This window comes from Actinobacillus pleuropneumoniae (assembly GCF_003290385.1).
GTDB classification, from domain to species: Bacteria; Pseudomonadota; Gammaproteobacteria; order Enterobacterales; family Pasteurellaceae; genus Actinobacillus; species Actinobacillus lignieresii.
Window position 1 is genome coordinate 980,413 of record NZ_CP030753.1, and the last position, 115,343, is coordinate 1,095,755.

Below are 115,343 nucleotides of genomic sequence, written 5' to 3' on the forward strand. Positions count from 1 at the left end.
AAGCCTCTTTAGTGATAAAGTATTGGTGGCGATGATTATCTATATGTTTTCCGCTGCCATATTGACGATTGCTAAGCAAGGTATGACGGATGTCAAAAACGGTTCCGTTGCGATTGTCGATTATGATCACTCTACACTGTCGTATCGCTTACAAGATGCTCTGATTCCTCCCTACTTCAAAACCGTTGAAGAGGTAAAAACCGACCAAGTCGAATATCTAATGGATAACGGTAAATTTACGTTTGTAGTCGAAATCCCAGCTAATTTCCAACGAGATCTCTCAAGCGGTAAGTCGCCGCATTTACAACTTTTAGTCGATGCCACCGCAATGACACAAGCGAATATTGGTTCTTCTTATATTACACAAATTTTTAATCGAGAAATTCAGCAATTTCTTGGTATCAGTGCGTTACAAGCTCCCATAAATGTGGTCGCTAATGTTTTATATAACCCTAACCATTCAAGCGAATGGTTTATGGGAACGGTACAAATTGTCGGTAATTTAACGCTTCTAACTCTACTTTTGGCGGGCTCGGCAGTGATTCGAGAACGGGAACGAGGTACGCTAGAACATCTATTGGTAATGCCCGTGCGTGCCAGTGAAATTATGACGGCTAAAATTCTTGCCAATGGTTTGGTACTATTAGTAACCGCCGGCTTTTCTTTAAAAATCGTAGTCGCGGGCATATTAGGTACGCCGCTGGCAAATCAGCAAATTGCTATTTTCATCTTAGGAGCGGCAATTTTTCTGTTCTCCATTGCTTCATTAGGTATTTTACTCGCGGTGTTTGCGCCGACAATGCCGCAATTCGGACTACTCTGTATGCCGATTTACCTCGTTCTCTATTTATTGTCCGGTTCAATGTCACCACTGGAAAATATGCCTCAGCTCGCACAAAATCTAACCCAACTTTCTCCTGTCACCATGCTCGGCGCTTACGCTCAAGACGTGCTATTTCGTGGTGCAGGTCTTGATATGGTATGGCACTATTTAGCTAAAATGGCAATAGTGGGAGCTCTGTTTTTAAGCCTTGCCCTCTATCAATTTAAATCAATGCTCTCCAAACAGGGATAAGAATATAGGAACAACTATGAAGATTGAGAAATATACCTCTTTTGCAATTTTTTGCTTAATTTTGACCGCTTGTCACAATCAAGACGTTGCCAAATTGCAGTCCGATATTGAATTACCTGCACAATTCGAATATGCCAATACGGCTAATAAGGTGACAAATATCCGCCAATGGTGGCAAAACTGGCAAGATCCGCAACTCACCACATTAATTGAACAAGGACTGCAACACAATTTAGATATTAAACTCGCGCAAGCTCGCCTTGCCGAAACGCAAGCCTATGCAGACTATAGAAAAGCCGACCAAGGCATTAATATTGGTGCGAGCGGTTCAACAGGTGCCGGCGTTAGTGATGTAAATTTAGATAGAGTTAATCCCGACCATAAACAAATATCCGATATTTATGGCGGTATTAATTTATCTTGGGAACTTGATTTCTTCGGCAAAAAACAAAGTGAAGCGGATAAAGCGACCTCACTTGCATTGGCGCAACAAGAACAAATTTATGCCGCTCAAATGCTGATTACCGGCGAAATTGCCAATAACTATTTTCGTATAATCGCTACCGACAAGCAGAATAATAATCTCACGCAGCAACTTACCGCTCTGCAAGCGCTTAAACGTTATATCCAAGGACGATTTAACGCAGGTCAAGCCACTGCTTATGAACTGAATGAAATTGACGGACAAATCAGTGCGATACAAGCCAAACAATCGACATTATCCGCACAAGCGGACGAATTTCAGCGAAATATCGCTATTTTAATCGGTAAAACTCCGCAAGCTTTCCGGTTACAAAAAAACCGTAATGCTTTAATTAAAATACCGAATACGCCAAGCGGTACGCAGCCTAGCAGCTTACTCGATCATCGCCCCGATTTACGAGCGGCAAAGCAACAAGTGCAAGCACAAGCGGCGAATTTAGCCGGTAAACAAGCGGATCTTTACCCTCGTTTTGATATTACTTTTCAAGGTCAAGGCGGCTATTTAAAACTGGATCAAGACTTAGGTAATATCTCGTCTTTAGCCGGATTGGCAAGTCTCGGAGTACAATTGCCTATTTTTACCAATGGTAGAATCGCCGCTAATATTGAAGCTGCGGAAGCAAGTTTAAAAGCCGCTTTAATTCAATATGACAAAACGCTTTTAACCGCTTTAGCCGAAGTGGATTCCGCTTATCAACAACAATATGCGTTAAATAATCAGAATCACCTCTTACAAAAGTATTACCAACAAGCCAATAAGCAAGCGATTGATTCGGAAAAACTGTTTAAATATGGCGATAAAACGTTAGATGTGGCACTTCGTGCTAAAATTGCCGCATATAGCACACAAGAAAAGTTGATTCAATCACAACTCTCACAAGCACAAAATTTGATTCGTTTATATAAATCGATTGGGGGTGGTTGGTAGAATCTATACATTTCGAACGGAGTAATAAATACAAAACAAAAAAGAGATCCGAAGATCTCTTTTTTTATGTCGCTGGATTAGCTATTTAATGCTCTTAAAATGTCATCCACACGCTCTTTCGCATCACCGAATAACATTTGGGTATTTTCTTTGAAGAATAATGGGTTTTGAACGCCTGCGTAACCAACCGCCATTGAACGTTTGAATACGATAACGTTTTGTGCTTTCCACACTTCCAATACCGGCATACCTGCAATTGGACTTGACGGATCGTCTAATGCCGCCGGGTTTACCGTATCATTCGCACCGATAACCAATACGACATCGGTTTCTTCGAAATCATCATTGATTTCATCCATTTCAAGCACGACATCATAAGGCACTTTTGCCTCTGCAAGTAATACGTTCATATGCCCCGGTAAACGACCCGCAACAGGGTGGATACCAAAACGCACATTAACACCTTTCTCGCGTAATTTTGCAGTGATTTCCGCAACCGGATATTGTGCTTGCGCCACCGCCATACCGTATCCCGGAGTGATGATTACAGAACTTGCATTTTTCAGCATTTCCGCCACTTCTTCTGCGGTGGTTTCACGGTGTTCACCTTGTTCTTCATCACCTGAGCTTGCTTTAACTTCCGTACCGAAGCCGCCTGCAATCACGCTGATAAATGAGCGGTTCATCGCTTTACACATGATGTAAGAAAGAATCGCGCCTGATGAACCCACTAACGCACCAGTTACAATTAATAAGTCGTTGCTTAGCATAAAACCGGCTGCCGCTGCCGCCCAACCTGAATATGAGTTCAACATTGAAACCACTACCGGCATATCCGCACCACCGATAGATGATACTAAGTGCCAACCGAATACTAATGCGATTACCGTCATAATCAACACAGGGAAAATATTGTGCGGATTATTTAGGAATACCACCATTAATAACGCAGAAACGATTAATGCCGCTAAGTTCCATTTATGTTTATGCGGAATATTTAATGCAGCCGAAGACACTTTACGACCGAATAATTTACCGCTTAATTTACCGAACGCCACTAATGAACCGGAGAATGTTACCGCACCGATAAAGATACCGAGGAACACTTCAACATTATGAATGTTAGCGAGTATCGCTTGTTCGGCTTGGAATGCCGCTAGTGCCACTTCATCTAAGTTTGCCGGTGGAATCGCATCTACGTGTAAACCGTAGCTGTTAAAACCGACTAATACCGCAGCTAAACCGACAAAGCTATGTAGAATCGCCACTAGTTCCGGCATTTCCGTCATTTCAACTTTTACGGCTTTTCTCACACCGATAAATCCGCCGATTGCCATTGCGATTAAGATCCAAAGCGTACCTTGTGATTGCGGACCGAAGATAGTTGCGACTAACGCAATCGCCATCCCGACGATACCGTACCAACAACCCGCTTTTGCCGTTTCGTGTTTAGAAAGTCCTGCTAAACTCATAATAAAGAGAATCGCAGCAATAATATATGCGGCCGTTACAAATCCAAAAGACATGAGTTTCTCCTTAACCTTTTCTAAACATCGCAAGCATACGTTGCGTGACTTTGAAACCGCCGAAGATATTAATGCTTGCGACTAAAATCGCAATAAACGCAAGAATATCCACGAAGAAATTACCGGTAGGCTGAGATATTTGTAACACCGCACCGACAATGATAATGCCGGAAATCGCATTGGTTACCGCCATTAACGGGGTATGTAATGCGTGGCTGACGTTCCAAACCACATAATATCCCACCACACAGGCTAATACGAATACGGTGAAGTGTGATAAGAATGCCGCCGGCGCTACGGATGCCAACCATAAGAATAACGCTCCGGCACCTGCCATCACACCGTATTTCACACGAGGATCGGTCGGTTTTTCTTCTTTTTTCTCAATCGGTGCCGCAGCCGCTGGTTTTTGCGGTTGAGCCGAAACTTGAATCGGCGGAGCCGGCCAAGTTAATTCGCCATCACGTACTACGGTTACACCACGTAATACCACATCTTCGAAATTAATGTCAATTTGACCGTCTTTATTCGGTGTAAGCAGTTTAAGCAAATTAACTAAGTTTGTACCGTAAAGTTGTGAAGATTGCGTTGGTAAACGTGCAGGGAAATCGGTATAACCGATAACTTTTACTTGATTTTTAGTAACAATCGCTTTACCCGCTTTGGTATATTCACAGTTACCGCCGGTTGCTGCTGCTAAATCGACAACCACTGAACCCGGTTTCATTGAATCGACCATTTCTTTAGTGATTAAACGAGGTGCCGCTTTACCCGGAATCGCCGCCGTAGTGATAATAATATCCACTTCTTTCGCTTGTTCGGCGTAAAGTTCCATTGCACGACGGTTAAACTCTTCCGACATTACTTTTGCATAACCGTCGCCTGAGCCGCCTTCTTCTTCGAAATCGATTTCTAAGAAGTCTGCACCCATAGATTTCACTTGTTCTTTTACTTCCGGACGAGAGTCAAACGCACGAACAATCGCACCTAAGCTGTTTGCCGCACCGATTGCCGCTAAACCGGCAACACCCGCACCGATAACCAGCACTTTCGCCGGCGGTACTTTACCTGCTGCAGTAATTTGACCGGTAAAGAAGCTACCGAATGCATTCGCCGCTTCGATAACCGCACGATAGCCGGAAATATTCGCCATTGAACTCAATGCATCAAGTGCTTGTGCACGCGAAATACGAGGCACAGCGTCCATTGCCAATACATTGATTTTTTTAGCTTGCAATTTTTCCATTAATTGCGGATTTTGTGCAGGCCAAATAAAACTCACTAGCGTTGCGCCTTCTTTAATAAGGGCGATTTCAGCATCGGTCGGTGCATTCACTTTAAAAATAATATCTGAATTCCAAACCTCTTGTTGCGTGCCGACAGTCGCACCTGCATTAACAAATGCGTTGTCCTCAAAACTCGCTTTAAAGCCCGCATTGTGTTCAACGAGCACATCAAAGCCGAGCTTTTTGATCTGTTCAACGGTTTTTGGCGTTGCCGCCACACGTGTTTCACCGTCTAACAGCTCTCTTGGTACACCAATAAGCATAAAGACTCCTGTATGGTTATGTTTATAATCGGGCTATGATGATAACCCACTTCGTTTTAAAAAACTCGCCTAAATGTATCATTAAATCGGAGAAATTTGTAAAAAATTCGACTTATCAATTTAATTATTTGACAGAATTTTGCGAATTTTCAGTTTGACTCAAATCTGCTAAAATCTTACAAAATTTCTTATTTATAGAATAGAATAGAATGAATATTTTAGACCAAATCCGGATTATCTTAGTTGAAACCTCTCTACCCGCTAATATTGGCTCCGCCGCTCGTGCGATGAAAACCATGGGACTTTCAAATTTACGTTTAGTGTCTCCGCTTAACCCGATTGACGAACAAGCCCAAGCCCTCGCTGCCGGTGCAAAAGATGTGCTGGCTAACGCCCAAATTTTTGACTCATTTGAACAAGCGATTGCAGATTGCCAATTAGTAATCGGTACCAGTGCCAGATTACGCCATTTGCAAAATAGTCTAATTGAGCCGAGAGATTGCGGCAAATTGGCGGTGGAACGTGCCGAAAAAGGCAAAGTGGCAATTGTATTCGGTCGGGAACGAGTCGGATTAACTAACGAAGAATTATTAAAATGCCATTATCATTTAAACTTTCCGACCAATCCTGACTACGGTTCGTTAAATTTAGCGATGGCGGTACAGCTGGCAAGTTACGAAGTGCGTATGGCGTGGTTGGATTTGCAAAAAAATCCGCAAATTCGGCCGCTTGTTGAGGAAAAAGATTATCCGAATACCGAAGCGTTGGAGCATTTCTTTAATCACACCGAGCGACTTTATAAACAATTAAGCTTTATTCGTAATGATGCGGTCATGCTCAAGCTCCGCCGCTTATACCAACGTGCCGAACTTGAAACCAATGAGTTGAATTTATTAAGAGGAATGCTGACTTCGGTTGAAAAGCAAATAGAAAATAAATAAAAAAACGCCCCAAAATATCGTTCTCGATTTTCTGGGGTATTTTTCTTACTGCCTTGCCATTCTCAAATTTTGCGGAACAGACTCAAAATTTGAACGGAACGGGTTGATATCCAAACCGCCTCGGCGGGTATAACGTGCATAGACCGTCAGTTTTTCCGGCTGTGTAAATTGAATCAAATCGGTAAAGATACGCTCTACGCATTGCTCGTGGAACTCATTATGTTCACGGAATGACACTAAATAGCGTAATAATTTTTCTCGATTTAATTTTTTGCCGACATAGTGAATTTGCACACTGCCCCAGTCTGGTTGCGAGGTAATCAAACAGTTTGATTTCAGCAAATGGCTGACTAAGGTCTCTTCAACCACTTCGCCTTCTGCCACGCTTGCTAAATGCTCGTTAGAAAATTCGTAACTGTCAATTTGAATATCTTGTTCATCAATACATTCACCGGCAAAATCCACAATCGGTTGCTGGGTGTAAGCGGATAATTTGTAAACTTTTACCGAAACTTGACCGCTTGCACATTGGCTGAGATCTTTGGCTAATGTTTGTTCCACTTGTTCCAATGAGGCAAATTTGGTTTGGTTAAAGCTGTTTAGATAGAGTTTAAAACTTTTTGATTCAATTAAATTCTCGCTACGAAAATCAATCGCCACATCCGCTATCGCCACCTGTGGTAAACCATTTTCATTTAGCCAAGACAGTTCATAACAAGTCCAAACATCCGCACCTCGATCAAACGGTTGTTGTTCGGTAATCCCCAAACCGTCACGGTTTAATTTACGGGGAACAGGCTGTAAAAGCGTAGGATCATATTCACTTTTATATTCGGTTTTTTGCCCTAATTTCAGAGCAGATAATGATTTATCGTTGTAGTTCATCTTCTTTCTTTATTATTTAATATAACGGACTAAATCCACTAAGCTGTCTAATACCAAATCGGCTTTCGCTTCGCCTTCTGCGGTAACAGGTTTGCCTGTTCGCACTAACACTTTTGTTTTCACACCGGCAACTTCAGCCGCTAACAGATCTTCTAATTTATCACCGACCATATACGATTGTGCCGGATCAATATCCAAATCGGCAATCGCTTGAGTAAACATTCCTGCTTTCGGTTTGCGACAATCGCAATCTTCTTTATATTCGCCTTTGCCTTCCGGATGATGAGGGCAATAATAGATACCGTCTAACACAACGCCGTAGTCTTCATCCAGCGACCAATCCATCCACTCCGTTAATTGGTTAAACTGCTCTTCACTAAAATAACCGCGCGCAATACCGGATTGATTGGTGACCAATACCAACAGATAGCCTTTATCTTGTAGCTGCTTTAACGCCTTGCCGACACCTTCAATAAATTGAAAGTCGTCAATTTGATGTACATAACCGTGATCAATATTAATTGTGCCGTCACGATCTAAAAATATCGCCTTTTTCACTATTACTTCGTTCCTTTTACAAAATCGACTACTATTTGATGGTGTTCACCGGTTTTGAATTTATCGAATACCTGCTCGATCACGCCCTGTTCATTCACTAAAAAACTGATGCGGTGAATACCGTCATAGGTTCTGCCCATAAATTTTTTCTCGCCCCATACACCGAATGCTTCGGCAACTTGGTGATCCGCATCAGACAATAGCGTGAAATTCAGTGCTTTTTTCTCGGCAAATTGGGCTAATTTTTTCGGTAAATCCGGGCTAATACCTAACACGACAACATTTAATTGCTCTAATTCCGACTTACTGTCACGTAAACCGCAAGCCTGCGTAGTGCAGCCTGGGGTTAAGGCTTTCGGATAAAAATAAACCAGCACTTTTTTGCCGGCAAATTGGCTGAGCGAAACCGGTTGTTCGTGCTGATCCAATAAAGTAAATTGCGGCGCTTTATCGCCTGCTTTAAGTGTATTCATTGCAAAAAATTCCTAAAAAAAGACCGCTTGTATTCTACTACAAGCGGTCAAATCTTTGAATTTTTTTGCAAAAGCTATTCTAAAAAACCTTCCAATAATTCATTTAAAAACAACTTACCGTGCTGGGTAATCTGCCAATGTTTTTCGGTTTCTGTAATGTAATTTTTGCTTAATGCCCAATCCACTGTTGGTCTAACGATTTCACGATCAAGACCGGTGTAGAACTCAAATTCTTGTTTTGGGGTCGCTTCCAATAAGCGGAAACGATTCATAAAAAATTCAAACGGACGATCAGCAAGCTCAATCAAATCTTGGCTGTAACGATATTCACCTCGCATATAACCTTTCGGGTGTTTGGTTTTGCTGAAGCGGTAAATTTCACCGGTCGGATAACTAATCTTACCGTGCGCTCCGCAACCAATCGCCAAATAGTCGCCAAAACGCCAATAATTGAGATTATGACGGCATTGATAACCTTTTTTCGCATAAGCCGAGGTTTCATATTGTTCATAGCCGGCAGCGGTGAGTAACTGATGACCTTGCTCGAAAATATCCCATAATTCATCATCGTCCGGTAAAGTCGGCTGGCGATAATAAAACATCGTGTTCGGTTCAATAGTTAATTGATACCACGACAAATGCGGTGGTGCGAGCGCAATCCCCTGTCGTAAATCGTCCAGTGCTTGTGCCACCGATTGATTCGGTAAGCCGTGCATTAAGTCGATATTAAAACTTTGCAAACCGGATTTTGCAGAATTTTGCGCAAAAATGACCGCTTGTTTCGCCTCATTCGAGTCGTGAATACGTCCAAGTTTGAGCAGTTTTTCCGGCTCGAAACTTTGGATCCCCATTGAGATACGTGTTACACCGCCTTGTGCATAGCCAAGAAAACGCTCCGCTTCCGCCGTACCGGGATTTGCCTCAAGGGTAATTTCGATATGCTCTTCAAACGGAATACGCTTTTCGACTTCTGCCAACAGATAAGCAATCCCTTCTGCCGAAAACAGACTTGGCGTACCGCCGCCAATAAAAATCGAATGAATTTTGCGATTACCGATTGCCAGCTGATAAGCGGTCAAATCTTGCGATAAATCTGCAAGTAGATGTTGAATATATTCCGCTTCCGGAATCACACCTTTTTGCGCATGTGAATTGAAATCGCAGTACGGACATTTTTGTACGCACCACGGAATATGGATATAAAGACTTAAGGGAGGAAGGGCTAAATTCACGTTCTAACTACTATCATTAAATAAAAATGATGATAACGAAAAGTCCGTAAACAGGAAAGAAAAGTTTTCTGTGAGAGAGATCACAAATCTAACATTAGAGGCTTTACCCTCTTTAATAACTTGTTATGATAGATTCAATCCATTTTTAGAATTAATTTTGATTTTATCACTTCATTTTTAAATCTAAAAAAGAACACTATCATTGTTCAGATTAAGGTTGTGCTGAATATATCTAATCTAATTAAACATAAAGAGGTGTGCTATGACTTCTCATTTTTCTCATAACGACTCACGTCGCCACTTCATGAAGCTTCTTGCCGGTGTCGGAGCAGGCTTTGCATTCTCCGGTACCTTAGGTACTTTCTCTAATAATGCATTTGCCGCAGCAGGTAAAAGTATTGAAGCAGGGATTGCTTATCCGATCTCAACCGGTTTTGACCCGCTTACTTCAAGCGGTGCATCGTCTATGGCGGCGAACTTACATATTTTTGAAGGTTTAGTGGATTTACACCCGGCAACTCGCCAACCTTATTTAGCTTTAGCGGCTAAAGAGCCTGAACAGAAAGATGAAGTAACATACCATATTACCTTACGTGAAGGGGCAACCTTCCACGATGGTAAACCGGTTACCACCGAAGATGTGGTTTACTCGTTTGAACGTGTGTTAGATCCGGCGAAAGCCTCACTGTTCGCTCAATTTATTCCGTTTATCGCTTCGGTAAAAGCACTTGACAATAAAGTGGTCGAATTCAAATTAAAATATCCGTTCGCTTTATTTAAAGAACGTTTAACCATCGTCAAAATCGTGCCGAAACATATCGTAGAAGCCGGTCAATCCGCCTTTGATGCCAAACCTGTCGGTTCAGGTCCTTATAAATTTGTTTCCGCAACCAAAGATGACCGTATTGTCTTTGAAGCCAATACCTCTTATAACGGTATGTATCCGGCTAAAGTAGATAAAATGACGTGGTTCTTATTATCAGATGATGCCGCTCGTGTAACCGCACAAGAATCCGGACGTGTACAAGCGATTGAATCCGTACCGTACCTTGATGCGGAACGCTTAAAACGTAAAGGAAAAGTGGAATCAGTACAATCTTTCGGCTTACTATTCTTAATGTTTAACTGTGAAAAAGCACCGTTTGATAACCCGAAAGTACGCCAGGCGTTACATTATGGCTTAGATACACAAAAATTAATCGACATTGTATTCTTAGGCAATGCGAAAGCGGCAAGCTCTTACGTACAAGATACCCATCCTGATTATGTAAAAGCCGCCAGCCAATATGATTTTGATAAAGCGAAAGCGGAAAGCCTATTAGCGGAAGCGGGTATCAAAGAATTAAAATTTGAATTACTTGCAACCGATCACGCTTGGGTAAAAGAATGTGCGCCGCTTATTCTTGAATCTTGGAATGCGTTAAAAGGTGTGAAAGTAACGCTTCAACATTTACAATCCGGTGCGTTATACGGCACGCACGTTGATAAAGGTGCGTTTGAAGTGGTTATCGCACCGGGCGATCCGTCCGTATTCGGTAACGACTTAGACTTATTATTAAGCTGGTGGTACCGCGGTGACGTATGGCCGAAACGTCGTTTCCGTTGGGCAAATACGCCTGAATATGCCGAAGTACAAAAATTACTGGATGAAGCGGCGAAAAATCCGGCGGGTGCAAAAGAAGCATGGACCAAAGCAATCAATATTATTGCCGAACAAGTGCCGCTTTACCCGATCGTACATCGTAAATTACCGACCGCATGGAGCGATAAATCACTTACCGATTTCCAACCGTTACCGACAACAGGCTTGTCATTCTTAGGCGTCGGTCGTAAATAACCTCTAATAAAATGCCCTTTGTCGTCCAAAGGCAAAGGGTATTACTTAATATAACTCTCTTAATTAAATCTTTACCCTTCAAAAATGAGGGAGGCTCAATGGAAATCATCCTTCGTCTTTTATTTCGTCGTCTAATGGCTCTACCGATTATGATTCTCGGAGTGACCGCCTTAGTCTTTATTGTTTTGCAATTCACGCCCGGTGATCCGGCAACCGTCGCACTCGGCGAAAGTGCCAGTGAAGCGGCTAAAGAAATCTATCGAGAACAACACGGTTTGAATGATCCGGTAGTCGTGCAATATTTCCGCTTTCTCGGCAATTTATTCGTACTGGATTTCGGTATGACTACGCCGCCGGAACAACCGATTATCGATATGATTGCCAAAGCATTCCCGCTTACCTTACAACTCACTTTTATCGGGGTATTTCTAGCGGCAATCGTTTCTTTCTCGTTAGGTATTCTTGCCGCGCTTTATCGTGATCGCTGGATAGACCAAGTGATTCGTTTAATTTCGGTCGCTGCGGTTGCAACACCGTCTTTCTGGCTTGGTATCTTACTGATTCAATACTTTTCCTTAAAACTGGATTGGCTACCGTCAGGCGGTTTTGTACCGTTTAGCGAAGATCCGAACGAATATTTTCGTTCGATGATTTTACCGTCACTTGCACTTGCCGTGCCGGTTTGCGCCTCATTAATTCGTGTTGTACGTACCACAATGGTGGAAGAAATGGATAAAGATTATGTGCGTACCGCCATCGGTAACGGTGTGCCTTATTCAACCGTGATTCGTCACAATGTCTTACGTAACGCCTTAATCACTCCGGTAACCGTCCTTGGTTTACGAGTCGGCTATTTACTCGGTGGTGCAGTGGTTATCGAACAAATCTTTGATTTACCGGGTATGGGTAAACTTATCTTTAACGGTATCGTGAACCACGACTTACACTTAGTGCAAGGTGTGGTGCTTACTATCGCCTTTACCTTCGTATTAGTTAATATCATTGTTGATATTCTCTATTTGCTCATCAATCCAAAAATTCGGAGTCTATAATGTTTCGTCAAGGATTAGCCGCTCGACTAGCTAACGGTGGCGCTAGATTTAGAGCATTATCAACCAGTTCAAAAATTGCATTGATTTTCATTTTATTTGTCGCTTGCGTAGCCATTTTAGCCCCGATTGTCGCCCCCTATGACCCGCTACAAACGCTACGACCGGTGCAAGCACCAAGCGGCGATTATTTATTCGGTACCGACCGTTTAGGGCGTGATATTTTCTCCCGTATGGTCTGGGGAGCGAGAACCTCACTCTTTATCGGTTTAGGTGCGGTGGGGGTCGCTATCTTGTTTGGTGGCATTCTAGGTGCAACCGCCGCAACCGCAGACAAATTCGGTAACGAAGTGATCATGCGTTTAATGGATATTTTAATGGCATTCCCGGGCATTGCGCTTGCCGCAGTATTACTTGCTACCTTTGGTAACTCGGTACCGGTAATTATCATTACCATAGCGGTCGTTTATACCCCACAACTTGCAAGAGTAGTCCGTGCGAATGTTGTTTCCCAATGGGAAGAAGATTACGTGCGTGCCGAACGTGTGTTAGGCGGCAGCCGAACTTATATTTTACTCAAACACGTTGTGCGTAATACCGCCGCACCGGTATTAGTATTCGCTACGGTAATGGTGGCGGATGCGATCGTATTTGAAGCTTCTCTGTCATTCTTAGGTGCCGGCGTACAACCGCCGTTCCCGTCTTGGGGGAATATTTTATCGGAAGGACGTAACCTTGTGTTAAGCGGTTTCTGGTGGGCGACCACTTTTGCCGGAATCATGATTCTACTCACAGTATTAGCCCTTAATATCTTAGCGGAAGGTTTAACCGATGCATTAGTTAATCCGAAACTTAAAACATCGCCGAAAACCAAAGAAGATGTGGCAAAACCGCTTTCTACCGATGTGCAAGAAGCGATGGCGGAAACGCTCGCCTTAAAACGTTATTTGTTAAAATTACATGAGAAGGAAACGACACGTACCGATCGTATGCAATTAAATCCAAATGCGAAACCGATTTTACAAGTGAAAAATTTATCAATTCGCTTCCCGAATCGTTACGGGGAAATTCCACTGGTCGATAATATTAGTTTCACAGTACATGAAGGCGAAACGATGGGCTTAGTCGGGGAATCCGGTTGCGGTAAATCAATTACCGCCTTCTCTATCATGGGCTTATTACCGAAAACCGCAAAAATCACCGGCGAAATCTTATTTACCGATCGTAGCGGTAAACAGCACGATTTACTTAAATCTGATCAATTAAATGAGCTTCGAGGTCATGAAATTTCAATGATTTACCAAGATGCGTTAAGTGCGCTTAACCCGTCTATGCGAATCAAAGATCAAATGGCACAGTTAATTAGCCGTGGTGGAAAGCAAAGCGCAGAGACTTTATTGCAATGGGTAAAACTCGATCCGGAAAAAACGCTTAACCGTTATCCACACGAGCTTTCAGGCGGACAACGTCAGCGAGTCTTAATTGCCATGGCACTCGCTCGTGAGCCTAAATTATTAATCGCAGATGAACCGACCACTGCGCTCGATGTTGTGGTACAAGCGGAAGTGATCAAACTCTTAAATGAATTACGTGAAAAACTCGGTTTTGCGATGGTATTCGTCAGCCACGATCTTGCACTTGTGGCACAAATGGCACACCACATCACAGTAATGTATGCCGGTCAAGTGGTTGAAGCCGCACCGACTACACCGCTCTTAGCCAATCCGACTCACGAATATACCCGAGGTTTACTCGGTTCGGTTCTCTCAACCGAATTACGTGCCGAACGCTTATATCAAATTCCAGGCAGCGTACCGTCACCGTTCGACTTTGCGAAAGGCGACCGCTTCGCCAGCCGTTCATTACGTCCGGAAGCGGATCCGGAGCAACATTTGCAACTGGTTGCTACTGATGATCACCCGCAACATTTCTGGGCATCACATTTAGCCACACAAGACAAACCGGCGGAGGGATAAATCATGAGTATGAAAGTGTTAAAAGAACAACCGATTCTTGAGTTATCCGATATTGTGATGCAATTTGCTTCTCGAGACGGGACTTTGTTTAACCCGAAAAAATTCACGGCGGTAGATAATGTCAGTTTATCGATCTATGCAGGGGAAACGGTCGGGTTAGTCGGTCAATCCGGCTGCGGTAAATCAACCTTAGCCAGTATTATGATCGGTTTGCAAAAACCGACTTCCGGCACGGTCAAATTTAACGGCTTACAAATGAAATACGGCAGTACTGAAGCCCGTAAGCAATTCGGTCGCCAAGTTTCAGTGATTTTCCAAGATCCGGCAACCGCGCTCAATCCTCGTATGCGAGTATTGGATATTTTAAAAGATCCGATGGATATTCATAACGTATTACTACCGCACGAACGAGAAAAACGAGTGTACGAATTACTCTCTCGAGTCGGCTTGCCTCGTTCCGCCGCTTTAGTCGAGCCTACCCGTTTATCCGGCGGACAAAAACAACGGGTGGCTATAGCCAGGGCTTTAGCACTCAATCCGAAACTGATTGTTGCCGATGAACCGACTTCCGCACTTGACGTATCGGTACGGGCGCAAGTGTTAAATTTACTTGCTGATCTTAAAAAAGAGCTGAATCTTGCAATGGTATTTATCTCCCACGATTTACAAACCGTACACCAAGTTTCGGATCGCATTGTGGTGATGAACGGCGGAAAAGTAGTGGAAACAGGTAGTTCAAACGAAGTATTCAATTCGCCGAAAGAAGAATATACTCGCACACTGATTAATGCCGCACCGTCATTATTGTAATTTATGCTACTCAGGGCAGGTTTATCCTGCCCTTTTATTTATACTGATTATGCACTCGATTCAAATTACTCAAACGATTTATACTGATTTACTGATTGTCGGTTCAGGTATTGCTGGGCTCGCGGCGGCAATTGAAGCGGAACGACTTGAGCTGAAAACGACGTTAATCAGCAAAATGCCTATTGGTTCAGGCGCAAGTTTCTTTCCGCTAAAAGCCACATTGGGCATTCAAGTGACTGGTGAAAATGACTCGGAAAAATTCCAACAAGATATTGAGCGTGTCGGCAAAGGCAGAACCAATCCGAAAATAGTCAAAGCCTATATTGAAGATTCGCCTCAAGCGATTGGATTACTCGCACAAATCGGCTTTAAGCCTTGGCTACGCAACGACAATCGCCCAGCCTGTTTCGCCAAATATCCCCGCCCTATTTATCTGATCAATAATTGGCGAGAAGCCGCTCAACGGGCGAAACAAATTCTTGATAGCCAATCCACTAATGTTTATGAGCAAGCGACACTACTGCATATCGTTACCGAACAAAATCAAGTGCAAGGAGCTGTGTTTAGCCTAAATACAAGCGGTCAAATTTGCTATATTTTTTGCAAAACCAGCCAAATCATTTTAGCCAGCGGTGGCATTGCCGGCTTGTATAAAGACAATCTTTATCCGGCGGATATTATCGGCTCTACGCATTTCATTGCTCAACAAGCCGGTGCAAAATTGGCTAACCTCGCCTTTATTCAATTTATTCCCTCTTTTGTCGAACCGAAATATAAAGTGTTATTTGGCGAACATACGCTGAAGTACGTTATTAAAATTACCGATGAAAACGGACAAGATCTGTTTCCTCATCTAACCGAAACACAATTTCAACAAATGATGTTAGCCCGTAGCCATTATGCACCGTTTAGTGTGGATTTCCCTTGTGTCGAATTCGATTTGGTGATGATGAAACATTTATTGAATAATCCGCAGCACAAAGGCATTTACCTGCACTACAGCCCCGAGCTTTATCAAGATAAGCAAGAGTTTTATACGGTTTATCTTAATTGGTTACGCCAAGAAGTCGGGATAGATTTGGTTAAAAATAAGATTGCTATCGCACCTTTTGCACACAGCTGTAACGGCGGAATTGAGATTGATGAGCATGGCGAATCCTGTGTCGCCGGATTATTTGCGATTGGCGAAATAGCCCATTGTATTGAGGGAGCAAATCGCTTAGGTGGTAATTCGGTAGGCGGTGGCTTAGTATTCGCCAAACGAGCGGTGGCACAAGCGGTCAAAAATTTGCAAAAAATTACCGAAATCCAACCGCTTGCAAACACTGAAACCTATCGTTTACAGGCTGAAAAAGTGCTTAATCAGTTAAACAATCCAATGGGAGATAATACGCTGCTTGCGAGTACGGTACTCAAACAAATTCGTGAACAAATGGCTCGTTTTGCTAATGTGTATCGCACCAAAGCCAACTTAACCTTACTGTTGAACGAACTGCAACAGCTCGAAAAACGTTTTAATCCGCTTGCTCATCATCAGCAACAAGGCATCGAAATCTTTTATGCACTAAAAACCGCACAGCTTGTCGTTTCTCAGATGCTAAACGAACCGCACAGTTTAGGTGCTCATTACTTAGCCGATAAGCAGTAAAACAAAATACAAAAATAAAGGGCAAGATTTTATCTTGCCCTTTTGATCATATGTTTAGCGATTATTTACCCCAAACTTCTTCGCTAATTTCACGAATAAAGTTCAGTTTTGCCCATTGCTGTTCTTCCGTCAGAATATTACCTTCTTCGGTTGATGCAAAGCCACATTGCGGACTTAAACAAAGCTGGTTAATGTCCACATACTGTGCTGCTTCTTGAATACGAGCAATCACTTCATCACGATTTTCTAATTGACCGTCTTTTGAAGTAATTAAACTTAATACTACTTGCTGATCTTTGATAAAACGTAACGGTTTGAAATCACCCGAACGATCAGAATCGTACTCTAAGAAGAAACCGTCAATACGGCAGGTACCGAATAAAGTTTCCGCCACCGGTTCATAACCGCCTGCCGAGAACCATGTTGAACGGAAGTTACCACGGCAAATATGCATTGTAATGGCAATATCGTCCGCCGGTTTCGCATCCACGATTTTATTAATCATATAGACGTAATCTTTGGCAATTTGATCTAAATCTAAACCGCGTGCTTTATAAGCGGCACGTTTGTCCTCGGCACAAAATTCGCCCCAGCTGGTATCATCTAATTGTAAATTGCGACAGCCTAATTTATAGAACAAGTTCATCGCTTTGATATACGCATCGGCAATATCGTCTAACAATAGCTGGTTGTTATTTTCATAACGTGCAATCGGCTGATAATCTTCCGCACGTACATTGGTAATTAAATGTAACATTGACGGCGAAGGAATGGTGAATTTCACCTCCGTTTCGCCGGCAATTTTTTGTAGCGAACGGAAATGTTCTACAAACGGATGTGATTCAGAAAAATCCACTTTATCGACAATTTTAATCGTTTTCGGACGTACGCTGTGGTGTTTAAATTGTACCGAGAACTTCTCTGCGTCCACTTCCTGAATACCGTCTAATGCGGCTAAAAAATCCATATGCCAGAACGTACGGCGAAATTCGCCGTCAGTTACCGCGTGTAAGCCTACTGCTTTTTGATGTTCAACTAATTTTGCAATTTCCGCATCTTCTACTTGAGTTAAATCCGCACATGAAATATCGCCGCATGAACATTGCTGACGAGCTTGTTTAATCGGATCGGTACGTAAGAAACTCCCTACGATATCAAAACGATAAGGTGCGGAAGTACGTTGTGTTGCATTGGGGAAAAGTTTAGACATAGTAATCATTCCTAATATATAAATATAACCTTTTCTTTATTTTAACAAACTCCTCTCTATTTCGTGCCTGAAAGTTTTTATCAACCAATATGAATTATATTTATATTCCTACCCAAACACATATATGAATAAAAATAATAAAAAACATGAAAATAATGAAATTGATTTAACTAAATCGGCATTTTAAAGTGTTCTTATTACATATCAGAATAATATGGAGACACTTCTATGAGCTATGCGAAAGAAATCGATCACTTAAACCATACCCTTGCCGATTTAAACGGCAATATTAACGCTTCTTTTGAATTTTTCCCCGCTAAAAACGAAAAAATGGAAATGTTACTTTGGGATTCGATTCATCGACTTGCTCCGCTTAAACCTAAATTCGTTTCAGTTACCTATGGTGCAAATTCCGGCGAGCGAAAACGTACTCATTCAATTGTGAAACGTATTCAGCAAGATACCGGTTTAGCTGCAGCACCGCATTTAACCGGTATTGATGCCAATCCCGAACAGCTCCGTATAATTGCGCAAGATTACTGGGAAAACGGTATTCGCCATATTGTTGCACTACGAGGTGACGAACCTGCCGGTTATGCTAAAAAATCCTTTTTTACAAAAGATTTAGTAAAACTCTTAAAAGAAGTCGCGGATTTTGATATTTCGGTTGCCGCCTATCCCGAAGTACATCCGGAGGCAAAATCGGCACAATCCGACTTAATTTACTTAAAACAAAAAGTGGAAGCCGGTGCTAATCGTGCGATTACCCAATTCTTTTTTGATATCGACAGTTATCTTCGATTCCGTGATCGCTGTGTAACCGTTGGAATTGATGTGGAAATCGTACCTGGCATTTTACCGGTCACGAATTTTAAACAATTACAAAAAATGGCAAAAATTACCAATGTTAAAGTACCGCATTGGATGCATAAAATGTATGAAGGATTAGATGATGATCAAACAACTAGAAATTTAGTTGCCGCCAGTATTGCCATGGATATGGTTAAAATTCTCTCAAAAGAGGGCGTAAAAGATTTCCATTTCTACACACTGAATCGCTCCGAATTAACCTATGCGATTTGCCATGCATTAGGCGTACGACCGACTTAAATAGACAAAACGCACTAAATCCTAAAATTTAGTGCGTTTTTAAGTAACAACAAGCGGTTAAATTTTTATTTAAATTTACCGAATTACCACTCGTTTTTATTCTTCTCTTTTTTATTTTGCGTATGATTAATATAAATTCCTGTGCCAAGTAATATTAACGCAAGAATTGTTAAGAAAATGCTAATTGACACCATAAGACCTCCATAAACATACAGTTTATCGAGGTCTTAACAAAAAAGCTGAGAAAAAACAGAATTTTGCGATCCGGCTCGTAAAATTATTCCGTTAGACTCACATTATAGAAAGACGTATAACCGAACGGGCTTTGTACAAAGCCTTGCACACGTTTGCTGACCGGTACATAGTTAATCGCATGAGCAATCGGAATTATCGGTGTATTTTTTTGGAAAATTTCGACCGCTTGTTGATATAACTGTGTACGTTCAGCGGTATTTCGTGTTTGTACCGCTTTTTGTAATAAGCCCTCAAATTCGTTATCCGTCCAACGGGAATAATTGGTGCCCGGAATATTTTCTTTGCTTAATAACGGGAACAGGAAATTGTCCGGATCACCGTTACGACTCGTCCAACCGTAAGTACCGGCTGAAAATTCGCCTTCACGAGTTCGCTTATTAAAATCCGCCCATTCGTGGCAGACTAATTTCGCTTTTACCCCAATTTTCGCCCAATCCGCTTGAATAATTTCTGCAGTACGTCTTGGATTCGGATTTGACGGGCGCACCACCGGTTGTACCCAGATTTCAGTTTCAAAACCGTTCGGATAACCTGCTTCCGCCAATAGATTTTTCGCTTTTTCCAAATCAAATTCATACTGAGCTAAATTTTCATTGTAACCAAGCACCGAATTTGGGAACGGATTAGTCGCCACCGTACCGCCGCCTTGGAATACTGCAGCAACAATCGCTTTTTTATCGGTAGCGTGTTGTAGTGCTTGGCGCACCTTCACATTATCTAATGCTGCTTTTTGGGTATTGAGTCCGAGATAAGCTAAATTTAACCCTTCACGCTCAAATAACGTCACTTTAGGATCTTGTTTCATTTGTGCAATATCGGCGATATTCGGGAAATCAATCACATCACACTCACCGGCTTTCAGTTTGGCATAGCGTGTACCGGCATCAGGAGTAATCGCAAAAATTAAGCGCTCAAACTTTGCTTTACCTTGCCAATAATTCGGGTTCGCTTTATAACGTACTGCTTGATCGGTTTGATAAACTTGAAATTCAAATGGACCCGTGCCAATCGGTTGTTGATCTAATAATTCCGGCTTGCCTTCCGCTAATAATTTATCCGCATATTCTTTGGAATAAATCGATAAGAAATCCATTGCAACTGTTGTCAAAAACGGACTATTCGGCTGATTCAGCGTCATTTTCACCGTATAATCATCAACTTTCTCAACCGATTTTAAAATTTTCGGTAGATTCATCCATTGATAATAGAAATAAGTGCCGCCGGAAACATTGTAGTAAGGGTGACTTTTATCCGCCTGACGTTGAAAAGAAAATACCACGTCATCGGCATTTAAATTACGACTTGGGGTAAATAACTTGTTACTGTGAAACTGTACATCTTTACGTAGATGGAAAGTATAGGTTAAGCCGTCTTCACTCACTTCCCACTTTTCCGCCAAACTCGGCTCGATATCAATTTTGCCGGCTTTAAACGCCAATAGGCGGTCATAAATTTGCTACGAACTGGCGTTAAAGTCATTCGCATCGTTGGTAATTGCCGGGCTTAATTTTTGAGGAGCGGTAGCGACACAATTTACTAAAGTATGTGCCGGCGCTGCTGCTAAAAAAGGCGAGAAACTAATAAAAGGTAGGGCGAAAAAAATCTTAGAAAAGCGCATAAAATAATCCTCAAATAGATTGATTTTTCCGAACATACGGCATTTTTAGATAAATTTGAAATAACAAAATCAACATTCTTATAACTAATAAATCGTATGCATTACAATTTTGTAAATTATTTCAATCCATCAATAAATCAAAAGAGGAAAGTAAAAAATTTAACGCTTAAAAAACAAAGTTAAGCAGTTTTAATCACTAAATAAATAAAAAATAATCAAATAATTATCTAAATATGATAAAAGTTTTAGCCAGATCATAAAATTGACATTTTTGACTTGTTTCATATAACCGAAAGATTATGATGCATCCAAAATTTTATAAATTTATAACTCTAACATTTAAATAGGAGAATCTTATGGCTACGCCATCTCATCGTTTTTCCCTCACTTGGGTGCTAAATCTGTTCGGTACTGCCGTTGGTGCAGGCGTATTATTTTTACCGATTAACGCCGGTATGAGCGGTTTTTATCCGCTGATTTTCATGACCTTATTAGTCGGGCCGATGACTTATCTGGCACACCGAGGGTTGGCTCGTTTCGTGCTGTCTTCCGGCAAACCGGGTAGTGATATTACTAACGTAGTACGTGAACATTTCGGCGAAAACGCCGGTAAATTTATTACCTTACTCTACTTCTTTGCGATCTTCCCGATTCTATTAATTTATGGTGTCGGTATCACCAATACGGTCGGCTCATTTATTGAAAACCAATTACAGATGGCTGTACCGCCTCGCGCATTACTCTCGGGCGTATTAATTGCCGTTATGATTAGCGTAATGTTACTGAGTGAACAAGCGATGTTAAAAATCACCACTTACTTAGTTTATCCGTTAGTGTTAATTCTGTTCGGTTTATCTATTTACCTGATTCCAGAATGGAACGGTGCGGCATTACAACAAATGCCAAGCACAGGTGATTTCTTAACTACCTTATGGTTAACGATTCCGGTATTAGTATTTGCTTTTAACCATTCGCCGGCAATTTCATCCTTTGCCCTTTCACAACAAAAACATTATCAAGATCCGCAACAAACCGAAGTTGAATCAAGTAAAGTATTACGTTCAACCGCAATGATCTTAGTGTTATTCGTGATGTTTTTCGTATTTAGCTGCGTACTTACGCTTACTCCGGAAGAGCTTGCACAAGCGAAAGCACAAAATATTTCAATTTTGTCTTACTTAGCCAATAAATTTGATAATCCGGTTATTTCTTATTTCGGACCTTTCGTGGCATTCTTAGCAATCGGTAGTTCTTTCTTCGGTCACTATTTAGGTGCGCGTGAAGGATTAGAAGGTTTAGTCAATCAATTACGTGATAAACCGATTGAATCGACAAAATTCAAAAAAATTACTGCGGTTGTTTTCTTTATCACATTATGGATTGTAGCAACCATTAACCCGAGTATTCTCGGTTTTATCGAAAGTTTAGGCGGTCCGATTATTGCGATGATTCTGTTTATTATGCCGGTTTATGCTATTTATACCGTGCCGGCATTAGCAAAATATAAAAGCAGTATCGTCAGCAATACTTTTGTTACCGTGATGGGAACCGTCGCTATTTCAGCGATTGTGTACGGATTATTATAATCGCTGTATAATCGCTCCCTTTCCAATTTTCAGGCAATAAACCTAATATATCTTTGGTGTTTATTGCCTTTTTAACATAGAGTGTTTTAGATATTATGATTAGTGTATTTGATATTTTTAAAGTAGGCATAGGCCCTTCCAGCTCACATACGGTCGGGCCGATGAAAGCCGCCAAACAATTTATTGATGAATTACTGGTTCGCAAACTTTTGGCTAAAACAGACCGCTTGCAGGTCGATATTTACGGTTCGCTTGCGCTAACCGGTCGAGGCCATAGCACCGATATTGCGGTGGTAATGGGCTTAATGGGATATTTACCCGATAACGTGGATATCGAACGAATTGAAACGGTTATCGAACAAGTGAAGCAAGAAAGCAGATTAGTTGTTGCCGAAGCGATACCGGAAATGGCAAAAACCATCATTTTCGATTTCTATAAAGATATGCCTTTTCATTACGATTTCTTAGCTCGTCATGAAAACGGAATGATTTTAAAAGCGTTTGAAGGCGAAACACTGTTATTTGAAAAAACTTTCTATTCTATCGGAGGCGGTTTTATCGTTGATGATGAAAATTTTGACAAACAATCCGACGATACCCTATCCGTGCCGTTCCCTTATAAAAATGCGGAAGATTTACTTAAGCATTGTAAAGAACAAGGATTACCGCTTTCCAGTTTAGTATGGAAAAACGAAACGGCTCTGCGTCCGAAACAAGAAATCTCTGATTACCTTGCTAAAATTTGGAAAACGATGGAAGACTGTATCCAACACGGTTTACACACGGAAGGATTATTGCCCGGTCCATTAAAAGTGGTACGCCGCGCGCCGTCTTTACGCAGAACATTAGAAGCAACCGGCAAATTTAATACTGACCCGATGAAAATTATTGACTGGGTAAATATGTTTGCGCTTGCAGTGAATGAAGAAAATGCGGCGGGCGGACGTGTTGTTACCGCACCGACTAACGGTGCTTGCGGTATTGTGCCGGCAGTATTGGCTTACTATCAGCAATTTATCGCACCGCTTAATCAAGAAACGATCGAGCGTTATTTATTGGCGTGTAGCGTTGTCGGTACACTGTACAAAATGAATGCGTCTATTTCCGGTGCGGAAGTAGGTTGCCAAGGTGAAGTCGGCGTAGCTTGTTCGATGGCGGCCGCCGGTTTAACCGAAATTATGGGCGGAACACCTGATCAAGTTTGTATCGCTGCTGAAATCGCAATGGAACATAACCTCGGCTTAACCTGTGATCCGGTAGGAGGACAAGTGCAAGTACCTTGTATCGAACGTAATGCGATTGCTTCGGTTAAGGCGATCAATGCAAGTCGTATGGCTTTACGCCTTACCTCACAACCTCGAGTGACTTTAGATAAAGTGATCGAAACGATGTATGAAACAGGTAAAGATATGAATGCTAAATACCGTGAAACTTCAACCGGTGGTTTAGCAATTAAAATTTTACCTTGCGATTAAGCATTGTATTTGACAACGAGTGCTTAACGACTTATGATTTGAAGAACTGAGCGGATTAACCGCTCAGTTGATTTATTTCTTATTAGTAAGCTGGGGAGCTAAGGACTAACAAGAAAATAACTAGGATAATGAATTAAAAAACCTCGAATATCATTATTCGAGGTTTTGTTTTTTTTAACTATTCTACTTTTGATCCCTTCAACAATTTTCGTATCCAAGTACGATTTGGACTGAGTACGTGCCAAATATCTTCACTGATTGGTAACGGTTCATCACAGATCAAACTCGCTAGCATTTCGCCTAATAGCGGTGCGGTGGTTAAGCCTCGAGAAGCTAAACCGTTTACCATATATAAATTTGCAAAATTTGCCGCATTTTCGACCGCTTGTTTACGGCGTAGCTGATTATACAAATTCTGATATTGTACTTTTTGAACGCTAAAATTCGGCATTTGTCCAACCATCGGCACTCGATCTCGTAATGCGGCTCGCACCCCTTGTTTTGCTAGATTCTGTGACTCATCAATACCTTGAGTCCAATCACAAGCGGTCAAATTTTGCTGAAGTTTTGCTACATTCTCATGGTGCTCTTCTAGCGAAAAATACGTTTCGTCCTTATCGCGCACATGGCTGGCACCAATACAATGAGTATTGGCTTTAGAAACTGGGGTTAAATAACCGTCATAACACACCACACATTTTAGCTGCTGTAGAGCCGGTGTGGTCGGAATCTGGCTCACTTGCCCACGCACCGGATACAATGGAATCCCCTGCGCGTGCTGGAATTGCGTGAGAGTATGCCCGTTTGCCAACACTAAAATCTGATGGCTGAACGTTTTACCATTGTGCTGCCAATGCCACTTCCCTTCACTAAATTGCGGATCTTTCACTTCGTGATTTAGCACAATCTGTAATCCTTTCGTTTGTAAATAAGCAAACGTACCCTGTACAAATTGTATCGGTGATAACCAACCGCTTTGTGGCATAAATGCCCCGCCGTTCGGCACTTTCAGCCCGATTTTTTCGCTTAACTCAGCCGCACTACATAGCTTAAACAAACTATCATCATTGGTTTGCCGAGCTATTTTTTCCAATTTCTTCGCCGTTTTATCGTTATAGGCATATAAGGCGACACCGGTTAAGGCGTGTTCAAACTCAACAAGCGGTTCAATTTGTGACAAACGTTGCAACGCATAATCAAAGCAATGCACATAAAAACGGATGTTGCGCTCGTCATCGTCACTCAGTTGAGGATAGATCGCACCTTGCAAATTGCCTGAAGCATTTTGTGCCAACGCATTATCTTTACAATAAAGCGTGACTTTTTTTCCTTTTTCCAGTAAAGATAGTACAACAAACAAGCTGGCGACACCGCCTCCGACAACCGCAATATCATTCGCCTCGGTTTGCGATTCACTATAAAAATACGGATAATTTACCGGTGCCGTTTCGCTTTGTTGCGGTTTTTCACCCCACAGCATTTCTCGTTTTTTGCCAAAACCTTTGCGTTTTTTGACCTCAAATCCGACCGCTTGTAAGCCTTTTCTCACTGTACTTGCGGCAGTAAACGTTGCAAAACTGCCACCATTTTTAGTCAGACTAAACATTTGGCGATATAACGTTTCATTCCACATTTCCGGATTTTTATCCGGTGAAAAGCCGTCTAAAAACCACGCATCAATTCGATTCGTATATAAATCACCTAATTGCGGTAAATTGTCTAACATATCGCCAAACCATACATCAAGATAAATTTGTTCGAAATGATAACGCTGACAGCCTGTTTGGCGAGGTTGCCAACAAGCGGTCATTTTTTGTGAAAGTGTTGCAAATTGCGGGTAATTTTTATGAATGGTCGCTAATTGCTCAGAAGTGAGGGGAAATTTTTCAAACGAAATAAAATATAAACGCTTAAGTTTGCTATTGGGGAACTCACTTAAAAACTGCTGAAACTTATCGGCAACCGCCAAAAAATTCAGTCCGGTGCCAAAGCCGGTTTCGGCAATCACAAAAGATTCAACATCGTGTGTTTGCCATTTTTGCCAAAGTTGATTGCCATCTTGGAAAACATAATAGCTTTCTTCAAGACCGTCTTGGGTGGAAAAGTAAATATCGTCGAATTGTTCGGAAACGGGGGTATTATTTGAATTGAAAGAAAGAGATGCAAAACTGAGTGTGTTCATAACATTTACCACGGAATAAACGGAAAAGCACGGAAGTTACTGATAACATTCTGTGCTTTCCGTGCTTTTCCGCAGTAACAGATTAGAAGATATTGTAAGCGAAAATTACGATCATACCTAATGCCGCTACAACAGTCATCATTGAATAACCTAAAGTACCCATTTTTTCTCTCCTCTCTTGGTTAAGTGTTATTTGCTAAAGTCTATCACAATTCTTAGGCTTTGAGAATTTTCTCCGCACAAGCGGTGATTTTTGCTAAATCTTTTACGCCTTTATGCTGTTCTACACCGGAATTCAGATCGACGCCTAAACAGTCTTGTGCTAGAGCCTGTTCGATATTTTCAGCCGAAATCCCACCGGCAAGCATTGCTTTTTGTTTTAATTCAATTGGAATGATATTCCAGTCGAATACCTTGCCCGTACCGCCTTGCTGTGTACCGTGTTTGCTATCCAAAATATAACGTGCCACTAACGGATTATCTTGATAAACAGCCGTTTCCGCTTGAACATCAACCGAAATTGCCTGCCAAATTTGCGTTTTTCCGGCTAATTTCACTGACAGCTCGGCAATATAGGATTCATCTTCTGAGCCGTGTAGCTGAACCGCATATAACTCAAGCTGTTTTGCCATTTTTTCGACAAATTCGACCGCTTGATTTTGGAATACGCCGACATAACGCAATGGTACATTCACGACTAATTCCTGCGCTTGACGTAACGATAACTGGCGAGGCGAATTTTCGGCAAAAATTAATCCCCCGTATAAAAAGCCGTTTTCATACACTGCCTTGACATCTTGTGGGCGAGTTAATCCGCACACTTTATTTTCACCGAAGATCACCGAACGTACTGCATTATTTAAATCGGCACTGCCCATTAAGCTGCTGCCGATTAAAAATGCGTGCGCAAACGGCTTAATCGCTTTCACTTGCGTATGATCATAAATGCCTGATTCTGAAATCAAACGGACATCTGCCGGAATTTGCTCCTGATATTTTTCTACCAAACGTACAATGCGATTCATATCCACCGTCAGCGTATGTAAATCACGGTTATTCACGCCAATCACTTTTGCACCTAATGCTAACGCTCGCTCAAATTCTTGCTCGGTACTGGTTTCGGTTAAAACGCCCATACCTAATGAGTGAGCTAAATCCGCCAATGTGCGATACGTTTCGTCATCTAATACCGAGAGCATTAACAAGATCGCATCCGCATTTGAATAACGAGCCAAATACACCTGATACGGAGAAATCATAAAATCTTTGCATAAGATTGGTTGCATTGTTTGGCGTTTAACTTGCTCGATATAACGAAAATCGCCCTGAAAATATTGCTCGTCGGTCAGTACGGAAATCACGGAAGCGTAATGTTTATAGACCTGCGCAATCGCATCTAAATCAAATTCGGCACGAATCAAGCCTTTGGATGGCGAGGCTTTTTTACATTCCAAAATATAAGCCGGTACTTGATGTGAAGCCGCAGCCAGTGCGGCATAAAAATCCCGATCAGCGGTAACAATTTGCTGTTGGAATTGCGAAAGTGGAAAGGTTTTTTGTTTGTTATCGACCCAAACGGCCTTATCTTGTACGATTTTTTGCAGAATAGTAGGTTGGTTTTGCATATTTTCTCTTTTTATTATGAATTGGTGGATAACACAGATAATGATAGAATACGGCACATATTTTTATTTATCAATAAATTCACTATGCTTATTACCAAACTTCATAAAATGCGGACTTTGCTTGATAAGCATCGTCCTCTCAATGTCGCCGTAATGAAAAACATTCAAGCGGATTTAATGCTGAAATATAATCAGCAATCCAATGCGATAGAGGGAAATACATTAGATATATTTGAAACACGCGTACTACTTGAAAGCGGAATTACCGCCAACGGTAAACCGTTTAAAGATCATTTAGATATTATTAGCCATCAAGAGGCGATTGGTTACTTAACTGATCTCGTAAAAGAAAATGCACCGCTAACAGAAGCGACAATAAAAAATTTCCATTATTTGTTACTACAAAAAACCGATAAAGCACGAGAAGCCGGGCAATACCGTAATGTACCGGTAGTCATTAACGGTGCGGAACATCAACCGCCACAACCTTTTTTAGTTCATCCGCAAATGGAAGAATTAATGCTTTGGAACCAAGAAAATCTCAATACATTGGAACCGATTGAACGCATTGCTATGCTACATAACAAATTTGTGGCGATTCATCCTTTTATTGATGGTAATGGACGTACCGGGCGTTTATTGATGAATTTAGAATTAATGAAAGCCGGTTTCCAAGTGACTATTTTAAAAGCGGAGAATCGAGCTGACTATTATCGTGCATTGGCGTTAGGTGATTTAGGCAATTATCAACCAATCACGGAGTTTATTGCGAAAGCCGTTTATGAAACTATGGAACGTACCTTAAACCTGATTTACCCAAACTGGATTAACGAACTTAATTAAATAAAATATGAAAACCAAAGTTAGACAACACTTAACCGATTTAGAAATTGCATTACGTACGCATAAGCAATGGGATGCGGTTGCACCAAGCTTGGAAGATTTAGCGAACGATCAGCCGTTTTGTATCGGCACACTTAGCCCGACTCAATGGTTACAATGGGTTTTTATTCCTCGTATGCACGCACTTTTAGACGCCGGTGCGGATTTACCACGCAACTTTTCGATTACGCCTTACTTGGAAGAAGCCCTAAAAGACGAAAGCTATTTAAAAGCAATTCATCAGCCGGTGTTATTGATTGAATTATTATTAAAGGACTAAATGGAACTGGAAATTTTATATCGTGATGATGAACTGATTGCAATCAACAAACCGGCAGGCATGTTAGTCCACCGTTCATGGCTGGATAAACACGAAACGCAATTTGCAATGCAAACGTTACGTGATCAAATCGGTCAGCACGTTTTCCCAGTTCATCGCTTAGATCGCCCGACTTCCGGTGTGTTATTGTTTGCATTAAATAGTAAAATGGCTCGCTTAATGAGCGAACAGTTTGAACAGCACCAACTGGAAAAAGGCTATTTAGCGGTAGTACGAGGCTATCTGCTCGACAAAGGCGAGATTGATTATCCGCTAAAAGTGATTTTAGACAAAATTGCCGATAAGTTTTCGCAACCGAAAGAAGCACAGCAAGCGGTCACATTTTACCAAAATCTTGCAAGTGTCGAAATGCCCTATCCGGCAGGCAAACATCAAACCGCACGTTACAGTTTGGTTGAATTATTACCGAAAACCGGACGAAAGCATCAACTTCGCCGCCATATGAAGCATCTATTTCATCCGATTATGGGCGATACTAAATATGGTGACTTGCACCAAAATCGTACTCTAACCGAGAAAACCGGTTGCGACCGATTAATGCTACATTCGCATTTTTTGAAATTTACGCATCCGAAAACCGCGCAGAAAATCGAAATTTTTGCACCGCTTGACGAACAATGGCAAAATGTATTTCTTACCTTTAACTGGAATTTCCCAATATTTTTTTCAATCTGATATAAACTAATATGGATAATGCATTACTGTCTTTAACACACGAGCAGCAACAAGCTGCAGTTGAACAAATTCAAGAATTGATGGCGCAAGGCGTAAGTAGCGGCGAAGCAATTCAAATTATTGCCAATCGTTTAAGAGAAGCACACCAAAACAATACATCGGAGAACAATTCATGAAAAAATTATTCGCTATCGCAATGTTAAGTTGTGCCAGTATTTTCGGCTACGCTGAAACTCCGGCGACCAATATGCAACCTATGCTAAAAGTACAAGTATTGGATATGAGTAATAAAGTCGGTAGAGCGGTTGAAAATAATCGACTTTCGTTAAGTAAAACACACCAGCTGTGTTGGGTCGTATTTAATATGCCGTTTAAAGCAAGTAACGAAGTGATCGAAATCTTTCAATCTCCTGCACCTTCAAAATTTGGTTCGGCTGCCGGCAGCGTAAGCACTTCCGCAGATCGCTTAACGCATAAAATTACTACTCGTATGACGAGTTCCAATAATGAACGTCTAGATAACTGTTGGCGATTTGAAAAGAGTGACCCGAAAGGAAAATATAGTTTAACCATTCAAGTTAATGACATCATTTTCCCACCTCAAACATTTGAAGTAACCAAATAAAGCAAACGCCACTATGCACGATGATAGTGGCGTTCTTTTTATTTTAGTTTTTCGCTAAACGTTGTTCGATTTTTGCTAGATTCTCTTCAAAATAGGCTTTGCTTGTTAAATATTGCTGCGCTTGCGCCCAACTGTTTAATTGCAAACCGGCTAATTGATTAAAACAATCTAGCACTTCCAAATCTTGCTCAACGGTACGAATATAATCCGCTAATTGTTGCAGTAACGCTTCACCGGAACTACTCTCGATCGCTTTGCTAATTTGTTGCTTAAATTTAACCGCTTGTCCAACTAAATAACCTCGTTGCGCTTTGCTTAAATTGCTAAACCACATACCGTCTTGGCGTGGAATTTGTTTTAGTAAAGCCAATATATCAGTTAAGCTGCCGCTTTTAAGTTCCAACTCCAATTCACAAATCGCTTCTTCTCCAAAACCGTTTTTGATCATACCTTGATCTAATGCCACTTCAATTTGCGATTGATTAAGCCCGACTAGCCATTTACGGCGAGTAAAATCGGTACTAAAAGTTGGCGAAAGCTGTTGCGCAATCTGTTCCGCTTGCGGGATTTGCAAATTAAAGTGCGAATTTAACCGCTTGAAATCCGGCTGGTAGCTTGCCAACGGTAAGTTATATTCGGGACGAATATGCAACCCATCGACAATTTCACCCTTGGTTTTTAAAGTCATCTCGTACTTTTGATTATGGTTACGTACACGTAACCCCATCTTGCTCTGGGCAAAAAACTGTTCCGGCGTATCAAAATAAGTATTCCCTAATATATCGGTTGCTTGCGCTAAAACATTCTGTTGTGTAAACCAATCCGCCAATGCTTCTACATTCTCCGCTTTTAGCATGATTTTTAGCTCGATTTCATTTTCCATTAAGGTTATCCCGTTTATTTAGTTGTATAATTCAATTTATTTTAGCAATTTACAGCGTATTCGAGAAATGTTTAACAAAATCCAAAACAAACTGCACAAATTTGTGCAACGCGGTTTAGACAATCATCTTCGCCTTGCCGTGACCGGTTTAAGCCGTAGCGGCAAAACTGCATTTATTACCAGTTTTGTCGATCAGCTATTGCATATCAATAAAGATAGCCATGCGCACGTCAATTTATTTGGAGCAGCTCGCAACGGGCAAATCCTTTCGGTAAAGCGAGTTGAACAGGGCGACTTAACTATTCCCCGTTTTGAATACGATAAAAACCGCCAATGTTTGGAAAATGATCCGCCTGTATGGGCACCTTCCACCACAGGTATCAGCGAAATTCGCTTAGCAATCCGTTACCAACGCCAAGACGGTTTACTCAAACATTTAAAAGAAACCGGTACGCTCTACTTGGATATTTTCGATTATCCGGGCGAGTGGCTGTTGGACTTACCGCTACTCTCGCAATCTTTCAAGCAATGGTCGCAAGCTCAGCAATTAGTGCATAAAGGAAAACGTGCGGAACTGGCGCAGCCTTGGTTACAAGCGGTCAAAAAATTAGATCTTTTTGCCAAAGCGGACGAAAACCAACTTGCCGAATTAAGCGAAATTTACACGGCTTATTTGTTGGAATGTAAACAAGCCGGTATGCAATATATTCAGCCGGGACGATTTGTATTACCGACTGAAAATTCAAAAGGTGCGCCGGTTTTTCAGTTCTTTCCGTTATTAGATTTAAGTGAAGCGGATTGGGAAAAACTCGAGAACTCGCCGGCAAACAGTACATTCCAAATGCTTAAAAAACGTTACAATCAATATCAGCAAAAGATTGTTAAACCGTTTTATGAAGACTATTTTTCACAATTCGACCGTCAAGTGATTCTTGCCGATTGTTTAACGCCGTTAAACCACGGCTTAGAGGCATTTTTAGAAATGAAAATCGGCTTGCAGCAATTGTTTAAACATTTTCATTATGGCAATCGTTCGTTATTTCATCGCCTGTTTTCGTCCAATATCGATAAGCTATTATTTATTGCGACCAAAGCGGATCATATCACCAGCGATCAACTACCGAATTTAGAAAGCCTGATGCGTCAATTAGTGCAAGAAGGCGGACGACACGCCGCTTTTGACGGTATTGAAACCGGCTATCACGCTATTTCGGCAATTCGAGCGACCGATCCGGTGGTGGTTACCCAAAACGGTACGCAAATTAAAGCGATTCGAGGTATTCGTTCAACCGATAAAAAACAAGTAACGCTTTACCCCGGCACAGTACCAAGCCGCTTGCCTGATGCAAACTATTGGCAGTTTAACCGATTTGAGTTCGACCAATTCGAGCCTAAACCACTCGCCTACAGCGAATCGATTCCGCATTTACGTATGGATGCGGTATTACAGTTCTTATTGGCAGATATGTTGGAATAGTCATCACAAGCGGTTATTTTTGCAAAATTTTTCGCAAATTTAACCGCTTGTCACTTGATTTTAAACGGTTACTGTTCACTGTTAGGCGGCTTTGCGGTAGAATCTTATAAATTTTTCTCAATCTTTTTAAATTATGGCAAAAAAACCAAAAGTAGCTTCGAATACGATTGCGTTGAATAAACGTGCTCGTCATGAATATTTTATCGAAGAAGAAATTGAAGCCGGCTTAGAATTACAAGGCTGGGAAGTAAAATCGTTGCGTGCCGGTAAAGCGAATATCGGCGACAGTTACGTGACATTTCGTAACGGCGAAGCGTTTCTATTCGGTGCAACCATCACACCATTAAATATGGCTTCTACTCACATTGTTTGTGATCCGACTCGCACCCGTAAATTATTATTGAATAAACGTGAATTAGATTCGCTATTCGGTAAAGTAAATCGAGACGGTATGACGATTGTGGCATTATCGCTCTACTGGAAAAACGCGTGGGCGAAAGTGAAAGTCGGCATAGCAAAAGGTAAAAAACTACACGATAAACGTGAGGACATTAAAGACCGTGAATGGCAAGTAGCGAAACAGCGTATTATGAAAAACGCAAATCGTGGCTAATTTCAAAAACTACGGATAACAGCAAGCACGGAACAAGCGGTCAAATTTGACCTGTTTTTTGCCTCTCCGTGTTGCCTGTGCCGTCCGTGGTCACAATTAAAAATTAAGGAATAAAAAATGATCGACCAAAATCTTCTTCGTACTAATTTAGACGATGTTGCAAATGCACTTAAAGTTAAACGTGGTTTTACCCTTGATGTAGAGCGTGTAAAAGCATTGGAAGAAAAACGTAAAGCACTTCAAGTTAAAACAGAAACCTTACAAGCGGAACGTAACGCCCGTTCGAAAAATATCGGTGCGGCAAAAGCTCGCGGCGAAGATATTTCTGCGTTATTAGCGGAAGTGTATAATATGGGTAACGAATTAAACGAAGCGAAAGTCGCTTTAGACCAAGTTCAAGCGGAAATTCGTGAATTACTCTTATCTGTGCCGAACTTACCGGCTGACGAAGTACCGTTAGGTAAAGACGACACGGAAAACTTAGAAGTGTCACGTTGGGGCGAGCCTCGTCAATTTGACTTTGAAGTAAAAGATCACGTGGCATTAGGTGAGGCGTTAAACGGTTTAGATTTTGCTGCCGGCGTAAAATTAACCGCTAGCCGTTTTGTGGTCATGAAAGGTAAACTTGCTCGTTTACACCGTGCTTTATCGCAATTTATGTTAGATCTTCATACCGAACAACACGGTTATGTGGAAACAAATGTACCGTTCTTAGTGAATCACGACACGCTGTTCGGTACCGGTCAATTACCGAAATTCGGTGAAGATTTATTCCATACTCAACCATTAACCGGTCAAGATCCTAACGAAACGCAACGTCCGTTCAGCTTAATTCCAACGGCGGAAGTACCGGTAACAAACTTAGTGCGTGACGAAATTATTGATGAAGACAGCTTACCGTTACGTTATACGGCACACACGCCGTGTTTCCGTTCTGAAGCAGGTTCTTACGGTCGTGACACACGCGGTTTAATTCGTATGCACCAATTCGAAAAAGTGGAAATGGTACAGATCGTTGCACCGGAAAAATCAATGGAAGCGTTAGAAGAATTAACCGGTCACGCTGAAAAAGTATTACAACTTTTAGGCTTACCATACCGTAAAGTTTTACTTTGTACCGGCGATATGGGCTTCGGTTCAGCAAAAACTTATGACTTAGAAGTTTGGTTACCGGCACAAAATACTTACCGTGAGATTTCTTCTTGCTCAAATATGTGGGATTTCCAAGCTCGCCGTATGTCTGCACGTTGCAAAGCGAAAGGCGATAAGAAAACTCGCTTAGTCCACACCTTAAACGGCTCAGGTTTAGCGGTGGGTCGTACGTTAGTTGCGGTACTTGAAAACTATCAAAACGCTGACGGTTCAATCACTGTTCCGGAAGTATTATGTCCATATATGGGCGGTGTGGAAGTGATTACCGCTTAACGAAATATTCTTATCAAGTAGAAAAGCCAACTCAAATTTGCCGAGTTGGCTTTTATTTTTTCAAATATTCCTAATTCAATAATCTCTGAATTAATGTAGTATAGATATTTGCACCGGTAAGTAATTGTTTTTCATCAAAATCAAACTCGGCTTCGTGATGACCCGCAGTACGATCCGCTCCGACAATAAAATAAATTGCTTTACCGCCTCGCTCTTGTACTCTTCTGCCTAGAATCGTCGCATCCTCACTTGCATTAAAAGCATAGTCAGAGGTCGAATCATGCACTTCAGGTTGAGCAATCGCAATGTCCTCAATCAATTTAATTAATTCCGGATCATTAACCATATCAACAGCTTCGCCCATGATTTCCGTTTCATAGCTTACACCGAAACTGATCGCAATACCTTGCGCAATCTGCATAACTTGATCAACCATATACTGATTAATCTCTTTATTCTCACCTCGAACTTCCAATTGAAGTTCTGCTTTTGAAGGAATAACATTACGTCCTTCTCCCGCTTTCAATACCCCGACATTAATTCTCGTCATACCTTGCCCATGGCGAGCAATACCATGCAATTGAGTGACCGCATGTGCCGCTGCAAGTAATGCGTTTTTACCGACTTGCGGAGCCGCACCGGCATGAGCCGGTTGTCCGAAATATCGAATATCAATTTTAGTGGTTGAAAGAAAATTACGAGGGTTTGCCAACACCGTTCCGCTATTAGCACAGAAACTGATATGTGAACTGGCAAAATAGTCCGCATCGTCAATTACACCGCTTGCAGCGATTGCCGCAGCACCTCTAACCCCTTCTTCAGCCGGTTGGAATACTATTTTTACTTTACCGCTATATTTGTCTTTATTCTGCGATAACCACAATGCCGTTGCCAATCCCATTGCAATATGTCCGTCATGCCCGCAAGCATGCATAAAACCGTTATTTAATGATGCAAATCCCAATTGATTGGGAATATGAACATCCGATTTTGTTTCCGACACATTCACACAATCTATATCAAAACGTAACGCAACCGTTTTGCCTGCTTTGCCCGAATCAAAAACCGCGACACATCCCGTATATCCATCCATTCTATCGAGCCATTTTTGTTTTGCTCCATATGTAATTGCATTCGTAATACCTTGCTCGACCACATTTTTATTGCGACCGCGTACAAATTCCTCATTAATAATTTTCTTACCTAATAATAATTCAGCGCCCATTTCGTCTAAATAGTCGGCAATACGGCTTGTTGTCCAAAACTCAGACCAACCTGTTTCCGGGAAACGATGGAACTCTCTGCGCCAAGCTATAAGTTTTTCTAAATCGATTGACATAATCACCACCTATCATCCTAATTTAATCAGATAAAAAATAAGCCGCACTTTTGGGGTGCAGATCATTTCAGTGCGGCTTTTCCTTAATATGTTTTACAACATAAACAACGCCAAGAACAAGGTGGCTAAAATCATACCCGGTGCGGTACGTTTTACCATCTCGACCGGACTGACCATAGCCAAGCCCGCACAAACAATGGTTACCCCAGCAATCGGTGACATTGTACGACCGATAGCACCGGCGATCGCTGCCGCCATACCTAAATTCACATGGGTATAACCCAATTCCACTGCGTGAGGCGTTACTGCAGTATTAAACGCAATCGCCGCCGCATCGCCCGAACCGGTCACAATCCCCATTAGGAACGGACCGATAGTCGCCCCCCAACGGACAAATTCATTTGAGTGTTTAAGGAATTCAATTGCCGAATCTACCGCACCAGTTGCTTTTAAGCCGGATACAAATACGCTTGCGGCAATAATAATACCGAGAACATTAGCATACGAATTACCCATACCGTTGAAGAATTCTTCGGTAATTTTCACTGGCGAAATACGCGTAACAATAATTGCATAAATCGCACCGATTAACATCGCTTGCGGTACGCCCATTTTTGTCCATTCTAAGCCCGGTGTTTTTTGTAATTCTGTACCACCGATAACAAGGATAATTAACGGTAATAACGGAGCAAGCGCATATAACGGATTAACGCCGCTAAACTTGGTTTCCGCATTTTGGTTTTCAGCTAAATAAGCTTTACGATGCTCTTCACCGTAATCTTTAAAAATGATTGCCATTAAAGTCAAAGCGACTGCGCCGATAGCGCCGGCGATCATGGTATAAGGCGCATGGGAAAGGTTCACTTCGGTAATAGTTAAATTCGACATTTCACTAATCATTGCCGAGTGAGAAGAACCCGGGCTCATCATCGAACCGAATGTTCCTGCCAAAATCGCCGCACCGGCGGTTGCAGGGCGTACTCCCGCACTTTTTAATACCGGAATTAAGGTTGCCCCCACCGCAGCCGCACAACCTGCCGCAGACGGAATCGCAATGTTAATAAAGAAAGTAATAATGGTCGCAATCGGGATTAAAAAGAATTTAAGACCGCTTAACGGTTTAGTCAGCAAATGCACCAAATGCGTATCGCATTGGGTATATTTCATTACATAGGCAAAACCCATACTGGAACAAATCGCCATAATCAGACCGCTTGAAGTCATTGATTTAGCAAAGGCATCTAATGCTCCCATCGGATTAAGCGTTACAACCGACATAATCAAACCGATACCGATTAATACCGTTCGGGTTTCATATTTTTTAATCAACAGGTAAACCGTGACCACAATGCCGAGAATGGCAACAAAAGGTTTGAGTTCATCCATAATAAATTCCTTAGTAATTAAATGTTGAATTTACCGCTTTAGTATCAAGTTGCATTTTTTCACTAAAACAGAGAATATCTTGTGCACCAAGTACGGTCGCTTGTTCGCCTTGAATATGTAATGCGGTACCTTCCGGCATTGCATAAACCAAAGATTGCGGATTAACGATTAAAAATTCTTCTAAACGCTCTTCTCGACTTTCGCCGTTATGCCCTTGCATTTTGCCGGAAATAAAGTGCGGATTAATTTGATGCGGAAAGAGATTTAACGCATTAAAAGACGGCGGGTAAGTAATCGGCATATCATTGGTAGTCATAATCGAGCTGCCTGCGACATTCGCACCGGCACTCCAGCCGAAATAAGGCGTTCCGCTATTGACTTTGGCTCGAATGGCATCCAGTAAGTCATGCTCATACATTTGCTTCAATAAACAAAACGTATTACCGCCGCCAATTGCGATTACATCCGCTTGTTCGATAATATCGCGATGTTGTTTACCTCGATGCACCGATACGATCTCAAGCTCTAAAGATTGTAATGCGTTTTTTACGGCCGTTTCATATTCATCAAATGAACGACGTACTCCCGCATACGGTACGAAAGCGACTTTCTTACCTTTATAATCTGCTAAGAATTGTGCTAACCACGGTAAAGTATGTACTAAATAAGCCGTATCCTTATATTTGGAACCACTCATTAACAACATATTTTTCATATTGACTCTCCTCTATAATTTTATAGATTCACATTATCCCGTTAGATAAATAAAAAGCAAAAACAAAACTTCTATTTTTTGACAGTTGTCACAAAATAAAATACGTTTCCTACAAATTACTTCTTTACTTTCGGATAATTTCCTTCGCTTGCAAAAAATCCCTAAAATCCGACCGCTTGCCATTCAAAAAAAGTCGTTTTTAAGGTATGCTAACAGTAATTTTTTTCGATAAGATTCAAAGGTTAAAATTTATGCAACAACAATATAACCCAAGTGCAATTGAACCTAAAGTTCAGCAATTCTGGGCAGAAAATAAAGTTTTTAAAGCGGTTAAAGATGTAACAAAAGAGAAATACTATTGCCTTTCAATGTTGCCGTATCCGTCCGGTAAATTACATATGGGTCACGTACGTAACTATACAATCGGTGATGTGGTTTCTCGTTATCAACGTATGATTGGTAAAAACGTGTTACAGCCGATGGGTTGGGATGCTTTCGGTTTACCGGCGGAAGGTGCGGCGGTAAAAAATAACACGGCGCCGGCAAAATGGACGTACGAAAATATCGAATATATGAAAGGTCAGCTCAAAATGTTGGGCTTTTCTTATGACTGGGATCGAGAAGTCACCACTTGCCGTCCGGAATACTACAAATGGGAACAATGGTTCTTCACCGAACTTTACAAAAAAGGGTTAGTGTATAAAAAAACCTCAACGGTAAACTGGTGTCCGAACGATGCGACTGTGCTTGCAAACGAACAGGTGCACGAAGGTTGTTGTTGGCGTTGTGATACGCCGGTAGAACAACGTGAGATTCCTCAATGGTTTATCAAAATTACCGACTATGCCGAAGAGTTATTAACTCACTTAGATAATCTTCCGCAATGGCCTGATCAAGTAAAAACCATGCAACGTAACTGGATCGGTCGTTCTGAAGGGGTTGAAATCACCTTCAAAATCGCCGGTTCAAATGCGGAATTACCGGTTTACACCACTCGTCCGGATACCTTCTTCGGTGTGAGCTATGTTGCGATTGCCGCTGCTCATCCATTAGCGGAAATGGCGGCAGAAAACAATCCTGCACTTGCAGAATTTATTCGTGAGGCGAAAAACACCAAAGTTGCAGAAGCAGAATTAGCAACAATGGAGAAAAAAGGGATGGCAACCGGCTTGTTCGCTATCCACCCGCTAACAGATAAAGAAGTACCGGTTTGGGTTGCTAACTTCGTATTAATGCACTACGGTACAGGAGCAGTAATGGCTGTGCCGGCACACGATGAACGTGACTTTGAATTTGCTCAAAAATACGGTTTGCAAATTAATCAAGTAATTCAACCGCTTGACGGTTCCGAATGGGATTTCTCAAAAGCCGCTTATACCGAGCACGGTAAATTGATTAATTCGGCTGAATTTGACGATTTAAATTTTGAGCAAGCATTCAATGCGATTGCCGATAAATTAGAATCGATGAAAGTGGGTAAACGCCAAGTAAACTTCCGTCTGCGTGACTGGGGGGTATCTCGTCAGCGTTACTGGGGTGCGCCAATCCCAATGATGACGACCGAAGACGGCGAAGTAGTAACAGTGCCGATGCAAGATTTACCGGTCATTCTACCTGAAGATGTGGTAATGAACGGCGTACAAAGCCCGATCAAAGCTGATCCTGAGTGGGCGAAAACCACTTACAACGGCAAACCTGCGTTAAAAGAAACCGATACGTTCGATACCTTTATGGAATCGTCTTGGTACTATGCACGCTATACTTGCCCGCAATATCACGAAGGTATGTTAGATTCTGACGAGGCAAACTACTGGTTACCAGTCGATCAATATATCGGCGGTATCGAACACGCAACCATGCACTTGCTCTATTTCCGCTTCTTCCACAAATTGTTACGTGATGCGGGTATTTTGAACTCTGACGAACCGGCAACTAAACTTTTATGTCAAGGTATGGTGCTTGCTGATGCGTTCTATTACACCAGCCCGACTAACGAGCGTATTTGGGTTAGCCCGACACAAGTCACGCTTGAGCGTGATGAGAAAGGTCGCATCATCAAAGCGACTGATCCGGAAGGCCGTGAGTTAGTTCACAGCGGTATGACCAAAATGTCGAAATCGAAAAATAACGGTATCGACCCGCAAGAAATGGTGGAAAAATACGGTGCGGACACAGTACGTTTATTTATGATGTTCGCTTCACCGGCAGAAATGACGCTTGAATGGCAAGAATCCGGTGTGGAAGGTGCAAAACGCTTCTTAGGTCGTGTGTGGAATTTAGTGTATGAATATAGCCAAAATCCTGCGACAGCAGCATTAGATGTAGCCGCATTAAGCAAAGCACAAAAAGAACTTCGCCGTGACGTACACAAAACCATTGCGAAAGTGTCTGACGATATCGGTCGCCGTCAAACATTCAATACCGCAATCGCGGCGATTATGGAATTAATGAACAAGCTGACGAAAGCACCACTTGAAAACGAACAAGACAAAGCGGTAATGGCGGAAGCATTAAGTGCGGTTGTACGTATGCTTTACCCAATTACGCCACATATCTGTTTCGAATTATGGCAAGCGCTAGGTAATAACGATACGATTGACTTTGCGCCATGGGTAGTTGCAGATGAGTCAGCAATGGTTGAAGACGAAAAATTAGTTGTGGTACAAGTAAACGGTAAAGTTCGTGGTAAAGTTACCGTTTCGGCAACAGCAACCGAAGATGAAGTCAAAGCAATTGCGAAAGCGGATGCAAACGTAGCGAAATTCTTAGAAGGCGTAGAAATCGTGAAAGAAATCTATGTACCGTATAAGATGTTAAGTTTTGCGGTAAAAGCCTAATAGCCTAATAGCAATGAGGGCGAACTATGTTCGCCCTTTATTGTGAATATTACGGAAATGGGTATATGTAGCACTTCTCTACAACCCTATTTTGATTGGAGTTCCCAATGTTAAAAAAACTCTCTCTTTTAGCCGTTCTCGGTTTAACCGCTTGCGGTTGGCACTTCAAAAACAATGAAGTGCTACCGCAAGATCTGCGTACACTGACATTTGAAAGCGCCGATCAGCATAGCGATATGTCACGTACTTTACGTCATCAACTACAACTTAACGATGTAGAATTAGTTTCCGCAACAGAAGGCGTCGCTAAATTACGTCTTGTTGGTGCTTCAAGCGGCAGTAAAGTCGTTTCAGTGTTTAAACAAGCGCGTGAAGCGGAAAAATTACTCACGTTAAATGTACAAGCAATCGTGGATGTACCGAAAAAAGGCGCATATCCGTTAGAAGTTTCCGTTCACCGTACTTTCTTTGATGACTCTCGTGCCGCATTGGCAAAATCGGCAGAGCAAGAAATGATTATGAAAGATATGTATGAGCAAGCTTCTCGCCAGCTTATCATCAAAATGGCCGGTTTACATAAAGAATTAAATCAAGCTAAATAATTCATTAACCACAGATAACACGGATTTCACGCAAACAAGCAGTTAAATTCTTGCACTTTTTTGCAAGCGGGCAATCCGTGTTTATCCGTGTAATCCGTGGTTTTCAATATGCAAAAAGTTTTCCCTGAAGCACTTCCTAACCTTTTATCTAAAAGCCTCTCCCCTTTCTATCTACTGACAGGCAACGATCTTCTACTGATTAACGAAAGTAAAGATCACATCGTGCAAGCCGCTCGTTTAGCGGATTTCGATGAGAAACAAGAAGTCAGTATTGCAAATGACACAAAATGGGAAGATCTGTTTGAGGCAGCACAATCAAACGGTTTGTTCTTTAATCGCCAAATTATTATTCTCAACCTGCCAGAAGCGCCAACTGCAGCACAAATGAAAAATGTTGCGGAGTTATGCCGTTTTAGCCATCCGGATCTATTGTTGATTCTCTGCTTACCAAAATTCAGTAAGGCAATGGAAAAGCAAGCATGGTTCACACAAATCGAAGCACAAACCGTACAAATCAATTGCCAAACGCCGGAAATGGCTAAATTACCGACTTGGATCTCACATAGAGCCAAAGCTATGGAATTGCAGATTGAGCCGGAAGCCATTCAGTTGCTCTGTTATAGCTATGAAGGAAATTTATTAGCGCTAAAACAAGCGTTACAGATGCTGCAACTCCGCTTTAACGACGGAAAAATTTCACTGGCTCGCGCTAAAGAAGTGGTGGAACAATCCGCTCAATTTTCACCATTTCAATGGATTGATGCGTTATTAGAAGGCAAAATTGCTCGTGCGGAACGTATTTTAAAACATCTACAAAACGAAGAAGTTCAACCGGTTGTCTTGTTACGTATTATTCAAAAAGAGCTACTGGTGCTACTGGAAATTACTCGTTCTCCGCAACCAGTGCAAAATAGCAATCAGCCGTTATATATGGGTAATTTACGTGCGGAATTCGACCGCTTGAAGGTCTGGCAAAATCGCCGTCCTTTTTATCAAGCCGCAGTACAACGCTTAACGTATAAAAAATTGTATCAACTTATTCAACGCTTAGCGGAATTGGAAAAGCAAGTAAAACAAGAATTTAGTGATGAGATTTGGCTGGAATTAGAACGCTTTTCCGCCTATTTTGAATAGAGAAATAAAAACGGGAGCTGTTACAAGCGGTTAAATTTTATGATAAATTTGCAATAGCTTCCGTCATAGTTATTGGTTAGTAATGCCCTTCTAAATCCGAAGTCATCACATCATTCTCAACTGCCGCAATACGCTTTTCTTCATTTGCCCATTCCCCCAAATCGATCAATTGGCAACGTTCGCTACAAAACGGACGATATTTACTTTCCGGCTTCCAAATCACGTCTTGATTGCAAGTCGGACAATTTACGATAGTTTCTGACATTTGCTTTCCTTATCTTTTGCTAAATCTAAATACTGTTGGTGTAAGGCGAAGACTTGTGTTTTTATACGCTCAAGCCCCTGTTCCAACGGTAAATTATTTTCAATCACATCATCGGCATAACGCAGTCGCTCTGTTCGGCTAACTTGTGATACCATAATGCTTTTAATCGTTTCAACCTTACTTTGATCTCGCTTGGTTGCTCGTTCCAGCTGAATAGCAGGCTCTACATCAATCACGATTACTCGGTCACAAAATTCAGTAAGGTTATTTTCAATCAGTAGCGGCACCACAAATAATAAATATGGTTCGGAACAGGCTTGTATTTGGCTTAACATCTCTTGGCGAATGGCCGGATGCAACAAATTATTTAACCATATTTTCTCTTGTTCCTGTCGGAAGATGATTTGGCGTAACTTGGCTCGATCCAGTTCGCCTTGCGAGGTTAAAATCTCATCGCCGAAATGCTCGGCAATTTTGCTCAATAGCGGAGAGCCCTTTTCAACCACTTGGCGTGCAACAATATCCGCATCAATTAACGGCACCCCGAGTTCGGCAAATAAGTTTGCGACTGTCGTTTTGCCACTTCCGATTCCACCGGTTAAACCGACTACATAGCTCATTTGTAATTCCCATACTAACCATTAGATATAAATTTTATCAATAATTAGCACGAAAGTCGAAAAGCTAATAAAAGGAATAAAGGGTAATTTTTTAAGTGTTTTTTTCATCACTAAGAAATAGAACAGATAAAACGCGATACCGGAAAAGGAAGCGATCAATAATAAAAGAAAAACCTCTTCCAATGAGAATAAGGGCGAGAGAGCGATAAACAATAAACTGTCCCCGCTTCCCAATATTTCTTTTTTAAAGATTAAATGAGAGCATAAACCCAGCATACCAAAGAAAAGACAGCAAAAAAGCAGACTTTCTTGATAAGCCATTTCCACCGAATGTAATAATGCCAAAACAAAGACCGCAGCAACATAGCGAATATCCGTTAAGTAATAACAATAATCTAAAGCCGATAGAAAGCATAAAATCATCAGTAGCAACGCAACGACGGGATCAGTAATTCCAAAAGAAAGCAGAGGAAAAACGATATAAAAAAGATTGCCCCACCATTTATATTTCGGCTGTAAATTTGAAGCATTGCGAAAATCTTGATAGCTGTATGCTATAGGTAATAACGTCGAATATTCAGAGTAAATTTGCCGATTAATATATTCTGCAAATTGAGGAATACTTCGCTTACACCACCATGCGAAAATCGGAGAACTCATTACGATAACGAATTGCGCTATTGTCACTAACCGCCTCCGACTAGTCCGCCTAAATCAAAAATCGGTAAATATAATCCGATCAAAACCGTACCGATAATTAATCCGATAATCAGCATTAAGATCGGCTCAAGCAGCTGCGATAACAGTTCAATCTGATCATCCAATTGTTGTCGATATAACTCCCCGATATAGCTACACATCTGCGCTACATTCCCACTCTGTTCGCCAATGGCAAGCATTTGTACTACTTGAGTACCGAACACACTCGCATTAATACTTTCGGAAAAGCGATAACCTTGTTTTAATTGCGCTAAAATATTTTCTATCTCTTTTTGTAACCTCAAATCTTGCGATTGTGTAGCAAGAAAGGTATTTAACGCCGTTTCCAGCCGAATATGAGCTTTTAGCATCAAGCCGAGATTTTGACTAAAAAATACTATACGAACGTTTTCGACTATCTTATTAAAAATAGGCAAAGCACTTAACACCCCGTTTTTTATAGCGGTTAAAAATCGATATTTTTTTGCAAAAAAACGGAAAAAACCGACCGCTAATAAACTGACTATCGTTACCTGTAATAAAGAATGTTGTAAGAAGAGCGATAATGTAAATAGCATTTGTGTAATTAAAGGAAGCGGCTTTTCACGACCGGAATACAGCTCGATAAATTGCGGCACGATAAAAAGGAGCATGGCGAGAGAAAGCGCAACGGAAATAATCAAAGTGACGACAGGATAAAACATTATCTTTTTTATTTTCTTATGTAATTTTTCGGTTTGATAGCGATTTACCGCAATATTTTGCAAAATTTCGCCTAATCGCCCGCTTTGTTCGCCAATCCGTACCAGCTGTATTTCCGATTTCGCCAAATATAAATTCAATTTGGTTAAACTTGACGACATTGTATAACCCGATTCTATCAAACGGTTTAAATCATTCAGCCACATATAGATCCGAATATGATAAGTATTTTCTAACAACATATTCAGCGCTTGTTTTAAAGGGACTGCGGCATTCAGTAAAAGCGCCAACTGTTTAATTACTTGAGTAATCGATTCTGAAGAAGCCTGTGTGACAAAACGAAAATTACGTTGGATACGGATCTGTGAATAGCCTTTTGCTAATAAACGCCGTTCCAATTCCGTTCGATGACAAGCTAACGCTTTTCCTTTCTGAAGTTGTTGAAAACGATTTTTAGCTTTCCAATGGAATTCATACACTTTCAACATGACCTAACACTCTCTCGATTTCTTCTAATGAAGTGATTCCCGTCTTGAATTTCTGTTGCGCACTTTGATATAAGTTTTCAAAATCCAAACAAGCGGTCGATTTCTCAAAAATTTTTCCATTTTTTGAAAACAGTTGATAAACGCCGATTCTGCCTCTGTAGCCGTGATAACAATATTTACAGCCTTTTCCGCCGCATTCGGTACATAATTTACGAACTAAACGTTGCGCCACGACAAGTAATAACGAATTATTGATTTCATATTCTTTGATACCGAGCTGCAATAAGCGTTCGATTGCCGAAGGCGCATCATTGGTATGTAAGGTCGAAAGCACTAAATGCCCGGTTTGTGCCGCACTTAATGCAATTTCGGCACTTTCTTGATCACGAATTTCACCTAACATAATCACATCCGGATCTTGTCGTAAAAACGTTCTTAATAGCCGGCTGAACCCTAAATCTATCGCCGGGTTTATTTGCGTTTGGATTATGCCTTCAAGTTCGATTTCTATCGGATCTTCGGCGGTCAAAATATGCCTTTTACTGTCATTTAAATAATCCAACGCACTATATAAGGTAATACTTTTACCACTGCCGGTCGGTCCCGTAACTAATATTAATCCTTGAGGCTGCCGCAATGCCCGCAACAACTTTTCCTTCTGCTCCGCCAAGAAGCCCAACGTAGTAAAATCAAAATGCGTCGGTTTATTTTTTTGTAGCCGTAAAACGACTTTTTCGCCCCAATAAGTCGGTAAACTCGAAACACGGAAATCCAATGTTTCGGATAAGATTGTCTTAAAACCGAATTGCCCGTCTTGCGGAAGACGGGATTCACTAATATCCAGTTTAGCTAATAATTTAATGCGAGAAATAAGTCGATTGGCAAGTTGGAGAGAAAATGATTTATACGGATGTAACACGCCGTCGATACGTAATCGAATCAACATTTTGTCTTTTTGCGGTTCAAAATGAATATCCGAAGCATTATGTTTTAAACCGTATTTAAACAGGCCGTCCAACACTTGAATAATCGGATCATTAACATCCGAATGCTGCGCTTGTGCTAAAGGTTGATAAGGTAATTCCGTTTCGTCATATACCGATTGTTGTTCCGGCATTAATTGCCCGAGCAGGTATTTCAATTCTTCGGAAGAGACCAATACCGGCTCAATTCGCTTATGCGTAAGAAAAGCAAAAATCTCGCAAGCACTGAGATTATTCATATCATCGATTGCCAACCATAATGTTTGTTGGTCTTCCCGAAGCGGTACGGTGAGATAACGTAATAAGATATGACGTTCATCATAATTTTTTTGCCACTGTTCCTCGGAAATCCGGAATACTTGCCGATTGTTTACATCACATACGGAATACTGCATATCTTGCTCCGAAAAATTTAATTTGATGCGCAGAAATTTGCCGGAAATAAACTTAAGTCCTCCCCTTTACATTTCGTTTCCCAAGAAATAGTGCTACCGTTATGAATCGGTGTCATCGTATAACCGTATTCCTGTAGATTCCCTTTCCCCGTTACTGTAATCGTTCCGCCTTCCACCGTAATGGCATTTAAATATTTAGCCTGTCTAAGCTCCGTCATTTTTCTGACACCGTTTTGACCGCCGCTACAGTTTTTAGAATCTCCGGTGTTATATATGCAGATCTCGACATCCGTTTTATAAGAAGCCGATGCCGCCAATAGCTCCGAAAGCGCCGCTTTTTGGGTATAACTGTTATATGACGGAATTGCAACCGTAGCTAAAATGGCAATAATCGCAATCACGATCATCAATTCAATTAAAGTAAACGCGTTAGTAAGCGGTCGAATAAGACTTAATTTTTGCATATCCCTCTCCTTATCATATCTAAGATCTGCTTACTAAACAGTCTGCAATAATTTGTTTTCGCTAACCAGTAAGATGACCGACTTCTGCGATCCGTATCGCAAAAACAGAATATTTATAGCTGTTTATTTACTCAGTATCTTTTGCTATGATTATATTGTTTTAACAAATTCAGAGGTCAAAATGGCTAAAGCACCAAAAACAGCTTATGTATGTAATGATTGCGGCGCGGAATATTCTCGTTGGATGGGGCAATGCAAAGAATGTAAGTCTTGGAATACCGTGAGTGAAATCAGACTTATCTCGAGTAAAGAAGCAACAAAAAGCGACCGCTTCAGCGGATATGCCGGCGAAACCTCCGGTAAAGTTCAAACTTTATCCGAAATCAGCTTACAAGAAGTGCCTCGTTTTAGCAGCGGCTTTAATGAATTGGATCGCGTACTGGGCGGCGGTGTCGTGCCGGGTTCGGCAATTTTAATCGGCGGCCATCCCGGTGCCGGTAAATCCACTCTGCTTTTACAAGTAATGTGCGGTTTGTCTAAAGATTTGCCGACCCTTTACGTGACCGGTGAAGAATCCCTACAACAAGTGGCGATGCGAGCGAATCGTTTAGGCTTACCGACCGACAATCTCAAGATGCTTTCAGAAACTTCGGTCGAGCATATTTGTAATATCGCCGACCAAGAAAAGCCGAAAATTATGGTAATCGACTCAATTCAGGTCATGCACCTTGCCGATATTCAATCTTCTCCCGGTAGCGTTTCGCAAGTGCGGGAATGCGCTTCGTTTCTGACTCGCTATGCAAAAAACCGCCAAGTAGCGATTATTATGGTCGGACACGTCACCAAAGACGGGACACTTGCCGGCCCGAAAGTGTTGGAACACTGTATTGACGCCTCAATTTTACTGGAAGGCGAATCGGACTCTCGATTCCGTACCTTACGCAGCCAGAAAAACCGTTTCGGTGCGGTCAATGAATTGGGCGTATTTGCCATGACCGAACAAGGCTTACGAGAAGTAAAAAACCCTTCCGCGATTTTCCTCAGCCGTAGCGATGAACAAACGCCGGGCAGTTCCGTGATGGTGCTTTGGGAAGGAACCCGTCCGTTATTAGTCGAAATTCAAGCGTTGGTTGATCATTCGATGTTGGCTAATCCTCGCCGTGTCGCCGTAGGTTTAGATCACAACCGTTTATCGCTCTTACTTGCGGTGTTACATCGCCACGGCGGTTTGCAAATGTCGGATCAAGATGTGTTCGTCAATGTGGTCGGCGGGGTAAAAGTGACCGAGACCAGTGCCGATCTCGCCCTAATTTTGGCGTTAATTTCCAGTTTTAGAAATCGTGCGTTACCGCAAGATTTGGTCGTATTCGGCGAGGTGGGATTAGCCGGAGAAATTCGTCCGGTACCGAGCGGTCAAGAACGTATCAGCGAAGCGGCGAAGCACGGTTTTAAACGTGCGATTATTCCTCACGGCAACGCACCTAAAAAACCGATTAAAGGTATGGAAGTCTTTACCGTTAAGAAACTAAGCGACGCACTAGATATTCTCGGCAATCTCTAATACAAAAACAGACCGTGATAAGCGGTCTGTTTTAGTTAAAATCTTACGAATTGATTTCTTGTGGTTTATGCCGATTTTTAAAGACAAAATAAAAATTCAGTGACGCCACAAATAAATTCATCACCATTACCGGAACGGAACCGATAAAAAAGCCGTAAATCACAAACAGTACGCAACCAATCGCATTAATCAACCGGAGCTTAATCACATCTTTTAATACAAAAGATAAACCGACAAATCCCATTGCCGCATAACCTAGCAGTTCAACGTAATCCATATTTACTCCTTTAAATAAAATTGTCGGACCGATTGTACGCTTTCTTTTTTATTTTGTGTTTAAGCAATAGAAATGCAAAGGTTTGCGTTTTGTAAAGATTAATTGTTTGCTTATAAAATAAGCGTTTTATTTTCTCTCTAAAATCATAAAGCGGCAACGATAGGCGTTTTGCTCGTCAATTTCCGACCATTTTTCTTCCACTAACGTCCAATTCGATTCGTCAAACTCAAACAGCGTATCGCCCTCGATTTCGGCTTGAATTTCCGTTAAATAAAGTCTGTCCGCTTGCGGAATCGTTTGTTTAAATAACTCACCGCCGCCGATTACCATAATTTCATCCGTATTTGCAAAAGTTTCGGCTAATTCGGCCGCTTGTGCAAAATTTTGCGCCGTATAAGCTCCTTCCACACAAAAGCCGGAACGTGACAAAATAATATTCGGTCGTTTCGGTAAAAGTCGTCCGATAGATTCATAGGTTTTGCGCCCCATAATCACCGGCTTACCTAGCGTATTTTGTCGAAACCAAGCCAAATCCACCGGTAAATTCCATGGCATTTGATTCTCTTTACCAATCACATGATTTAAGGTTCTGGCGACAATTAAACTTATCTTCATTTTTTCTTCCTTTTCAACAAAATTAGGCGTGATTTTAACAAATAAAAGTGATACTTTGGTACTAAATTTTTTATCGGGATAAAACTATGCAAAAGACAATTGTGATTAAATTCGGCACCAGTACTCTTACGCACGGCGGAAAGAGTTTAAGCCGTCCTTATATGCTGGAATTAGTTAAACAAATAGCTCAACTTCATCAACATCATCGAGTGATTGTCGTCACCTCCGGAGCCGCAGCAGCCGGCAGAGATTATTTAGGTCATCCCGAACTTCCCAAAACACTCGCCTATAAACAAATGCTTGCCGCAGTCGGGCAAAGTCAGCTAATCCGTACTTGGGAAAATTTATTCGATATTTACGGCATTCATATCGGGCAAATTTTATTAACCCGTGCCGATATTGATGATCGCGAACGTTTTTTAAATGCACGCGATACCTTAAATGCCTTGTTAGAGCAAAAAATCATTCCTGTGATCAATGAAAACGACACTGTTGCCACCGAAGAATTTAAAGTCGGCGATAATGACAATCTTTCCGCGTTGGTTGCGATTCTAGCGCATGCCGATCAACTTTATCTTTTAACCGACCAAGAAGGCTTATTTGATTCCGATCCGCGTTCAAATCCGCAAGCGAAATTACTGTCCGTCGTGGAAAAAATCACGCCTGAAATCCGCCAAATGGCGGGCGGTAGCGTCACTGGACTCGGCACCGGCGGTATGAGTACTAAAATTACCGCCGCCGATATTGCTACGCGTTCCGGTGTCGAAACCGTTATCGCTTCAGGCTCTCGTGCAAACGTATTGGTCGATTTAGCTAACGGCGAATCCATCGGTAGTAAGTTTTTAGTACAATCCGACCGCTTGGAAGGTCGTAAACAATGGTTATTCGCCGCTCCGCAAGTCGGCTCGCTTGTGGTGGATAAAGGGGCGGAAGCCGCATTATTACAACATAAATCATTACTGCCGGTCGGTGTTTCCGAGATTAACGGCGTCTTTAGCCGAGGCGAAGTAGTGAAAATTTTTAACCAAGAAGGTAAAGCGCTTGCTTTGGGGCTTGCTCGTTATAACAGCGATGCGTTAATTCGTATTAAAGGAAAAAAATCGAAAGAGATTGAGTCTCTGCTCGGTTATGAATTCGGTTCCGTCGCCGTACATATTGATGAGATGGTCATTTATTAAAAAAGGATATTTATGGAACTTTCGTTTGATGTTTTAGCGATGTTATTCACGATAGCAACGATCGCCGGCTTTATTGATGCGATAGCCGGCGGCGGCGGGTTACTCACGATTCCCGCTCTGCTTTCCGCCGGCATACCGCCGACTATGGCGCTCGGCACCAATAAATTACAAGCCTGCGGCGGCTCGTTTTCCGCTTCGCTTTATTTTGTGCGCCAAAAAGCGGTTAATCTCAGACAAATTTCCCTATTGATTCTATTGACCTTTATCGGTGCGGCTTGCGGTACAATCTTCGTGCAAATGATCGATGTCAATTCACTTAAAATGTTATTACCTTTTTTAGTGTTAATTATCGGCATTTATTTTCTATTTAGCCCGACGGTCGGCAACGAGGACAGAAAACAACGTATCAGTTTTCCGTTATTTGCCTTTAGTGCCGCCGCCGGTATCGGTTTTTATGACGGTATGTTCGGACCGGCAACCGGTTCGTTTTTTACCTTAGCCTTTATCTTATTACTCGGCTTTAATTTACCGAAAGCGGTCGCTCATGCCAAAGTACTGAACTTTACCTCTAATTTTGCCTCACTCATCTTTTTTATGTTGGGCGGTGCGATTTTATGGAAAATCGGTTTTATTATGATGATTGGTCAATTTATCGGCGGCACTTTAGGGGCGAGAATGGTGGTAACCAAAGGTAAAAAACTGGTACGTCCGATGTTAGTTACCATGTCATTTCTTATGGTAATCAAAATGTTATACGAACAAGGATTCTTATCTTTTCTAGGAATATAAATGAATCAAGCAAAACGAATTGAAATTTTAACCCGTTTACGCAATGAAAATCCGCATCCGACCACGGAGCTGAATTACAGTAATCCGTTTGAATTACTGATTGCGGTTATTCTTTCCGCCCAAGCAACCGATAAAGGGGTAAATAAAGCGACCGATAAACTGTTTCCGGTCGCTAACACGCCGCAAGCCATTTTAGATTTAGGCGTGGACGGTTTGAAGGAATATATTAAAACTATCGGGCTTTTTAACAGTAAAGCGGAAAACATCATCAAAACCTGCCGTGATTTAATTGAAAAACATAACGGTGAAGTGCCGGAAAATCGCGAAGCCTTGGAAGCGCTTGCCGGTGTCGGGCGTAAAACCGCAAACGTCGTACTCAATACCGCCTTCGGTCACCCGACCATTGCGGTCGATACGCATATTTTTCGCGTGTCCAACCGTACCGGATTCGCTCCCGGTAAAGACGTAGTCAAAGTGGAAGAAAAATTACTTAAAGTCGTCCCCGCCGAATTCAAAGTGGACGTACATCATTGGCTAATTTTACACGGTCGCTACACCTGCATTGCCCGCAAGCCTCGTTGCGGTTCTTGTATTATTGAAGATTTATGCGAATACAAAGAGAAAAGCGAATAACTATTCTCTGTCTTGCGTAACACGCGGTGATATTTTCCCGAGGTTTTGCAAAATATTGTGAAAATATCATCGCTTGTCGTATATCATTTCGCTCTGCATAACTTTAGCATTCGTGCGTAGTTCTTTTCTTATGCTTAATCTATTTTCAAACTAACAATGCTACAATGTTATTTTCCAATTCCGACTTTCCTCTTGATTAAGGACAAATCATGCCGAATCAGCAGTTACTGACAACCAAAGGCGAGCGTGTTGCGATTGTATCGGGGCTAAGAACGCCGTTTGCGCGTAAAGATACCGGCTTTAAAGATGCGTATGCCACCAGCCTTGGTACGATGGTAACCAACGAATTACTCAGCCGCACGGCGATTGAACATCACGAAATCGAACAACTGGTCTTCGGGCAAGTAATTCAGCAACCCGACATTCCGAATCCGGCAAGAGAAATCGCCTTGGCACTGAATATGCCAAAACTGCAATCTTATAGCATCAGTAGCTCCTGTTTATCCGGTTTACAAGCGATTGCCAATGTTGCCGGCAGTATTGTCAGCGGTTCGATTAGTGCAGGTATTGCCGGAGGAGCCGATTCAATTTCAAATGCGCCGTTAAGTATCAGTTCTCGGGTTATTTATAAATTAAAATCTATTTTTAATGCGGAAACGCTCGAGGAAAAATATCGCCGTTTTCGTCATTTTTCTTGGCGAGATCTCAAACCGCACGGCGTTAATTTACGTGATTTCACCACACAAATGTCAGTAGCGGAAGTATCCGAACAAATGGCGCAAGATAATCACATAAGCCGAGCGGAACAAGACGAATACGCTCGCTTATCCAATCAAAGAGCCTCCGACGCTTGGAAAATCGGTTTATTAAAAGAAGAAGTGATGCCGTCTTTTCCTCGCCCTTATAAAGATTTTGTCGTTTCGGATACGTTAATTTCCGCGGCAACTCGAGCAAGCTATTACCAACGTTTCTCGCCGATTGTCGATAAAGAATATGCCACCGTCACCGAAGCCAATATGCCTCAACCGATGGACGGAGCCGCCGCCGTGCTGTTAATGAACGAGTCGAGAGCTAAAGCACTCGGTTTAATGCCGTTAGGCTATATTCGCAGTTATGCGATTACCGGTAACGATATTTGGCAAGATATGTTCGCCGGTGCAACCATCGCCGCCGCGCAAGCGTTAGATCGCGCCGAATTAAGTTTGTCCGATATGGATTACATTGATATCCACGAATCGTCCGCCAGCCAAATATTAGCGAATATTCGCTTTTTCGAATCGGACAACTTTGCAAAAAAACAGCTAAATCGAACCGCTTGTTTAGGTAAAATCGATATGGATAAACTTAATCATTTAGGCGGCTCTATCGCTTTCGGCAATCCTCGTGCGGTAACCAGTTTGCGTACCGTGATTCAGTCACTCTATGCGCTAAAACGTAAAGGCGGCGGTATTTCATTAGTCGCCTCCGGCGGTTTAGGCGGCTTAGGGGCGGCAATGGTATTAGAAAGCGAATAAGGACAATCCATGACAGAACAACCCATTCAGCAACCAATGTTTCAAGTCGAAGTAGATGAAAATCAGATTGCCATCATTCGCATTCACTCTATTGATAATGATGAAAACTGGCTTCCCGAAAATTTTGCCGGCGAATTAAGAGAAGTTATCGGTACGCTGATTTATCGTCAGGTACAAGGTGCGATTTTTATTTCGACACGGGCAAATCATTTTATTCAGGGCTTAAAACCGAGCCTTTTCAAAAACAAGACAAATGAGCAATTACTTGCTTTTTCCCAAGATGCGCAAGCGATTATGCGAGAGTTAAATACGCTGAAAATGCCAATTGTCGCCGCTATCGACGGGAATTGCTTTAGTGTCGGTCTGGAACTTTCCTTAGCTTGCGATTACCGTATCGCCAGTGATGAATCGCATACTTTCTTTGCGATGCCGCAAGTCCGTTCCGGCTTATTACCTTTTGCCGGCGGTACGCAACGTTTACCGCGTTTAATCGGTTTACGTTCCGCGCTACCGTTAATGTTATTCGGCGAAAAAATAACTGCCGAAACCGCCAAAGGATTGGGTTTGGTTGATCGATTGGTTCCTAAAACTCGTCTTTTAACCGATGCTTATCAACTCTTACTAGAGAAGAAAATTCAAAAAGCCAATCATAAAAAACCGCTTACTTTCTTTAAAAAATGGCGTAAGCAGATCGAAGGTAATTCGTTCTTACGCGAAAAATTGCTTGATCGTACGGAAAATGCGATTTGGCTTAAAACGTTCGGTAATTACCCTGCGGTTGCCAAACTGATGGAACTGCTCAAAGAGCCGCACTTTAAACAAGGGTTAATGCTCGAACAACAAGCCTTTGTCAAATTGTTTAATAGCGCAACCTCACAAGTATTAATCGAATTAAAGAAAACCGAACGGGCAATGAAGGATAAATATCGTATTCGAGGTAATGTACGTGATGTCGCTCAAGTCAGTATTTTAGGTTCGGGCTATATGGGCGCCGGTATTGCTTATTTAACCGCCAACAATGCTAAAGTACCGGTTCGCATAAAAGATATTCATCCGTCGGAAATTCGTAAAGCCTTACGTACCTGCTTTGAATTAATGCAAAAAGCAACGGATAAAAATCAGCTTAATCACGGTGAAATGATCCAACGTATGAATCTGATTACCGGCGGAGAGCGATTAGTGGCGGCAAAATCAACCGATTTTGTGATTGAAGCGGTGTATGAAGATCTCAAACTTAAACAACGGATGTTAGCCGAAAGTGAAAGCTACTATAGTGAACAAACCATTTTTGCAACGAATACTTCAACCTTTGCGATTAAAGATATTGCGGCTTGTGCGATTCGTCCGGAAAACGTAATCGGGCTACATTATTTCAGCCCGGTTACCACGCAAAAAATGGTGGAAATCATACCGCATAGCGCAACCGGCGAACATACGATTGCGACGGCGATTCATTTTGCCATTCAACAAGGCAAAATCCCGTTGTTGGTTGCCGATAAGCAGGGCTTTTTTATTAATCGAGTTTTAACGCCGTTACTGCTTGAAGCGGTGCAATGTTTAATTGACGGCGAATCGATTGAATTTATCGATCGTTCGTTACAAGAATTCGGCTTCAAATTAGGCCCGCTTGCCATGATCGACGAAATGGGGCTGGATGTATTGGTCAAATCGAACTCGGCTTTAGTCAGCGAATTAGGCAGCCGTTTCAGTTTGCCTCAAGCGGTTGATTTATTGTTCCGAAATGAACGTAAAGGCTGTAAAAACAAACGCGGTTTCTATATGTATGATCGCTTCGGAGAACGTTTACAGGAAGATAAAAGCATTTATCACGTGATGGAAACCATTGCCCGTAACGATTTGGAATCCGAACAGATTGTCCGCCGTTGCCTGTTACGTATGCTCAACGAAGCGGCTTGGTGTTTACAGGATAAGATTATCGCCTCGACCGACGAAGGTAATGTCGCTTCCGTTCTCGCAATGGGCTTTCCGGAGTTTCGAGGCGGTATCTATGCCTATATCGAAAAAATCGGTGCAAAAGAAATCGTACGGCAATTACGCTTACACACTAAACAATACGGCAAACGTTTCGAACCTTGCGAATGGCTAATCCGACAAGCCGAACAATAAGATACTTGACTAAAAAACCGGACTTTTACAATCGTCCGGTTTTTTATTAGAATCTAGCTATCGTTCCGCGCTTTCTTTAAGGATTCTATAATGAAAAAATCAACAATGGCATTATCCGCGATTATGGTATTAGCCGCCGTGACGACCGGCGGTGCATGGTACACCGGTAATCAAATCGAACAACGTTATCCTGCCTTACTTGAGCAACTTAACGGCAGCTTAAAAGGTTTAAATCTTTACGGCGTAAACGCCGAGATTAGTGAGGTGAAACTAACTAAAGGCGTTTTTAGTTCCGACGTTCAATATAACGTGAATATTAAAGACGGAGAAAAAACCTTTACGTTTAAAGGCAACGATAAAGTTTATCACGGTCCTATCCCGCTAAACCGCTTATTAAAAGGTAATCTAATGCCAATGTTATTAAGCGGCGAATCTCGTCTTTCCGCGGTTGATGAGCATATCAAAACCTATTTTGTCAATCATGAAATTTTGGTTGCGACCACGGATGTAAATTACGCCGGTGAAGTCGCCGGTAACGCGACGCTGAATCCGGTCAAATCCGAAACCGTCGAAACCTCAAAAATTCATTTTGAAGGCGACTATACCGGTTTCGGTAAACAGAAACTCAATGCGGATTTTATTAAAATCAAAAGTCAGGAAAATGACGAGAAAATTGAAATTACCGATTTAAATTATGATGCCGACTATATTAAAGATACGAAATATCCCGAATTAAAAGGCATCGGCGATTACCAAATTTCATTTAAAAAACTTGCCTTTGCTAACGATAAAAATCGGATTGTAAACCTCAATGAGTTTACCTCTAAAGGTACCAGTAAAATAGCCGACGATCGTATGCTAAGCAGCGGTAGTTTTTCGATTAAAACGGATTGGTCCGAAGGTAACAAAACTGCGGATTTAGGTAAATTCCAAGCGGATATCGCAATGGATATGGATGCCAAATCGTTTAATGAATTAATGTTACTGTCGGATAAATTGGAGAACGAATCGCCGGAGGTAGAACAACAGGTTCAATCGGCCGTAATGGCATTGGTAAGCCAAGCACCGAAATTAAAAATCAGTGAGCTTTCGCTTGAAAACGCTAAAGGTAAAAACACCTTCAACCTTAACTTGGATTTGGATAAATTTGATATCGCCCAACTGTCACAAGCGGGCTCTATTCAAGAGATATTGAAAATCTTTAAGCCGTCCCATTTAAACCTCAATTTAAATCTTGCGGCAAGTGAAGAATTTGCAACCCAATGGCTATCCGTTTCAGCGGAAGATTACGTCGGCACACCGGAAGAAAATGCCAAACTGCTTGTTCAGGAATTAACGAATAGCGCACAACAATCTACATTGGCAATCGTTGATGCCGAAAGTATAAAAACGGCACTGAGCATTGAAAACGGCAAAGTGACGTTAAACGGTAGAGAGGTATCGGAATCGGAATTACAAATGGCACTATTTGCTATTATGTTCGGCGCCGGCAGCTTAGGTCAGTAACAACTGAAAAGCCATAAACAAGCGGTCTGTTTTAGGAAAGTATTTGCAAAATATTTCACAAAACAGACCGCTTGCTTTTGTCTTAAAGCCACTGATATAAGGCAATAATCAACGGCATCGTGAATACACAAAGCAAGGTGGTTACTCCGTAAATCGCACTGGCTTTTCTTGCATCTTGCTTATACACCACCGCCATTTGCGTAACGGTTGCCGCTGAAGGGCTGGTGGTTGCTAAAAAGCTAATCATCGCAATAGTCGCACCGTTTTCCGCCACCCAACTGCCAAAGTCGAACGCTTTCACAATCACTAATAAAATCAGCGGGATAAAAATCAAACGAAGAAACGAAACCAGATAAATACGCTTATCCGTCATAATCTCTTTAACCGGAATCGATGCAATCAACATTCCCGCCACTAACATCGCCATCGGTCCGATCATATCGCCGAGCCAAGCCAAAGTACCGCCAATCACATTCGGCAATTTTATTTGTAACAGGAACAACAACATACCGATCACAATCGCAAGAATATTGATATTGGTAACGATCTTCTTAAACGACACCTCGCCCTTACCGCACAATAACATCCGTAAATGCGACCAAAACAAGAAATTCTGTACCACCATAAAACCGGTGGCATAAATCACCCATTCATTGCCAAATAGCGAAGCGACCAGAGGAATAATCAAATTTCCAGAATTGGAATAAATAGCGGTGGCGTGTTCCAAATTACTTAATTTGAAAATCGGTTTTAATATTTTGCCTATTAAAATCAGCAAACCGCTTAACAAAATCGCCATACCGAAAGACAGATATAAGCCGTGTAGAATGGCTTCCGAATATTCGATTTGAAAAGCGGTAATCAGCATAGACGGGCTAATAATATACAGCCCGATAACCGAAATCGGATAGCTTTGTTCCGAAGTCAGCAATTTCAGCTTCACCAACAAATAACCAAGCAACACAATGATAGTTAATTGAGCGATTTTCTCTGCTAATAAGAAAGCGATTTCCATATTATGCTTTCTCCGAGAATAAACGTTTCTCTCCGGAATACACGGTCGCTTTTCCTTTGCGAGTAAAAGCGCTCAAGGTAAAATCATGCGCTTGAGCAATTTCTACCGCTAGTGCGGTTGTTGCGGAAATTGCGCATAACATTTCAATTCCGACCGCCAAACATTTTTGCACCATCTCAAAACTGGCGCGGCTGGTCACAAACACAAAACCGAGCGGTTTACCCGCTTTCGCATACCAACCGATCAATTTATCCAACGCTACGTGTCTGCCGACGTCTTCTCGAATTGCAAGCAATTCCCCCTGCGGAGAAAAAAAGACCGCCGCATGGCTTGCGCCGGTTTGTTGAGCCAACCGTTGCGCTTGCTCGAGTTGCTGTAAACAAGCATCGAATATTTGCGGATTTACCGCTTGCAAGCGGTCGTTTTTTTGCAAAAATTTGCAACTTTGACTGACTTGTTCCAACTGCTCTACCCCGCAAATTCCACAGCCGGTTCTGCCGGTCATCGAACGGCGCTTTTCTTTCAATGCCACAAATTGGCGAGTAGCGATCTCCATTTGTACTTCAATGCCGTTGCATTGCTCAATCACATCTAAGCCGTATAATTCTTGTTTATCGGTTAAAATACCTTCCGCCAATGAAAAACCTAATGCAAAATCTTCCAAATCTTGTGGAGTCGTCATCATTACCGCATGAGAAATCCCGTTATATACTAATGCCACCGGTACCTCACAAATAAGGTTTTCTTGAAATTCGGTCGTAACAAATTGCTGTAATTTAACCGCTTGTGTTTGTGTGATTATATTCATCACTTATCCTATCTTTAATACGCTAATACCATATTATTTATTTTACAATTTTTTTATGAATAGAAATATATAGGTTTTATTACAGTCTATACTCACTTTATTTTTCGCACAATAAAAATCATTCTCATTAATTAACATTTTTTTAACATTTTTGCGATTTTTTCTTGTATTTACTAGGGAAAAATTGTTAAAAAATTGAAAAAAAGCCTTATAAAATTTTCTGATTCTGATACTATTACACCGAATATTTAAGTTATATCAAATCCAGTGTAAATAATGCTGTTTTTACTTACGATGAGGTATGGCTTATTATCTTTAAAGGTAAATAATAGCCTTTACTTTAAATGTATTGCGATGCAGTTAAAGTGTTGGTTATTTACATTAATTTGTGGTTAATGTTCTATTTTTAGGAGTGATTATGCAGATCTCAAGACGTAAGTTCTTTAAGGTCTGTGCAGGTGGTATGGCGGGTACTTCTGCGGCGATGTTGGGCTTTGCCCCGGCAACCGCATTGGCAGCCCCGCGCGAATATAAACTTTTGCGTGCAAAAGAAACTCGCCAAACCTGTACATACTGTTCTGTCGGCTGTGGTATGTTGATGTATAGCCTCGGCGACGGTGCAATGAATTCAAGAGGAAAACTTTTCCATGTGGAAGGCGATCCTGACCATCCGGTAAGTCGCGGCGCACTTTGTCCTAAAGGCGCAGGCGTATTAGACTATGTAAACAGTCCGAATCGTTTACAATATCCTGAATACCGCGCGCCGGGTTCGGATAAATGGGAACGAATTTCTTGGCACGACGCGATTCATCGTATTGCAAAATTAATGAAAGAAGACCGCGATGCGAACTGGCAAGATGTCAATGAAGAAGGAACTGTCGTCAATCGTTGGACCACCACCGGTTTACTTTGCGGTTCCGCAACAAGTAACGAAACCTCTCTTGTTTCCCAAAAGTGGGCTCGTGCGCTCGGTTTAGTTGTAATCGACCAAGTAGCGAGTACCTGACACGGACCAACGGTAGCAAGTCTTGCTCCAACATTTGGTCGCGGTGCCATGACAAACCACTGGGTGGATATCAAAAATGCGGACGTAGTGGTAGTAATGGGCGGTAATGCCGCTGAAGCTCACCCTGTCGGTTTCCGCTGGGCAATCGAAGCGAAAAAACAAAACGGTGCGAAGTTAATGGTGGTTGATCCACGCTTTAACCGTACGGCATCTGTTGCGGATTTCTATTCTCCGATTCGTTCCGGTACGGATATTACGTTCTTATCAGGCGTAATCAAATACCTACTCGATAACGATAAAATTCAACACGAATACGTTAAACATTACACGAACGCAAGTTTCTTAATTAACGAAGGTTTTGGTTTTGAAGACGGTTTATTTACCGGTTACGACGAAGTAAAACGTAGCTACGATAAATCGACTTGGACTTATCAGCTTGATGAAAACGGTCAGCCGAAACGTGATATGACGTTACAAGATCCGCGTTGTGTTATCAATTTATTGAAAAAACACGTTGAACGTTATACACCGGAAATGGTGGAACGTATTTGCGGTACCAAACAAGACAAATTCTTAGAATTTGCTCAAACCATCGCATCAACGGCTACACCGGAAAGAACAACGACATTCTTATATGCGTTAGGTTGGACACAACATACGATTGGTTCGCAAAATATTCGTACCATGGCGATTATCCAATTGCTATTAGGTAATATCGGTATGGCAGGCGGCGGCGTAAACGCATTACGCGGTCACTCGAACGTACAAGGTACGACTGATATGGGCTTATTCCCTCATATGTTACCGGGTTATATTCCGTTACCGACAGAATCGGATAAAACGCTTGAATCGTTCTTAAATCGTATTACGCCGAAAACAGCGGTGGAAGGTCAGGTAAACTACTGGCAAAACACCCCGAAATTTATGGTGAGTATGCTGAAATCGTTCTACGGCGATAAAGCAACCAAAGACAACGAATTCGGTTATCACTATTTACCGAAACAGTTGAAATACCGTTTAGACCATCTTCGTTTTATTGACATGATGGATGAAGGTAAAGTAACCGGTTATCTCTGCCAAGGTTATAACCCGTTAGCGTCTTACCCTGACTCAAACAAAATTTCAAGTGCATTACGTAAATTAAAATTCTTAGTCATTATGGATCCGTTAGCGACCGATACTTCGGAGTTCTGGAAAAACCATGGTGAATTAAATGATGTGAACCCGGCGGAAATTCAAACCGAAGTATTCCGTTTACCAAGTATTTGTTTTGCGGAAGAAGACGGTTCGATTGCAAACTCAGGTCGTTGGCTACAATGGCACTGGAAAGCGACCGAACCACCGAAAGAAGCAAAACCGGATGTAGATATCCTTGCCGAAATCCGTGAAGTGATGATGGAAATGTATCACAAAGAAGGCGGTAAAGGTTTAGAAAGCTTTGAAGCGATGAGCTGGAATTATGCGAATCCGCTCGAGCCGAAAGCGGACGAAATTGCGAAAGAAAACAACGGTTACGCATTAGAAGATCTTTATGATGCTAACGGTAACTTAGTTGCGAAAAAAGGCGATTTACTTTCAAGTTTCGCCTTACTTCGTAATGACGGTTCGACCTCTTCCGCTTGCTGGATTTATACCGGTCAATGGACGCAAAAAGGTAACCAAATGGCAAACCGTGATAACTCCGACCCTTCAGGTCTAGGTAATACGCTAGGTTGGTCGTTTGCATGGCCTGCTAACCGTCGTGTTCTCTATAACAGAGCATCAGCGGACTTAACGGGTAAACCTTGGAACCCTAAACGTCAGTTAATTAAATGGAATGGTAAAAACTGGAACTATATTGATGTAGCGGACTTCGGTACTGCGGCACCGAATACTTCCGTATCACCATTTATCATGACAAATGACGGTGTTTCGCATTTATTCGCACCGCAATTGGCTGAAGGTCCGTTCCCGGAACACTATGAACCGATTGAAACACCGATTGGTACTAACCCGTTACACCCGAATGTGGTTTCAAACCCGGTTGCACGTATTTTACCGCGTGATAAAGATCGCTTCGGTACGGCGGACGAGTTCCCATTCGTAGGAACAACCTATCGTTTAACCGAGCATTTCCACTGGTGGACTAAACACTCGCAATTAAACATGATTACACAGCCTGAGCCGTTCGTAGAAATCAGCGAACAACTTGCCGCGCTCAAAGGTATCAGTCATGGCGATACGGTAAAAATTACTTCAAAACGCGGTTATATTAAAACTAAAGTTGTAGTAACTAAACGTATTAAACCGCTTATGGCGGACGGAAAAGAAATCCATACGGTCGGTATCCCGATTCACGGCGGATTTAAATCGGCGGGTAATAAAGGTCACCTTGCCAATAGACTTACAGGTCGTGTCGGTGACGGTAATACTTTAACGCCTGAATATAAAACGTTCCTTGTGAACATTGAGAAAGTTTCGGAGGTGGCATAATGTCAGCAGTTCAAGACCAAAACATTATTAAAATCTCAGCAACTTCTTTTGTAACACCGCCACCGCAAGTGCGCGATCATGTTGTCGAAGTTGCAAAACTTATCGATGTTTCGACTTGTATCGGTTGTAAAGCCTGTCAAGTGGCTTGTTCGGAATGGAATGATCTTCGTGCGCCGCAAGAAGAATGCGTAGGGGTTTACGATAACCCTCGTGACTTAAATGCCGAACAATGGACGGTGATGAAGTTCAACGAAGTGGAAGAAAACGACCGCTTGGAATGGTTAATTCGCAAAGACGGTTGTATGCACTGTGCGGAACCGGGCTGCTTAAAAGCATGTCCGGCACCGGGTGCAATCATTCAATATGCTAACGGTATCGTGGACTTCCAATCCGATAAATGTATCGGTTGCGGTTACTGTATTGCGGGTTGTCCGTTCAACATTCCTCGTATGAATGACAACGATAACCGTGTGTACAAATGTACCCTTTGCGTGGATCGTGTGAACGTAGGTCAAGAACCGGCATGTGTGAAAACCTGTCCGACAGGTGCTATTCGTTTCGGTTCTAAAGAAGAAATGCTTCACTACGGTGAACAACGTGTTGCGGATCTGAAAAGTCGCGGCTACGAAAATGCCGGTATTTATAACCCGGAAGGTGTGGGCGGTACGCACGTAATGTATGTATTGCACCATGCGGATAAACCTGAATTATATTCCGGTTTACCGAAAGATCCGGGTATCGACCCGACAGTTACACTTTGGAAAGACGTCTTGAAACCGGTTGCGGCTATCGCAATGGGCGGCTTGGCACTTGCTGAAGTTGCACACTATGTAACCGTTGGTCCGAACATTGAAGAAGATGTTGAAGATCACCATGAGGAAGGAGAAAAACATGAGTAAGAAATTTGAAATTACGAACGATACCAAAATCGTTCGTCATAAACCGCTTGCCCGTGTCAGCCACTGGTTCTTGGTTATCTCGTTCTTCTTAACTATGTTTACCGGTGTGGCGTTTTTCTTCCCGGATTTCGCATGGCTAACCGAGATCTTAGGTACGCCGCAACTTGCGCGAGCGATCCATCCGTTTACCGGTATTGTGATGTTTGTCGCCTTTATTATTATGGCGATCATTTACTGGCATCATAATATCCCGGAGAAAAACGATATTCGCTGGGCAAAAGGGATTGTTGAAGTATTAAAAGGTAACGAACACGCCGTTGCTTATAACGGTAAATATAACCTCGGTCAGAAAATGTTGTTCTGGACCTTGATTTTGGCAATGTTCACCCTTTTAATTACGGGCATTATCATGTGGAGAAAATATTTCTCCGATAACTTCTCAATTCAAACTTTACGTATTGCGATCTTGCTTCACTCTGCTAGTGCCTTCGCATTGTTTACCGGTATTTTGGTACATATGTATATGGCATTTTGGGTGAAAGGTTCTATCCGCGGTATGGTTGAAGGTTGGGTAACCGTTCGTTGGGCGAAAAAACACCATCCGAAATGGCTTAAAGAAGAAGTATTACCCGAGCTTGAAAAACAAGCGAACAGAAATAACTAATTCTTTTTAAAGATACAAGTGCGGTAAACTTACCGCACTTTATTTTTAAATACTTGCTAAATTTCTTTTGACTAAGGGAATTTAGCAAGATTTAACGAGAGAACATAATATGAGTATCCGAATTTTACCCGAAAACGAAATTAAACAAGCTGCAAGCTCGTTTCAAAATCCGCCTTTATTATTCGCTAATCCGAAGAACCTATATTTTCGTCGCGCCAAACGATTACGCCAATTGGCTGAAAATAATCCGTTCGGCGATTACTTGGAATTTGCGGCGAATCTTTCCGAAGTACAGTTAGATTTATTGGAAAACCATCCCATTGCAAATTATGCGGAAAAATTAACCGCTTGCATTGAAGAATCAAACGGACAAAAACCGCTGAATGCCAAAACCTTTAAGCGTTCAAGCGAATGGCGCGAATTGCTTTTGTTATTAACTGAGAAATTTAAACCCTATGCTAACGACACGATGTTGGCAACGATTGAGTTATTAGAGAAATCATCCACTTCCGAACTGGAAGCGTTAGCCGACGATTTACTCAATGAGCGTTATGAAGCGGTCGGTGCGGATAAAGCGGTATTCTTATGGGCGGCGTTATCGCTTTATTGGACGCAATTAGCTCAACAGCTACCGCGTAATACGCAAACGGAAGTCGGCGAACGTCATACTTGTCCGGTTTGTGACTCTGCACCTATCGTAAGCGTGGTACATTTTGGCGATACGCAAGGCTTACGCTATTTACACTGCTCTCTATGCGAAAGCGAATGGAATATGGTGCGTTCGCAATGCTCCGTTTGCGATCAAAGCGGTAAATTGGATTATTGGAGTATTGATAGTGTAGATGCGCCAGTAAAAGCTGAAAGTTGCGGCGATTGCGAAAGTTATTTGAAAGTGCTTTATCAAGAAAAAGATCCGCACGTAGAACCGGTTGCGGACGATTTAGGCACGCTATTCTTAGATGCGGAAATGGAACAGAAAGGCTTTGCGCGCAGCGGCCTAAATCCGTTCTTATTCCAAGTTGAATAATCCCTTCCTTTACTAATAAGCGGTCAAATTTGACCGCTTATTTTCATCTAAACAGGCTAAACTCTAAGAAATCATAAGGCATTCTTTCAATACAGATCACCTACTGGAACACGCAAACAAAGTTGAAATCTACGGTATATTTACGGAACATTCGCAAAATGAACCAAAATCAAAACTTGTTCATTAATCCATAAGTGATTGATTTTAAAGGGATTAAATGGCACGCCCTAAAGGATTCGAACCTTTGACCCACGCCTTAGAAGGGCGTTGCTCTATCCAGCTGAGCTAAGGGCGCAATGGGATAAATATAAGGAAGAAATATTTATGAAAGAGTAAAGTGGTCGGCGAGATAGGATTTGAACCTACGACCCACTGGTCCCAAACCAGTTGCGCTACCAAGCTGCGCTACTCGCCGACGAAAAGTGAGATTTATTATAGACTTATCTTAAATTTCGTCAATCTCTTTTTTAAGTATTATCGTTTAACTGTTTGAACTTTAATCGTATTTATACATGGCGATCTTTAATTTACCTACTTGCAAATCAACCGTTTTCTGACAAAATAGCAAACGTTTGCAATCTAATCGAATCAAGGGAGAAACAATGACGGCACACATTATTTCAGGCACAGCGGTGGCAAAGCAAGTTAAAGCGAATATCGCCGAACAAATTCAAGCCTATACCGCACAAGATAAACGTAAACCGGGATTAGCGGTGATTTTAGTGGGAATGGATCCCGCCTCTCAGGTGTATGTGAATAGTAAACGAAAAAGTTGTGCCGAAATCGGTATCGAATCCAAATCGTACGATCTGCCTGCCGAAACCGGTGAAGCCGAATTACTTGCGATTATCGAACAATTAAACCATGACGATTCGGTCGATGGCATTCTGGTGCAATTACCGCTACCGAAGCAAATTGATGCGACTAAAGTTACCGAAGCGATTGTGCCGCATAAAGATGTGGACGGTTTCCACCCTTACAATGTCGGACGTTTATGCCAAAAAATCCCGACCTTGCGCTCTTGCACCCCATACGGCGTAATGAAATTACTGGAAAGTACCGGTGTAAATCTCGCCGGATTACATGCCGTTGTTGTCGGCGCTTCAAATATTGTCGGTCGTCCGATGGCGATGGAACTACTGCTTGCCGGTTGTACCGTTACCGTCACACATAGCCGCACTAAAGATTTGGCTTATCACGTTTCGCAAGCGGATATTGTGGTTGCCGGAGTCGGCAAACCGAACTTTGTAAAAGGTGAATGGATTAAACCGGGTGCGATTGTGATTGATGTCGGCATTAACCGAGTGGAAGGCAAATTAATCGGTGACGTGGAATACTCCGCTGCGGAAGCTAAAGCGAGCTTCATCACGCCGGTACCGGGCGGTGTCGGTCCGATGACAGTAGCGATGTTAATGCAAAATACCTTGCAAGCCTATCAAGTTCATTTACAAGCGGTCTGATTTTCCATTTATTCCGCAATTAAGCCTCTTTTGAAAAAAAGAGGCTTTTTTACTGAATCTCCTCTCACGCAAACGTTTGCGCAAATGATTTCTGCTGTTATAATTACGTTAAATTATTGTTAATAATCTCTAAATGGAGCATCCATGTCATTCTTAGATCGTGAAAAAACCATTGCGCCTTTGCAATTTAATCGTTGGTTAATTCCTCCCGCCGCCCTTGCCGTACATTTATCTATCGGACAAATCTACGCTTACTCGGTTTTCAATGCACCGCTCACTAAAGTTATCGGTATCACTCAATCCGTAGCGGACGACTGGAAACTGACCACCGTCGGTTGGGTATTTAGTATCGCGCTTGCCGTATTAGGAGCTTCCGCCGCATTATTCGGTACATGGATGGAACGTGTAGGCCCTCGTAAAGCGATGTTCGTCGCAACCATTTGCTTTAGCTTAGGTTTTCTTGTTGCGGCATTCGGTGTACATACCCATAATTTATGGCTGTTATATTTAGGTAACGGCGTACTCGGCGGCATCGGTTTAGGTCTAGGTTATATCGGACCGGTTTCAACCTTAATGAAATGGTTCCCGGATAAACCGGGAATGGCGACCGGTTTAGCCATTATGGGGTTCGGCGGCGGTGCAATGCTCGCCTCTCCAATTTCCGTGGCGTTAATGAACTTCTTCAGTAGCCCAACATCGGTAGGGATTGTCGAAACCTTTATCGTATTAGGTATTTTCTATTTCATTTTTATGATGTTCGGCGTCTTCACTATTCGCCTACCACATCCGGAATGGAAACCGAAAGGTTTTGTGGAAAGTAAACCTAAGAATAAATTGATAAGCTCGCATAATGTCGGTGTGCATAAAGCGATGAAAACACCACAGTTCTGGCTACTGTTCTGGATTTTATGTCTAAATGTTACCGCCGGTATCGGGGTTCTCGGTCAGGCGTCGGTAATGATTCAAGAATTATTCTCGGAAGTTTCCGTCGGTAAGCAAGCGGCAATCGGCACCCTAGCGGCAGCCGGATTTGTAGGCTTACTCAGTCTGTTTAATATGGGCGGACGTTTCTTCTGGTCGAGTATTTCGGACAAAATCGGACGTAAAAATTTATACTCTGTTTTCTTCTTACTCGGCTCTGTGCTTTACTTTATTATTCCTTCATTAGGCGAAAGCGGTAATAAAGCACTATTTGTAATCGGCTTCTGCGTGATTATTTCCATGTACGGCGGCGGTTTCGCAGCAATCCCTGCTTATCTGCGTGATTTATTCGGTAGTTATCAAGTCGGAGCTATTCACGGACGCGTATTACTTGCTTGGTCCACTGCCGCAGTCATCGGCCCTGTTCTAGTAAACTATATTCGCCAAATGCAAATCGATAACGGCGTACCGGCGGCACAGGCTTACAGTATTACGATGTATATTATGGCGGCATTATTGATTATCGGACTTATCTGTAATTTAAGTGTGAAAGCGGTACATGAAAAACATCACGAATTACCGTTGAAAGACGCGGCGCACAGTGCGGAACCAAGTGATGAAACGGTTATTTCGGATACTTACCTCGTTGCCGAAGAAGTCGCACACGGCGGCTGTATGGTGTGGTTACGTTGGATTATCGTTACCGTACCGCTTGCTTACGGTGTTATTATGGTATTTGCCAAAGTCGTTGAGCTGTTCTAAACAAATCGTTACAAATTTTTCGGCAAATTTAACCGCTTATCTAACAAAAAACCCCGTTATATCACGGGGTTTCTTTCTTTATCGTGCTAACAAGCGGTTAAATTAAACCGGCTTTTTGTAATGCGGCTAATACGGTAGGTTGAGCCGCTTCAGATAACGTGGTTAATGGTAAACGTAAGTTCGGCTCGCTGATTAAACCTAATTTATACGCCGCCCATTTTACCGGAATCGGATTCGCTTCGATAAATAAATCGTGGTGTAACGCCATTAAACGTTGGTTAATCGCTTCCGCTTCATCGAATTTACCGGCTAACGCAAGCTCGCACATTTTCGCCATATCGGCTGCCGCAACGTTATTCGTAACGGAAATCACACCTTGACCTCCGAGTTTCATAGATTCTAGACCCGTTGCATCGTCACCGCTTAAGAAAATAAAATCTTCTCCGGCTAATTTTTTGATTAGAGGCAAACGAGTTAAATCGCCCGTCGCTTCTTTAACACCGACGATATTCGGAATTTCAGCTAAACGACCGATAGTTTCCGGTTTTAAATCGCTACCGGTACGGCTCGGTACGTTATATAAAATTTGCGGTAAGTCGGTACTTTCGGCGATTGCTTTATAGTGTAAATACATCCCTTCTTGAGTCGGTTTATTATAATAAGGCACCACACTTAAACAGCCGGCAACACCGCTATTAGTAAGTAATTTGGTTAAAATAATCGCTTCACTGGTTGCATTTGAACCCGTACCGGCAATAATCGGAATACGACCGTCTGCAAACTCCACGGTTTTCTTGATTACCTTCACGTTCTCATCAATACTTAATGTGGTGGATTCACCCGTCGTACCGACCGATACGATACCGTGCGTACCGGCTTGAACATGGTGTTCAACCAATCTTTTTAACTCTTCGTAATTTACTTCACCGTGTGTCATCGGCGTGACAAGCGCAACAATACTGCCGTGAAATAGTGGGGTTGCCATAATCATCTCCTGTATTTTTTTGTTATGTACAATATTTTGTTAGATTGCAAAATTCGCTTTAAATATGCAAGTATTTTTTGCGAATAACAACTAAAAAATTAAAGAAAATACGGAAAGAAAAAATAAACCCGACACTATTAATTCATGTCGGGTTTATTTTAATCGTATAAACTCTTGTCCGATTCTTGCGGGCGTGTTTTAAACCGGCGATGTAACCACATATATTGGCTGACTTCTTTCAGAATTTCAGTTTCAACGACTTTATTCATTTTGGTTGCAGTATCCAATTCATCACTACATTCACTAAAATCAACCGCCGGACTGACTTTTACCGTATATCCAGAAAAATCGTCATTTCGAATCGGGCTGAACGGCACGACCACCATATTCGGTGCGGAACGTAATAACATTCGCGTCCCCGCCGTAGTACAAGCTTCATTTACGGCAAAAAACGGCACGAATACGCTATTTTTACGTCCGTAATCATGATCCGGCGCATACCAAATCGTCTCGCCCGCTTTTAAAGCGCGAATCATACCGCGTAAGTCTTTACGATCGAGCATCGCCTTATTTGAGCGTACTCTGCCGCGAAACTGAATCCAATCTAATAACGGATTATCATTCGGTCGATAAACACCCACACCTTGGTGATGAAGCCCTACAATGCGTGCGCCCATTTCTAACGTGAGAAAATGCACACCGACTAATAAAATCCCCGCTCCTTGCGGCTGATTTTTAAGATGTTCCAGCCCTTCGATTTTCGACCATTTAAGAATACGCTTATCCGACCAAAACCACGCCATACCGGTTTCAATAATCGCCATACCGACCGATTCCACATTTTTATCCAAAATGGTTTGAATATGTTCGGCGGAATAATTCGGAAAGCAGAGTTCTAAATTCCGGCGTGCAATGCGCATTCTACGTTTACCGAAACCGAGTTTGGCAAACAGTTTACCCACCCCCTTACCTAATACGACCAAGACCGGATAAGGTAAACACAAAATTAATTTAAATAACCCCAGCCCCAGCCAAAGCCCCCAATATTTCGGGTGCAAGAAGCGTAACTCAAACGGCGGAATGTTTTTATTCTCAGTCATTTTTTACCATCCTAATTTTTCGGATAGATTATAATCAAAAACACTAAAAAAGTGTTAAGTAGATCAAATTTTTAAATTTTGCTTCATTTTTTGACTTGATATTTTGGAGTAAAAGTCATATTTTGAAATCAACTTAATAACCCCTTCACAAAGAGGAAAATGCTATGACAATCAATATTTCAAGCAAACAAATGGATGTAACCCCTGCAATTCGTACTCATATTGAAGAACGCTTAGCGAAACTCGAAAAATGGCAAACTCAGTTAATCAATCCGCATTTTATGATCCATAAATTGCCGAATAGTTATGAAGTTGAAGCGTCTATCGGTACCCCGGTCGGAGAACTTTTTGCGAAGGCAAATAACGAAGATTTATATTTAGCGATTAATGAAGTCGAAACCAAACTCGAAACGCAATTAAATAAATTAGTACATAAAAATGAAGCGCGTCGTACGGACAGTACTTTAAAAAACGTTTAAAAAATTAAATAACAATTGGAGATAAAGCCAAATCGAATTTCGGTTTGGCTTTTTTAATTAACTATCCGCCAGAAATAACGGACCTAATGCGGTTTTAGGGATACCGAAACGCTCCGGATAATGCACATCCACCAAATATAAGCCTTCCGCCTTTGCGGTCGGCGCCGCTAAGGTACGATCTCGTTGTGCCAATAACCATTGAATCCATTCGACCGGTTGTCTGCCCTGCCCGACTTCAATTAGGCTTCCGACAATATTGCGCACCATATGATGCACAAAAGCATTCGCTTGAATATCCACCACAATATAATTACCCAAGCGGCTGACATTCAGATGATGAACGTTACGCCAAGGGGTATGCGATTGACATTTAGCGGCACGGAATGAGCTAAAGTCATTTTCGCCTAACAAAAACTGACCGGCTTCGTGCATTTTCTGATGATCGAGTTCATAATGATAATGTGAGATACCTTTCGGCAAAATTGCCGAACGCAGTTTGTTATTAAAAATAATGTAACGATAACGTCTTGCCGTGGCACTAAAACGGGCGTGAAAATCTTCACTTACCTCAACCGCCCATTTTACCGCAATATCGTCCGGTAAATTCGCATTGGTACCGAAACACCAACTTTGTAACGGACGTATCGCCTGCGTTTCAAAATGCACCACTTGCCCCGTACCGTGTACGCCGGAATCGGTTCGTCCGGCACAAAAAACCTCTATCGGCGCGTTGGCGACAATCGACAATGCTTCTTCCAGCTTCTGTTGCACGCTTTCCACTTCATCTTGACGCTGCCAGCCGAAATAGCGACTGCCGTCATATTCAATGCCTAATGCAATTTTCATTATTTTGCTCTACATCAAAAAAGATAAGCGGTTAAATTTTGCAAAAATTTGCCAAAATCAGACCGCTTATCCGTTCAATTATTTATTGATTAAACCCAAAAATTCTTTGCGCGTTTCTCTGTCTTCTAAGAAAACGCCGCCGAATGCCGACGTTACCGTATAGCTATTCGTATCTTTCACGCCGCGGCATTTCACGCAGAAATGTGTTGCTTTAACAAAAACTGCGGCATCGTCCGTTTCTAAAATCGTTTGGAATGCGGTTAGGATCTGTTCGGTAAAACGCTCTTGCACCTGTGGACGTTGAGCGAAAAATTGCACCACGCGATTAATTTTAGATAAGCCGATTACCCATTTTTTCGGGTAATACGCCACCGCCACTTTACCGTCAATCGTCACAAAATGGTGTTCGCAAGTGGAAGTCAGGGTAATATCGTCCACCAACACCATTTCGCTGACTTTCATACGATTTTCAATATTGGTAATTTTCGGGAAAGTCGCATAATCCAAGCCGCTAAAAATTTCATCGACATACATCTTCGCCAAGCGGTGCGGAGTTTCTTCCAAACTATCATCTTGTAAATCCAATCCCAGTAATTCCAGTACCGAACGCATATGCTGTTGAATTTCGGCACGACGGGAATCTTTGTCTTTAGTCAGTTGAACGGTTGGGGTTTCAATGCCTTTCGCAATTAAGGCTTCACGCACTTTTTGGGCTTCTGCGGAGATAATGCTCATTGGGGTTCCTCTAAAAATCAAGGCGAGAATTTTAACAAATTGACATCAAAAAAAATAGCACTAAAATTTATCTCAATAATAACTCGTCCCAATAACCCGTATGATTTTTTACCACTTTAATCGCACTGTTGTTCCAGATACTCAAACTTCACTAATTAAAACTTTATTCGGTTGCAAAAATTTTGCCGATTCCGGCCGCTTGTTAGGCTCGTCCAAAGGCAGAGGCACTACTTGGTTTCTAAACACGCAAGCCGAATTGGGCGTAAATACGGTACTTCGTCATTACTATCGCGGCGGGCTATTCGGTAAAATCGTCAAAGATCAGTATCTATTTAACGGGCTGGAAAACACCCGAGCGTTTCAAGAATTTTCCTTATTGGAAAAATTGCACGAATGGTATTTACCCGTCCCTCAACCGATTGCGTTAAAAGTGGAAAAAACCTGTTGTTGGTATCGAGCGGATATTATGTTGGAAAAAATCGAAGGCACACAAGATTTGAGTAAATATCTCCAAACCAATGCGCTTTCCGACACGCAATATCAACAAATCGGTAAATTGATTCGCCAATTACACGATCATCAAGTGCATCATTCGGATTTAAATATCCATAATATTTTGCTTGAGCCGACAGGCGGTCAATTTTTCTTAATTGATTTCGATAAATGTGGCATTTCACAAACTAATGATTGGAAATCGGAAAATTTAGCTCGTTTGCTACGTTCGTTTAAAAAGGAGCAAACTCGTTTAAATATTCGATTTAACGAGCAAAATTGGCAGGCCTTGCTCGCTGGTTACCATAAATAATGTTATTAATAAAAAAGAAGAAAGTTTGAAAGGCTTTCTTCTTTAGCTATTTGGCACAAAGTTCACGTATTATAGTTAATTTTCAAAAGAAACCTTTATACTCCCCTTCCCTAACGCTTCTTTTAATCCCTTCACATTATGAATTTTACCAATATTAGTATAATGATAAGGGGTATCAAAACGCTCATAAAAAATCACTAATGTATTCCCCTGCCAAAGTAAAATATCGCCTGTTTGAATTGAGCCGACTGCCTGATCATAAGCGGTCAAATTTTGAGGTAATTCTGCAAATTTTTCATTGCGTAGGTGGTCTTGCATTTCTAATGTTAAAGGTAACAATTCTGTAAGTTGCCGTGCAGCCTCGGTATCGGCTAATTCTGCTTCGAAAATTTGTTGTCCTATCGTAATTTGCATCATTTTCCCCTGTAAAAACGGACTAAAACATAAACTGAAAATCAACCCAACTAGAAACCTAATTTTCATTGCTAACCTCATCAATTATTTTAACGATTTTAGCCGGTACACCGGCAACAATTGTATTGGCCGGCACATCTTTAGTAACCACACTACCTGCCGCAACAATCGCATTTTCACCAACCGTAACGCCAGGTAAAATCGTAGCTCCAGCACCAATCCAAGCATTTTGCTTAATTATTACAGGTTTGACGATCACACCACGACGAGTTTTCGGATCCGTTGGGTGGTTAACCGTAATAATATTTACTCTCGGGGCAAGCAAAACATTATCTTCAAGTGTAATCCCTCCCAAGTCGGTAAACACACAAGCGGTATTAATAAATACATTTTTACCAATGCGAAGATGACGACCGAAATCACAATATAACGGCAAATTAACGTGTAAAGTTTCATCAATATGCGATTGGGTAATTTCGCTCAATAGACGTTGGATTTCAGCTTGTGTTTGAAACTTTCCTGATAATTCGGCAATTTTCGGGGCATTTTCTGCTACAATTCGATGAATATCTTCAAAAATTTGACTACCCTTAGCAATCAAACTATTCATAGGTAAATCAACAGCGTATTGCATTTTTGTTCTCCGGTTTTCAAAAAGATAAGCGGTCAAATTCCTCTCATTTTTTGCAAAAATTTAGAAAAACTTGACCGCTTGTTATTATTTCAAGTTAGCTTTAAAGAACTGTTCAAATTTATCGTATGGAATTTTACCTGCTACATCATCATATAAATCTGTATGAGAAGCCCCCTCTACAATAACAAGCTCTTTATTTTTACTACCTAAAGCTTTGAATGCATCTTCACCAAAATAACGAGAATGCGCTTTTTCACCGTGAACCACTAGCGCTGGTGCTTTTAACTCTGCAGCATATTTCAAAATCGGCATATTGATAAATGGTAAAAATGCAGTTGTCGTCCAAGAATGTTCAGGGTTCGAATTTACTGAACGTGGATGAAAACCTCGTTCAGTACGGTAGAAATTCGCATATTCCGTAAAGAATTTCGGTGTTTTAGCCGTAATGTCTTTTTTCAGATTAAAACTAAGTAATATAAATAATAGAATCTAATTGAGATAAATGGGACTTGGTGGGTAGCAACGTGTAGTAGTGGGACAAGAAAATGAAAGGCTATTACAAAATATGAAAAAGGAAATTAGAAAGTAAATTTAGTAAAACAGCTTCATTTTAGAATAGTGAAGCTGTTTTTTATTCACAAAACAAATCTGGTTGCTGATGTTTCACTATACGTTTTCGTACACGATTAATGACTTTACGAATACCCGATTCAGTCATGCCATACTTTTTAACTAAAAAGAACCAATTATTACCAGTAAAATCATTATAAATATCTAAATCTCGTTGAGCAATTTTATAATAAAAATCTTTAGGAAAAGAAATGACTTGACCAGCATAATGTTCAGCTAAGAAGTCAGCAACACCTGTTGAAATTTGTTCGCAAATTTCCGTATCAAGGTTGTAATTTTTGCATAGTGCACTCACGTTATCTTCAATGTCGCGCAAAAGCTCATGTCGTGCTATTTCCATTTGAGTGATCATCTTGTTTTTCCTAATTTATATAAACCAATAATATTAGAGATATGGTTAGCCAAATCTGCCAACAACTTAGAGCCTTTAGCTTAAAGAGTATCGTTGTCAAATTTGGCGATATTCATTTTATTTACCTACTCGTTTTTGCCATTGTTTCAAATTTTCTAAAATCAAGGTGGCTTGTGAATTTGTCAGCTCATTCCACGGCACATCATCATTTAACGACCGCTTCACAAAGCTATTCAGCGCGCGAGAAGAACCATCATCAATCACGCTATCAGCGTGCATCTGTTTCCATACAGCCCATAGCTTACGTTGAATAGGCGAGAGAGATGATTTCCTTCTCGGCAGCTGAATTTTAGCCCCTTTTGTCTGCAATAATTTTACTAATTTAATCAGATCTGAATAGCTTATATTTTTTGCAGAATTTTGGTAGAATTGTTGAGAAAGTAGGCTTCGATAAGTCTCATCATCCATTCCCAACTGTGTTTTTCCAATATGCACTAACTGCAACAGTTTATTTCGCATAACATCCCCTTAACATCGCTTTAATTTTCTGTAAATTTCTCAATGCCTTTAGCCTTTCAGCTTCTTCTTGTTCCACTGTTTTTGGCGGTGGTGGCGGTAGTTCTTTAATCTTGCGTTTAGGCATTGCATCAAGTAACTGTTTGGGATTAGGAAACCAATCACAAGTTTGTGCTAAATACATAAATGCCTCTTCAAATCGCCATTGGTCGAGTTCTTGCTCATAGTGCTTTTTATAAGTAAGCACACGTAACCACGTTTCTAAAGTTGCACTAATTGAATCTTCGGGAGGAGAGTTTTTAAACGTAATATCAGCAACATTGCAACTCCTTTACCCAATGTTGCTTTCAACCATTGTTGATCCATTCTGCAACCTTATTCACTGCATTCACTGTTTTTGAACTCACAAGCGGTCGATTTTGCTCAGAATTATGCAAAACCACCGTAGTATTGGCAGGTTTGAAACTTGCAATAATCTCCAACAAATAACCGTGGGATTTCATCGGCAACTTCAACGTCTGCCGACTTGCCAACATCTGATTAATGGCATAAATCCAACTCTCTACGGGTGCAGGAAAATCACGCCCATCACGTTGAATTTTGCCAGCAGTAATCATTGGTGTAAGCTCATGTAAGATCGTTGCTACACGATCAAAGGTCAGCGATTTTTTAGCTGGGCGAAATAACCCTAAATAGCCAATCAACGCCTTGCCAAGTTCACCATTTACCATTAACGCTGCATTAAGTGCATCACTTGCTGCCTGATTTGCCACTAATGCATCCAACGAATGTACCGCGCCACAGGCACTACATTTCACTTTCATTTTTATTCTCCAAATGCAACAAAACCGCCCGAAGGCGGTTTTTTATTAAGTCATTTTCAAGCCTAATTTCATAATCAGGTTCTTGGCAGTAAATACATAACATTGTGCTAAAGGTAGCTCATTTTCATCAATAGCTTTTTCTGCCTGCTGAAGCTGACGAACTGCCTGCTGTAATTGCAGTTTTAATTGTTCTAATGAATCCATCATCTCACACGCTCCCGCTTACCTTGCCAAGTATGACAATAATTTGCTCTAGTGCTACACCATTGCTTTTGTTTTTCAGTTGTCGCTAATTTCACTGCTTCACACCACAAATTATAGGCTTGTTGATAATTACCTAACTGTTCACAACGTGCTGCAGCTTGCGCTTTTTCTTTATACATAAACTGGCGTTCAATTTTGGCGGCAGGTGTCATTTTCGCACCTCCTCATCATTCGGTTTAATCACAAACTCTTCCACACCTTCCCGAATAGAGATCCCCGAAATTGAACGAGCAATCTCAGGCTCTTTTAACATTGCTTCTTTGTCAAGTTCTTCTTTAGTACGGATAAAGCGAAACAATCCTAGTTTGCGTAAACTATCCAAAATGCTTTCAAGACCTTTTGCTACTACTGCAGGCGGTTTCACTCGCCATTGAACCTCACCCGTAGGAAAATATGCCGTTTTCTGTTTACCACCATTAGTTAATTCATCACGGCGGCTTTCGCAATAAGCCTGTACCGCCTTTTGCAATGGTTTCACTTTGTCTTTAAGTGCGGTCAATTTAGCCGTATATTTTTCATCAATCGCCGCTTTCTCATCCGCTTGTAGGGTAGAAAGTCTTACCTGCTCACGTTCTAAATCACCGATTTCCTTAATTGCCAATGCCACTTCATCCTGAGTTTGTAAGTTCAATTCGTGAACATCTGCTTTAATTCGCACTGCTTTCTTAGCCATTTTCTGTCTCCTTCATTTCACTAGCATTGGGATAAAAATCTGCATCTTTATCATAAAGTTCAGCTCGAATATTCAATTTCCCCTCTTTATCTTCAATAAATTCAAATTGCTGAATGCCTTGCGCTAAGGCAGCAGCAATAGCCTCAGGCGAATCTTTGGTTAGCTCTGCAAACTCATGGCAACACGCCAAAAATTGATTTTTATCTCGACGAGAAATCGTTTTTAATACTTTGTTACACATTCATCACCACCTGTCCGTCTACTTTTGGAATACCTAAACTTTCCGCTAAATTCATTGCTGCAGTTAGTAAATTTCCTACAGCTAACGGATAAAGCAAACTTTGGCTCGTTTTGTTTCGTCCTACCGCAGTTAAACGTTGTCGAACTGCTACGAACGCATCTTCTTCAAAAATATCGCTCAGCTTTTTGCCCACTCGCTCCAGCTTATGTTCCACATAACGCTCAAGCTCGGCATCAAGCGGTGCAAGTTCGACAATTTCACAACGTTGCACCACTTCACGCACTTCAGTATTACGTTCAGAAAGTTTGATTTTCAACTCAGGCTGACCAATCAACACAATAGAAAGCAGTTTTTTAAAGCCATCTTCCAGCTCAAAAAAGCGTTTCAAATGTTTCAACGTTGGAATCGGTAAAGCGTGGGCTTCTTCGATGATTAACACATTGCTGTAACCGCTTTTCACGCTTTCTTTTAGCACTTTGTGCAACTGGCGGAAGCGTGCTTCGGGCGAACGTTTCACGCTTTCAAGCGGTGAAAGGGTAGAAATAATCGCTTCGGCGATATGGGCAGCTTTCAATGTTTTGCCTTTCACGTCGTTGTCTTCCATTGCAATGATATACGGCTCAATCACCGTAATCGGAGCGTTTTCTTGGTTGATGCGATCAATCAAATCACGGCGGAGCGTGGATTTGCCAGCACCACTTTCACCAACGACTGCCATAAAGCCACCGTGTTTAGCGGTTTGAAATAATGCTTCACGTACATAACGCACGTCGGCAGAGCTGAAAACATCGTCCGCACTGCGTACATCTTCTGCAAACGGATCACGAAACAATGAAAAATGTTTCTTTGTGGCTGGAAATAAAGCCTGTTTTGCGAGTAACATAATCTCGTCCTTAATTTCATCTGTGGTTTTAGGGGCGGAAGGCACTGGCTCAGTCGCCAAACTTTCCCCAGTGCCTTCCATTTCAAGCAGGCTTGCAAGCGGTTCAATAATTCCCAAACTTTGCAACGCACTGCTCAAATTCTTCTCAAATTCCACCCACTGTTTCACCCGCTGATTATGGTTAATCAACTGTGAAACCGTTGCAGGCGAAACGTTCATCTTTTGTGCTAACTGCCGCAGGCTCACGCCCTTATCAATCAACACCTGTTTTAGCTTTAACACATAGAACCTCCATTTATCAAAATTAGGCGGCATTTAGCTGTAAAATCTTCGTTTCAGGGTTTAAAACTTCAGGCAATTTATTGCCCTGCAACCAAGCTTCCAGCGTAGTTATCGGTACACCCTCGGAAAAATGTTTTGCCAAGTTTTTATAATGCTTACCGTTCCATTCAGGGAATCGTTCTTTCAACTGTTTTGCACATTCCACCAAATTCACAGGTTTCTGTTCCACACGTCTTGCGTTGGTAGTAAGTTCATGCTCTTGTCCTTTTTTCGGCATAAACCAGTTCAAATTTGTTTCTTCAATATGCTTGTAAGGGTTAATTTCGCCGTTAAATAATGGTTTATTTACCTTTTTCGCACGTTTCAAATCATCTTCATTGGTTACACCGTAAGCCAGCTGTTCAGCTTGCTCTTTATGGGTTTCAAACTCGGTTTTCTTATGAGCCTTATATTCTTCACCAATCATCGCAGCGTCCACACGGAAGCCATATTCATTGACTTCAACTGGCTCAACTACCACCCAATAAGGTTTCAGGTTTTCCGAACCGTCTTCATCAACAACACGCTTAAAACATTGAACCTGCACACATTCAGGGCGATACGGATTCTTACCCACCGTGATTTTCTCACCCACTTTTGCATCAGGCACATCACGTACATCGTAACGGCGGCTTTCAAAGCTAATTTCCAATTTGTCGCTAACGACACGCTCGGAAAGTGCGGTAATCATCAACTCTTGGCAAATGTCACGGCTTGGCGGAATAATCAGCTCGTCCGCTCGAATACATTGCCACATTTGATAGCGTGTCCGACCGTGGCGTGAATGCACCATTTTGCCGTTAAAATATCGCATCCATTGATGGGCAAGTTGATTTAACTCATCAAGCCCTGATACATTCATAAACCGCAAGCCACTCTCAAATTGTCGCTCTACAATATCGTTGCCTTTTTCCACTTGCCCTTTAGCTCGGGCGTTTTTGGCTTTCGGGATTTCCACTTTCACATCAAGCTGATGCAGTAAGTGGCTGAACATTTGTGAGGTATTTGCCGTACCTCGATCAAACATCAAAATTTTCGGCACACCGAAAAACGGTTCAGCTTTATTGGCTTTTGGTTGAATAGCGTTAATAAAGCATTGGCTCACGTTTTCTGCCGTTTCACCGCCGTACACATATTCCACATAAATCACGCCTGATGTGTGGTCAGTAATGACATATCGCCATACCCGTTGTGGCTCGACTTTCGCTACATTGGCAGGCTTGTTTTTGTAAAACTCACCTTCTTCCATAATGCACAACCCATTGCCTTTGCCTGTTTCTTTTAAGTAATACAGCACACACAATGACGGATCGATTTGCCACACGTGGTTTGGGTGCTTACTTTGCAACTGAACCACAGGGGCGGGGCGTAACAATTGGTCAGGGTGCAAATTGGCATTGCGTAATGCACGCTCCACTGAAGTAGCGGAATAAGGACGAACTTCACCAGTATTTTCGTCGATAAATTCAGCTTTAATACGATGATTTGCTCGTAGAATATCCAATACGCGTTCTAATGTTGCCATCGTCTTGCCGTTTTTCCGTCTAAGGTGCAACCAAGCAGCACTAATCAAATCAAGCTCAGCTTTTTCTAGCTGATGTTTGCCTTTATCCGACCGCACTTTACGATTGCTTTTAGGACGGTAGGGTTTAATTTGGCGTAAGAAAGTGGCTCGGCTTAATCCTGTTTGCTTACAGCCTTCGTCAATAACTTTCTCCGTCTCGCCAAACTTTGCCGTCTCCACACGGTTTGCCCAGTGGGATAGCACACTCGGTAAAATTGCCATTGCATCGTCCTTACTCCACGATTTGTGCATCGCTTACTTCGTCTAAAATTGCCGCTATACTCGGTTCAACCGAAGGCTTATCAGCGTATTCAGGTTTTGCCCATTCAGGCAGATTATCGCCCGTTGGTTCATCGGTTAAGTTAAAGCGTTCTTTAAGCTCCGATAAAATCAACTGATACTCGGCAAGCACACCACTCATAAACTGACGATGGTCAATACCGTGTTCTTCTTGATGAGCTTGTAAGGCTTCAAAAGCCTGAAACACCTGCCCACGCAAAATGGCTTCCGCTTTGTAGCTAATCTGTGCAGCTTCTTCTCTCAACATTCCACCACGTTGGTCTGGCGTTTGGGTTTCAATCAGCAGGGTTTTCTTCGCCAATTCCTTATCCAGTTTGTTTAAACGTTCGTCCTTATTAGCAATCACTTTCGCCTGTGCATCGTAGTTTGCTTTCACGCTTTCCAGTTGCTTGGTCAGGCTCTCTTTTTCCTTAGCGTGCTTAGCGGTTAAATCTTCGATTTTCTCAATCAAATCTTCCTTGTCGGTGGTTTCCGAATAATCCGCATCCACAATCTCCGCTCGGGCTTCTTCAGGCAACTGACGGAGTTTACGCATTTCACGGTAACCCAAGCCTAGGCGTTGGCTGGTTTCTAGGAAGTCTTCACCGAATTTAGAAAGATTTTGCAGGTCTTCATCAACTTTTTGGCGAGTTAAACCGCAAGCTCTACAAAATTCTTCCCAACTGCCGACCGTCGTCAGTTCTCCGTCAATATAAGTTACTAACCCTTTGTATTTCTTAGCTTCTTTAACTTCTCTCATTACTTTCAAAGTGCCGACCGTCAGCAGTTTGTTTACAAAACCAAAAGCTCTAATCATACCCATTGCTTCGTGAGCTTCCGCAATATCCTGCGTCATCGCCTTTGCCGAAAGTGCGGTCGCATTTTGCACCTTTTGCATTTCCGCTACAGCTTCTTCACTAAAAATATGTTCATTACTCATTATTCACTCCTTACCAACTACCTGCTTGTACACGCTGGTCAATCAAATCAATATGTTCGCGTTGTTTCTGCATTTCACGGTAATAGGTCACTGCAATCTGCAAACACTGCACACTTAACGCATAAGCCCCCGTATCCAACCGTTGCACAAAACCTTCCGATTCTAAAAAGGCAATCGCTCGGGTGACATTCACAGGTGTTTCGCCAATCGCTTCACACAATTCCTTATTGGTTAGTCCTGTCAAACTTCTGCCTTTCAAGGCTTTCAAAATCCGCAACGCCCGTTGCGTGGTGTTTAATTTCTCACGGCTCATCTTATTGCCCTCGCATTTGTCGAATAAACGCAGGCACGTTATCCATCGGCTTTGCCTTTGGCTCCACCACATAGCCACAACGATTTAAAAAGCCCGTTGCCAGCTTAATTAACAATCTTTTCATGGGTTTTCTCCTATCAATTTATACAAGCGGTTAAATTCCGCCATGTTTTTACAAAAGCATCGCTTTTCAGATCTGTTAAATTGTTAAAGAGCAAAGTGCGTTAAGCCGCCGCTTTTAAGCCAAGTTTCAAGGCAATTTCATGGCTTTTGCCATAGCTTGCTTTAATCGTGCCATTTAGCACTCTTGAAACATGGGTTGGGTCATAACCATTGGCTTTTGCCCAGTGAGCAAAAGTTTCTCCTTTCGCTCTAAATTCCGCCTTTACTTCAGTTGGCGTTTTAACTTTTTCTTGCATTGTTGCTTCTCCTCGTTGTGTTATAATTGATTAAATTTTTAACCAATCTTTTAAAAGCATTATGAGAACTAAAGTTCTCAAAGTCAAGGATAAATTGTGAATAATAGTTCTCTTTTTGCTGTTCGATTAAAAAATGAACGAAATCGTTTAGGTTTAACACAAGCGGATATTGCCAATAAATGCGGGGTTTCTCGTGAAATGTGGGGAAAATATGAACGTGGTGTAGCTTTAGCAGGAAGTGAAGTTTTGTTCTCATTAACTGAGATTGGTGTAGATATAGGATACTTATTTTCAGGTACTCGTTCAGTTCCACTTACTGAAAATGAAATATCTCTTTTAGATGATTACCGACAAAGTAACGAACAAGGTAAAGCTGCTATTGAACAAACAGCACAAGCATTGTCTGCAGTAAATAAACTGTTACAGAGCAGTGAAAATACAACTAAAAAACAATCAAGCCCTCATACCGAAATGCATATCAGCGAAGTAAAACAACAAAACAATATTCAACATTTAGAAGGTGGTATCACGTTTAAAGAAGGAGACTAAATGGCATTCCACATCAATAAAATCGGGCAATTTAATAACATCAACGAAGCTCACTTTCATCAAGTCGAAAAGGAAATCGATAAGACGTGTCCCCACGTTGTAACCTGTCCTCAATGCGGTGGAGAAAGCTATCGTTTTAATGAATATTGCAATAACGGAAAATGTACTTTTGGTATTAAGGCGTATTTTGATAACCAAGAACGGTTGGAAAAAGAACGACGCCGTAAAGCCCTCTTGCAAAAACAAAGCCAAAAGCTCGTCATATTCACGATTATTGGCTTTGTATTGTGCTTATCAGGGCTATTTTTAGGCAGTAAATATCCCCTAGGCTATGTATTGTTCTTTGCCGCAGGTTTGTTAGCTCTCATTTTTAATAAAGCTGGGCAACATATTGAACAAGAAATTAGGAATATTGAGTAAGCTAAACCTAAGGAGAAAAAGATGATCGGCATACTAAATAAAATGAAAGAAGACTTTTATGTCCAAAAGAAAGATGGCTCAACAAAAGGCTCATATCAAGGTTCTTTTACGGGAACAGTTATTATTGTGTCTGATATTAAAGCGGATATACAAGAAGGCGACGTTATCATTCGTACATTACCAAATGGTAATTATGATCGCTATTATATTACAGAGGTAGTTTGTTACTCTCAGTCGCTTGGTGGGATTCCAGCACATTACCAAGTAAAATTTACTAAGTCACCGCCTTCACAACAACTGGAAAGAAGTGTACAAAACATAAACATCCATGGCACTCAATCTGTTCAGATTGGTGATCACAATATTCAACATATCACAAATACGTTTAATGAATTGATTCAGAAAATAGATTCATCATCAGCCTCCGAAACAGAAAAACAACAAGCTAAATCCTTACTTAACCAGTTTTTAACACACCCATTAGTTGTATCTATTTTAGGTTCCGCTGCTGGCGCAACAATAGGTCTTTTAAAGTTGTAAAGGCAATATGAGTAAATTTACTTAAGGAAAATATTATGGCTAAAAAACCAAAATCAGAAGTTGTAACAGACAAGAAAATTGAAACTGCTGAAGTAACATTGCGTGCATTTAAAATCAATAACCCAAATGCAACAACTGCAACAAGTCAAGTAAGAGAAAAACTTGAATCCTTTTTAGAGAGTGAACACTCGGCTGAACAACGTTGTTTGATATTAAATCCCGATGATGAGAATAAAGAACAAGATCTTATTTCAGATTACAGTAGTAAGGGAAAACAGCAATCTCTTTTTTGTACATTATTGAGAATGAAGTTGGGAAATGGTGTTCAGCATATTACCGATGATTTATTAAGTGAGCATAAATTCAGCATTAACGATTTAAAACAGCGTACAATTAAAACTGCAGGCATCTATCAACGCCATTACTATTTTTCTATTCTAGGAGATTATCTCGTTACTGCTGGAATGCCTTTAAATCAAACGATTAAACAGTTACAAACTTATTTAGCTTGGCTACTTAATGATGAAACATTAGAAATTATACCAATGATTGAGCCACCTAAAGAATGCAAACTTAGTGATTTGGCTTCAGCTACTTTTACCGATCCTGAATTTAATGATGTACCTCAGCCACAATCAGAGCAAACTAATAACAAAGAGCAGCCAACTACAGATAATTCACCTGCATTACCTGTGGAAAACACAAGAACTAAACGAAGTTGGCTTAATACTGCTGTTATCAAAGAATTATTGCCTAAATTAATGAGAGAAGGGTCGGACTTTAAAGAGATTGAAGATCTTGCTAAAATAATCTCAGCTGAGCTCGTGGTAAAATTTAAAAAACCACGCGGGATGGTTCAGCAAGATTATGAAAAAATACTTGGCGCAACACTTAAGCCGGTAAGTGATATTGAGAATGTTCAATTTAAAACTAAAGATAAAAAACGCATAGTAAAAGGAAAAGATTTGCTTAAAATGAAAAAAGTTGAAATTGAAAAAACAAATAGTGGGTATCTCATTGAAGAGCAACTAATCCAAGCTATGGCACACTATCTACAAGAGATCAGTCAGTGAAAATTTTGATTAAACTTATCGCAGCATTTACACTGTCGATAGTTATCAGTAATATCAGCAATTATCGCCCTAATGCGACTATATTAAATGTCCTGTATACAGTATCTGGTATTTTATTTAGTGTCGGTTTAGGGCTAATTATCACACTTGTTCCTAACGGCATCCGTAACCCTATTTATATTAATGAAATTCGTCAAACTGTTAATGAAGTCAGAAATCGTTTTTTTGTTGAATTTGCTATTGTAACATTAAGCTATGTTATTTTTTCCGACTCAGACAACTGGTCGATATATACATCACTGATTTATGAAAACTTTACAATAAAGGTTGATCTTGTGCTATTTTCTGGTTCGGTGATTTTTCTATCATTACCATATTTTGTAATCAATTTTCTGTCTATTCAAAAACTGAATAATGATATTTTTGATCGCGTATCACAAGAAACACAATGATAGAAAACTTTAAAACAATTTAAATAGAATTAAAACACAATTTACTAAACTCCAGTTACCTATTCAAATCAAGTAACTGGAGTTTTTATATCTCAACTTAACTTTATAGTTAATACCTAGATCATAAGGCAGCTTCATATTTGCGTTGTACTGCTAAATACCCCTCTAACTGCCAAATTTTCTCTACTGCATTGTCGTAAGCAATTTTTTGCCCGATGTCAGCATCAAAATCTGCCTTGTTGATACAGGCACTTTCTCCCGTTACGGTAAATCCATTTTTCAGGGTTAAAACACATACCGTTAAAGCATCACCGAAACGTTGATAGTCAGCATTGACAATAAGGCTTTTGATGTAGTCTAAAGTAAGTTTTTGCATAGTTGTCTCCGTTGTAGTTAATGGCGGTAAATCATATACCTTGCCGAAAGGGTTAATATGAGAAAAAATTGATACATTCTCGTATCTCCTTATTTCTGCGCCAATCATAGCTAACACTCACAAAACTCTATTCTAGCCGTGTCCAAAATACTTATACACTCAAGATAGCTACACTAAAAAAGCCTAATCAATCAATTTTTAATAAAGGAGTATGTATGAAAGGCTTTTTTAACGCATTAAAACAAGGTCGTTTGTTATCTTGGGTCGTGTCCTCATTAGTATTACTTATTGTCATTGCGCTAGTTTCCCCGCAACAATTGCCGGTAGTGTTGTATAAACTTGCCTTAGTTTGTATGGCAGCCATTATTGGTTATCACTTAGATCGTGCATTGTTTCCTTATTCCAGTCCGGGGAGTTATTTAGACATAAACTGGAAAGTTTATTTTAAACATCAACATACTAAAAACTCAGACCAAGCCAAACCGGAATATCCTGTACATAAAGGCTATGAGTTGATCTTTGCTTTAGTCGTATTGCGACGTGCTTTGATTGTCGGAGCTGTTATGTTAGGTGTCACACTAGGGCTGTAATTATGCAAATTATTCGTCGTTTGATGTTTGTAGTTGCCTTAATTTGTCCACTTATAGCACAGGCTGAACCGCAAGCTGCCAAGCTATATCAACGGGAACTTACCCGTAATAGCTATGCTATTGGGGGATTAAATGCACCGGTTGCTATGTTTGCCTCCCAAGTCCATCAAGAATCTCAATGGAATGTAACCGCACTTTCTCATGTCGGTGCGCAAGGTTTAGCGCAGTTTATGCCACAAACTGCAAATTGGATTGCTACACAATACCCTGAACTTAAAACTAATCAGCCTTTTAACCCAAGTTGGGCATTGCGGGCGTTAGTTAGCTACGATTATTGGCTTTATCAGCGTATCCATGCCGTAACGGACTGCGACCGTTGGGCATTTGCCTTATCCGCCTATAACGGCGGATTAGGTTGGGTACAACGCGATAAGCGAAAAGCACGTATACAAGGGCTTGATCCTATGTCTTATTGGCATGCCGTAGAATCTGTTAATTCCGGTCGCAGCCGTGCTAATTTCATCGAAAATCGAGGATATCCCAAACGGATTATTTACCGTTGGCAGCCACTCTACTTGCATTGGGGAAATTCAGTATGTTTGGACGATTAATAAAGTTTTTGTTCAACTCCAATACAAGTAAGCAACTCATTAATTTCATTGCCATTATTGCCGTTTCTATTTTTGGTTATTACCAGGCATATAACAGTGGTTATCAAACTGCCAAACTGGAATGTGAGATTGCTAAAAACCAAGTAGTACAAACACAGTTACTAACACTGGATGAGCAAATAAAACGAGCCAATATGGTTAATTTAGATTTGACTGAAAACTTAGGGCTATACCAAAGACTGGGGGATAAAACCACCGATGAATTACAAAAGATTTTGGCAAAAACACAGCATTTACGTCGCCATTGTCAGTTTGATATTGACAGCATGCGGGAACTCAACACCACCCGCAATCGTGCTGCAAAAGCCACTACCGGCGGTCTTGCTGACAACTTGCCTGCCGCCGGTGCCACTTCCGGAAAATAATGCTGATGCAATATTTATCGCACTTAAGCAAATGTATGACTTATACGGCGAATGCGCCGGCAAGCATTTTGAGCTGATTAAAACAATAAGTAAGGAAAATCTATGATTGAAATTAGTGGATGGCAGGTTGTCACCTATTTTGTGGGATTAGTCATCACCATTATAGGTATGCTAATAGGCTTCGGTAAAATTTTACTAGCGCAATTTGAATCGAAACTCAATGAGAAATTCAAGTTTAGTGAAGAACGTTATCGTCGCCTACATGATGATATTAAAGCGGCAAAAGAACTTTCTGAAGCTGCCAATAAAACCGTTATGGAACTAAAAGTAACAATGCCGAATGAATATCAACGGCGCGAGGATGCCATTCGTAGCGAAACCGTTAATTCCGCACGATTCGATACCATTAACGAAAAATTAGATAAAGTGATTTTAATGTATGGACGAAATTAACATGATTGAATTTGATAAGAACAAACGTGAACACGTACGCTGGTTGATTTTGCTTACTCTCGACCATGCTCGTCCGATTGGTGCAGCGGAAAGTCTGATTCTAAGCACGATTCAATGTGTACCAATGCAACTAACCGCATTAGAACTGCGCCGTGAATTAGATTATCTAGCAGGTAAAGCATTAATCGAAATTAAGGGACGAGATACGGCTCGCTGGCACGCAAAACTAACAAGTAATGGCGTAGATATTGTGGAATATACATCACCGGCAAGCCCTGGAATTGCACGCCCTGAAAAATATTGGTAAGGAATAATTATGCCGAAACGTTCGACAGTAAAAAACCTACCACAAGTCGTCAAAGACTGGCTTGATGCTGCATTAGTAGAAAATAATTTTAGTGGCTATCGTGAACTTGAAGAAGCCTTGAAAGCTCGTGGTTATGATATTTCTAAAAGTGCAGTACACCGTTATGGACAAAAACTAGAACAACGTCTTGCTTCAATTAAAGCCAGTGCAGAAGCGGCAAAGGTGATTTCTGAAAATATTAGCAATGAAAAAAGCGCACAAAGCGACGCCATTTTAGAAATGATCCAAAGTGAAGTATTTCAGGCATTAATGAGCCTACAGGAAATTAAGGAAGAAGATGATCCGATGAAACGGCTTGCTGCACTATCTTTTGTAGGGAAAAACATTAGCCCACTCATTAGTGCAAGCATTAACTTAAAGAAATACCAGGCAGAAATTAAAGCTCGTGCTGAGGCAGCTGCTAAAGAAGTGGAGAAAGTCGTGAAGAAAAACGGCTTGACGGAAGACACAGCAAACCAAATCCGAAAACAAATTTTAGGGATTGTGTAATGACTAAGCCAAACCAAGATGCGATAGGCATGCTTCCATTTAAGCAATCTACCGTGTCATTGCAAGTACAGGAACACTATAAAACGCCAATGTTGTTACTGGGTTATCAACAGCGATGGTGTGCAGATTTAACCCCGGTCAAAGTGTGCGAAAAGTCTCGCCGTATCGGTTTATCATGGGGTGAAGCTGCAGATTCTGCACTGTTTGCTGCGTCTCAAAAAGGTATGGATACCTGGTACATAGGTTATAACAAAGATATGGCACAGGAGTTTATCCGTGATTGCGCCGATTGGGCTAAAGCCTATGGATTGGCTGCAGGTGAAATTGAAGAAACAGAAGAAATTTTTAAAGAAGGCGATGAAGAAAAAGCCATTCTTGCTTATGTTATCCGATTCTCTAGTGGTTGGCGTATTACTGCACTGTCATCCCGTCCATCAAACTTAAGGGGTAAACAAGGTCGTGTAATTATCGACGAAGCAGCATTCCATGACGATCTATCGGAATTACTCAAAGCTGCTATGGCATTACTCATGTGGGGCGGTCAAGTACATATTATCAGCACTCATAACGGTGTAGATAATCCGTTTAATGAATTGGTTAATGAAGTACGTGCTGGCAAGAAGCCTTACAGCTTACATACCATTACTTTTGATGATGCCATTAAAGACGGTTTATATCAGCGAATTTGCCTGCGATTAGGACGTACTTGGTCACAGCAAGCACAAGATGAATGGGTAGCTGAAATTCGAGCTTCTTACGGAGATGCAGCCGCAGAAGAATTAGATTGCATTCCACGTAACTCTGGTGGCGCATGGCTAACACGCGCCCTAATTGAAAGTCGTATGAATGCAGATACGCCTCGACTTTGCTTGGAGAAAAAAGATGAGTTTGCCCTGCAGCCTGAGCCAGTTCGTAACAGAGAAATTGCACAGTGGTGTGATGAAAATCTTTATCCAATATTAACTGCATTACCGGAAAAACAAAGGCATTTTTTAGGCATGGACTTTGCGCGTAGCGGTGACTTATCCGTTATTGCTGTTGGGCAAGAACAATCTGATATTCGTCTCAAAAACGTGTTGTTATTGGAGCTTTCTAATATACCGTTTGCGCAACAAGAACAGATTTATTTCTATATTGGTGATCGTTTACCGCGTTTTAGTAAAGCCGCTAATGATGCTCGAGGTAATGGACAAAGTTTGTCAGAAAAAGCTTTTGATCGTTATGGTGCAATTGTGGAAGGCGTAATGCTAAGCGAAAGCTGGTATCGCGAACACACAGCCCCGTTTAAAGCCGCTTTAGAAGATGACACGCTTTTCGATATTGTAAAAAATGATGACGTATTAGCAGATTTACGTGCTTTTCAAGTGGTAAAAGGCATTCCACGTCTGCCGGATAAACGCACTCTAGGACAAAATAAAACCAAACGCCATGGCGATGCGGCGATTGCATATCTATTGCTGCATTATGCTTACCGTACCGACCAAAGTTTTGAGATCAATTTTCGTTCTACAGGTACACGAACAACCACTCAATTATTCAATGACAATGGTTTTGAATACGTCCGGACAGGGCGAGGTTTCGGTTCAATTCGCGGTGGCAATGACTTCAGAGGATATTAAATATGTCAGTTAAAGACTGGTTTAAAAGTAAAAATAAAAAGCCGGAGCTTAACCGTGAAATTGCGGCAACAGGTGATGGATTGGATATTACTAAAGGTTATGTTGGTGCATTAGCAGAGCCGGAAGACGGCGTATTACGTGGTCGTGGAGGCGGTGATTTAAGTTTATATGAAGATGTATTGAGCGATGAAGAAGTCAAACGCACTTTCAGCCAACGACAAGATGCATTAGTCGCTCGTGAATGGGTGGTAGAGCCTGCTAGCGATGAACCGCAAGATATTGCAGCGGCAGATTTTATCCGTGATTGGGTAAACCAAATTGGATTTGATCGTATTAGCAAACTGATGCATTACGGCATATTCTACGGTTATGCGGTCGCTGAATTACTGTATCGAATCAATGAAGACGGAAAATATATTGCGGATATTAAAGTGCGTAACCGACGTCGTTTTCGTTTTACGCCCAAAGGTGAATTACGTTTATTAACACGTGAGAATCAGGCTGAAGGTATCGAATGTCCGACACCCTATTTCTGGACATTCTGCGTAGGTTCTGACCATGATGATGAGCCTTACGGTATTGGGCTTGCGCACTGGCTTTATTGGGCAAGTAAATTTAAACGTAACGGCGTAAAATTTTGGCTAATTTTTTTAGAAAAATTCGGTATGCCGACCGCACTTGGACGGTATCAACCAAATGCGTCTATTGAAGAACAAAATAAATTATTGGAATCCTTGTACGCAATCCAATCTGATAGCGGCATTATTGTGCCAGCAGATATGCCCATTGAATTACTCAGTGCTGGACGTAGCGGAACGGGTGATTATAAAGCCTTATATGACACCATGAATGAGACTATCCAGCGTGTCGTATTAGGACAAACATCATCATCTGGAGGTACTCCAGGTAGATTAGGCAATGATGATTTACAGGAAAAAGTGCTGGAATCGATTATTAAAGCCGACTCTGACGTTATCTGCGAATCCTTTAACCGTGGTCCGGTAACCTGGCTTACGCAAATGAATTTTTCTAACGCTAAGCCACCGCGTATATTCAGAATGTTTGAAGAATCAGAAGATTTAAACGAAAAAGCTGAACGAGACAAAAAAGTATTTGAGACAACAGGTTATCGTCCGACCTTAAAACAAATTCAAAGTTCATACGGTGGTGAATGGGAAAAGGCGGAACGTTTAACCGATTCTACAGAGAACAACAAAAGTGCGGTCAAAAATAAGGTTGATTTTGCACATATTGTAAGTGATGAACAAGATATACCCGCACAAATGGTAAACCAGCTAGATAATACCCTTGCACCAGTAATTGATGACTGGGTAAGCCAAGTACGGGCATTAGCAAATAATGTTGAATCTCTTGAACAGTTACGTGATGAATTATTAACCTTAATGCCTGAAATGGATTTAGCCCGTTATATCGAAGCAATGGAAATTGCACTTAGTGCGGCACATTTAAGCGGGCGTGAAGCGGTGGTAAGAGAGGCAAAACAAAATGGATAATATCATTTACGGCAATGTCCCATTCAACGAACAAATTGCATTTTATCGGCGTAAAATTCCGACACCAACAGCTACATGGACTGATATTTATAATGCAGAACATGATTATGCTGCCGTTGTTGCTGGGGCAAATCGCCGTGAAATTATTGAAGATTTTGCCAAATCTATCCAAGACTTCATCGAAAATGGTAAAACACTGGAAGATTTTCGCAAGGACTTCGACAAAATTGTGGCAAAACACGGTTGGCAATATAACGGTGGGAGAAACTGGCGTAGTCGAATCATTTACGAAACGAATTTACGTAGTAGCTATCAAGCTGGGCGTTATGCGCAACTGCAAGAGTTAAAAGAAACCATGCCCTATTGGGAATATGTTCACAGTGATGCAGTCACCCATCCAAGAGTTGAACATATGCACTGGGATGGTCTGATTTTACGCCATGACGATCCATGGTGGAAAACGCATTTCCCTATTAATGCCTGGGGGTGTCAATGCACTGTGATTGCTCGCAGTCAAGCCTATATGGATAAATTAGGGTTAAAACCGGATAACGCACCGGCGATTGAATGGGAAGAAAAGTTGATTGGTAGACGAGGTCTAAACCCACGTTTAGTTAAAGTACCAAAAGGGATTGACCCTGGCTTTGAGCATATACCGGGGGCTTCTCGACTTAATGCTCATACACTACCACCGCTAGATAATAATGAGCAACCGCGCAAAGTAACGTTTTATCCACACCGTAAAGATACGCCGATTCCAATGCCGCAACCACGTACGATTTCGCATAAATTAATCTTACCGGCTGATAAGGATGACGCATTTTATATTAACTCGTTCCTATCGGAATTTGGTGCAACAAAGGAAAATCCGGTGATCTTTCAGGATATTATTGGTGAGCCTTTAGTGATCAGTGAGACGTTATTTACCTCACGAAGCGGTCACACAAAAGTGAAAAAGCGTGGACGTGAAGTTTATTTGAAAATACTTGCACAGGCACTTAAAGCACCGGATGAAATTTGGGTACGAGCAGAACATCATCACCATTTAAATTTATTAATTGTACGTCGTCGTTATATTGCCCGTTTTAAGCTAGATGACGGTAAACAAGAAGTACCTGCGCTGGCAGTATTTGATGTTGGCAAAGACGGTTGGGAAGGTACTACGATTTTTGCGCCGGATAATAGCGAATATCTTGAACAAGTACGCACAGGCATTATGCTGTATTACCGCGATGAAGAGTAAAAAAAAACTCACCCGCCGCCACAGGTGAGTTTCGCCGGGTGTGGGATTGGAGGTCTTGGCGGAGACTGCCCACCCGATACGAACTAATTGCATCATAGGAGATAACATGAGTGGCGTCAAGGTTGAAATCAATACCCAACAGCTTACTACTATTTTAAATAAAGCAGTTCAAACTTTAGCTAATCCAAAAGCTATGTTTGGTGAGATGGGGGAAACTTTATTAGAGATCCATAGTATCCGATTTACGCAACAGCAAGCACCTGACGGTACGCCTTGGCAACCATTAGCGGATTGGTATAAAGATAGTAAGAAATACAATCAAGATAAAATTCTCACCCTACACGGTGATCTACGCGGTACATTACGATATCAAGCAGATAATCATGGTGTGATATTTGGTTCCGACCGTCCTTATGCGGCAATTCATCAATTTGGTGGCACGATAAAACCTAAAAATAAAAAAATATTAAAACTGGGAACATCATATGCACGAAGTATCATAATTCCTGCTCGTCCATGGCTTGGTATTTCTGCTGACAATGAACAACGATTAATTGAAATCGCACGTAATCACCTTGAAAACGCATTTAATGCATAAAACGCTTGTAAAGCTATTTTAATGTTTATTCTATAAATGATTACTTAGATACTTTTTAAGGTGTTTATAAACATTTATAAACGCCTTAAATGCAAATAAATCATCTCATCACTTACTCATTATATTTTTTCCTACCAAATACATTCTAGACGCGTCCAAAATACAAATGCGTTCCTGCCTGTCATACTGACTTCATTGAATTAACCACAAATATATTATCGAAATGAAACTCACAAAGATGCCGATTATGAAATTAGGCACGCATACTGCGATGGATGGGCGCGCGATTTCTTTTACGACAGATATGCTTAATGACATTGCTGGCAGCTATGACCCGCAATTATCCGAATCTCCGATTGTTATCGGACATCCGACATTGACTGCTCCAGCATACGGCTGGGTGAAACAAACTAGCGTGGAGGACGGCACTCTTTACGCCCACGTAGGACAAGTTGATGCAGCCTTTGCTGAAGCGGTCAATGAAGGTCGTTATAAAAAACGTAGTGCTTCAATATTTTTACCTGATACTCCAGGTAATCCGAAGCCCGGTCATTATTATTTACGTCACATTGGTTTCTTGGGTGCAGTGCCACCTGCAGTTAAGGGACTCGCTGATGTGAATTTTGCTCAAAATGTTGAAGGCGAAAATGCATTTGTGGATTTTGCCTTTGATGAATTATCCGAAAAAAATAATTCAACTGATATCAAGGAGAACATAATGGATAAAACTAAAGAACAAGAAGCCGCTGAAAAACAGGCGCAGGAAATAGCAAAACGTGAAGCTGACTTTGCTGCCCGTGAAGCCGCACTAAAGGAACGTGAAGAAAAAATAAAGGCAGCAGAAGCTGAAAAAGCCAAAGCTGAAAAGGCACTAAAACAAAAAGAAGCAACGGACTTTGCTGAACAAATGGTAAAAGACGGCAAGGTATTTCCAGCGCAAAAAGCGGCATTAATTGAAGTCTTAGTAGCCAATGCGGCTCAACCGATTTCTTTTTCGGATGGTTCACAAACTGTCTCGAAATCTGCCTTAGATGTGATTAAAGAAATCATTACACAAAAACCATTGGATTTTGCTGAAAAATCCGCACCGGAAGTAGGTTCTAGTAAAGCCGTAGATTTTGCCAATGGTGAATCTATTGCTCAGGCAGCAGCACAATACCACGCTGAACAGGCAAAAAAAGGCATCAACATCTCAATGACTGATGCAGTTGATTACATTATGCAAGGATCCCAAAAATGACTCAAGTTACCCAATTAACCATAGCTTATCTGACTGAAGGAAAAATCGAAGGCTACCATATTGTTTGTCATGGTGAAGAAAAAGAAACAGCCAAACAAGCCACAGCTGCTACAGATAAATTACTCGGTGTCTCTACCCGAGTACCGAAAGAACCAGGTGAACACGTTGATGTCGTACGCAGTGGCTTAGCGCCAGTAGTGTACGGAGAACAAATCAAACGTGGCGACTACTTGACTACTGATAATAAAGGGCGTGCGGTCAAGGCGACTGATAAACAAGCCTATATTGGTATCGCTGAAGAAGATGGTGAAGAAGATGAAATCTGTTCACTATTTATTGCACCAGGTATTTTTGTAGCGTCGTAATCTCTACAAGAATGAAATGCTTTTACATATTTTGAACAAGGAAAAATACAATGAGTAAAGCTAATTTCCCTACTGATCCCGCACTCACTGCAATCGCTATTGCTTATCGAAATCGCCGTATGATTGCAGATGAAGTGTTACCTCGTACTCCAGTTGCCAAACAAGAATTTACGTATCTTCACTATAACCTCGGTGAAGGTTTTACTGTACCGAATGCCCGTGTTGGTCGTACGTCACGTCCGAATCAAGTGGAGTTTGGTGCAACAAAACTAACGTCATCCACTGAAGATTTTGCACTCGATGCCCCAGTACCATTAGCAGATATTGCTAATAAGCCGACAAACTATAACCCGAAAGGACGCGCTACAGAACAAACGACAAATTTAATTGAATTAGGTCGAGAAGTACGTACAGCAAACCTAGTTTTTAACAAAAAATCCTATGCCAATGGATTAACAAAAACGTTATCTGGCAATAACCAATGGTCACATGATGACAGTAAACCGATCGCAGATCTATTAAGTGCATTAGATACCCCGGTTATGCGACCGAATATTATGGTGTTAGGTCAAAAAGCGGCAACAGCATTACGTACCAATAAATCTATTATTAAAGCGTATAACGGCTCTTTAGGTGATGAAGGACTTGTTCCGCTTGAATATCTCAAAGAATTATTTGAACTGGAAGATATCTATGTCGGTCAGGCGTTAATCAATACTGTTAATCAAGCCAAAAAAGCAGTCCTTCAGCAGGCTTGGGGAAATCATTGTGCCTTGATTTACCGTGATCGTTTAGCGGATACCAATGGTGGAACAACCTTTGGGCTGACAGCACAATTTGGCTCTCGTGAAGTACGTGATATTTTCGATGAAAATATGGGAATGCGTGGTGGCTATAACGTCCGTGTTGGTGAATCTGTGAGAGAGCTAATCACGGCTCCTGATCTTGGTTTCTTCCTTGAGAATGTTATTGCTTAGGCACTGTTATGTACATCAATCTAAAACAGTTATGTGAAAAACCAGGTGTGGTTGAGTTGGCGCAAGTTACGGCTCAACCCGGTTTAGCCCCTATTTCCCATCAGGTATTAAATGCTTTGTTACAAGGTGATGAAACTAAGCAGTTTCCGACAACAGAAGTTGAATATGGATTAACGATCATTACTCGGATTAATGAAGTCATTGCCGATAGCTGTGCATTAATTGATGGTTATTTGCGCCAACGTGGTTATCGCATACCTTTTAAAAATACACCTCGTATTTTAACGACATGGGCAAGAGCAATAGTTCGTTATAACTTGCATTTGCACCTAATTTCAGAAGAAAAAAACAATCCGATTGTACGTGATTATCGCGATGCATTAAAAATGCTACAACTGGTTACAGAAGGGAAATTTAGCCTTGGGCTTGAAGACACCTTAACGTTGAAATCCGGTCGTCCCAAATTTGTTAAAAAAGACCGTGTATTTACGGATGAGAGTTTGAAAGACTATGTTTAATTCAACCGCACCTTTTGATTTAAAACTAGTAATTGAAAAACTAAAGCCCCTGATGCCTACATATATTCATCATGTAGGTAGCACAGCGGAATATCGTTCAATTTCTAATTTAAGCCAAACAGGACTACCAACTCCGGCAGTATATGTGGTTCCTAATAGTGAAATTGCTCACCAAAGTGATATTGCTGTACGCCAAATGGTAACTGTCAGTTTTTCGGTCATTGTGATTGTGCAATCTTATCAGTATAGCCCGGATAATCCACAGCTTGCACTTTCACACCCGGTAATTGGCAAAATCCGTGAACAATTAATGGGGTGGATTCCCCCTATTTCTGGAGCAAAACAAACTTTTTTTGTACGTGGAGATGTATTGGATTACAGCAATAGCTATCTCGCCTGGATGGAGACTTATCAAACTAAAATGCTTATAGGTAAAAGCAGATGAAAGAGATTAAATTAATCAAAACTCATATTCACGCCGGTGTGACTTATTCTCCTGGTGATAAATTACAAGTTAGTGATGCTGATGCAGCATTCTTAATACAGCAACAAGTCGGTCTAGTAATCGGTTGTAGTGAATTCCAATCTTCAGTAGAAACGAAAAATGCAACAGCCATTCCACTAGAGAACACTGCTTCTGAAGATAGTGTAATGCCGTCCGATAACCACATTCAATTTGAAGATAAAGGAGAAAATTAATGAGAACAGAAAGTTACAGCTACGGTCAAGGTGCGGTTTATCTTGCTGAACGTTTACCAAACGGACAAGCTGGTGCGTTCCGCTGGGTCGGTGATGTGTCGGAATTATCCGTGTCTTTAAGCGTGGAAGAATTTACACACAAAGAATCTTACAGCGGTCAGCGTCAAGAAGTGAAGAAAATCATCACGGGTAAATCGGGTGAAGTTTCAATCAAATTCCATGAGATGAGCAAAGAAAACCTGAGCTTAATGCTTTTGGGTGAAGCCAGCGCAATTAAAGCGGGCAAGGTGGAGCAAGAAGCATTACCGGAGAATATTCAAGTTGGAGACCGTATTGCGTTAGTTCACCAAAATGTGAGTGATGTAAAAATTGCTGAATTAAAAGAAAACACGGACTTCGTTGTTGATGCGGTTTTCGGGACAATTGAATTTTTGAAAGAGCAAAAAAGCAAGAAATTAACCGTTGCTTATAGCTATGGTGATGTTGATGTTATTGCGCTTTTAACGACCAACCCGAAAGATTTATTCCTGCGTTTCGAGGGAATCAACCTTGCCGAAACGAATGAATGGAGTCTTGTTGAATTGTACAAAATCAACTTCAATCCGACAGAAGCGTTGAATTTAATCAACAACGAAAATGCGCTTGATGCGTTAAGCGCGAAAGCCAAAGTGTTAGCCGATACAACTAAGACTGGCGATAGCGCGCTCGGTCGATTCGGTCGCGTTGTTAAGATTAAAAAATAACGCATTCCTGCCCCTAGTATTTAGGGGCTTTATATAGGTTTTAGTCATGCAAAAAGATGAATTAAATGTACTCTTCCCGCACCAAAAACTAACGATTGCCGGTGAAGAAATCGAAGTCAAAGAATATTCACTCATCCAGCAATTACAGCACCGTGCGTTGTTTATGCCGTTTGTAATGGATTTACGCACTACACTTTCACAAACTGATGCGCAATTCGGGCTCGACCCGCTGATGAATTTGCTCGCAGAACATTATCAAGATGTTTTAACTATGGTGAGTTTATCCATTAACAAACCGCTGGAATGGGTACAGAGCTTAACTGGTGAAAATGCAGAAACGGTATTAATGATGTGGTGGACTGTCAATAGTGATTTTTTTACCCGTCAAGCAGTACAGCCGATGCTCGAAAAGGCTGTGCTACAGACGCAGACATCATCAGTTGGGGCGAAATAATCGAACAGCTTATTGCCTCCGGTCATCATTTTTGTGACATCGGTACATATACGGCAAGACAGCTACAGTTGTTTTATGAAAAGTCGTTGAAGCGAGAACGCAAATCTCGTGCGGATAGAGCAATGGACACCGCATACGGCGTAAACGGTGGCAACCATTTGCAGGACTATATAAAAGAATTAACCTCGCCATAGTGCGAGGTTAAATTTTAGCAGCGATGAATAAGCTCAGTATAAACGCGAACGGTGACTTAAAAATGGTTGCCACAAAGGCAATTAACGGATAAGCAAGCGTCCCCCAAAACAACGCTTGAGCGATAGTCGCATCACCGAATATTACGCATAAAAAGCCTAGTTCATAGGGTAATAAAGCAATGACCCATGCAAGCGGATAATGATGTAAAGGTTTTTCCATAAAAGGTATCCATGGCAAATAATAATTTAACGTTAGCTTTAAAAATTAAAGCCGATCTTAATGAAGCGTTGGCTAAGTTTAAAACGCTTGAAAAAGAATTGCAAGCCGGCGCTGCTGCAAGCCAAGGGCTAGGCAAAGGTGCGCAAGCCGGTGCCGGTGGCTTAGATGGTCTTGCCAAGAAAGCCGACGAAGCAACTTCAAAGCTCGGCAAAACCCGTGCCGGTGTTGAATCTATCAGTAAGCAATTAGCCGAATTAAAAAAACAAGCAATTGGCTTAACTTTGGGCAACCTCGCAATTGGTAATTTAGTCAAAACAAGTGACGAATTTAAAAGCCTTGAAGCACGTATCAAATTAGTTTCTCGCTCCAATCTCGAAGCCAAAGGCACTTTTAATGGCTTAATGACTGTGGCACAAGAAACTGGGACGGCATTTTCTGCTACGGCGGAACTTTACACGCGTGTTTTCCGTTCATTAGGTGATTCAGCAAACTCAGCGGAAGTATTGCGCTTTACTAAAACCGTATCACAGGCGATGACAGTCAGCGGTGCAGGCGCACAAGAAGCGCAAGCCGCAATTATTCAGCTCTCGCAAGGCATGGCAGCCGGTGCATTGCGCGGTGAAGAATTTAATTCCGTGTCGGAACAAGCCCCGATTATTTTAGAACTTTTGCAAAAATCGCTCGGTAAAACCCGTGGTGAATTACGCAAAATGGCGGAAGAAGGTCAATTAACCACGCAAGTGATTATGACCGCCGTAGCTGAAGGTGCGGACAGTATTCAAAAACAATATGAGCAAATGCCGCTCACCATTGGTAAAGCGGTGACGCAATTATCTAACGCTTGGCTTGAGTTCATTGGTAATACTGATAAAACCATTGGTGCATCTACCTTTGTTTCGGCTGCGATTTCTACGCTGGCAAATAATCTCGAAGGTTTAGCAGGTATTGCCATTTTAGTCGGTACGGCATATACCGCTCGTTATTTGTCAGCGATGTACGCCAGCATTAGCGTAAAAAGTAAAGCGGTCATTGCCGAAAGTGCGCACATGGCAGCGATTAACGCCAGTGCCACCGCATCAGTCCGTCAAGCACAGGCAACCGTAGTTTTAATGCAGGCAGTTAATGGCGAAACCGTCTCAGTCGGTCGCGCCACGCAAGCCTATGGTGCGCTAGCAATTGCCAAAGCTCGTGCTGCTGCCGTCAATGTAGGTGCGGGATTATTTGCGGCAATAGGCGGTCCGATTGGGCTGGCGATTACGGCAATCGCTGGTTTATCAGCAGCTTATTTTTATTTAAAAAGTCAGGAAGAAGAAGCCGAACGTCAATTTGCACAAACTTTGACAACGCTCGATTCCAATATTGAAAAAACCAAAGCGTTAGTCGAAGCGCGCATCAAATTAGGTGAAATGGGCGGTTTTAGCGACCGCATGGAACAGTTAAAAGTCAATACAGCATCATTAGATGAAGCGAAGCAAAAGATTGAAGCGTTGATTGCCGAGCGCGATAAATTGCTTAATCAAAACCGCACTAGCGTCATGGGCGGATTAATTAATGCCGATGAAGTGAATGCGCTTAATACGCAAATTGACGAGCTACAGCAAAAAATTGACGCAATGAGTACTGCAAGCAGCGAATTAGCCAATATTACTCAAACGCAATTGGCTGTGGCTTGGGATGCCGCCATTGAAGCCGGTGGTACGCTTGCAGAAAAATTGACGAAAATCGGCGACCCACAACACCCTGAAGCGGTAAAACTGCTGACCGAAGCAATCAAAGCAAGTGAAACCGAAGCGCTTGCGATGAAAACAGAAGTGGAAGAACTCACTCAAAAGCTGAAAAAAGACTTGAGTCAAGCCTCCACAACTGCAATAGAACGCTTAGAAGCGATGCGCACAAAATTTGAAGGGATTGCGGCACAAGCCGGCATGTCCGGCAATGCGGTGCAAGGTTTTATCAATAAAATCAATGAAGCTATCGGCTTACAAAAACAGCTGGAACAAAAGCAAGCGGAGAAAAAAGGCGGCGATGAGTTAGAAAAACTGCGTACGCGCGCGCGTCAATCCGGCATGACTGAGCTTGAAAAGAACATTGATAATGTACGCAACAATAGTAATTGGACTGCGGAACAGAAAAAAGAAGCCGAAGCCCTGTATCAAACGATTGATGCGAATCAGAAAAAACTGCGTGAACAAGCAGAAGCGGACAGAAAAGCGAAAGAGGAAGCTAACAAAGCGCAACGTAAAGCAGAAAACGATGCAAAAAAAGCGGCACAAGATACAAGACGCACGGCAGAAGAAGCCACAAATAAGCTACGCGAACTCAATAGCGATTATTTACGTTTAACCGGACAAACGGCAAAAGCAGATCTGCTTGATGTACAAAGTAAATACAACCAATTGCTCGCCTTATTTAGTAAAGCGAACAATCAAGACGGCATTAATTTAGTTAAAAAAATGCTGCCTCTTGAAGAAGCGAAAGTACAATTAAATGGCATACAGTCCGAAGTAAATAACGTCATTCAGCAACAGTCGGCGAAAGAACAGCAGATTCAAGCACAAGTTCAAACTGGACTCATTTCACATTTCGAAGGACAACAACGCTTAAAAGATATGTATGCTCAAACGGTAGCAGAAATTGAAAAACAATTACCGTTACTGGAAAGATTGGCACAAATGCCGGGCGCACAAGGCGAAGCGGCAGGCGCAATGCTTGAGCAAATGAAAGTGAAAATTCAGGAGCTTAAAGCGACCGGAAACGAACTTGAAAACGCGTTTAAGCAAGGTTTAACACAAGGTATTCAAAGTGCGCTAATGGGACTTGCTGAAGGCACAATGAGTTTGGGTGATGCTGTAAAACAATTAGCACTGACTGTGATAAACAGCATGGCGCAAATTGCCGCACAACAACTTGCTATGCAAGCGACCAGTGCCATTAGTGGCTTTTTCGGTGGTGCGGGTGCTGCGGTCACGGCAGCAACCGGCGGTTTTATTTCAGGACCGGGAACAGGCACGTCGGATTCCATTCCGGCACGCTTATCAAATGGCGAATTTGTGGTGCGTGCGGCAAGCGTGCAGAAATATGGCGTGGGCTTTTTACATGCCATTAACCGCGGTCATTTACGTAAATATGCCACTGGTGGCTTAGTGTCAGCCCCATCAATGCCGTCATACAACGAACCGACATTGACTCACGAAATGCAAAACGGTACGGCAGGACAACAGGCGGTAGCAAGCCCGGTCAATATTCAGCAAACTTTAGCGGTTGATAGTGCTGAGTTATTTACAGCCGGTATTAATACGGTAGCGGGCGAACGTGCGGTAATGACCGTGATTCGGGCGAATAAGCAAACATTAAAACAGGAGTTAGGCTAATAATGGCATACGCAACAGGCACGGCACAAAACGAGCGTGATTTATTAGATAAAATCAACAAGTTCTTAACAGAAGACGAAACACTCAAACGCGACGGACAAGCGTGGACAGTATTACTTGACCGTAAATTGAATGAAACTGCAACAAAAAAAGAAATCCGTCAAATTGCGTGGATATCAACTGGTACCGGCGTTGAGCAAGATATTTATCTTGTCGCTTCAACCGATAACTTGATTTCGGCTGATACGTATAACCTTAACTTCTGGGGTGGTACATTTTTCAATGAAAAAGCGGTTACGCCGACTGAAATTCACAAGGGCTTAATTAATGCTTCGCCCGGTGTCGTATTATTTGCAGATAACCGCCCGATTGAGTATCACATTGTCGCAAATGGGCGTTGTTGCAAAATTATCACGCGCATTTCGCAAGTGTGTTCAAGTGCGTATCTAGGCTTTATTTTGCCAACCGTGCCGCCAACCGAATATCCATATCCGCTTTGTGTTGCCGGTAGCGCACCCGTAGTGGACGAAAACAACCGTGCCGTGCAGGTACGTTATTCACAAACCGGCGAATTACATTCCTCTATTGTGGACGCTAAATACGGCAACTGTTGGCTTTTTACGCCTGACCAAAGCTGGCGTGATTTTTACGGTAGCAGTTACAAAAACTTGCGTTCGGATTCTCGCCGACAAGCATTGTTTCCGTTATGTAACTATGAGATTTTTAGTTCACATCAACAACCACGTAGTATTGATTCGATGGGCGAAAGCCAAGGCGGTGCTTATCCATTGATACCAGTTGAATTTATCAGTCTCAAGGATTCTAGCCAAGGTCGTAACCGCTGGGGAGCTTTCGATGGTGTGTACTGGATTCCGGGTATTCAACGCGCCGCCGGTGACCAAGTCACAATTACTGAAGGACGTAAAGGATTGGTATTTAACGGTGGCTATCGTGTAGCAACCAAAGATTATTTTGTGATTGAGACAACAACGGAGATCTAGGTATGGCATATCAAACGGGTAACGCAAAAGACGTGAATGAACTGCTTAAAAAATTAAGTGAGTTTGCTCAAACCTTAAAATGGACGGTAGATAAACTCGAAGACAATTTGATGTGCTTACACAATAGTCAAGGCTACTGGTCTCTTATGTTTAAGCCTGAAGTTAATCAATTGTTTACTTATGTGAATACCAGCTTCGATACAAGTAAAAAAGGCAATGAACAGCCGGGTTCATCAAGAAAGCATGCTTATCGTGAAATCGACACAGCGACGTCTCAATTAGAAAAAGGCAATTATGCATCTTATGACTTTTTTGGTACTGAGCAATATTTACACGTTGTCGTGCAAATTGAAGCGGAAAAATTCCGTCACTTTGGTATTGGTACGTTAAATAAAGAAGGGATATATACGGGTGGTCAATATACGTATGGCACTTATATCACCAAAAGTTATGGGCATTATCAAAATAACGATCATGCTTACGGCTTTTCTAACGGGGCGCGGGGCAATCAAGCGGTAGTTCGTGCCGATGGTATCAGTGGCGATAAACGCACACCGTGGTATTTCGCCCCTGCCAATGTTTCAGATTATAAAGATTTGAGTAATGCAGATAAAGGCAAATATCTGCTTACGCTTGGCAGAGCGGCGATGACAACTGATGAAAATACTTATCACCCGGATGCCTTGTTAGTCTATTACAGTCAATCTAAATTCGGGCAGTCGTTAATACCCTGTCCGCACAGCTTAATCGCACATGGGATTGATGGAATTTTTCGTCGCATTGGCATTCTCCCCGACCGCTACGAATGTACGATGGTTGGTCTCTCGCCACGTCAAATTCTGACTATCAATGGGGAGAAATGGATGATTATTCCGAGTGCACAGTATGACGTGCGCAACGAAAGCTCCATCGAAGAAGGAAAAAATAATTCAGGAACACAAGCGGTCGCTTATCGGATGGTTGAATAATGGCAAATATCAACGGTTACATTGCAGCAAGCGGAAAAAGCATTTCGTGTAAAGATACGGGCTATTTAGACCGCTTACCGATTTATCGCGGTGAAGCCTGTATTGCTGCACGCCTTATGCCGACAATATCGGGCAAGCTCCAGCAAGGCGAGTTATTAGATTTAGCTCAGCCAGCGCAAGCTTATATTGTGCCGAACTACTATAGTGATTTGTACAGCCGCGTGCTTGTGATTCCGCATACCGTCAATCTAGGCTCAATCTCGACAGAGCAAGTGTTTGATGTCCATGTCTGGAATGCGAACCGACACACTGTCAATTTAACCAAAGTAGATATTCAAGATGGTGAAGGCATTACGCTAACCGGTAGTCAAACGCCACTCACGCTGCGCGCTCTGGCGCTTAAAAAGTGGACGGTGAAAGTTAGCATGAATGGTCCGGCAGAAATTGATTGCACGGTAACTTTTACTATCGCCGGCAAAAATCCGGTTACGTTGCGCATCACCGGTTCACGCTCCACCGACTGGGAAATTTTTCCGGATTGGTCTGAAGACGTAACGGAAAAATTAGAGTTTTTGACGACCGTGCATCAATCGATTACCGGTGCTGAACAGCGTATTGCAAAACGTTTATCGCCTCGCCGAACATTTGAATTTAAAGTCTCAACAACCGGAACCGAACGTCAGCGTTTAGAAAATATGTTCTACGCCTACGGCGCGAGAGTGTGGGCAATGCCGATTTTTACCCATCAAGTCTATTTAAACAAGTCAGCTAAACAAGGCGATAAAACGTTATCACTTGCTACTACTGGCTTTGAATTCGAGGTCGGTGGTCGGGCAATTTTAATGAACGGATACAAGCGCGAGGCGATAGAAATTACCGCGGTCACGGCTGAGGGGCTTGAAATTAAGCGTCAATTACTGAATAGCTTTGATACTAGCACTGTGATTTATCCGTTACGCTCAGCGGTGCTGACCGATATGCCACAGCTTACTCGCTTAAGTGATGGCATGGCAACCGCACAAATTCGCTTACAAATTCACGAACATAACGGCTATGCCTCGGATATTAGTCACTTACCGACTTATCGTCAGCATCCGGTTTTAGAACCAACCAGTGAATGGTCGGAAGATATTACGGCACAATACTTGCGTTTGATTAAGCAACTGGATAACGGTACGGCATTACCGCATTACCTAGACACGGCAAAAAATGCGTTCCAGCTAACTAATCATCGTTTCTTATTAAATGGGATTGCAGAACAGCACCAACTTCGCCAACTGTTTTATGCTCTACGTGGCAGACAAAAAGCAATTTGGGTGGCAAGTTCGACATCAGATTTAACACTAGCAAACGATATTGTCGGCAAAAATCTCGATATTGAGTTGGTCTATTACACGACTTGTCTCTTAAAACAAGCAGGACGACAAGATATCCGTATTGAATGTACCGACGGCACAGTGCATTACCGCCGAATTTTAGAAGCTTCAATCAGTGACAACCAAACCGAACGGCTTGCGCTGGATGGCGAGGCGTTAAATTTAAAGCGTGAACAAGTGGCAAAGATTTCATTTTTAACACTATCACGCTTAGAGAGTGACACGATTGACTGGAAACATCATACAGACAGCGTAGCAAGTGTGATGGTCAGCTTTCGGGGATTACGTGACGAACTCGAAGTTTAATAATTTAAACGGTATTTAAACGATATTTAAAAAGGATTTAAAACGTGAGTTATTTAGAGAAAACCCATTCTGTTGCCGACGGTCAGCCGGTCACGCTTTATCAATTTACCCGTGGCGAGGATGAAAATGTTTGGTGTTTTTGTGATGCTGACCAAGACATTGTCGTAAACAATGAAAAATGGCTGGCAACCGCAATCAGTGATAGCGGTCGCCGCACCGGTGAAAATATCAATATTGTGTTACCAAGTAATAACCCTGTGGCACTCTTATATCGCGGCATGCCGCCTAGCCAAACCGTTAAAGTGATGATTATGCGATTGCATTATCAAGAACAAGAGCTACGCGTCGTGTGGATTGGCACGATTATTGAAGCAAAACGCCCTGATGTACATAAGACGGAATTAGTTTCTGCGGGGTTATCCTCCACAATGCAAAGTGCGGGCTTGCGTTTGACATGGGGACGTAACTGCCCTTATACGCTTTATGACTATGATTGTAGAGTCAATCCGAAAAATTTTGCGGTTGCCGGTTTAGTGATTAAAGCGTTAAACGGGACAACCATCACGGTAGATGTACCCGAAAATTTACCGGAAGGCTGGTTTAATGCGGGCTTTATTGAATGGACGGATAGCGATGGCGTACGTGAAGTTCGGGCGGTCACAGTACATAAAAATAATCAAATTACGCTGATGGGTGGCACGCAAAAACTATCTGTTGGCACAACTATCAATGTGTATCCCGGCTGTGACGGGCGGGCAACGACTTGCCTAAATAAGTTTAATAATATGCTGAATTTCGGTGGCATTCCGCACATGCCGAATAAATCGCCTTATGACGGGTCACGAGTGTTTTAATTTAAAAGGAGGTTTAAATGTTTGCAGCTATTGGCTGGGCAATTGTGAAATACGTTGCCGTACTTGCAGTCAGCTATCTATTAAATCAAGCCCTTGCTCCAAAACAACGTAGTGGGCAAGGACCGGAAGCGGTTTCAAGCGACGAGTGGAATTTTCCGCAAGCAGCTGAAGGTACACCGCAGTGCGTATTCTTTGGCGACTGCTGGACGGAAGATTGGCAAGTGTTGGCGTACGGCAATTACCGTACAACCGAAATCAAAAAAGGATAAAAAGATGATCATCACAATGCAAGATATGCGCCGCGTGCATTTTTGTGCAGCGGGTGTACAAGCGTTCTTTGAGCGTCAAGGCTGGGATTTTAACGACTTTTTGCAAAATGGGATTGATGCCGAAAAATTCTTATCTAGCGGTAACGTATTTGCACGTAAATGCGTGAATGCAGCAAAACAAGCACAGCAAGCTAGAGGGGAAAAATAATGGGAGGGAAACGTAAAGGCGGTTCGGTCACGGTCGGCTATCGATACTACTGGGATATTCATTCCGGCTTAGGGCGCGGACCGGTGGATGAAATCGTTGAGTTACGCATTGATGATAAAACCGCATACTTAAGCAAACCGGGCGAACTCACGCAATCACAAGCGATTTATATTAATAAACCGAATTTATTTGGTGGCGAAAACACTGGGGGCGAAGGCGGTATTCAAGGGCGGTTAGAGATTCTCATGGGTGAACCTGACCAAAAGCCGACACAAATGCTGATTAATTTATTAAAAGGTAAGCATAACCCTGCGCCACGTGAGAATACACACGCATTGCTGCGTAAAAATAAGCGTAAAAAACAACAAGACGAGCAAGCGTTTTTCTCCGCAGGCAATGTGACTGAAGGCAATCTTGCAAAAGATGATTTGATTCCCGGTTTTCGCGGTATTGTGTCCACCGTGTTTAGTGGGCTTATCAGTTGCTATAACGCTTACCCTAAAAAGCATAGCTATCGTGTGCGACGTGCATTAAAAGGCTGGTTTAACGGTACGGTTTGGTATCCGGAAAAATGCAAAATTATTTTACGCAATGATACGTTAAAAATTTCAGGACTGACAAAAGAACAAGAAGAAAATGCGCGTCAGATTCATGCGATGAATCCTGCACACATCCTTGTTGAGTGTGCAACAAATAAAAGCTGGGGCGGTAAAAAAGACTTAAGTGATCTTGATTTAGATAGCTACAAAAAAGCCGCCGACACACTCTATGAAGAAGGCTTTGGACTATGCTTGCGTTACAACCGTCAAGGCTCAATTAAAGAGTTTATGCAACAAGTGATTGACCACATCGGCGCAGTGCAATACGACAACGTAGAAACAGGTAAACAAGCGATTAAATTATTGCGTAATGACTATAATCCCGACGATTTGCCAACATTTCACTATGATAACGGGATTTTAAATGTGCAAGATGATGATAGTTCGGCAACTGACACAACGGCAAATCAAATTGTTGTCAAATGGCGCGACCCAGTTACGAACCGTGAAGACCAAGCCATTGCGAATAATATTGCCTCTGTGCAAATGCATGGCGTGATTGCAAAAAACGTTGAATATAAAGGTGTGCCGACCTTTGATTTAGCAGCTCGCATTGCACAACGTGATTTAGAGATGGTCGCCAGCAGTTTAACTCGTCTTAAAATTGTGTTTGATATGCGTGCCAGCGAGTTAAAACACGGTGATGTTTTCAAAGTACACTTGCCTGACCGAGGGATTGAAAGTGTGATTTTCCGAGTCACCGGAATTGAGAATGGCAACGAGGGCGAATTTATTGTGACTTGTATGCAAGATGTGTTCGGTTTACCAGCTGCGAATTACTCAACACAACAGTCAGAGTCGCTCTATATTCAGCCCGATTACACGGCGAAAGCAATTCAAAATAGCAGATTATTTGAACTGCCTTACCATGTTTATCCATTAGTTTTCAGTGAAGCGGAACTTGCATTTATTCAGCCAACTGATTGCTTTGTTTGGTCGCTTGCAAGCACACCAAGTCCATTAGCGGTCGGTTATGACTTACTCACAGATGTTGGTGCAGGGTTTACACCAGTGGCAGAGTGTTCTTTCACGCCTTCAGTGATATTAAGTTCAGATATTACACCGTATCAAACTACGGTCAGTTTTACTGCAGGTGAAGCGTTTGCGGATTTGGCTAACGCTGGTGCATTAATGATTGATGACGAGATTGTGAAAATTGAGTCAGTCGATTTTAAAAACTCAATAATGACTATCGGTCGTGGTTGTGCGGACACTATCCCGCAAGCGCATAAACAAGGTGCTATTGCATGGTGTTATTTGTTTGCAACATCGGATACTGACACCAAATATACCGTAAATGAGCAAATCAAAGCGAAATTACTCACACGTACACAGATTGAAACGCTCTCTGAAGATGCGGCTAGTGTATTAACACTAACCACACAACAGCGACAAGTTCGCCCTTATCCTCCGGCGAATGTCAAAGTAGATGGTGCATTTGTCGATAAGATTGCAGACGGTTCAGCGTTTACGCTTACATGGGCGCATCGAGATAGAGATATTCAAGCTGACCAACTCATTACGCATACGGAAGACAGTACAGCGCTGGGGCAAGGTGTCAGTTATAAAATTGATTTAATGGACGGCAATAACATAGTGAGGTCAATTACAACCGATTCTACAGAGTTTGTTTATCCGGATGAGGGCAAAATCGAGGGTGAGCAATTTAGCAAACTGGCTTTCTATACGGTAAAAGATAAGCAACTAACAAGCCTGTATCGCTATGAGTTTACCGTACAAGGCGCAATGCAATTATTAAGTGATTGGGATTATCAACACGCATTTACACAAGGTAATAATTACCTGAATCGTTATGATGATAATGATATGCCGGAAGGTAAATACATCATGCTCTCTTCAAGCGCAAGCGAGAATGTGATTTATCAATCATATCCAATTGAAGCCAATAAATATAAACGCTTTGCGCTCTCGTACAAAGTCGGTACATATAATCAGAGCAACGGACTTTGTACCGTTACCGTACAACTTTATAAAGGTACTGAGCTGCTTAAAGAATATGTTTCAGAACAACTTGGCAACTGGCAAAAAAATGATTGGCATAGCCAACAAGTGGCAGAAATCTTACCGGCAGAAACAACAGAAATTAGATTTAAGATTAATGTGGTTAGCTCAATATCAAACAATGTGATTGCATTTAAAGATATTGTTTTACGAGTGGGAGGCTAATAGCAAGAAGTCACTTATTAGGAACAAAAGCACGGGTAGTCAGTATGCTTGGCAGAGCGTACTGACCTCATCACCCACAGACCTAACCTGTGAGCAATAACTATTGCTAGACCCGTGGTCTTAGCCAAGACAAACGTAAGTTTAGCATAATTTTTTCACTATATGAAAAGGTCTTACAAAATATGAAAAAAGATGTAACCATTTATAAAAACGCCCCATTACCATTTATTGGACAAAAACGTCAATTCTTGACACATTATACGGAGATTCTCAATCAATATATTCCAGGTGATGGTCAAGGTTGGACAATTATTGATGCATTTGGTGGTTCAGGGTTACTTAGTCATGTAGCTAAACGTATAAAACCAGCTGCTCGGGTAATTTATAACGACTTTGATAATTATGCAGAACGGTTACTCCATATTGATGAAATAAATGAATTACGGCTAAAGATTTCTGATACGATAGGAAATGCAATACCCAAAAATAAAAAACTTACGCCAGATGTAAAGTCAAAAGTCATTAATGCAATCCAATCATTTCAAGGATATAAAGATTTAAACTGCTTAGCGAGTTGGTTATTATTTAGTGGAAATCAAGTAGGCTCATTAGAAGACTTATTCAATAAGGATTTTTGGCATTGTGTTCGTCAGTCTGATTATCCACGTGCAGATGGCTATTTAGATGGGGTTGAGATTATTCAAGAATCATTTCATCAACTATTACCGAAATTCAGAGATGAACCAAATACTCTCTTTGTACTTGATCCACCATACCTGTGTACTAGACAAGAGAGCTACAGACAAGCGAGTTATTTTGATTTAATTGACTTTTTACGATTGATTCATTTAACTCGACCGCCTTATATCTTTTTTAGTTCGAGTAAATCGGAGTTTGTACGATTTATTGATGCTATGGTAGAAGATAAATGGGATAACTGGCAGGCTTTTGAAAATTACGGCAAAATTTCCATTAATACTTCAGCAAGTTATTCAGGTAAGTATGAAGATAATATGGTGTTTAAGTTTTAAAATGTAACGTTATTACACTATGAGTAAAAAAAGCGAGAAATACTTATCTCGCTTTTTTTGTTGCAGTTATATCGAGCGGCTTTATCAGATCGAGATTGTTCGCGGGCAATAACGTTGCATAACCGTCTTTCATTGCTTCCCAACGGGCGTTATTTAATCCCTCTTTCATTTTATAGCGTTCCTCTGCAGTTTGTGCTGGCACTCGATCGTATTGCCCTTTCGGATCAAGTTTGATTTCGTAACCATTCGCATTAACACGAGTCATATCATACATTGTACTTACTGCAACCGCTTTTACACGAGTATCCGAAATTGCCGCATTTAATGCGAAACCACCCCAACCACAAATACCTAAAATACCGATTTTCTCACGATCTACATTTTCCAGTGAACCCAGAAAATCTACTGCCGCTGAAAAATCCTCTGTGTTAATTTCAGGAGAAGGTACATTACGTGGTAAACCTGAGCTTTCCCCAGTGTACGAACCATCAAATGCTACGGTAATAAAACCTCGCTCTGCCATATGTTGCGCATACAACCCCGATGTTTGTTCTTTTACCGCACCAAATGGTCCGCTTACCGCAATCGCAGGTAATTTACCTGTCGCGCCTTTCGGTACATACAAGTCACCAACCAAAGTAATACCATAACGATTTTTAAAAGTTACTTTGCGGTGTTCCACTTTATCTGACTTTGGAAAAATCTTATCCCATTCTTGAGTCAGTTGAACGGTTTGAGTTGGGACTTCAATCATTATTGCTGATTGCGGTAAATTTGCCATAGCATTGCCTCCGATGAATGTAGAACTAAGTAAAAGCGCACTAGAAAGTGCGGTTAATTTAGTACGAATTTTCATTTGCTTTCCTCATTAATCATTTCAAAAGATGTGTACATTATAAAAATTTCCATTCAAATGATAATGACCAAAAATTCAATAACATTTATTCACTTAGGTTCTAAATCAGGTAAAATAGCGGTTAAATTTCTCCTATTTTTTACCACAAGATTTGAATTATGCTTCAACGAGAAAACTATAATGATCTGTATGCATTTTTATGTGTTGCACGGGAACAGAATTTCACCAAAGCCGCCACTAAATTGGGTATTTCACAATCTGCGTTAAGTCGTACCATTAAACAGCTGGAATCTCGTTTAGGCGTACAACTCTTCGCTCGAACCACTCGCCGATTATCACTAACTCACGCTGGTAACCAGCTTTTTCAAACCGCTGAACAAACATTTTCTAAACTCGATCACGAATTAGCGATGCTGGGACATTACCGTCAAACACCTTCTGGACAGGTAAGAATCACTGCTTCACAATATGCGATTGATAAAGTGTTATTACCTAAACTTGCTAAATTTCAAACACGATATCCTGAGATTCAACTCGAATTAATCAGCGATACTGCATTTTCCGACATTATTTCCGAGCAGTTTGATGCTGGTGTTCGCTTTGGCGATTTAGTTGCTGAAGGAATGATTGCAGTCAGAATTAGTAACGATGAAGAAATGGCGGTTATTGGATCACCTGATTATTTTCATACTCACGGATTTCCAAGAACACCTTCTGATTTAGCTCATCATCAATGCTTAAATTATCGTTATGCGAGTGGTGCGATGTATCACTGGGACTTCATCGTCAATCACGAACACATTCAAATTAAAACACAAGGACAGTGGACATTTTCTAATGATTATTCGATTCGAGATGCAGCAAAGTTAGGATTGGGACTAGGTTATATTTGTAAAGATTTGGTTCAAAAAGAATTGGAAAAAGGTGAGCTAATTCAAGTATTAAGTGAGTTTAGTTATACATTTACCGGCTTTCATCTTTATTATCCGCATAGAAATATTTCACCTGCATTGAAATGCATGATTGATACGTTAAGGGAATAAAATAAGCGGTAATTTTTTGCAAAAAAACTACAAAATTTTACCGCTTATCGTTTATTACCAGCCTTTTACAATACCGCCTGGGAAGTGTTTAAGTGCTTCTTGGTACACTTCTTCGGTTTGGAACGCTTTAACAAAATCTTTAATTGCCGGACTGTCTTTGTTGTCTTCACGAGACACGATCAAATTCACATACGGAGAATCTTTCGCTTCCACAATCACACCGTCTTTTTCCGGCGTTAAACCTGCTTGGCCTGCATAGTTATTGTTAATAATTGCGAGATCCACATCGTCTAACGCGCGTGTTAATAATGCCGTATCAATTTGGCTGATTTTGACATTCTTCGGATTTTCAACAATATCCACTTCCGTTGCATAAAGATTTGTCGGATCTTTTAATTTGATCACGCCGTTTGCTTGTAACAAGAGTAAGGAACGACCCGCCGTACTTAACTCATTTGAAATCGCAATTTTGGCACCTTCTTTTAAATCGGCAATCGCTTTAACCGTTTTAGAGTAGCCTGCAATTGGAAACACAAAGGTATTTGCTTGCGCAACAAATTTATAGCCTTTCTCTTTCATTTCGCGTTCAAAGAACGGTACGGATTGGAACGCATTCACATCTAAATCGCCGTGGCTTAATGCGTAGTTCGGTTGAGTATATTCACTAAATTCAACCAACTTCACATCTAAGTTATATTTTTCTTTAGCAATACGTGCTGCTACCTCATTAACTTGCGCTTCAGGCCCTTGCATCACACCCACAGTTAATGTTCTTGCTTCTACTTTTGTAGTATCTGCCGCTTTCTCTTCTTTACAACCGGTTAATGCTAACGCCGAAACAACGACTAAGCCGAATAATTTCTTTAAATTCATAGATAAAACCTCTTAATCTGGATAAAAAACAAGCGGTATAATTTTCCTATACTTTTGCAAAATTTAGTTTAAATTTCACCGCTTGTTTAACGATACTTGTAATCAACGAATGATTACCAACCTTTTACCACACCGTCTTTAAAGTGTTTTTGCGCTTCGCCGAACACTTCTTCGGTTTGGAATGATTTCACAAAGTTTTTCACCGCTTCGCTGTCTTTGTTGTCTTTACGCGCCACAATGATATTTACATACGGAGAATCTTTATCTTCTACAAAAATACCGTCATTCGCGCTTAAACCGACTTGACCTGCGTAAGTATTGTTTACCACCGCTAAATCCACATCATCTAACGCTTTGGCCGCTACTGAAGTATCTACTTCTTTAATGTTTAATTTTTTCGGATTTTCAACAATATCTAATGTGGTTGAGAACAGGTTGGTATTGTCTTTTAACTTAATTAAGCCTTGTTTCTCTAAAAGGATTAATGCGCGCGCAAGGTTTGAAGGATCGTTAGGTACTGCAACTACCGCGCCTTCCGCTAGCTCAGCAACGTTTTTAATTTTTTTAGAATAACCGGCAAGCGGGAATACGAAAGTATTACCGACGATTTCAAGGTTAGTTAAGCCTTTTGATTGGCTGTC

Annotated in this window: 117 protein-coding genes, 2 tRNA genes and 3 pseudogenes (2 of these 122 only partly in view); 70 read left to right on the forward strand and 52 right to left on the reverse strand. The window is 41.5% G+C overall.

The window, feature by feature from the left end:
* Window positions 1–1,075 carry the 3' portion of an ABC transporter permease gene (locus tag DRF63_RS04470; RefSeq protein ID WP_005597315.1) on the forward strand. Its footprint begins 50 nt before the window's first position, so 1,075 of the gene's 1,125 nt are visible here — the last part of the coding sequence; the start codon falls outside the window, past its left edge; its stop codon occupies window positions 1,073–1,075.
* A 16-nt stretch (window positions 1,076–1,091) separates the two neighbouring features.
* Window positions 1,092–2,486: an efflux transporter outer membrane subunit gene (locus DRF63_RS04475; RefSeq protein WP_005597317.1), complete on the forward strand. Its 1,395-nt coding sequence runs from the start codon at window positions 1,092–1,094 to the stop codon at window positions 2,484–2,486.
* A gap of 77 nt (window positions 2,487–2,563) precedes the next feature.
* Here DRF63_RS04475 and pntB read toward each other — a convergent pair whose 3' ends face one another.
* Together pntB and pntA are read right to left on the reverse strand one after the other, a co-directional pair.
* Window positions 2,564–4,012, reverse strand: coding sequence for a Re/Si-specific NAD(P)(+) transhydrogenase subunit beta (pntB, locus tag DRF63_RS04480; protein WP_005597319.1), 1,449 nt, complete (start codon window positions 4,010–4,012; stop codon window positions 2,564–2,566).
* A 10-nt stretch (window positions 4,013–4,022) separates the two neighbouring features.
* Window positions 4,023–5,561, reverse strand: coding sequence for a Re/Si-specific NAD(P)(+) transhydrogenase subunit alpha (gene pntA, locus DRF63_RS04485; protein WP_005597321.1), 1,539 nt, complete (start codon window positions 5,559–5,561; stop codon window positions 4,023–4,025).
* Between the two features lie 209 nt (window positions 5,562–5,770).
* On the opposite strand from pntA, the gene trmJ reads away from it, so the two are divergent.
* The gene (trmJ, locus tag DRF63_RS04490; RefSeq protein WP_005597323.1) at window positions 5,771–6,502 is read left to right on the forward strand and encodes a tRNA (cytosine(32)/uridine(32)-2'-O)-methyltransferase TrmJ; all 732 of its coding nucleotides are present in this window, start codon (window positions 5,771–5,773) and stop codon (window positions 6,500–6,502) included.
* Window positions 6,503–6,547: 45 nt separating this feature from the next.
* Here trmJ and queF read toward each other — a convergent pair whose 3' ends face one another.
* From queF to hemW, 4 genes are all read right to left on the reverse strand, one after another.
* Window positions 6,548–7,387, reverse strand: a complete 840-nt coding sequence (gene queF / locus DRF63_RS04495; RefSeq protein ID WP_005597325.1) for an NADPH-dependent 7-cyano-7-deazaguanine reductase QueF — start codon at window positions 7,385–7,387, stop codon at window positions 6,548–6,550.
* 12 nt (window positions 7,388–7,399) lie between these two features.
* Window positions 7,400–7,948, reverse strand: a complete 549-nt coding sequence (gene gmhB, locus DRF63_RS04500; protein ID WP_108744152.1) for a D-glycero-beta-D-manno-heptose 1,7-bisphosphate 7-phosphatase — start codon at window positions 7,946–7,948, stop codon at window positions 7,400–7,402.
* Window positions 7,948–8,418 (reverse strand): thioredoxin-dependent thiol peroxidase, encoded by a 471-nt coding sequence (bcp, locus tag DRF63_RS04505; protein WP_005597335.1) that lies wholly within the window; start codon window positions 8,416–8,418, stop codon window positions 7,948–7,950. Before bcp ends, gmhB begins: the two co-directional genes overlap by 1 nt.
* A gap of 74 nt (window positions 8,419–8,492) precedes the next feature.
* Window positions 8,493–9,650 carry a radical SAM family heme chaperone HemW gene (gene hemW / locus DRF63_RS04510; protein WP_005597337.1) on the reverse strand — a complete coding sequence of 386 codons (1,158 nt, stop codon included), beginning with the start codon at window positions 9,648–9,650 and terminating at the stop codon, window positions 8,493–8,495.
* 262 nt (window positions 9,651–9,912) lie between these two features.
* On the opposite strand from hemW, the gene DRF63_RS04515 reads away from it, so the two are divergent.
* From DRF63_RS04515 to DRF63_RS04535, 5 genes are all read left to right on the forward strand, one after another.
* Entirely contained in the window at window positions 9,913–11,487 is a 1,575-nt protein-coding gene (locus DRF63_RS04515; protein ID WP_005619092.1) for an ABC transporter substrate-binding protein, read from the forward strand.
* A gap of 98 nt (window positions 11,488–11,585) precedes the next feature.
* A complete protein-coding gene (locus DRF63_RS04520) occupies window positions 11,586–12,539 on the forward strand; it encodes an ABC transporter permease (protein WP_005619095.1) in 954 nt (317 codons plus the stop codon).
* Window positions 12,539–14,512: a dipeptide/oligopeptide/nickel ABC transporter permease/ATP-binding protein gene (locus tag DRF63_RS04525; protein WP_005597344.1), complete on the forward strand. Its 1,974-nt coding sequence runs from the start codon at window positions 12,539–12,541 to the stop codon at window positions 14,510–14,512. Before DRF63_RS04520 ends, DRF63_RS04525 begins: the two co-directional genes overlap by 1 nt.
* A 3-nt stretch (window positions 14,513–14,515) precedes the next feature.
* Window positions 14,516–15,322: an ABC transporter ATP-binding protein gene (locus DRF63_RS04530; RefSeq protein ID WP_005619097.1), complete on the forward strand. Its 807-nt coding sequence runs from the start codon at window positions 14,516–14,518 to the stop codon at window positions 15,320–15,322.
* 49 nt (window positions 15,323–15,371) lie between these two features.
* The gene (locus tag DRF63_RS04535; RefSeq protein ID WP_005597352.1) at window positions 15,372–16,970 is read left to right on the forward strand and encodes an FAD-binding protein; all 1,599 of its coding nucleotides are present in this window, start codon (window positions 15,372–15,374) and stop codon (window positions 16,968–16,970) included.
* 61 nt (window positions 16,971–17,031) lie between these two features.
* Here the strand turns inward: DRF63_RS04535 and DRF63_RS04540 are convergent, their stop codons facing one another.
* A complete protein-coding gene (locus DRF63_RS04540) occupies window positions 17,032–18,189 on the reverse strand; it encodes a 5-methyltetrahydropteroyltriglutamate--homocysteine S-methyltransferase (RefSeq protein WP_005597354.1) in 1,158 nt (385 codons plus the stop codon).
* 219 nt (window positions 18,190–18,408) lie between these two features.
* On the opposite strand from DRF63_RS04540, the gene metF reads away from it, so the two are divergent.
* On the forward strand, window positions 18,409–19,290 hold the full coding sequence (gene metF / locus DRF63_RS04545) for a methylenetetrahydrofolate reductase (RefSeq protein ID WP_005597356.1): 882 nt from the start codon (window positions 18,409–18,411) through the stop codon (window positions 19,288–19,290).
* Between the two features lie 277 nt (window positions 19,291–19,567).
* Here the strand turns inward: metF and DRF63_RS04550 are convergent.
* Window positions 19,568–21,163 (reverse strand): annotated as a pseudogene (locus DRF63_RS04550) (ABC transporter substrate-binding protein).
* A gap of 356 nt (window positions 21,164–21,519) precedes the next feature.
* On the opposite strand from DRF63_RS04550, the gene DRF63_RS04555 reads away from it, so the two are divergent.
* Both DRF63_RS04555 and DRF63_RS04560 read left to right on the forward strand, forming a co-directional pair.
* Window positions 21,520–22,749, forward strand: coding sequence for a serine/threonine transporter (locus DRF63_RS04555; RefSeq protein WP_005597362.1), 1,230 nt, complete (start codon window positions 21,520–21,522; stop codon window positions 22,747–22,749).
* A gap of 95 nt (window positions 22,750–22,844) precedes the next feature.
* Complete coding sequence (locus DRF63_RS04560) at window positions 22,845–24,224, forward strand: L-serine ammonia-lyase (protein WP_005597363.1); 1,380 nt, start codon at window positions 22,845–22,847, stop codon at window positions 24,222–24,224.
* A gap of 178 nt (window positions 24,225–24,402) precedes the next feature.
* Here the strand turns inward: DRF63_RS04560 and mnmC are convergent, their stop codons facing one another.
* Together mnmC and trpCF are read right to left on the reverse strand one after the other, a co-directional pair.
* A complete protein-coding gene (gene mnmC, locus DRF63_RS04565) occupies window positions 24,403–26,406 on the reverse strand; it encodes a bifunctional tRNA (5-methylaminomethyl-2-thiouridine)(34)-methyltransferase MnmC2/FAD-dependent 5-carboxymethylaminomethyl-2-thiouridine(34) oxidoreductase MnmC1 (RefSeq protein ID WP_005597364.1) in 2,004 nt (667 codons plus the stop codon).
* Between the two features lie 215 nt (window positions 26,407–26,621).
* A complete protein-coding gene (trpCF, locus tag DRF63_RS04570; protein ID WP_005597365.1) occupies window positions 26,622–28,031 on the reverse strand; it encodes a bifunctional indole-3-glycerol-phosphate synthase TrpC/phosphoribosylanthranilate isomerase TrpF in 1,410 nt (469 codons plus the stop codon).
* A gap of 153 nt (window positions 28,032–28,184) precedes the next feature.
* Between trpCF and DRF63_RS04575 the strand changes: the two genes are divergently transcribed.
* From DRF63_RS04575 to DRF63_RS04595, 5 genes are read left to right on the forward strand one after another with little or no spacing between them, the layout of a single operon-like run.
* Window positions 28,185–28,874 carry a Fic family protein gene (locus DRF63_RS04575; RefSeq protein WP_005597366.1) on the forward strand — a complete coding sequence of 230 codons (690 nt, stop codon included), beginning with the start codon at window positions 28,185–28,187 and terminating at the stop codon, window positions 28,872–28,874.
* A 7-nt stretch (window positions 28,875–28,881) separates the two neighbouring features.
* Window positions 28,882–29,193 (forward strand): YqcC family protein, encoded by a 312-nt coding sequence (locus DRF63_RS04580; RefSeq protein WP_005597367.1) that lies wholly within the window; start codon window positions 28,882–28,884, stop codon window positions 29,191–29,193.
* Window positions 29,194–29,928 carry a tRNA pseudouridine(65) synthase TruC gene (truC, locus tag DRF63_RS04585; protein ID WP_005597368.1) on the forward strand — a complete coding sequence of 245 codons (735 nt, stop codon included), beginning with the start codon at window positions 29,194–29,196 and terminating at the stop codon, window positions 29,926–29,928.
* An 11-nt stretch (window positions 29,929–29,939) separates the two neighbouring features.
* Window positions 29,940–30,104 carry a YoaH family protein gene (locus DRF63_RS04590; RefSeq protein WP_005597369.1) on the forward strand — a complete coding sequence of 55 codons (165 nt, stop codon included), beginning with the start codon at window positions 29,940–29,942 and terminating at the stop codon, window positions 30,102–30,104.
* On the forward strand, window positions 30,101–30,553 hold the full coding sequence (locus DRF63_RS04595) for a hypothetical protein (protein ID WP_005597370.1): 453 nt from the start codon (window positions 30,101–30,103) through the stop codon (window positions 30,551–30,553). The genes DRF63_RS04590 and DRF63_RS04595 overlap by 4 nt, the downstream gene beginning before the upstream one ends.
* Before the next feature lie 43 nt (window positions 30,554–30,596).
* On the opposite strand, the gene DRF63_RS04600 is transcribed toward DRF63_RS04595, so the two are convergent.
* Window positions 30,597–31,436, reverse strand: a complete 840-nt coding sequence (locus DRF63_RS04600) for a CYTH domain-containing protein (RefSeq protein WP_005597371.1) — start codon at window positions 31,434–31,436, stop codon at window positions 30,597–30,599.
* 67 nt (window positions 31,437–31,503) lie between these two features.
* Here DRF63_RS04600 and DRF63_RS04605 point away from each other — a divergent pair, with 67 nt between their 5' ends.
* The 3 genes from DRF63_RS04605 (at window position 31,504) to serS (ending at window position 34,951) form a co-directional block, all read left to right on the forward strand.
* On the forward strand, window positions 31,504–32,913 hold the full coding sequence (locus DRF63_RS04605) for a YcjX family GTP-binding protein (RefSeq protein ID WP_043991824.1): 1,410 nt from the start codon (window positions 31,504–31,506) through the stop codon (window positions 32,911–32,913).
* 133 nt (window positions 32,914–33,046) lie between these two features.
* The gene (gene smpB, locus DRF63_RS04610) at window positions 33,047–33,526 is read left to right on the forward strand and encodes an SsrA-binding protein SmpB (protein ID WP_005597373.1); all 480 of its coding nucleotides are present in this window, start codon (window positions 33,047–33,049) and stop codon (window positions 33,524–33,526) included.
* Between the two features lie 117 nt (window positions 33,527–33,643).
* The gene (gene serS / locus DRF63_RS04615) at window positions 33,644–34,951 is read left to right on the forward strand and encodes a serine--tRNA ligase (protein WP_005597374.1); all 1,308 of its coding nucleotides are present in this window, start codon (window positions 33,644–33,646) and stop codon (window positions 34,949–34,951) included.
* 70 nt (window positions 34,952–35,021) lie between these two features.
* On the opposite strand, the gene DRF63_RS04620 is transcribed toward serS, so the two are convergent.
* The 3 genes from DRF63_RS04620 to pepE form a co-directional block, all read right to left on the reverse strand.
* Window positions 35,022–36,290: a M20 family metallo-hydrolase gene (locus DRF63_RS04620; RefSeq protein ID WP_043991820.1), complete on the reverse strand. Its 1,269-nt coding sequence runs from the start codon at window positions 36,288–36,290 to the stop codon at window positions 35,022–35,024.
* 93 nt (window positions 36,291–36,383) lie between these two features.
* Window positions 36,384–37,676, reverse strand: coding sequence for a C4-dicarboxylate transporter DcuC (dcuC, locus tag DRF63_RS04625; RefSeq protein WP_005597377.1), 1,293 nt, complete (start codon window positions 37,674–37,676; stop codon window positions 36,384–36,386).
* Window positions 37,677–37,686: 10 nt separating this feature from the next.
* Window positions 37,687–38,391 carry a dipeptidase PepE gene (pepE, locus tag DRF63_RS04630; protein ID WP_005597380.1) on the reverse strand — a complete coding sequence of 235 codons (705 nt, stop codon included), beginning with the start codon at window positions 38,389–38,391 and terminating at the stop codon, window positions 37,687–37,689.
* 251 nt (window positions 38,392–38,642) lie between these two features.
* Between pepE and leuS the strand changes: the two genes are divergently transcribed.
* The 3 genes from leuS (at window position 38,643) to holA (ending at window position 42,964) form a co-directional block, all read left to right on the forward strand.
* Complete coding sequence (leuS, locus tag DRF63_RS04635) at window positions 38,643–41,228, forward strand: leucine--tRNA ligase (protein ID WP_005597382.1); 2,586 nt, start codon at window positions 38,643–38,645, stop codon at window positions 41,226–41,228.
* Window positions 41,229–41,335: 107 nt separating this feature from the next.
* Window positions 41,336–41,830 (forward strand): LPS-assembly lipoprotein LptE, encoded by a 495-nt coding sequence (locus tag DRF63_RS04640; protein ID WP_005597385.1) that lies wholly within the window; start codon window positions 41,336–41,338, stop codon window positions 41,828–41,830.
* A gap of 108 nt (window positions 41,831–41,938) precedes the next feature.
* Window positions 41,939–42,964 carry a DNA polymerase III subunit delta gene (gene holA / locus DRF63_RS04645; protein ID WP_005612206.1) on the forward strand — a complete coding sequence of 342 codons (1,026 nt, stop codon included), beginning with the start codon at window positions 41,939–41,941 and terminating at the stop codon, window positions 42,962–42,964.
* A 76-nt stretch (window positions 42,965–43,040) separates the two neighbouring features.
* On the opposite strand, the gene yacG is transcribed toward holA, so the two are convergent.
* The 6 genes from yacG to DRF63_RS04675 are packed head-to-tail and all read right to left on the reverse strand — an operon-like array spanning window position 43,041 to window position 47,580.
* Window positions 43,041–43,229 (reverse strand): DNA gyrase inhibitor YacG, encoded by a 189-nt coding sequence (gene yacG, locus DRF63_RS04650; protein ID WP_005597388.1) that lies wholly within the window; start codon window positions 43,227–43,229, stop codon window positions 43,041–43,043.
* Window positions 43,211–43,849 (reverse strand): dephospho-CoA kinase, encoded by a 639-nt coding sequence (coaE, locus tag DRF63_RS04655; RefSeq protein WP_005597390.1) that lies wholly within the window; start codon window positions 43,847–43,849, stop codon window positions 43,211–43,213. The genes yacG and coaE overlap by 19 nt, the downstream gene beginning before the upstream one ends.
* 21 nt (window positions 43,850–43,870) lie before the next feature.
* Window positions 43,871–44,509, reverse strand: a complete 639-nt coding sequence (locus DRF63_RS04660; RefSeq protein ID WP_005597392.1) for a prepilin peptidase — start codon at window positions 44,507–44,509, stop codon at window positions 43,871–43,873.
* A gap of 26 nt (window positions 44,510–44,535) precedes the next feature.
* The gene (locus DRF63_RS04665) at window positions 44,536–45,738 is read right to left on the reverse strand and encodes a type II secretion system F family protein (protein WP_005597394.1); all 1,203 of its coding nucleotides are present in this window, start codon (window positions 45,736–45,738) and stop codon (window positions 44,536–44,538) included.
* Window positions 45,722–47,116, reverse strand: coding sequence for a GspE/PulE family protein (locus DRF63_RS04670; RefSeq protein WP_005597396.1), 1,395 nt, complete (start codon window positions 47,114–47,116; stop codon window positions 45,722–45,724). The genes DRF63_RS04665 and DRF63_RS04670 overlap by 17 nt, the downstream gene beginning before the upstream one ends.
* Window positions 47,117–47,133: 17 nt before the next feature.
* Window positions 47,134–47,580 (reverse strand): prepilin-type N-terminal cleavage/methylation domain-containing protein, encoded by a 447-nt coding sequence (locus DRF63_RS04675; protein ID WP_005597397.1) that lies wholly within the window; start codon window positions 47,578–47,580, stop codon window positions 47,134–47,136.
* Window positions 47,581–47,761: 181 nt separating this feature from the next.
* Between DRF63_RS04675 and radA the strand changes: the two genes are divergently transcribed.
* Window positions 47,762–49,141: a DNA repair protein RadA gene (radA, locus tag DRF63_RS04680; protein WP_005597398.1), complete on the forward strand. Its 1,380-nt coding sequence runs from the start codon at window positions 47,762–47,764 to the stop codon at window positions 49,139–49,141.
* 43 nt (window positions 49,142–49,184) lie between these two features.
* Here the strand turns inward: radA and DRF63_RS04685 are convergent, their stop codons facing one another.
* A complete protein-coding gene (locus DRF63_RS04685) occupies window positions 49,185–49,418 on the reverse strand; it encodes a YgjV family protein (RefSeq protein WP_005597399.1) in 234 nt (77 codons plus the stop codon).
* 126 nt (window positions 49,419–49,544) lie between these two features.
* Window positions 49,545–50,033 carry a type 3 dihydrofolate reductase gene (gene folA / locus DRF63_RS04690; RefSeq protein ID WP_005597400.1) on the reverse strand — a complete coding sequence of 163 codons (489 nt, stop codon included), beginning with the start codon at window positions 50,031–50,033 and terminating at the stop codon, window positions 49,545–49,547.
* A gap of 86 nt (window positions 50,034–50,119) precedes the next feature.
* On the opposite strand from folA, the gene proB reads away from it, so the two are divergent.
* From proB to DRF63_RS04720, 6 genes are all read left to right on the forward strand, one after another.
* Window positions 50,120–51,211 (forward strand): glutamate 5-kinase, encoded by a 1,092-nt coding sequence (proB, locus tag DRF63_RS04695; protein ID WP_005597401.1) that lies wholly within the window; start codon window positions 50,120–50,122, stop codon window positions 51,209–51,211.
* Window positions 51,212–51,223: 12 nt separating this feature from the next.
* Window positions 51,224–52,000, forward strand: coding sequence for a TSUP family transporter (locus DRF63_RS04700; protein WP_005597402.1), 777 nt, complete (start codon window positions 51,224–51,226; stop codon window positions 51,998–52,000).
* Complete coding sequence (gene nth, locus DRF63_RS04705) at window positions 52,001–52,633, forward strand: endonuclease III (protein ID WP_005597404.1); 633 nt, start codon at window positions 52,001–52,003, stop codon at window positions 52,631–52,633. It abuts the gene before it with no gap.
* 209 nt (window positions 52,634–52,842) lie between these two features.
* On the forward strand, window positions 52,843–54,147 hold the full coding sequence (locus DRF63_RS04710; RefSeq protein ID WP_005597405.1) for an acetyl-CoA C-acyltransferase: 1,305 nt from the start codon (window positions 52,843–52,845) through the stop codon (window positions 54,145–54,147).
* A gap of 9 nt (window positions 54,148–54,156) precedes the next feature.
* Window positions 54,157–56,274: a 3-hydroxyacyl-CoA dehydrogenase NAD-binding domain-containing protein gene (locus DRF63_RS04715; RefSeq protein WP_005597407.1), complete on the forward strand. Its 2,118-nt coding sequence runs from the start codon at window positions 54,157–54,159 to the stop codon at window positions 56,272–56,274.
* A 90-nt stretch (window positions 56,275–56,364) separates the two neighbouring features.
* Complete coding sequence (locus DRF63_RS04720; protein WP_005597408.1) at window positions 56,365–57,780, forward strand: YdgA family protein; 1,416 nt, start codon at window positions 56,365–56,367, stop codon at window positions 57,778–57,780.
* Window positions 57,781–57,862: 82 nt separating this feature from the next.
* On the opposite strand, the gene DRF63_RS04725 is transcribed toward DRF63_RS04720, so the two are convergent.
* Together DRF63_RS04725 and fdhD are read right to left on the reverse strand one after the other, a co-directional pair.
* Window positions 57,863–58,795, reverse strand: a complete 933-nt coding sequence (locus DRF63_RS04725) for an AEC family transporter (protein ID WP_005597410.1) — start codon at window positions 58,793–58,795, stop codon at window positions 57,863–57,865.
* Window position 58,796: 1 nt separating this feature from the next.
* A complete protein-coding gene (gene fdhD, locus DRF63_RS04730; protein ID WP_005597412.1) occupies window positions 58,797–59,603 on the reverse strand; it encodes a formate dehydrogenase accessory sulfurtransferase FdhD in 807 nt (268 codons plus the stop codon).
* Window positions 59,604–60,021: 418 nt separating this feature from the next.
* Between fdhD and fdnG the strand changes: the two genes are divergently transcribed.
* The 4 genes from fdnG (at window position 60,022) to fdhE (ending at window position 65,671) form a co-directional block, all read left to right on the forward strand.
* Entirely contained in the window at window positions 60,022–63,081 is a 3,060-nt protein-coding gene (gene fdnG / locus DRF63_RS04740) for a formate dehydrogenase-N subunit alpha (RefSeq protein ID WP_144435022.1), read from the forward strand.
* On the forward strand, window positions 63,081–63,980 hold the full coding sequence (gene fdxH, locus DRF63_RS04745) for a formate dehydrogenase subunit beta (protein WP_005601225.1): 900 nt from the start codon (window positions 63,081–63,083) through the stop codon (window positions 63,978–63,980). The genes fdnG and fdxH overlap by 1 nt, the downstream gene beginning before the upstream one ends.
* Entirely contained in the window at window positions 63,973–64,644 is a 672-nt protein-coding gene (locus tag DRF63_RS04750; RefSeq protein ID WP_005597421.1) for a formate dehydrogenase subunit gamma, read from the forward strand. Before fdxH ends, DRF63_RS04750 begins: the two co-directional genes overlap by 8 nt.
* 109 nt (window positions 64,645–64,753) lie before the next feature.
* Entirely contained in the window at window positions 64,754–65,671 is a 918-nt protein-coding gene (gene fdhE / locus DRF63_RS04755; RefSeq protein WP_005597424.1) for a formate dehydrogenase accessory protein FdhE, read from the forward strand.
* A 218-nt stretch (window positions 65,672–65,889) separates the two neighbouring features.
* Here fdhE and DRF63_RS04760 read toward each other — a convergent pair.
* Window positions 65,890–65,966: transfer RNA gene (locus DRF63_RS04760), tRNA-Arg, on the reverse strand.
* 43 nt (window positions 65,967–66,009) lie between these two features.
* Window positions 66,010–66,086 (reverse strand) — tRNA-Pro (locus DRF63_RS04765).
* Window positions 66,087–66,273: 187 nt separating this feature from the next.
* Here DRF63_RS04765 and folD point away from each other — a divergent pair.
* Together folD and DRF63_RS04775 are read left to right on the forward strand one after the other, a co-directional pair.
* Window positions 66,274–67,131 carry a bifunctional methylenetetrahydrofolate dehydrogenase/methenyltetrahydrofolate cyclohydrolase FolD gene (gene folD, locus DRF63_RS04770; protein WP_005597425.1) on the forward strand — a complete coding sequence of 286 codons (858 nt, stop codon included), beginning with the start codon at window positions 66,274–66,276 and terminating at the stop codon, window positions 67,129–67,131.
* Between the two features lie 144 nt (window positions 67,132–67,275).
* Complete coding sequence (locus DRF63_RS04775) at window positions 67,276–68,814, forward strand: L-lactate MFS transporter (protein ID WP_005597426.1); 1,539 nt, start codon at window positions 67,276–67,278, stop codon at window positions 68,812–68,814.
* Between the two features lie 97 nt (window positions 68,815–68,911).
* Here DRF63_RS04775 and dapA read toward each other — a convergent pair whose 3' ends face one another.
* The gene (dapA, locus tag DRF63_RS04780) at window positions 68,912–69,805 is read right to left on the reverse strand and encodes a 4-hydroxy-tetrahydrodipicolinate synthase (protein WP_005597428.1); all 894 of its coding nucleotides are present in this window, start codon (window positions 69,803–69,805) and stop codon (window positions 68,912–68,914) included.
* 152 nt (window positions 69,806–69,957) lie between these two features.
* Window positions 69,958–70,899 carry a Kdo(2)-lipid IV(A) acyltransferase gene (locus tag DRF63_RS04785; RefSeq protein WP_005597431.1) on the reverse strand — a complete coding sequence of 314 codons (942 nt, stop codon included), beginning with the start codon at window positions 70,897–70,899 and terminating at the stop codon, window positions 69,958–69,960.
* A 164-nt stretch (window positions 70,900–71,063) separates the two neighbouring features.
* On the opposite strand from DRF63_RS04785, the gene hpf reads away from it, so the two are divergent.
* A complete protein-coding gene (hpf, locus tag DRF63_RS04790) occupies window positions 71,064–71,378 on the forward strand; it encodes a ribosome hibernation-promoting factor, HPF/YfiA family (protein WP_005597433.1) in 315 nt (104 codons plus the stop codon).
* Between the two features lie 57 nt (window positions 71,379–71,435).
* On the opposite strand, the gene truA is transcribed toward hpf, so the two are convergent.
* The gene (gene truA / locus DRF63_RS04795) at window positions 71,436–72,224 is read right to left on the reverse strand and encodes a tRNA pseudouridine(38-40) synthase TruA (protein WP_005597435.1); all 789 of its coding nucleotides are present in this window, start codon (window positions 72,222–72,224) and stop codon (window positions 71,436–71,438) included.
* Between the two features lie 78 nt (window positions 72,225–72,302).
* Complete coding sequence (folE, locus tag DRF63_RS04800) at window positions 72,303–72,959, reverse strand: GTP cyclohydrolase I FolE (RefSeq protein ID WP_005597437.1); 657 nt, start codon at window positions 72,957–72,959, stop codon at window positions 72,303–72,305.
* 100 nt (window positions 72,960–73,059) lie between these two features.
* Between folE and DRF63_RS04805 the strand changes: the two genes are divergently transcribed.
* Window positions 73,060–73,764, forward strand: a complete 705-nt coding sequence (locus DRF63_RS04805) for a 3-deoxy-D-manno-octulosonic acid kinase (protein ID WP_005597439.1) — start codon at window positions 73,060–73,062, stop codon at window positions 73,762–73,764.
* Window positions 73,765–73,839: 75 nt separating this feature from the next.
* Here DRF63_RS04805 and DRF63_RS04810 read toward each other — a convergent pair whose 3' ends face one another.
* The 17 genes and pseudogenes from DRF63_RS04810 to DRF63_RS04880 form a co-directional block, all read right to left on the reverse strand.
* Complete coding sequence (locus tag DRF63_RS04810; RefSeq protein WP_043990921.1) at window positions 73,840–74,178, reverse strand: cyclophilin-like fold protein; 339 nt, start codon at window positions 74,176–74,178, stop codon at window positions 73,840–73,842.
* Window positions 74,179–74,236: 58 nt separating this feature from the next.
* Window positions 74,237–74,812, reverse strand: coding sequence for a sugar O-acetyltransferase (locus tag DRF63_RS04815; RefSeq protein WP_005597444.1), 576 nt, complete (start codon window positions 74,810–74,812; stop codon window positions 74,237–74,239).
* An 84-nt stretch (window positions 74,813–74,896) separates the two neighbouring features.
* Window positions 74,897–75,268 (reverse strand): annotated as a pseudogene (locus tag DRF63_RS04820) (alpha/beta hydrolase); the annotation flags it as partial.
* Between the two features lie 175 nt (window positions 75,269–75,443).
* The gene (locus tag DRF63_RS04825; RefSeq protein ID WP_005619726.1) at window positions 75,444–75,794 is read right to left on the reverse strand and encodes a Mor transcription activator family protein; all 351 of its coding nucleotides are present in this window, start codon (window positions 75,792–75,794) and stop codon (window positions 75,444–75,446) included.
* Window positions 75,795–75,911: 117 nt separating this feature from the next.
* Window positions 75,912–76,313 carry a regulatory protein GemA gene (locus tag DRF63_RS04830; RefSeq protein WP_005619728.1) on the reverse strand — a complete coding sequence of 134 codons (402 nt, stop codon included), beginning with the start codon at window positions 76,311–76,313 and terminating at the stop codon, window positions 75,912–75,914.
* Window positions 76,303–76,494 carry a hypothetical protein gene (locus tag DRF63_RS11265; protein ID WP_238146161.1) on the reverse strand — a complete coding sequence of 64 codons (192 nt, stop codon included), beginning with the start codon at window positions 76,492–76,494 and terminating at the stop codon, window positions 76,303–76,305. Before DRF63_RS11265 ends, DRF63_RS04830 begins: the two co-directional genes overlap by 11 nt.
* A 163-nt stretch (window positions 76,495–76,657) precedes the next feature.
* A complete protein-coding gene (locus DRF63_RS04840; RefSeq protein ID WP_005597454.1) occupies window positions 76,658–77,134 on the reverse strand; it encodes a hypothetical protein in 477 nt (158 codons plus the stop codon).
* A 45-nt stretch (window positions 77,135–77,179) separates the two neighbouring features.
* The gene (locus DRF63_RS11140) at window positions 77,180–77,341 is read right to left on the reverse strand and encodes a hypothetical protein (protein WP_005597456.1); all 162 of its coding nucleotides are present in this window, start codon (window positions 77,339–77,341) and stop codon (window positions 77,180–77,182) included.
* Window positions 77,338–77,550 (reverse strand): ANR family transcriptional regulator, encoded by a 213-nt coding sequence (locus tag DRF63_RS04845; protein ID WP_005597458.1) that lies wholly within the window; start codon window positions 77,548–77,550, stop codon window positions 77,338–77,340. The genes DRF63_RS11140 and DRF63_RS04845 overlap by 4 nt, the downstream gene beginning before the upstream one ends.
* The gene (locus DRF63_RS04850; RefSeq protein ID WP_005597460.1) at window positions 77,547–78,071 is read right to left on the reverse strand and encodes a host-nuclease inhibitor Gam family protein; all 525 of its coding nucleotides are present in this window, start codon (window positions 78,069–78,071) and stop codon (window positions 77,547–77,549) included. The genes DRF63_RS04845 and DRF63_RS04850 overlap by 4 nt, the downstream gene beginning before the upstream one ends.
* Complete coding sequence (locus DRF63_RS04855) at window positions 78,064–78,312, reverse strand: hypothetical protein (protein WP_005597463.1); 249 nt, start codon at window positions 78,310–78,312, stop codon at window positions 78,064–78,066. Before DRF63_RS04855 ends, DRF63_RS04850 begins: the two co-directional genes overlap by 8 nt.
* Window positions 78,305–79,477 (reverse strand): AAA family ATPase, encoded by a 1,173-nt coding sequence (locus DRF63_RS04860; protein ID WP_005597467.1) that lies wholly within the window; start codon window positions 79,475–79,477, stop codon window positions 78,305–78,307. Before DRF63_RS04860 ends, DRF63_RS04855 begins: the two co-directional genes overlap by 8 nt.
* A gap of 22 nt (window positions 79,478–79,499) precedes the next feature.
* On the reverse strand, window positions 79,500–81,302 hold the full coding sequence (locus tag DRF63_RS04865; RefSeq protein WP_005597469.1) for a DDE-type integrase/transposase/recombinase: 1,803 nt from the start codon (window positions 81,300–81,302) through the stop codon (window positions 79,500–79,502).
* A 10-nt stretch (window positions 81,303–81,312) separates the two neighbouring features.
* Entirely contained in the window at window positions 81,313–82,299 is a 987-nt protein-coding gene (locus tag DRF63_RS04870; protein ID WP_005597471.1) for a hypothetical protein, read from the reverse strand.
* 10 nt (window positions 82,300–82,309) lie between these two features.
* Window positions 82,310–82,612 carry a helix-turn-helix domain-containing protein gene (locus DRF63_RS04875; RefSeq protein WP_005597473.1) on the reverse strand — a complete coding sequence of 101 codons (303 nt, stop codon included), beginning with the start codon at window positions 82,610–82,612 and terminating at the stop codon, window positions 82,310–82,312.
* Between the two features lies 1 nt (window position 82,613).
* Window positions 82,614–82,736 carry a hypothetical protein gene (locus DRF63_RS11360; RefSeq protein ID WP_005610193.1) on the reverse strand — a complete coding sequence of 41 codons (123 nt, stop codon included), beginning with the start codon at window positions 82,734–82,736 and terminating at the stop codon, window positions 82,614–82,616.
* A gap of 100 nt (window positions 82,737–82,836) precedes the next feature.
* Window positions 82,837–83,031, reverse strand: a complete 195-nt coding sequence (locus DRF63_RS04880) for a DNA-binding protein (RefSeq protein WP_005597478.1) — start codon at window positions 83,029–83,031, stop codon at window positions 82,837–82,839.
* A 96-nt stretch (window positions 83,032–83,127) separates the two neighbouring features.
* Here DRF63_RS04880 and DRF63_RS04885 point away from each other — a divergent pair, with 96 nt between their 5' ends.
* The 5 genes from DRF63_RS04885 to DRF63_RS04905 are packed head-to-tail and all read left to right on the forward strand — an operon-like array spanning window position 83,128 to window position 86,065.
* Window positions 83,128–83,580 carry a helix-turn-helix domain-containing protein gene (locus DRF63_RS04885; protein ID WP_005597479.1) on the forward strand — a complete coding sequence of 151 codons (453 nt, stop codon included), beginning with the start codon at window positions 83,128–83,130 and terminating at the stop codon, window positions 83,578–83,580.
* Window positions 83,581–84,000, forward strand: a complete 420-nt coding sequence (locus tag DRF63_RS04890; protein ID WP_005597482.1) for a hypothetical protein — start codon at window positions 83,581–83,583, stop codon at window positions 83,998–84,000.
* Window positions 84,001–84,021: 21 nt separating this feature from the next.
* A complete protein-coding gene (locus tag DRF63_RS04895; RefSeq protein WP_005601429.1) occupies window positions 84,022–84,540 on the forward strand; it encodes an RIP homotypic interaction motif-containing protein in 519 nt (172 codons plus the stop codon).
* 35 nt (window positions 84,541–84,575) lie between these two features.
* Window positions 84,576–85,613, forward strand: a complete 1,038-nt coding sequence (locus tag DRF63_RS04900) for a hypothetical protein (protein ID WP_005597484.1) — start codon at window positions 84,576–84,578, stop codon at window positions 85,611–85,613.
* Window positions 85,610–86,065, forward strand: a complete 456-nt coding sequence (locus DRF63_RS04905; RefSeq protein WP_005597487.1) for a hypothetical protein — start codon at window positions 85,610–85,612, stop codon at window positions 86,063–86,065. The genes DRF63_RS04900 and DRF63_RS04905 overlap by 4 nt, the downstream gene beginning before the upstream one ends.
* A 121-nt stretch (window positions 86,066–86,186) precedes the next feature.
* Here DRF63_RS04905 and DRF63_RS04910 read toward each other — a convergent pair whose 3' ends face one another.
* Complete coding sequence (locus DRF63_RS04910) at window positions 86,187–86,441, reverse strand: Gp49 family protein (RefSeq protein WP_005597489.1); 255 nt, start codon at window positions 86,439–86,441, stop codon at window positions 86,187–86,189.
* 215 nt (window positions 86,442–86,656) lie between these two features.
* On the opposite strand from DRF63_RS04910, the gene DRF63_RS04915 reads away from it, so the two are divergent.
* The 18 genes from DRF63_RS04915 to DRF63_RS05000 all read left to right on the forward strand — a co-directional run bounded on the left by DRF63_RS04915 (window position 86,657) and on the right by DRF63_RS05000 (window position 99,346).
* The gene (locus tag DRF63_RS04915; protein ID WP_005597491.1) at window positions 86,657–87,031 is read left to right on the forward strand and encodes a putative holin; all 375 of its coding nucleotides are present in this window, start codon (window positions 86,657–86,659) and stop codon (window positions 87,029–87,031) included.
* A gap of 2 nt (window positions 87,032–87,033) precedes the next feature.
* Window positions 87,034–87,642, forward strand: a complete 609-nt coding sequence (locus DRF63_RS04920; RefSeq protein WP_005597492.1) for a transglycosylase SLT domain-containing protein — start codon at window positions 87,034–87,036, stop codon at window positions 87,640–87,642.
* Complete coding sequence (locus DRF63_RS11270) at window positions 87,627–88,067, forward strand: hypothetical protein (protein ID WP_005619734.1); 441 nt, start codon at window positions 87,627–87,629, stop codon at window positions 88,065–88,067. Before DRF63_RS04920 ends, DRF63_RS11270 begins: the two co-directional genes overlap by 16 nt.
* 102 nt (window positions 88,068–88,169) lie before the next feature.
* Window positions 88,170–88,520 (forward strand): hypothetical protein, encoded by a 351-nt coding sequence (locus tag DRF63_RS04930; RefSeq protein WP_005619736.1) that lies wholly within the window; start codon window positions 88,170–88,172, stop codon window positions 88,518–88,520.
* Between the two features lies 1 nt (window position 88,521).
* A complete protein-coding gene (locus DRF63_RS04935; RefSeq protein WP_005597499.1) occupies window positions 88,522–88,827 on the forward strand; it encodes a hypothetical protein in 306 nt (101 codons plus the stop codon).
* Window positions 88,828–88,836: 9 nt separating this feature from the next.
* On the forward strand, window positions 88,837–89,376 hold the full coding sequence (locus DRF63_RS04940) for a DUF3486 family protein (protein ID WP_005597501.1): 540 nt from the start codon (window positions 88,837–88,839) through the stop codon (window positions 89,374–89,376).
* Window positions 89,376–90,995 carry a terminase large subunit domain-containing protein gene (locus DRF63_RS04945; protein ID WP_043991822.1) on the forward strand — a complete coding sequence of 540 codons (1,620 nt, stop codon included), beginning with the start codon at window positions 89,376–89,378 and terminating at the stop codon, window positions 90,993–90,995. Before DRF63_RS04940 ends, DRF63_RS04945 begins: the two co-directional genes overlap by 1 nt.
* A 2-nt stretch (window positions 90,996–90,997) precedes the next feature.
* Window positions 90,998–92,509, forward strand: coding sequence for a DUF935 domain-containing protein (locus tag DRF63_RS04950; RefSeq protein ID WP_005597506.1), 1,512 nt, complete (start codon window positions 90,998–91,000; stop codon window positions 92,507–92,509).
* On the forward strand, window positions 92,502–93,752 hold the full coding sequence (locus DRF63_RS04955; protein WP_005597508.1) for a PBECR2 nuclease fold domain-containing protein: 1,251 nt from the start codon (window positions 92,502–92,504) through the stop codon (window positions 93,750–93,752). Before DRF63_RS04950 ends, DRF63_RS04955 begins: the two co-directional genes overlap by 8 nt.
* A 106-nt stretch (window positions 93,753–93,858) precedes the next feature.
* Window positions 93,859–94,350, forward strand: coding sequence for a phage virion morphogenesis protein (locus tag DRF63_RS04960; protein WP_005597511.1), 492 nt, complete (start codon window positions 93,859–93,861; stop codon window positions 94,348–94,350).
* A 223-nt stretch (window positions 94,351–94,573) separates the two neighbouring features.
* Window positions 94,574–95,590: a peptidase gene (locus DRF63_RS04965; protein ID WP_005597513.1), complete on the forward strand. Its 1,017-nt coding sequence runs from the start codon at window positions 94,574–94,576 to the stop codon at window positions 95,588–95,590.
* Window positions 95,587–95,955 (forward strand): capsid cement protein, encoded by a 369-nt coding sequence (locus DRF63_RS04970; protein WP_005597515.1) that lies wholly within the window; start codon window positions 95,587–95,589, stop codon window positions 95,953–95,955. Before DRF63_RS04965 ends, DRF63_RS04970 begins: the two co-directional genes overlap by 4 nt.
* A 50-nt stretch (window positions 95,956–96,005) precedes the next feature.
* Complete coding sequence (locus tag DRF63_RS04975) at window positions 96,006–96,932, forward strand: major capsid protein (protein WP_005597517.1); 927 nt, start codon at window positions 96,006–96,008, stop codon at window positions 96,930–96,932.
* Between the two features lie 8 nt (window positions 96,933–96,940).
* The gene (locus tag DRF63_RS04980) at window positions 96,941–97,450 is read left to right on the forward strand and encodes a gp436 family protein (RefSeq protein ID WP_005597519.1); all 510 of its coding nucleotides are present in this window, start codon (window positions 96,941–96,943) and stop codon (window positions 97,448–97,450) included.
* Window positions 97,443–97,895, forward strand: a complete 453-nt coding sequence (locus DRF63_RS04985) for a phage tail terminator protein (protein WP_005597521.1) — start codon at window positions 97,443–97,445, stop codon at window positions 97,893–97,895. The genes DRF63_RS04980 and DRF63_RS04985 overlap by 8 nt, the downstream gene beginning before the upstream one ends.
* Window positions 97,892–98,149, forward strand: a complete 258-nt coding sequence (locus tag DRF63_RS04990; RefSeq protein ID WP_005597522.1) for a DUF7210 family protein — start codon at window positions 97,892–97,894, stop codon at window positions 98,147–98,149. The genes DRF63_RS04985 and DRF63_RS04990 overlap by 4 nt, the downstream gene beginning before the upstream one ends.
* Window positions 98,149–98,892 (forward strand): phage tail tube protein, encoded by a 744-nt coding sequence (locus tag DRF63_RS04995; RefSeq protein ID WP_005597524.1) that lies wholly within the window; start codon window positions 98,149–98,151, stop codon window positions 98,890–98,892. Before DRF63_RS04990 ends, DRF63_RS04995 begins: the two co-directional genes overlap by 1 nt.
* 46 nt (window positions 98,893–98,938) lie before the next feature.
* Window positions 98,939–99,346: a DUF6631 family protein gene (locus tag DRF63_RS05000; RefSeq protein WP_005597527.1), complete on the forward strand. Its 408-nt coding sequence runs from the start codon at window positions 98,939–98,941 to the stop codon at window positions 99,344–99,346.
* A 201-nt stretch (window positions 99,347–99,547) separates the two neighbouring features.
* Here DRF63_RS05000 and DRF63_RS05005 read toward each other — a convergent pair whose 3' ends face one another.
* A complete protein-coding gene (locus DRF63_RS05005) occupies window positions 99,548–99,760 on the reverse strand; it encodes a hypothetical protein (RefSeq protein WP_005597533.1) in 213 nt (70 codons plus the stop codon).
* 11 nt (window positions 99,761–99,771) lie between these two features.
* On the opposite strand from DRF63_RS05005, the gene DRF63_RS05010 reads away from it, so the two are divergent.
* The 9 genes from DRF63_RS05010 (at window position 99,772) to DRF63_RS05050 (ending at window position 111,930) form a co-directional block, all read left to right on the forward strand.
* A complete protein-coding gene (locus DRF63_RS05010) occupies window positions 99,772–103,131 on the forward strand; it encodes a tape measure protein (protein ID WP_005597535.1) in 3,360 nt (1,119 codons plus the stop codon).
* A gap of 2 nt (window positions 103,132–103,133) precedes the next feature.
* On the forward strand, window positions 103,134–104,132 hold the full coding sequence (locus DRF63_RS05015) for a hypothetical protein (RefSeq protein ID WP_005597537.1): 999 nt from the start codon (window positions 103,134–103,136) through the stop codon (window positions 104,130–104,132).
* Window positions 104,133–104,134: 2 nt separating this feature from the next.
* A complete protein-coding gene (locus tag DRF63_RS05020; RefSeq protein ID WP_005597539.1) occupies window positions 104,135–105,100 on the forward strand; it encodes a hypothetical protein in 966 nt (321 codons plus the stop codon).
* On the forward strand, window positions 105,100–106,782 hold the full coding sequence (locus DRF63_RS05025) for a hypothetical protein (protein ID WP_005597541.1): 1,683 nt from the start codon (window positions 105,100–105,102) through the stop codon (window positions 106,780–106,782). The genes DRF63_RS05020 and DRF63_RS05025 overlap by 1 nt, the downstream gene beginning before the upstream one ends.
* A 44-nt stretch (window positions 106,783–106,826) precedes the next feature.
* A complete protein-coding gene (locus DRF63_RS05030) occupies window positions 106,827–107,636 on the forward strand; it encodes a phage BR0599 family protein (RefSeq protein ID WP_005597543.1) in 810 nt (269 codons plus the stop codon).
* Between the two features lie 17 nt (window positions 107,637–107,653).
* Window positions 107,654–107,905, forward strand: coding sequence for a hypothetical protein (locus DRF63_RS05035; protein WP_005597545.1), 252 nt, complete (start codon window positions 107,654–107,656; stop codon window positions 107,903–107,905).
* Window positions 107,906–107,909: 4 nt separating this feature from the next.
* Window positions 107,910–108,113 carry a hypothetical protein gene (locus DRF63_RS05040; protein ID WP_005597546.1) on the forward strand — a complete coding sequence of 68 codons (204 nt, stop codon included), beginning with the start codon at window positions 107,910–107,912 and terminating at the stop codon, window positions 108,111–108,113.
* Window positions 108,113–110,899 (forward strand): phage tail protein, encoded by a 2,787-nt coding sequence (locus tag DRF63_RS05045; protein WP_005597548.1) that lies wholly within the window; start codon window positions 108,113–108,115, stop codon window positions 110,897–110,899. Before DRF63_RS05040 ends, DRF63_RS05045 begins: the two co-directional genes overlap by 1 nt.
* 182 nt (window positions 110,900–111,081) lie before the next feature.
* Window positions 111,082–111,930: a DNA adenine methylase gene (locus tag DRF63_RS05050; RefSeq protein WP_005597550.1), complete on the forward strand. Its 849-nt coding sequence runs from the start codon at window positions 111,082–111,084 to the stop codon at window positions 111,928–111,930.
* A gap of 61 nt (window positions 111,931–111,991) precedes the next feature.
* Here DRF63_RS05050 and DRF63_RS05055 read toward each other — a convergent pair.
* Window positions 111,992–112,786 (reverse strand): annotated as a pseudogene (locus tag DRF63_RS05055) (alpha/beta hydrolase); the annotation flags it as partial.
* 158 nt (window positions 112,787–112,944) lie between these two features.
* Here DRF63_RS05055 and DRF63_RS05060 point away from each other — a divergent pair.
* Entirely contained in the window at window positions 112,945–113,829 is an 885-nt protein-coding gene (locus DRF63_RS05060) for a LysR family transcriptional regulator (RefSeq protein WP_005597554.1), read from the forward strand.
* Window positions 113,830–113,883: 54 nt separating this feature from the next.
* On the opposite strand, the gene DRF63_RS05065 is transcribed toward DRF63_RS05060, so the two are convergent.
* A complete protein-coding gene (locus DRF63_RS05065) occupies window positions 113,884–114,702 on the reverse strand; it encodes a MetQ/NlpA family ABC transporter substrate-binding protein (RefSeq protein WP_005597556.1) in 819 nt (272 codons plus the stop codon).
* Window positions 114,703–114,815: 113 nt separating this feature from the next.
* A protein-coding gene (locus tag DRF63_RS05070; protein ID WP_005597558.1) for a MetQ/NlpA family lipoprotein crosses the window boundary here: on the reverse strand, window positions 114,816–115,343 show its 3' portion. It continues 294 nt past the right edge of the window; only the last 528 of its 822 coding nucleotides appear in the window; its start codon lies beyond the right edge, outside the window; its stop codon occupies window positions 114,816–114,818.

Bases quoted from the DNA above. Each gene is read 5' to 3' on its own strand.
- DRF63_RS04915 (WP_005597491.1), top strand. From the start codon at position 86,657: ATGAAAGGCTTTTTTAACGCATTAAAACAAGGTCGTTTGTTATCTTGG.
- folD (WP_005597425.1), top strand. From the start codon at position 66,274: ATGACGGCACACATTATTTCAGGCACAGCGGTGGCAAAGCAAGTTAAA.
- metF (WP_005597356.1), top strand. From the start codon at position 18,409: ATGAGCTATGCGAAAGAAATCGATCACTTAAACCATACCCTTGCCGAT.
- DRF63_RS04600 (WP_005597371.1), bottom strand. From the start codon at position 31,436: ATGGAAAATGAAATCGAGCTAAAAATCATGCTAAAAGCGGAGAATGTA.
- fdhE (WP_005597424.1), top strand. From the start codon at position 64,754: ATGAGTATCCGAATTTTACCCGAAAACGAAATTAAACAAGCTGCAAGC.
- DRF63_RS04720 (WP_005597408.1), top strand. From the start codon at position 56,365: ATGAAAAAATCAACAATGGCATTATCCGCGATTATGGTATTAGCCGCC.
- dapA (WP_005597428.1), bottom strand. From the start codon at position 69,805: ATGATTATGGCAACCCCACTATTTCACGGCAGTATTGTTGCGCTTGTC.
- DRF63_RS04930 (WP_005619736.1), top strand. From the start codon at position 88,170: ATGATTGAAATTAGTGGATGGCAGGTTGTCACCTATTTTGTGGGATTA.
- DRF63_RS04725 (WP_005597410.1), bottom strand. From the start codon at position 58,795: ATGGAAATCGCTTTCTTATTAGCAGAGAAAATCGCTCAATTAACTATC.
- DRF63_RS04850 (WP_005597460.1), bottom strand. From the start codon at position 78,071: ATGGCTAAGAAAGCAGTGCGAATTAAAGCAGATGTTCACGAATTGAAC.
- queF (WP_005597325.1), bottom strand. From the start codon at position 7,387: ATGAACTACAACGATAAATCATTATCTGCTCTGAAATTAGGGCAAAAA.
- DRF63_RS05020 (WP_005597539.1), top strand. From the start codon at position 104,135: ATGGCATATCAAACGGGTAACGCAAAAGACGTGAATGAACTGCTTAAA.
- DRF63_RS04670 (WP_005597396.1), bottom strand. From the start codon at position 47,116: ATGCAGTATTCCGTATGTGATGTAAACAATCGGCAAGTATTCCGGATT.
- DRF63_RS04940 (WP_005597501.1), top strand. From the start codon at position 88,837: ATGCCGAAACGTTCGACAGTAAAAAACCTACCACAAGTCGTCAAAGAC.
- fdhD (WP_005597412.1), bottom strand. From the start codon at position 59,603: ATGAATATAATCACACAAACACAAGCGGTTAAATTACAGCAATTTGTT.
- trpCF (WP_005597365.1), bottom strand. From the start codon at position 28,031: ATGCAAAACCAACCTACTATTCTGCAAAAAATCGTACAAGATAAGGCC.
- serS (WP_005597374.1), top strand. From the start codon at position 33,644: ATGATCGACCAAAATCTTCTTCGTACTAATTTAGACGATGTTGCAAAT.
- DRF63_RS05045 (WP_005597548.1), top strand. From the start codon at position 108,113: ATGGGAGGGAAACGTAAAGGCGGTTCGGTCACGGTCGGCTATCGATAC.
- DRF63_RS04715 (WP_005597407.1), top strand. From the start codon at position 54,157: ATGACAGAACAACCCATTCAGCAACCAATGTTTCAAGTCGAAGTAGAT.
- DRF63_RS04605 (WP_043991824.1), top strand. From the start codon at position 31,504: ATGTTTAACAAAATCCAAAACAAACTGCACAAATTTGTGCAACGCGGT.
- DRF63_RS05060 (WP_005597554.1), top strand. From the start codon at position 112,945: ATGCTTCAACGAGAAAACTATAATGATCTGTATGCATTTTTATGTGTT.
- DRF63_RS04750 (WP_005597421.1), top strand. From the start codon at position 63,973: ATGAGTAAGAAATTTGAAATTACGAACGATACCAAAATCGTTCGTCAT.
- DRF63_RS04710 (WP_005597405.1), top strand. From the start codon at position 52,843: ATGCCGAATCAGCAGTTACTGACAACCAAAGGCGAGCGTGTTGCGATT.
- DRF63_RS04575 (WP_005597366.1), top strand. From the start codon at position 28,185: ATGAAAAACATTCAAGCGGATTTAATGCTGAAATATAATCAGCAATCC.
- DRF63_RS05025 (WP_005597541.1), top strand. From the start codon at position 105,100: ATGGCAAATATCAACGGTTACATTGCAGCAAGCGGAAAAAGCATTTCG.
- hpf (WP_005597433.1), top strand. From the start codon at position 71,064: ATGACAATCAATATTTCAAGCAAACAAATGGATGTAACCCCTGCAATT.
- DRF63_RS04935 (WP_005597499.1), top strand. From the start codon at position 88,522: ATGATTGAATTTGATAAGAACAAACGTGAACACGTACGCTGGTTGATT.
- DRF63_RS04870 (WP_005597471.1), bottom strand. From the start codon at position 82,299: ATGAGTAATGAACATATTTTTAGTGAAGAAGCTGTAGCGGAAATGCAA.
- DRF63_RS04960 (WP_005597511.1), top strand. From the start codon at position 93,859: ATGAGTGGCGTCAAGGTTGAAATCAATACCCAACAGCTTACTACTATT.
- DRF63_RS11140 (WP_005597456.1), bottom strand. From the start codon at position 77,341: ATGATGGATTCATTAGAACAATTAAAACTGCAATTACAGCAGGCAGTT.
- nth (WP_005597404.1), top strand. From the start codon at position 52,001: ATGAATCAAGCAAAACGAATTGAAATTTTAACCCGTTTACGCAATGAA.
- DRF63_RS04895 (WP_005601429.1), top strand. From the start codon at position 84,022: ATGATCGGCATACTAAATAAAATGAAAGAAGACTTTTATGTCCAAAAG.
- DRF63_RS04540 (WP_005597354.1), bottom strand. From the start codon at position 18,189: ATGATTACTATGTCTAAACTTTTCCCCAATGCAACACAACGTACTTCC.
- DRF63_RS05010 (WP_005597535.1), top strand. From the start codon at position 99,772: ATGGCAAATAATAATTTAACGTTAGCTTTAAAAATTAAAGCCGATCTT.
- DRF63_RS04775 (WP_005597426.1), top strand. From the start codon at position 67,276: ATGTCATTCTTAGATCGTGAAAAAACCATTGCGCCTTTGCAATTTAAT.
- DRF63_RS04830 (WP_005619728.1), bottom strand. From the start codon at position 76,313: ATGCGAAATAAACTGTTGCAGTTAGTGCATATTGGAAAAACACAGTTG.
- DRF63_RS04840 (WP_005597454.1), bottom strand. From the start codon at position 77,134: ATGAAAGTGAAATGTAGTGCCTGTGGCGCGGTACATTCGTTGGATGCA.
- DRF63_RS05005 (WP_005597533.1), bottom strand. From the start codon at position 99,760: ATGGAAAAACCTTTACATCATTATCCGCTTGCATGGGTCATTGCTTTA.
- leuS (WP_005597382.1), top strand. From the start codon at position 38,643: ATGCAACAACAATATAACCCAAGTGCAATTGAACCTAAAGTTCAGCAA.
- DRF63_RS04555 (WP_005597362.1), top strand. From the start codon at position 21,520: ATGGCTACGCCATCTCATCGTTTTTCCCTCACTTGGGTGCTAAATCTG.
- DRF63_RS05035 (WP_005597545.1), top strand. From the start codon at position 107,654: ATGTTTGCAGCTATTGGCTGGGCAATTGTGAAATACGTTGCCGTACTT.
- DRF63_RS04855 (WP_005597463.1), bottom strand. From the start codon at position 78,312: ATGTGTAACAAAGTATTAAAAACGATTTCTCGTCGAGATAAAAATCAA.
- DRF63_RS04995 (WP_005597524.1), top strand. From the start codon at position 98,149: ATGAGAACAGAAAGTTACAGCTACGGTCAAGGTGCGGTTTATCTTGCT.
- pepE (WP_005597380.1), bottom strand. From the start codon at position 38,391: ATGAAAAATATGTTGTTAATGAGTGGTTCCAAATATAAGGATACGGCT.
- truC (WP_005597368.1), top strand. From the start codon at position 29,194: ATGGAACTGGAAATTTTATATCGTGATGATGAACTGATTGCAATCAAC.
- DRF63_RS11265 (WP_238146161.1), bottom strand. From the start codon at position 76,494: ATGTATTTAGCACAAACTTGTGATTGGTTTCCTAATCCCAAACAGTTA.
- DRF63_RS11270 (WP_005619734.1), top strand. From the start codon at position 87,627: ATGTTTGGACGATTAATAAAGTTTTTGTTCAACTCCAATACAAGTAAG.
- DRF63_RS04660 (WP_005597392.1), bottom strand. From the start codon at position 44,509: ATGAGTTCTCCGATTTTCGCATGGTGGTGTAAGCGAAGTATTCCTCAA.
- DRF63_RS04825 (WP_005619726.1), bottom strand. From the start codon at position 75,794: ATGATCACTCAAATGGAAATAGCACGACATGAGCTTTTGCGCGACATT.
- yacG (WP_005597388.1), bottom strand. From the start codon at position 43,229: ATGTCAGAAACTATCGTAAATTGTCCGACTTGCAATCAAGACGTGATT.
- DRF63_RS04910 (WP_005597489.1), bottom strand. From the start codon at position 86,441: ATGCAAAAACTTACTTTAGACTACATCAAAAGCCTTATTGTCAATGCT.
- DRF63_RS04865 (WP_005597469.1), bottom strand. From the start codon at position 81,302: ATGGCAATTTTACCGAGTGTGCTATCCCACTGGGCAAACCGTGTGGAG.
- DRF63_RS04580 (WP_005597367.1), top strand. From the start codon at position 28,882: ATGAAAACCAAAGTTAGACAACACTTAACCGATTTAGAAATTGCATTA.
- DRF63_RS05000 (WP_005597527.1), top strand. From the start codon at position 98,939: ATGCAAAAAGATGAATTAAATGTACTCTTCCCGCACCAAAAACTAACG.
- DRF63_RS04950 (WP_005597506.1), top strand. From the start codon at position 90,998: ATGTCAGTTAAAGACTGGTTTAAAAGTAAAAATAAAAAGCCGGAGCTT.
- DRF63_RS04590 (WP_005597369.1), top strand. From the start codon at position 29,940: ATGGATAATGCATTACTGTCTTTAACACACGAGCAGCAACAAGCTGCA.
- pntB (WP_005597319.1), bottom strand. From the start codon at position 4,012: ATGTCTTTTGGATTTGTAACGGCCGCATATATTATTGCTGCGATTCTC.
- trmJ (WP_005597323.1), top strand. From the start codon at position 5,771: ATGAATATTTTAGACCAAATCCGGATTATCTTAGTTGAAACCTCTCTA.
- DRF63_RS04890 (WP_005597482.1), top strand. From the start codon at position 83,581: ATGGCATTCCACATCAATAAAATCGGGCAATTTAATAACATCAACGAA.
- DRF63_RS04530 (WP_005619097.1), top strand. From the start codon at position 14,516: ATGAGTATGAAAGTGTTAAAAGAACAACCGATTCTTGAGTTATCCGAT.
- DRF63_RS04970 (WP_005597515.1), top strand. From the start codon at position 95,587: ATGACTCAAGTTACCCAATTAACCATAGCTTATCTGACTGAAGGAAAA.
- mnmC (WP_005597364.1), bottom strand. From the start codon at position 26,406: ATGAACACACTCAGTTTTGCATCTCTTTCTTTCAATTCAAATAATACC.
- holA (WP_005612206.1), top strand. From the start codon at position 41,939: ATGCAAAAAGTTTTCCCTGAAGCACTTCCTAACCTTTTATCTAAAAGC.
- DRF63_RS04880 (WP_005597478.1), bottom strand. From the start codon at position 83,031: ATGCAAGAAAAAGTTAAAACGCCAACTGAAGTAAAGGCGGAATTTAGA.
- DRF63_RS05050 (WP_005597550.1), top strand. From the start codon at position 111,082: ATGAAAAAAGATGTAACCATTTATAAAAACGCCCCATTACCATTTATT.
- DRF63_RS05015 (WP_005597537.1), top strand. From the start codon at position 103,134: ATGGCATACGCAACAGGCACGGCACAAAACGAGCGTGATTTATTAGAT.
- fdxH (WP_005601225.1), top strand. From the start codon at position 63,081: ATGTCAGCAGTTCAAGACCAAAACATTATTAAAATCTCAGCAACTTCT.
- DRF63_RS11360 (WP_005610193.1), bottom strand. From the start codon at position 82,736: ATGAAAAGATTGTTAATTAAGCTGGCAACGGGCTTTTTAAATCGTTGT.
- DRF63_RS04685 (WP_005597399.1), bottom strand. From the start codon at position 49,418: ATGGATTACGTTGAACTGCTAGGTTATGCGGCAATGGGATTTGTCGGT.
- DRF63_RS04560 (WP_005597363.1), top strand. From the start codon at position 22,845: ATGATTAGTGTATTTGATATTTTTAAAGTAGGCATAGGCCCTTCCAGC.
- DRF63_RS04815 (WP_005597444.1), bottom strand. From the start codon at position 74,812: ATGCAATACGCTGTTGATTTACCTATGAATAGTTTGATTGCTAAGGGT.
- bcp (WP_005597335.1), bottom strand. From the start codon at position 8,418: ATGAATACACTTAAAGCAGGCGATAAAGCGCCGCAATTTACTTTATTG.
- DRF63_RS04595 (WP_005597370.1), top strand. From the start codon at position 30,101: ATGAAAAAATTATTCGCTATCGCAATGTTAAGTTGTGCCAGTATTTTC.
- proB (WP_005597401.1), top strand. From the start codon at position 50,120: ATGCAAAAGACAATTGTGATTAAATTCGGCACCAGTACTCTTACGCAC.
- DRF63_RS04785 (WP_005597431.1), bottom strand. From the start codon at position 70,899: ATGACTGAGAATAAAAACATTCCGCCGTTTGAGTTACGCTTCTTGCAC.
- folA (WP_005597400.1), bottom strand. From the start codon at position 50,033: ATGAAGATAAGTTTAATTGTCGCCAGAACCTTAAATCATGTGATTGGT.
- DRF63_RS04520 (WP_005619095.1), top strand. From the start codon at position 11,586: ATGGAAATCATCCTTCGTCTTTTATTTCGTCGTCTAATGGCTCTACCG.
- DRF63_RS04955 (WP_005597508.1), top strand. From the start codon at position 92,502: ATGGATAATATCATTTACGGCAATGTCCCATTCAACGAACAAATTGCA.
- DRF63_RS04965 (WP_005597513.1), top strand. From the start codon at position 94,574: ATGAAACTCACAAAGATGCCGATTATGAAATTAGGCACGCATACTGCG.
- DRF63_RS04945 (WP_043991822.1), top strand. From the start codon at position 89,376: ATGACTAAGCCAAACCAAGATGCGATAGGCATGCTTCCATTTAAGCAA.
- DRF63_RS04665 (WP_005597394.1), bottom strand. From the start codon at position 45,738: ATGTTGAAAGTGTATGAATTCCATTGGAAAGCTAAAAATCGTTTTCAA.
- DRF63_RS04985 (WP_005597521.1), top strand. From the start codon at position 97,443: ATGTTTAATTCAACCGCACCTTTTGATTTAAAACTAGTAATTGAAAAA.
- folE (WP_005597437.1), bottom strand. From the start codon at position 72,959: ATGAGCATTATCTCCGCAGAAGCCCAAAAAGTGCGTGAAGCCTTAATT.
- radA (WP_005597398.1), top strand. From the start codon at position 47,762: ATGGCTAAAGCACCAAAAACAGCTTATGTATGTAATGATTGCGGCGCG.
- DRF63_RS04515 (WP_005619092.1), top strand. From the start codon at position 9,913: ATGACTTCTCATTTTTCTCATAACGACTCACGTCGCCACTTCATGAAG.
- dcuC (WP_005597377.1), bottom strand. From the start codon at position 37,676: ATGGATGAACTCAAACCTTTTGTTGCCATTCTCGGCATTGTGGTCACG.
- DRF63_RS04990 (WP_005597522.1), top strand. From the start codon at position 97,892: ATGAAAGAGATTAAATTAATCAAAACTCATATTCACGCCGGTGTGACT.
- smpB (WP_005597373.1), top strand. From the start codon at position 33,047: ATGGCAAAAAAACCAAAAGTAGCTTCGAATACGATTGCGTTGAATAAA.
- DRF63_RS04980 (WP_005597519.1), top strand. From the start codon at position 96,941: ATGTACATCAATCTAAAACAGTTATGTGAAAAACCAGGTGTGGTTGAG.
- DRF63_RS04845 (WP_005597458.1), bottom strand. From the start codon at position 77,550: ATGACACCTGCCGCCAAAATTGAACGCCAGTTTATGTATAAAGAAAAA.
- DRF63_RS05065 (WP_005597556.1), bottom strand. From the start codon at position 114,702: ATGAATTTAAAGAAATTATTCGGCTTAGTCGTTGTTTCGGCGTTAGCA.
- pntA (WP_005597321.1), bottom strand. From the start codon at position 5,561: ATGCTTATTGGTGTACCAAGAGAGCTGTTAGACGGTGAAACACGTGTG.
- DRF63_RS04810 (WP_043990921.1), bottom strand. From the start codon at position 74,178: ATGCAAATTACGATAGGACAACAAATTTTCGAAGCAGAATTAGCCGAT.
- DRF63_RS04675 (WP_005597397.1), bottom strand. From the start codon at position 47,580: ATGCAAAAATTAAGTCTTATTCGACCGCTTACTAACGCGTTTACTTTA.
- DRF63_RS04640 (WP_005597385.1), top strand. From the start codon at position 41,336: ATGTTAAAAAAACTCTCTCTTTTAGCCGTTCTCGGTTTAACCGCTTGC.
- DRF63_RS05040 (WP_005597546.1), top strand. From the start codon at position 107,910: ATGATCATCACAATGCAAGATATGCGCCGCGTGCATTTTTGTGCAGCG.
- DRF63_RS04525 (WP_005597344.1), top strand. From the start codon at position 12,539: ATGTTTCGTCAAGGATTAGCCGCTCGACTAGCTAACGGTGGCGCTAGA.
- DRF63_RS04805 (WP_005597439.1), top strand. From the start codon at position 73,060: ATGATTTTTTACCACTTTAATCGCACTGTTGTTCCAGATACTCAAACT.
- DRF63_RS04700 (WP_005597402.1), top strand. From the start codon at position 51,224: ATGGAACTTTCGTTTGATGTTTTAGCGATGTTATTCACGATAGCAACG.
- DRF63_RS04475 (WP_005597317.1), top strand. From the start codon at position 1,092: ATGAAGATTGAGAAATATACCTCTTTTGCAATTTTTTGCTTAATTTTG.
- coaE (WP_005597390.1), bottom strand. From the start codon at position 43,849: ATGAGCTATGTAGTCGGTTTAACCGGTGGAATCGGAAGTGGCAAAACG.
- DRF63_RS04975 (WP_005597517.1), top strand. From the start codon at position 96,006: ATGAGTAAAGCTAATTTCCCTACTGATCCCGCACTCACTGCAATCGCT.
- DRF63_RS04620 (WP_043991820.1), bottom strand. From the start codon at position 36,290: ATGTCAATCGATTTAGAAAAACTTATAGCTTGGCGCAGAGAGTTCCAT.
- DRF63_RS04900 (WP_005597484.1), top strand. From the start codon at position 84,576: ATGGCTAAAAAACCAAAATCAGAAGTTGTAACAGACAAGAAAATTGAA.
- DRF63_RS04535 (WP_005597352.1), top strand. From the start codon at position 15,372: ATGCACTCGATTCAAATTACTCAAACGATTTATACTGATTTACTGATT.
- DRF63_RS04920 (WP_005597492.1), top strand. From the start codon at position 87,034: ATGCAAATTATTCGTCGTTTGATGTTTGTAGTTGCCTTAATTTGTCCA.
- DRF63_RS04875 (WP_005597473.1), bottom strand. From the start codon at position 82,612: ATGAGCCGTGAGAAATTAAACACCACGCAACGGGCGTTGCGGATTTTG.
- truA (WP_005597435.1), bottom strand. From the start codon at position 72,224: ATGAAAATTGCATTAGGCATTGAATATGACGGCAGTCGCTATTTCGGC.